The sequence below is a fragment of the Micromonospora sp. NPDC050200 genome (assembly GCF_040656135.1).
In the GTDB taxonomy this organism is placed as follows: domain Bacteria; phylum Actinomycetota; class Actinomycetes; order Mycobacteriales; family Micromonosporaceae; genus Micromonospora.
Window position 1 is genome coordinate 57,672 of record NZ_JBFALG010000006.1, and the last position, 113,686, is coordinate 171,357.

The 113,686-nt window shown below is 73.1% G+C and carries 102 protein-coding genes, 1 pseudogene and 1 riboswitch (2 of these 104 only partly in view); of the genes and pseudogenes, 49 read left to right on the plus strand and 54 right to left on the minus strand.

The features are described 5' to 3' along the window. From AB0I41_RS06400 to AB0I41_RS06415, 4 genes are all read left to right on the plus strand, one after another. Positions 1-4,533, plus strand: the end of a protein-coding gene (locus tag AB0I41_RS06400) for a type I polyketide synthase (RefSeq protein WP_357102505.1). 7,053 nt of this gene lie to the left of the window's left edge; the window shows 4,533 of its 11,586 coding nt (coding positions 7,054-11,586); its start codon lies off the left edge, out of view; the stop codon is at positions 4,531-4,533. Positions 4,534-4,608: 75 nt separating this feature from the next. Beyond that, positions 4,609-4,911 carry a hypothetical protein gene (locus tag AB0I41_RS06405; RefSeq protein ID WP_357102507.1) on the plus strand — a complete coding sequence of 101 codons (303 nt, stop codon included), beginning with the start codon at positions 4,609-4,611 and terminating at the stop codon, positions 4,909-4,911. After that, a complete protein-coding gene (locus AB0I41_RS06410) occupies positions 4,911-5,813 on the plus strand; it encodes a proline iminopeptidase-family hydrolase (RefSeq protein WP_357102510.1) in 903 nt (300 codons plus the stop codon). The genes AB0I41_RS06405 and AB0I41_RS06410 overlap by 1 nt, the downstream gene beginning before the upstream one ends. 17 nt (positions 5,814-5,830) lie before the next feature. After that, positions 5,831-7,402, plus strand: coding sequence for an amino acid adenylation domain-containing protein (locus AB0I41_RS06415; protein ID WP_357102512.1), 1,572 nt, complete (start codon positions 5,831-5,833; stop codon positions 7,400-7,402). Between the two features lie 9 nt (positions 7,403-7,411). On the opposite strand, the gene AB0I41_RS06420 is transcribed toward AB0I41_RS06415, so the two are convergent. Together AB0I41_RS06420 and AB0I41_RS06425 are read right to left on the minus strand one after the other, a co-directional pair. Continuing rightward, complete coding sequence (locus AB0I41_RS06420; RefSeq protein WP_357102514.1) at positions 7,412-8,398, minus strand: ACP S-malonyltransferase; 987 nt, start codon at positions 8,396-8,398, stop codon at positions 7,412-7,414. Continuing rightward, a complete protein-coding gene (locus AB0I41_RS06425) occupies positions 8,395-9,966 on the minus strand; it encodes a phenylalanine aminomutase (D-beta-phenylalanine forming) (protein WP_357102516.1) in 1,572 nt (523 codons plus the stop codon). Before AB0I41_RS06425 ends, AB0I41_RS06420 begins: the two co-directional genes overlap by 4 nt. A gap of 332 nt (positions 9,967-10,298) precedes the next feature. On the opposite strand from AB0I41_RS06425, the gene AB0I41_RS06430 reads away from it, so the two are divergent. Both AB0I41_RS06430 and AB0I41_RS06435 read left to right on the plus strand, forming a co-directional pair. Then, positions 10,299-10,424, plus strand: coding sequence for a hypothetical protein (locus AB0I41_RS06430; RefSeq protein WP_357102519.1), 126 nt, complete (start codon positions 10,299-10,301; stop codon positions 10,422-10,424). Then, a complete protein-coding gene (locus AB0I41_RS06435) occupies positions 10,424-10,879 on the plus strand; it encodes an SRPBCC family protein (RefSeq protein WP_357102521.1) in 456 nt (151 codons plus the stop codon). Before AB0I41_RS06430 ends, AB0I41_RS06435 begins: the two co-directional genes overlap by 1 nt. Before the next feature lie 144 nt (positions 10,880-11,023). Here the strand turns inward: AB0I41_RS06435 and AB0I41_RS06440 are convergent, their stop codons facing one another. Beyond that, positions 11,024-11,416, minus strand: coding sequence for an MmcQ/YjbR family DNA-binding protein (locus AB0I41_RS06440; protein ID WP_357102523.1), 393 nt, complete (start codon positions 11,414-11,416; stop codon positions 11,024-11,026). A gap of 223 nt (positions 11,417-11,639) precedes the next feature. Between AB0I41_RS06440 and AB0I41_RS06445 the strand changes: the two genes are divergently transcribed. Then, the gene (locus tag AB0I41_RS06445) at positions 11,640-12,101 is read left to right on the plus strand and encodes a GNAT family N-acetyltransferase (RefSeq protein WP_357102526.1); all 462 of its coding nucleotides are present in this window, start codon (positions 11,640-11,642) and stop codon (positions 12,099-12,101) included. A gap of 79 nt (positions 12,102-12,180) precedes the next feature. On the opposite strand, the gene AB0I41_RS06450 is transcribed toward AB0I41_RS06445, so the two are convergent. Next, positions 12,181-12,696, minus strand: coding sequence for a 2'-5' RNA ligase family protein (locus tag AB0I41_RS06450; RefSeq protein WP_357102528.1), 516 nt, complete (start codon positions 12,694-12,696; stop codon positions 12,181-12,183). 220 nt (positions 12,697-12,916) lie between these two features. Here AB0I41_RS06450 and AB0I41_RS06455 point away from each other — a divergent pair, with 220 nt between their 5' ends. Both AB0I41_RS06455 and AB0I41_RS06460 read left to right on the plus strand, forming a co-directional pair. After that, on the plus strand, positions 12,917-13,288 hold the full coding sequence (locus AB0I41_RS06455; RefSeq protein ID WP_357102530.1) for an SCP2 sterol-binding domain-containing protein: 372 nt from the start codon (positions 12,917-12,919) through the stop codon (positions 13,286-13,288). Then, positions 13,285-15,351, plus strand: coding sequence for a glycogen debranching N-terminal domain-containing protein (locus tag AB0I41_RS06460; protein WP_357102532.1), 2,067 nt, complete (start codon positions 13,285-13,287; stop codon positions 15,349-15,351). Before AB0I41_RS06455 ends, AB0I41_RS06460 begins: the two co-directional genes overlap by 4 nt. A gap of 42 nt (positions 15,352-15,393) precedes the next feature. On the opposite strand, the gene AB0I41_RS06465 is transcribed toward AB0I41_RS06460, so the two are convergent. Together AB0I41_RS06465 and AB0I41_RS06470 are read right to left on the minus strand one after the other, a co-directional pair. Beyond that, entirely contained in the window at positions 15,394-16,113 is a 720-nt protein-coding gene (locus AB0I41_RS06465; protein WP_357102534.1) for a Pr6Pr family membrane protein, read from the minus strand. 107 nt (positions 16,114-16,220) lie between these two features. After that, positions 16,221-16,982, minus strand: a complete 762-nt coding sequence (locus AB0I41_RS06470) for a hypothetical protein (RefSeq protein WP_357102536.1) — start codon at positions 16,980-16,982, stop codon at positions 16,221-16,223. Positions 16,983-17,098: 116 nt separating this feature from the next. On the opposite strand from AB0I41_RS06470, the gene AB0I41_RS06475 reads away from it, so the two are divergent. Continuing rightward, positions 17,099-17,236 (plus strand): hypothetical protein, encoded by a 138-nt coding sequence (locus AB0I41_RS06475; RefSeq protein ID WP_357102538.1) that lies wholly within the window; start codon positions 17,099-17,101, stop codon positions 17,234-17,236. A 125-nt stretch (positions 17,237-17,361) separates the two neighbouring features. Here the strand turns inward: AB0I41_RS06475 and AB0I41_RS06480 are convergent, their stop codons facing one another. After that, entirely contained in the window at positions 17,362-17,877 is a 516-nt protein-coding gene (locus AB0I41_RS06480; RefSeq protein ID WP_357102540.1) for a DinB family protein, read from the minus strand. Positions 17,878-18,087: 210 nt separating this feature from the next. On the opposite strand from AB0I41_RS06480, the gene AB0I41_RS06485 reads away from it, so the two are divergent. Next, a complete protein-coding gene (locus AB0I41_RS06485; RefSeq protein ID WP_357102542.1) occupies positions 18,088-18,264 on the plus strand; it encodes a hypothetical protein in 177 nt (58 codons plus the stop codon). Positions 18,265-18,318: 54 nt separating this feature from the next. Beyond that, complete coding sequence (locus AB0I41_RS06490) at positions 18,319-18,495, plus strand: GTPase activator (protein ID WP_357102544.1); 177 nt, start codon at positions 18,319-18,321, stop codon at positions 18,493-18,495. A 448-nt stretch (positions 18,496-18,943) separates the two neighbouring features. Here the strand turns inward: AB0I41_RS06490 and AB0I41_RS06495 are convergent, their stop codons facing one another. The 4 genes and pseudogenes from AB0I41_RS06495 to AB0I41_RS06510 all read right to left on the minus strand — a co-directional run. After that, on the minus strand, positions 18,944-19,333 hold the full coding sequence (locus tag AB0I41_RS06495; protein ID WP_357102546.1) for a hypothetical protein: 390 nt from the start codon (positions 19,331-19,333) through the stop codon (positions 18,944-18,946). Positions 19,334-19,436: 103 nt separating this feature from the next. Beyond that, positions 19,437-20,063: a hypothetical protein gene (locus AB0I41_RS06500; RefSeq protein WP_357102548.1), complete on the minus strand. Its 627-nt coding sequence runs from the start codon at positions 20,061-20,063 to the stop codon at positions 19,437-19,439. Between the two features lie 147 nt (positions 20,064-20,210). Further along, the gene (locus AB0I41_RS06505; protein ID WP_357102550.1) at positions 20,211-21,074 is read right to left on the minus strand and encodes an alpha/beta fold hydrolase; all 864 of its coding nucleotides are present in this window, start codon (positions 21,072-21,074) and stop codon (positions 20,211-20,213) included. A gap of 117 nt (positions 21,075-21,191) precedes the next feature. Next, positions 21,192-21,908: pseudogene (locus AB0I41_RS06510) on the minus strand (FAD-binding oxidoreductase); the annotation flags it as partial. A 278-nt stretch (positions 21,909-22,186) separates the two neighbouring features. On the opposite strand from AB0I41_RS06510, the gene AB0I41_RS06515 reads away from it, so the two are divergent. The 3 genes from AB0I41_RS06515 to AB0I41_RS06525 all read left to right on the plus strand — a co-directional run bounded on the left by AB0I41_RS06515 (position 22,187) and on the right by AB0I41_RS06525 (position 27,783). After that, a complete protein-coding gene (locus AB0I41_RS06515) occupies positions 22,187-22,828 on the plus strand; it encodes a methyltransferase domain-containing protein (protein WP_357102552.1) in 642 nt (213 codons plus the stop codon). Between the two features lie 372 nt (positions 22,829-23,200). After that, positions 23,201-25,258 (plus strand): DNA topoisomerase IV subunit B, encoded by a 2,058-nt coding sequence (locus AB0I41_RS06520; protein WP_357102726.1) that lies wholly within the window; start codon positions 23,201-23,203, stop codon positions 25,256-25,258. Positions 25,259-25,293: 35 nt separating this feature from the next. After that, entirely contained in the window at positions 25,294-27,783 is a 2,490-nt protein-coding gene (locus AB0I41_RS06525) for a DNA topoisomerase IV subunit A (protein ID WP_357102554.1), read from the plus strand. A 134-nt stretch (positions 27,784-27,917) separates the two neighbouring features. On the opposite strand, the gene AB0I41_RS06530 is transcribed toward AB0I41_RS06525, so the two are convergent. From AB0I41_RS06530 to pseB, 8 genes are all read right to left on the minus strand, one after another. Then, positions 27,918-29,255: a solute carrier family 23 protein gene (locus tag AB0I41_RS06530; RefSeq protein WP_357102556.1), complete on the minus strand. Its 1,338-nt coding sequence runs from the start codon at positions 29,253-29,255 to the stop codon at positions 27,918-27,920. A 97-nt stretch (positions 29,256-29,352) separates the two neighbouring features. Then, complete coding sequence (locus tag AB0I41_RS06535; RefSeq protein WP_357102558.1) at positions 29,353-29,988, minus strand: alpha-ketoglutarate-dependent dioxygenase AlkB; 636 nt, start codon at positions 29,986-29,988, stop codon at positions 29,353-29,355. Positions 29,989-30,000: 12 nt separating this feature from the next. After that, entirely contained in the window at positions 30,001-31,071 is a 1,071-nt protein-coding gene (locus AB0I41_RS06540) for a spore coat protein (RefSeq protein ID WP_357102729.1), read from the minus strand. Further along, positions 31,068-31,790 carry a glycosyltransferase family protein gene (locus AB0I41_RS06545; RefSeq protein ID WP_357102731.1) on the minus strand — a complete coding sequence of 241 codons (723 nt, stop codon included), beginning with the start codon at positions 31,788-31,790 and terminating at the stop codon, positions 31,068-31,070. Before AB0I41_RS06545 ends, AB0I41_RS06540 begins: the two co-directional genes overlap by 4 nt. A 65-nt stretch (positions 31,791-31,855) precedes the next feature. Then, positions 31,856-33,694 (minus strand): class I SAM-dependent methyltransferase, encoded by a 1,839-nt coding sequence (locus tag AB0I41_RS06550; RefSeq protein ID WP_357102561.1) that lies wholly within the window; start codon positions 33,692-33,694, stop codon positions 31,856-31,858. Then, positions 33,684-34,526 (minus strand): hypothetical protein, encoded by an 843-nt coding sequence (locus AB0I41_RS06555; protein WP_357102563.1) that lies wholly within the window; start codon positions 34,524-34,526, stop codon positions 33,684-33,686. Before AB0I41_RS06555 ends, AB0I41_RS06550 begins: the two co-directional genes overlap by 11 nt. A gap of 18 nt (positions 34,527-34,544) precedes the next feature. Further along, positions 34,545-35,705 carry an aminotransferase class I/II-fold pyridoxal phosphate-dependent enzyme gene (locus tag AB0I41_RS06560; RefSeq protein ID WP_357102565.1) on the minus strand — a complete coding sequence of 387 codons (1,161 nt, stop codon included), beginning with the start codon at positions 35,703-35,705 and terminating at the stop codon, positions 34,545-34,547. After that, on the minus strand, positions 35,702-36,685 hold the full coding sequence (gene pseB, locus AB0I41_RS06565) for a UDP-N-acetylglucosamine 4,6-dehydratase (inverting) (protein WP_357102568.1): 984 nt from the start codon (positions 36,683-36,685) through the stop codon (positions 35,702-35,704). Before pseB ends, AB0I41_RS06560 begins: the two co-directional genes overlap by 4 nt. 351 nt (positions 36,686-37,036) lie before the next feature. On the opposite strand from pseB, the gene AB0I41_RS06570 reads away from it, so the two are divergent. Next, the gene (locus AB0I41_RS06570) at positions 37,037-38,764 is read left to right on the plus strand and encodes a hypothetical protein (protein WP_357102570.1); all 1,728 of its coding nucleotides are present in this window, start codon (positions 37,037-37,039) and stop codon (positions 38,762-38,764) included. Between the two features lie 69 nt (positions 38,765-38,833). On the opposite strand, the gene AB0I41_RS06575 is transcribed toward AB0I41_RS06570, so the two are convergent. After that, positions 38,834-39,343: a GNAT family N-acetyltransferase gene (locus AB0I41_RS06575; RefSeq protein ID WP_357102572.1), complete on the minus strand. Its 510-nt coding sequence runs from the start codon at positions 39,341-39,343 to the stop codon at positions 38,834-38,836. 90 nt (positions 39,344-39,433) lie between these two features. On the opposite strand from AB0I41_RS06575, the gene AB0I41_RS06580 reads away from it, so the two are divergent. Genes AB0I41_RS06580 through AB0I41_RS06595 form a run of 4 tightly spaced genes read left to right on the plus strand, consistent with a single transcriptional unit; the run spans position 39,434 to position 42,179 of the window. After that, entirely contained in the window at positions 39,434-39,685 is a 252-nt protein-coding gene (locus AB0I41_RS06580; RefSeq protein WP_357102574.1) for an acyl carrier protein, read from the plus strand. Then, a complete protein-coding gene (locus AB0I41_RS06585; RefSeq protein WP_357102576.1) occupies positions 39,682-40,920 on the plus strand; it encodes a class I adenylate-forming enzyme family protein in 1,239 nt (412 codons plus the stop codon). The genes AB0I41_RS06580 and AB0I41_RS06585 overlap by 4 nt, the downstream gene beginning before the upstream one ends. Beyond that, a complete protein-coding gene (locus tag AB0I41_RS06590) occupies positions 40,913-41,659 on the plus strand; it encodes an SDR family NAD(P)-dependent oxidoreductase (protein ID WP_357102578.1) in 747 nt (248 codons plus the stop codon). Before AB0I41_RS06585 ends, AB0I41_RS06590 begins: the two co-directional genes overlap by 8 nt. Beyond that, on the plus strand, positions 41,643-42,179 hold the full coding sequence (locus AB0I41_RS06595) for a hypothetical protein (protein WP_357102580.1): 537 nt from the start codon (positions 41,643-41,645) through the stop codon (positions 42,177-42,179). Before AB0I41_RS06590 ends, AB0I41_RS06595 begins: the two co-directional genes overlap by 17 nt. A gap of 177 nt (positions 42,180-42,356) precedes the next feature. Here the strand turns inward: AB0I41_RS06595 and pseI are convergent, their stop codons facing one another. Together pseI and AB0I41_RS06605 are read right to left on the minus strand one after the other, a co-directional pair. Beyond that, on the minus strand, positions 42,357-43,409 hold the full coding sequence (gene pseI / locus AB0I41_RS06600; protein ID WP_357102582.1) for a pseudaminic acid synthase: 1,053 nt from the start codon (positions 43,407-43,409) through the stop codon (positions 42,357-42,359). Positions 43,410-43,554: 145 nt separating this feature from the next. Next, positions 43,555-44,697, minus strand: coding sequence for a glycosyltransferase (locus AB0I41_RS06605; RefSeq protein ID WP_357102585.1), 1,143 nt, complete (start codon positions 44,695-44,697; stop codon positions 43,555-43,557). Between the two features lie 263 nt (positions 44,698-44,960). Here AB0I41_RS06605 and AB0I41_RS06610 point away from each other — a divergent pair, with 263 nt between their 5' ends. From AB0I41_RS06610 to AB0I41_RS06620, 3 genes are all read left to right on the plus strand, one after another. Then, a complete protein-coding gene (locus AB0I41_RS06610; protein ID WP_357102587.1) occupies positions 44,961-45,749 on the plus strand; it encodes a trypsin-like serine protease in 789 nt (262 codons plus the stop codon). 187 nt (positions 45,750-45,936) lie between these two features. Beyond that, complete coding sequence (locus AB0I41_RS06615; RefSeq protein WP_357102589.1) at positions 45,937-47,181, plus strand: acyltransferase; 1,245 nt, start codon at positions 45,937-45,939, stop codon at positions 47,179-47,181. A gap of 79 nt (positions 47,182-47,260) precedes the next feature. After that, a complete protein-coding gene (locus tag AB0I41_RS06620) occupies positions 47,261-47,668 on the plus strand; it encodes a hypothetical protein (protein ID WP_357102590.1) in 408 nt (135 codons plus the stop codon). A 172-nt stretch (positions 47,669-47,840) separates the two neighbouring features. Here the strand turns inward: AB0I41_RS06620 and AB0I41_RS06625 are convergent, their stop codons facing one another. Beyond that, entirely contained in the window at positions 47,841-48,182 is a 342-nt protein-coding gene (locus tag AB0I41_RS06625) for a hypothetical protein (protein WP_357102592.1), read from the minus strand. A gap of 56 nt (positions 48,183-48,238) precedes the next feature. On the opposite strand from AB0I41_RS06625, the gene AB0I41_RS06630 reads away from it, so the two are divergent. Together AB0I41_RS06630 and AB0I41_RS06635 are read left to right on the plus strand one after the other, a co-directional pair. Beyond that, positions 48,239-48,622 carry a hypothetical protein gene (locus AB0I41_RS06630; protein WP_357102594.1) on the plus strand — a complete coding sequence of 128 codons (384 nt, stop codon included), beginning with the start codon at positions 48,239-48,241 and terminating at the stop codon, positions 48,620-48,622. A gap of 270 nt (positions 48,623-48,892) precedes the next feature. After that, a riboswitch (cyclic di-AMP (ydaO/yuaA leader) is annotated at positions 48,893-49,035 on the plus strand. A gap of 236 nt (positions 49,036-49,271) precedes the next feature. After that, positions 49,272-50,099, plus strand: coding sequence for a C39 family peptidase (locus AB0I41_RS06635; protein WP_357102596.1), 828 nt, complete (start codon positions 49,272-49,274; stop codon positions 50,097-50,099). Between the two features lie 113 nt (positions 50,100-50,212). Here AB0I41_RS06635 and AB0I41_RS06640 read toward each other — a convergent pair whose 3' ends face one another. Continuing rightward, positions 50,213-51,220 (minus strand): hypothetical protein, encoded by a 1,008-nt coding sequence (locus AB0I41_RS06640; RefSeq protein ID WP_357102598.1) that lies wholly within the window; start codon positions 51,218-51,220, stop codon positions 50,213-50,215. 299 nt (positions 51,221-51,519) lie between these two features. Between AB0I41_RS06640 and AB0I41_RS06645 the strand changes: the two genes are divergently transcribed. Continuing rightward, positions 51,520-52,275, plus strand: a complete 756-nt coding sequence (locus AB0I41_RS06645) for an alpha/beta fold hydrolase (RefSeq protein ID WP_357102600.1) — start codon at positions 51,520-51,522, stop codon at positions 52,273-52,275. 22 nt (positions 52,276-52,297) lie between these two features. Here the strand turns inward: AB0I41_RS06645 and AB0I41_RS06650 are convergent, their stop codons facing one another. The 4 genes from AB0I41_RS06650 to AB0I41_RS06665 form a co-directional block, all read right to left on the minus strand. After that, positions 52,298-54,013, minus strand: a complete 1,716-nt coding sequence (locus AB0I41_RS06650) for a CDP-glycerol glycerophosphotransferase family protein (RefSeq protein WP_357102602.1) — start codon at positions 54,011-54,013, stop codon at positions 52,298-52,300. 28 nt (positions 54,014-54,041) lie between these two features. Further along, positions 54,042-55,553, minus strand: coding sequence for a bifunctional cytidylyltransferase/SDR family oxidoreductase (locus AB0I41_RS06655; protein WP_357102604.1), 1,512 nt, complete (start codon positions 55,551-55,553; stop codon positions 54,042-54,044). Between the two features lie 146 nt (positions 55,554-55,699). Then, positions 55,700-56,518 carry an ABC transporter ATP-binding protein gene (locus AB0I41_RS06660; RefSeq protein WP_357102606.1) on the minus strand — a complete coding sequence of 273 codons (819 nt, stop codon included), beginning with the start codon at positions 56,516-56,518 and terminating at the stop codon, positions 55,700-55,702. Beyond that, positions 56,511-57,404, minus strand: a complete 894-nt coding sequence (locus AB0I41_RS06665) for an ABC transporter permease (protein WP_357102608.1) — start codon at positions 57,402-57,404, stop codon at positions 56,511-56,513. The genes AB0I41_RS06660 and AB0I41_RS06665 overlap by 8 nt, the downstream gene beginning before the upstream one ends. A 215-nt stretch (positions 57,405-57,619) precedes the next feature. On the opposite strand from AB0I41_RS06665, the gene AB0I41_RS06670 reads away from it, so the two are divergent. The 3 genes from AB0I41_RS06670 (at position 57,620) to AB0I41_RS06680 (ending at position 62,464) form a co-directional block, all read left to right on the plus strand. Beyond that, entirely contained in the window at positions 57,620-58,219 is a 600-nt protein-coding gene (locus AB0I41_RS06670; protein ID WP_357102733.1) for a TetR/AcrR family transcriptional regulator, read from the plus strand. A gap of 176 nt (positions 58,220-58,395) precedes the next feature. Next, a complete protein-coding gene (locus AB0I41_RS06675) occupies positions 58,396-60,480 on the plus strand; it encodes a DUF6077 domain-containing protein (protein WP_357102610.1) in 2,085 nt (694 codons plus the stop codon). Between the two features lie 226 nt (positions 60,481-60,706). Then, positions 60,707-62,464: a CDP-glycerol glycerophosphotransferase family protein gene (locus AB0I41_RS06680; protein ID WP_357102612.1), complete on the plus strand. Its 1,758-nt coding sequence runs from the start codon at positions 60,707-60,709 to the stop codon at positions 62,462-62,464. Positions 62,465-62,525: 61 nt separating this feature from the next. On the opposite strand, the gene AB0I41_RS06685 is transcribed toward AB0I41_RS06680, so the two are convergent. Beyond that, positions 62,526-62,864: a DUF952 domain-containing protein gene (locus AB0I41_RS06685; RefSeq protein ID WP_357102614.1), complete on the minus strand. Its 339-nt coding sequence runs from the start codon at positions 62,862-62,864 to the stop codon at positions 62,526-62,528. Positions 62,865-62,996: 132 nt separating this feature from the next. Between AB0I41_RS06685 and AB0I41_RS06690 the strand changes: the two genes are divergently transcribed. Both AB0I41_RS06690 and AB0I41_RS06695 read left to right on the plus strand, forming a co-directional pair. Continuing rightward, positions 62,997-63,653, plus strand: coding sequence for a response regulator transcription factor (locus tag AB0I41_RS06690; RefSeq protein ID WP_357102616.1), 657 nt, complete (start codon positions 62,997-62,999; stop codon positions 63,651-63,653). 9 nt (positions 63,654-63,662) lie between these two features. Further along, positions 63,663-65,048: a HAMP domain-containing sensor histidine kinase gene (locus AB0I41_RS06695; RefSeq protein WP_357102618.1), complete on the plus strand. Its 1,386-nt coding sequence runs from the start codon at positions 63,663-63,665 to the stop codon at positions 65,046-65,048. A 5-nt stretch (positions 65,049-65,053) separates the two neighbouring features. Here AB0I41_RS06695 and AB0I41_RS06700 read toward each other — a convergent pair whose 3' ends face one another. The 4 genes from AB0I41_RS06700 to AB0I41_RS06715 form a co-directional block, all read right to left on the minus strand. Next, a complete protein-coding gene (locus AB0I41_RS06700; RefSeq protein ID WP_357102621.1) occupies positions 65,054-66,013 on the minus strand; it encodes a TAXI family TRAP transporter solute-binding subunit in 960 nt (319 codons plus the stop codon). A gap of 47 nt (positions 66,014-66,060) precedes the next feature. Next, the gene (locus AB0I41_RS06705) at positions 66,061-66,714 is read right to left on the minus strand and encodes a hypothetical protein (protein WP_357102623.1); all 654 of its coding nucleotides are present in this window, start codon (positions 66,712-66,714) and stop codon (positions 66,061-66,063) included. Positions 66,715-66,813: 99 nt separating this feature from the next. Next, positions 66,814-67,611, minus strand: a complete 798-nt coding sequence (gene yaaA, locus AB0I41_RS06710; RefSeq protein ID WP_357102625.1) for a peroxide stress protein YaaA — start codon at positions 67,609-67,611, stop codon at positions 66,814-66,816. 21 nt (positions 67,612-67,632) lie between these two features. After that, positions 67,633-69,255: a hypothetical protein gene (locus AB0I41_RS06715; RefSeq protein WP_357102627.1), complete on the minus strand. Its 1,623-nt coding sequence runs from the start codon at positions 69,253-69,255 to the stop codon at positions 67,633-67,635. A gap of 118 nt (positions 69,256-69,373) precedes the next feature. Between AB0I41_RS06715 and AB0I41_RS06720 the strand changes: the two genes are divergently transcribed. Next, the gene (locus tag AB0I41_RS06720) at positions 69,374-70,414 is read left to right on the plus strand and encodes a phosphatase domain-containing protein (RefSeq protein WP_357102629.1); all 1,041 of its coding nucleotides are present in this window, start codon (positions 69,374-69,376) and stop codon (positions 70,412-70,414) included. 225 nt (positions 70,415-70,639) lie between these two features. Here AB0I41_RS06720 and glgB read toward each other — a convergent pair whose 3' ends face one another. Further along, positions 70,640-72,742 (minus strand): 1,4-alpha-glucan branching protein GlgB, encoded by a 2,103-nt coding sequence (gene glgB / locus AB0I41_RS06725; protein WP_357102631.1) that lies wholly within the window; start codon positions 72,740-72,742, stop codon positions 70,640-70,642. Further along, positions 72,730-74,763, minus strand: a complete 2,034-nt coding sequence (locus AB0I41_RS06730) for a maltotransferase domain-containing protein (RefSeq protein WP_357102633.1) — start codon at positions 74,761-74,763, stop codon at positions 72,730-72,732. The genes glgB and AB0I41_RS06730 overlap by 13 nt, the downstream gene beginning before the upstream one ends. Positions 74,764-74,919: 156 nt before the next feature. Here AB0I41_RS06730 and AB0I41_RS06735 point away from each other — a divergent pair, with 156 nt between their 5' ends. Continuing rightward, complete coding sequence (locus AB0I41_RS06735) at positions 74,920-75,159, plus strand: AbrB/MazE/SpoVT family DNA-binding domain-containing protein (RefSeq protein WP_357102636.1); 240 nt, start codon at positions 74,920-74,922, stop codon at positions 75,157-75,159. After that, entirely contained in the window at positions 75,149-75,604 is a 456-nt protein-coding gene (locus tag AB0I41_RS06740; RefSeq protein ID WP_357102638.1) for a type II toxin-antitoxin system VapC family toxin, read from the plus strand. The genes AB0I41_RS06735 and AB0I41_RS06740 overlap by 11 nt, the downstream gene beginning before the upstream one ends. A 167-nt stretch (positions 75,605-75,771) precedes the next feature. Here the strand turns inward: AB0I41_RS06740 and glgA are convergent, their stop codons facing one another. Then, on the minus strand, positions 75,772-76,974 hold the full coding sequence (gene glgA / locus AB0I41_RS06745; RefSeq protein ID WP_357102640.1) for a glycogen synthase: 1,203 nt from the start codon (positions 76,972-76,974) through the stop codon (positions 75,772-75,774). Positions 76,975-77,046: 72 nt separating this feature from the next. Here glgA and glgC point away from each other — a divergent pair, with 72 nt between their 5' ends. Next, the gene (gene glgC / locus AB0I41_RS06750) at positions 77,047-78,279 is read left to right on the plus strand and encodes a glucose-1-phosphate adenylyltransferase (RefSeq protein ID WP_357102642.1); all 1,233 of its coding nucleotides are present in this window, start codon (positions 77,047-77,049) and stop codon (positions 78,277-78,279) included. A 68-nt stretch (positions 78,280-78,347) separates the two neighbouring features. After that, positions 78,348-79,991, plus strand: a complete 1,644-nt coding sequence (pgm, locus tag AB0I41_RS06755; RefSeq protein WP_357102644.1) for a phosphoglucomutase (alpha-D-glucose-1,6-bisphosphate-dependent) — start codon at positions 78,348-78,350, stop codon at positions 79,989-79,991. Between the two features lie 52 nt (positions 79,992-80,043). Here pgm and AB0I41_RS06760 read toward each other — a convergent pair whose 3' ends face one another. Then, complete coding sequence (locus AB0I41_RS06760; protein WP_357102646.1) at positions 80,044-80,973, minus strand: NAD(+)/NADH kinase; 930 nt, start codon at positions 80,971-80,973, stop codon at positions 80,044-80,046. 230 nt (positions 80,974-81,203) lie between these two features. Between AB0I41_RS06760 and AB0I41_RS06765 the strand changes: the two genes are divergently transcribed. From AB0I41_RS06765 to AB0I41_RS06795, 7 genes are all read left to right on the plus strand, one after another. After that, positions 81,204-81,926: a class I SAM-dependent methyltransferase gene (locus AB0I41_RS06765; RefSeq protein ID WP_357102648.1), complete on the plus strand. Its 723-nt coding sequence runs from the start codon at positions 81,204-81,206 to the stop codon at positions 81,924-81,926. A 180-nt stretch (positions 81,927-82,106) separates the two neighbouring features. Then, positions 82,107-83,231, plus strand: a complete 1,125-nt coding sequence (gene wecB, locus AB0I41_RS06770) for a UDP-N-acetylglucosamine 2-epimerase (non-hydrolyzing) (protein ID WP_357102651.1) — start codon at positions 82,107-82,109, stop codon at positions 83,229-83,231. A gap of 142 nt (positions 83,232-83,373) precedes the next feature. Next, positions 83,374-84,738, plus strand: coding sequence for a glycosyltransferase (locus AB0I41_RS06775; RefSeq protein WP_357102653.1), 1,365 nt, complete (start codon positions 83,374-83,376; stop codon positions 84,736-84,738). A gap of 231 nt (positions 84,739-84,969) precedes the next feature. Then, on the plus strand, positions 84,970-85,155 hold the full coding sequence (locus tag AB0I41_RS06780) for a hypothetical protein (RefSeq protein WP_357102654.1): 186 nt from the start codon (positions 84,970-84,972) through the stop codon (positions 85,153-85,155). A gap of 47 nt (positions 85,156-85,202) precedes the next feature. After that, complete coding sequence (locus AB0I41_RS06785; RefSeq protein WP_357102656.1) at positions 85,203-86,423, plus strand: hypothetical protein; 1,221 nt, start codon at positions 85,203-85,205, stop codon at positions 86,421-86,423. Beyond that, positions 86,420-87,712 carry a hypothetical protein gene (locus AB0I41_RS06790; RefSeq protein WP_357102658.1) on the plus strand — a complete coding sequence of 431 codons (1,293 nt, stop codon included), beginning with the start codon at positions 86,420-86,422 and terminating at the stop codon, positions 87,710-87,712. The genes AB0I41_RS06785 and AB0I41_RS06790 overlap by 4 nt, the downstream gene beginning before the upstream one ends. After that, positions 87,688-88,869 (plus strand): polysaccharide pyruvyl transferase family protein, encoded by a 1,182-nt coding sequence (locus AB0I41_RS06795; protein ID WP_357102659.1) that lies wholly within the window; start codon positions 87,688-87,690, stop codon positions 88,867-88,869. Before AB0I41_RS06790 ends, AB0I41_RS06795 begins: the two co-directional genes overlap by 25 nt. A 16-nt stretch (positions 88,870-88,885) precedes the next feature. Here the strand turns inward: AB0I41_RS06795 and AB0I41_RS06800 are convergent, their stop codons facing one another. Genes AB0I41_RS06800 through gmd form a run of 3 tightly spaced genes read right to left on the minus strand, consistent with a single transcriptional unit; the run spans position 88,886 to position 92,246 of the window. Continuing rightward, entirely contained in the window at positions 88,886-90,028 is a 1,143-nt protein-coding gene (locus AB0I41_RS06800; protein ID WP_357102661.1) for a DegT/DnrJ/EryC1/StrS family aminotransferase, read from the minus strand. Between the two features lie 5 nt (positions 90,029-90,033). Next, on the minus strand, positions 90,034-91,236 hold the full coding sequence (locus AB0I41_RS06805; protein ID WP_357102663.1) for a glycosyltransferase: 1,203 nt from the start codon (positions 91,234-91,236) through the stop codon (positions 90,034-90,036). Further along, positions 91,233-92,246: a GDP-mannose 4,6-dehydratase gene (gene gmd, locus AB0I41_RS06810; protein WP_357102665.1), complete on the minus strand. Its 1,014-nt coding sequence runs from the start codon at positions 92,244-92,246 to the stop codon at positions 91,233-91,235. Before gmd ends, AB0I41_RS06805 begins: the two co-directional genes overlap by 4 nt. 210 nt (positions 92,247-92,456) lie before the next feature. Between gmd and AB0I41_RS06815 the strand changes: the two genes are divergently transcribed. Continuing rightward, entirely contained in the window at positions 92,457-93,689 is a 1,233-nt protein-coding gene (locus AB0I41_RS06815) for a glycosyltransferase (RefSeq protein WP_357102667.1), read from the plus strand. Positions 93,690-93,767: 78 nt separating this feature from the next. Here AB0I41_RS06815 and AB0I41_RS06820 read toward each other — a convergent pair whose 3' ends face one another. The 4 genes from AB0I41_RS06820 to AB0I41_RS06835 all read right to left on the minus strand — a co-directional run bounded on the left by AB0I41_RS06820 (position 93,768) and on the right by AB0I41_RS06835 (position 97,911). Beyond that, positions 93,768-94,682: an SDR family oxidoreductase gene (locus tag AB0I41_RS06820; protein ID WP_357102669.1), complete on the minus strand. Its 915-nt coding sequence runs from the start codon at positions 94,680-94,682 to the stop codon at positions 93,768-93,770. Then, positions 94,682-95,947: a glycosyltransferase family 4 protein gene (locus AB0I41_RS06825; protein WP_357102671.1), complete on the minus strand. Its 1,266-nt coding sequence runs from the start codon at positions 95,945-95,947 to the stop codon at positions 94,682-94,684. Before AB0I41_RS06825 ends, AB0I41_RS06820 begins: the two co-directional genes overlap by 1 nt. 62 nt (positions 95,948-96,009) lie before the next feature. Continuing rightward, a complete protein-coding gene (locus tag AB0I41_RS06830) occupies positions 96,010-97,044 on the minus strand; it encodes a polysaccharide biosynthesis protein (protein WP_357102673.1) in 1,035 nt (344 codons plus the stop codon). Positions 97,045-97,263: 219 nt separating this feature from the next. After that, positions 97,264-97,911 (minus strand): NeuD/PglB/VioB family sugar acetyltransferase, encoded by a 648-nt coding sequence (locus AB0I41_RS06835; protein ID WP_357102675.1) that lies wholly within the window; start codon positions 97,909-97,911, stop codon positions 97,264-97,266. Between the two features lie 206 nt (positions 97,912-98,117). Here AB0I41_RS06835 and AB0I41_RS06840 point away from each other — a divergent pair, with 206 nt between their 5' ends. The 3 genes from AB0I41_RS06840 to AB0I41_RS06850 all read left to right on the plus strand — a co-directional run bounded on the left by AB0I41_RS06840 (position 98,118) and on the right by AB0I41_RS06850 (position 100,712). Then, on the plus strand, positions 98,118-98,351 hold the full coding sequence (locus AB0I41_RS06840) for a hypothetical protein (RefSeq protein ID WP_357102677.1): 234 nt from the start codon (positions 98,118-98,120) through the stop codon (positions 98,349-98,351). Then, on the plus strand, positions 98,345-99,445 hold the full coding sequence (locus tag AB0I41_RS06845) for an NAD-dependent epimerase/dehydratase family protein (protein ID WP_357102679.1): 1,101 nt from the start codon (positions 98,345-98,347) through the stop codon (positions 99,443-99,445). The genes AB0I41_RS06840 and AB0I41_RS06845 overlap by 7 nt, the downstream gene beginning before the upstream one ends. Positions 99,446-99,641: 196 nt before the next feature. After that, positions 99,642-100,712, plus strand: coding sequence for an LCP family protein (locus tag AB0I41_RS06850; protein ID WP_357102681.1), 1,071 nt, complete (start codon positions 99,642-99,644; stop codon positions 100,710-100,712). Here AB0I41_RS06850 and AB0I41_RS06855 read toward each other — a convergent pair. Beyond that, on the minus strand, positions 100,696-101,139 hold the full coding sequence (locus AB0I41_RS06855) for a hypothetical protein (protein ID WP_357102683.1): 444 nt from the start codon (positions 101,137-101,139) through the stop codon (positions 100,696-100,698). The genes AB0I41_RS06850 and AB0I41_RS06855 overlap by 17 nt on opposite strands. Next, positions 101,136-101,711, minus strand: coding sequence for a hypothetical protein (locus AB0I41_RS06860; RefSeq protein WP_357102684.1), 576 nt, complete (start codon positions 101,709-101,711; stop codon positions 101,136-101,138). The genes AB0I41_RS06855 and AB0I41_RS06860 overlap by 4 nt, the downstream gene beginning before the upstream one ends. Before the next feature lie 285 nt (positions 101,712-101,996). Here AB0I41_RS06860 and AB0I41_RS06865 point away from each other — a divergent pair, with 285 nt between their 5' ends. Continuing rightward, complete coding sequence (locus tag AB0I41_RS06865) at positions 101,997-102,950, plus strand: DUF389 domain-containing protein (RefSeq protein WP_357102686.1); 954 nt, start codon at positions 101,997-101,999, stop codon at positions 102,948-102,950. A 183-nt stretch (positions 102,951-103,133) separates the two neighbouring features. Here AB0I41_RS06865 and AB0I41_RS06870 read toward each other — a convergent pair whose 3' ends face one another. Continuing rightward, the gene (locus AB0I41_RS06870; protein WP_357102688.1) at positions 103,134-105,488 is read right to left on the minus strand and encodes a Tex family protein; all 2,355 of its coding nucleotides are present in this window, start codon (positions 105,486-105,488) and stop codon (positions 103,134-103,136) included. Positions 105,489-105,637: 149 nt separating this feature from the next. Between AB0I41_RS06870 and dgt the strand changes: the two genes are divergently transcribed. Next, a complete protein-coding gene (dgt, locus tag AB0I41_RS06875) occupies positions 105,638-107,149 on the plus strand; it encodes a dGTP triphosphohydrolase (RefSeq protein WP_357102690.1) in 1,512 nt (503 codons plus the stop codon). A 103-nt stretch (positions 107,150-107,252) separates the two neighbouring features. On the opposite strand, the gene AB0I41_RS06880 is transcribed toward dgt, so the two are convergent. From AB0I41_RS06880 to AB0I41_RS06910, 7 genes are all read right to left on the minus strand, one after another. Beyond that, on the minus strand, positions 107,253-107,897 hold the full coding sequence (locus AB0I41_RS06880; RefSeq protein ID WP_357102692.1) for a NeuD/PglB/VioB family sugar acetyltransferase: 645 nt from the start codon (positions 107,895-107,897) through the stop codon (positions 107,253-107,255). Next, complete coding sequence (locus AB0I41_RS06885; protein ID WP_357102694.1) at positions 107,894-108,556, minus strand: sugar transferase; 663 nt, start codon at positions 108,554-108,556, stop codon at positions 107,894-107,896. Before AB0I41_RS06885 ends, AB0I41_RS06880 begins: the two co-directional genes overlap by 4 nt. Then, positions 108,553-109,683 (minus strand): aminotransferase class I/II-fold pyridoxal phosphate-dependent enzyme, encoded by a 1,131-nt coding sequence (locus AB0I41_RS06890; RefSeq protein WP_357102696.1) that lies wholly within the window; start codon positions 109,681-109,683, stop codon positions 108,553-108,555. Before AB0I41_RS06890 ends, AB0I41_RS06885 begins: the two co-directional genes overlap by 4 nt. Positions 109,684-109,891: 208 nt before the next feature. Next, positions 109,892-110,977: an MBL fold metallo-hydrolase gene (locus AB0I41_RS06895; RefSeq protein WP_357102735.1), complete on the minus strand. Its 1,086-nt coding sequence runs from the start codon at positions 110,975-110,977 to the stop codon at positions 109,892-109,894. Between the two features lie 120 nt (positions 110,978-111,097). Next, positions 111,098-111,250, minus strand: a complete 153-nt coding sequence (locus AB0I41_RS06900) for a hypothetical protein (protein WP_357102699.1) — start codon at positions 111,248-111,250, stop codon at positions 111,098-111,100. 226 nt (positions 111,251-111,476) lie between these two features. After that, positions 111,477-112,238, minus strand: a complete 762-nt coding sequence (locus AB0I41_RS06905; protein ID WP_357102701.1) for a succinate dehydrogenase/fumarate reductase iron-sulfur subunit — start codon at positions 112,236-112,238, stop codon at positions 111,477-111,479. Next, positions 112,235-113,686: the 3' portion of a fumarate reductase/succinate dehydrogenase flavoprotein subunit gene (locus AB0I41_RS06910; protein ID WP_357102703.1), read on the minus strand. It continues 486 nt past the right edge of the window; 1,452 of the gene's 1,938 nt are visible here — the last part of the coding sequence; its start codon lies off the right edge, out of view; the stop codon is at positions 112,235-112,237. The genes AB0I41_RS06905 and AB0I41_RS06910 overlap by 4 nt, the downstream gene beginning before the upstream one ends.

A 113,686-nucleotide genomic window follows, 5' to 3' on the forward strand; every position in this document is an offset into this window, starting at 1 on the left:
TGGGGTGAGGACGAGGACCTGGTTCGCCGGACGGGTTATGCGCAGGCGGGTTTGTTTGCGGTTGAGGTGGCGTTGTTCCGTCTGGTGGTGTCGTGGGGTGTGCGGCCGGATTTTGTGGCGGGGCATTCGATTGGTGAGTTGGCTGCGGCGCATGTGGCGGGGGTGTTGTCGCTGGGGGATGCGGCGCGGTTGGTGGCGGCGCGGGGTCGGTTGATGCAGGTGTTGCCGGTTGGTGGGGCGATGGTGGCGGTGCAGGCGTCGGAGGGGGAGGTGCGGGCGGCGTTGGCGGGGCGGGGTGTGGTGGTCGGGTCCTTTGGAGCTGATGACGTGAACGGTTCAGCCTCCGGCCTGGCGGCCTTGGCCGGTGGTGGCATGCCGGCTTCCTCCGCCGACGTCGACGGCGACGTCGACGGCACCGGCGACGGTGCTGGTGTGGACATTGCCGCTGTCAATGGTCCCCGGTCGGTGGTCGTTTCCGGTCCGGATGGCGCCGTGCTGGCGCTGGCCGAGCAGTTCACCGCGCAGGGTCGCAAGACGACCCGGCTGCGGGTCAGTCACGCCTTCCACAGCGGTCTGATGGACCCGATGCTCGACGAGTTCCGGGCTGTCGCGGCGGAGCTGACCTACGCCTTGCCGCAGCTTCCGGTGGTGTCGAACCTGACCGGTGCCCTCGCCACGAGCGAGTTGACCGATCCGGATTACTGGGTGCGGCACGTCCGGGAGGCGGTCCGGTTCGCCGACGGCATCACGGCGCTGCACACCGCCGGCGCCACCACGTTTCTGGAACTCGGTCCGGACGCGGCGCTCACCCCGCTGATCGAGGGGATCCTCACTGACGACGTCACCGTCGTGCCGTCCCTGCGGCGTGATCACGACGAACCCCGACAGGCCCTGACCGCGCTGGCCCGGCTGCATGTCACCGGCACCGCCGTCGACTGGACCGCGCTGCTCACCGGCGCCCGCGTCGACCTGCCCACCTACCCCTTCCAACGGCAGCGCTACTGGCGTCCCGAGCGGGCCGGTGGCGAGGGAGCCACCCCGGCCGGCCTCGCCGCGACCGAGCATCCGCTGCTCGGCGCGTCGGTCACCCTCGCCGACACCGGCGGCGTGCTCTTCACCGGCCGGCTCTCCGTCGACACCCAGCCCTGGCTCGCCGACCACGCGGTCGGCGACACCGTCCTCTTCCCCGGCACCGGCTTCGTCGAGCTGGCGGTCGCCGCCGGTGAACGTACCGGCACCCCGGTGGTCGAGGAGCTGATCCTGCACGCCCCGCTGGTGCTCCCCGAGAACACGGCGGTCGCCCTCCAGGTCGCCGTCGGCGCGCCCGACGAAACCGGCTCCCGGGCGGTCACCGTCCACTCCCGCGCCGGCGAGGCCGACCCGTGGATCCGGCACGCCGACGGCCGGATCGGCGCCGGCGGCACCGCGCCCGCCGTGGACCTGACCGCCTGGCCACCGCCGGGCGCGACCCCGCTGCCGACCGGCGACGCGTACGAGCGGATGGCCGAGCGCGGCTACGGCTACGGTCCCACCTTCCAGGGGCTGCGCGCCGCCTGGCAGCGCGGCGACGAACTGTACGCCGAGATCGCCCTGCCGGACGCCGCGCACGCCGACGCCGAGCGGTTCGCGTTGCACCCGGCCCTGCTCGATGCCGCGCTGCACGTGCTCGGGCTCGCCGACGGCGACACCGACGACCAGGGCACCACCATGCTGCCGTTCTCCTGGAACGCGGTCACCCCGCACGCCACCGGCGCCCGGGGCCTGCGGGTCGCCATCCGCCCCACCGGGCCCCGCGAGGTCTCCCTCGACCTCGCCGACCTCTCCGGCGCGCCGGTGGCCGGCGTCGGGTCGCTCGCCCTGCGGGAGGTCGCCGCGGAGCAACTCCGGGCCGCCGCGCCCGGCCGGCAGGACGGCCTTTACCGGCTCGCCTGGACCCCCGCCGAGCTGCCGGCCACCGCCACCGGCACCGGGTGGGTCGCCGTCGGCCGGTCCGCCGACGGCGACCCCGCGGACTACCCCGACCTCGCCGCGCTCGGCGCCGCCGTGGACGCCGGTCTCCCGGCGCCGGCCGTGGTGCTCTTCCCTGTCTCCCGACCAGAGACCACGCCCGGCTTTCGGGCCCCCGCCGACCGGGGACGTACCGGGGGAGCGGGGCGGCCGGTCGGCACCGTCGGCGGACCCGACGGTGCCGAGCCGACCAGCGACATCGACGTCCCGGCGGGCGTTCGCAGCTGCGTGCAGGAGGTGCTGGACCTCGTCCAGGGCTGGCTCGCCGACCCCCGCTTCACCGCCGCCCGGCTGGTCCTGCTCACCGAGGGCGCGGTCGGCGCCGACGGCGCGGACGTGGCGCTGACCCAGGCACCGGTCTGGGGGCTGGTCCGGGCCGCGCAGGCGGAGAACCCCGGCCGGTTCGTCCTGCTCGACACCGACCGGACCGCCGCCTCCCGGGACGCCCTCGGGCCCGCCCTGGCCGGGGACGAGCCCGAACTGATGCTGCGCGCCGGCCGCGTCCTGGTGCCCCGCCTGGTTCGGGAGCCGTACGCCCCGGCCGACACCCCGGCCGGGCTGGACCCAGACGGCACGGTGCTGGTCACCGGCGGCACCGGCGGGCTGGGCGCACTGGTGGCCCGGCACCTCGCCGGGGCGTACCGGATCAGGCACCTGCTGCTGACCAGCCGGCGCGGGCCGGCGGCGCCCGGGGTGGACGAGCTCCGCGCCGAACTCGCGGAGCTCGGCGCCACCGCCGAGGTGGTGGCCTGCGACGTCGGCGACCGCGACCAGCTCGCGGCGCTGATCGCCGCCGTCCCCGCCCGGCATCCGCTGACCGCCGTGGTGCACGCGGCGGCGGTGGTCGACGACGGGGTGGTCGGCTCGCTGACCCCGGAGCGGATCGACGGCGTGCTGCGGCCCAAGGTGGACGCCGCCTGGCACCTGCACGAGCTGACCCGCGACGCCGACCTGGCCGCGTTCGTGCTCTTCTCCTCCGCCGGCGGGCTGGTGCTCGCCGCCGGGCAGGGCGGGTACGCCACGGCCAACGTCTTCCTCGACGCGCTCGCCCAGCACCGCGTGGCGGCCGGCCTGCCGGCCACCTCGGTCGCCTACGGCCTCTGGGGCACCGACGTCGGCCTGGGCGCGTGGCTCACCGAGGCGGACCTGCAGCGGATGGCCCGCCAGGGTCTTCCGGCGCTGACCGTCCCGGAGGGGCTGGCCGCCGTCGACACCGCGCTGCGGACCACCCGCGCGACGCTGGTGCCGGTGAAGGTCGACGTGGCGGCGCTGCGCGCCCGCGCCGACGACCCGCCCGCGCTGCTGCGCGGCCTGCTGCCCCGGGTACGCCGGCGCAGCGCCGCGGCCGCCGTCGACCCGGAGTGGTTCGCCCGCCGGCTCGCCGGCCAGTCCCCGGCCGAGCAGGAGCGCCAGGTCACCGAGCTGGTACGCGGCCACGCCGCCGCCGTGCTCGGCCACGACGGCCCCGAGGCGGTCGACCCCGAACGGGACTTCCTCGAACTGGGCTTCGACTCCCTCGCCGCGGTGGAGCTGCGCAACCGGCTCAACGCGGCGACCGGACTGCGGCTGGCCCCGATGGCGGTGTTCGACAACAAGAACCCCGCCGCGCTGGCCCGCCACGTCCGCGCCGAGCTGGCCCCGGCCGCCGACCGCGCGCCCGCCCCCGAGCCAACCGGCGAGCCGGACACGCTGGCCGGGCTGTTCCGGGCGGCGGTGCTGGGCAACGAGGTGCTCAAGGGCTTCAACCTGCTGCGGGCGGTCGCCGACCTGCGCCCCCGGTTCACCTCCGCGGCCGACTTCGGGGCGGTCCCGCCGGGCGTCACCATGGCCGACGGCCCCGGCTCACCCGTGCTCGTCGGGATCAGCACCCCGATGGCCACGGGCGGCCCGCACCAGCACGCCCGGCTGGCCGCCGCCTTCCGTGGCCGGCGTCCGATGGTGTCGCTGACCAACCCCGGCTTCGTCGCCGGGGAGCGGCTGCCCGACTCGGTGGACGCGGTGGTCGACGTGCTCGCCGAGGGGATCGTCCGGGCCGCCGCCGGACGCCCGTTCGTCCTCGTCGGCTACTCCTCCGGCGGGACGCTCGCGTACGCCACCGCGGGCCACCTGGAACGGAACCGGGGCGTACGCCCGGCCGGGGTGGTGCTGATGGACACCTACCGGGTCGACACCGACGACCGGGACCAGTCCCGGCTGATGGAGCAGCTCACCGTCGGGCTGGTCCAGGCCGACGCCCGCTTCGGGCTGCTCAACAGCGCGGCGCTGTCGGGGATGAACCGCTACTTCGACCTGGTGCCCCGGTTCCGGCTGGACCCGGTCGAGGCCCCGGTGCTCTTCGTCGGCGCGGCCGAGCCGTTCCAGCCCGACGCGGCCGACGAGGACGGCTCCTGGCAGGCCCGGCCCTGGGAGCCGACGCACGAGTACCGCCCCGTCCGGGCCACCCACTTCACCATGATCGAGGACCACGCGGCGGTCGCCGCGGCGGTCGTCGAGGAGTGGATCGGGACGCTCGCCCCTAGGGGCTGATAGGGGTATGGACCGCCCGTCCCGATCCATAGTGTCTGCCACGGGAAGCGATCGACGCACGATAGGGAGCAACGGATGAGCACCGACGGCAGCTGGCAGCTGGACATCGAGAGCCCGCTCGGCAAGCAGAGCCTCTGGGTCGACCTGACCGCCGAGGGCGAGAAGCTGACCGGCAAGGCCCGGGCCAATGGCCAGGTCATCGACCCCGACATCATCGACGGCGAGCTGGTCGGCGACGTCGCCGCGTGGAAGATCAAGTGCCGCAAGCCGGTCCCGCTGACCATGAAGATCACCGTCACCGTCAACGGCGACACCATGACCGGCAAGGCCAAGCCGGGCATGTTCGGCACCTTCCCGGTCACCGGCCGCCGAATCTAGTGACCGCACCGACGACCAAGGGGACGGCGCCGTTCGGCGAATTCCGGACCTGGTACCGGGTCACGGGGGAGCTGTCGCCGCAACGGACGGCGCTGGTGGTCGTGCACGGCGGCCCCGGCAGCACCCACGACTACCTGACCAGCCTCTCGGTGTTCGCCGACGGCGGCATCCCCGTCGTCCACTACGACCAGCTGGGCAACGGTGGCTCCACCCATCTGCCGGGCCGGCCGGCGGAGTTCTGGACCGTCCAGCTCTTCCTGGACGAGTTGGACAACCTCCTGCGTCACCTCGGGATCGCCGACAACTACGTCCTGTTCGGACACTCCTGGGGCGGCCTGCTCGTGGCCCGGCACGCGGCGGCGGCGCCGGCCGGCCTGAAGGGCCTGATCATCGCCGACGCGCCGGCGTCGTACCCGCTCTGGCTGGAGGCGATGGCGGAGCTGCGGGCCGCGCTGCCGCCCGGGGTCGACGAGACCCTGCGCCGGCACGAGGCGGCCGGTACCACCGACAGCGACGAGTACCACGCCGCCACCAAGGTCTTCTACGACCGGCACCTGTGCCGGCTCGACCCGTGGCCGCGCGACTACCAGGCCTCCTTCTACGAGCTCTACAACGACCCGACCGTCTACCTCGCGATGAACGGACCGAGCGAGTTCCACGTCATCGGGTCGCTGCGGGACTGGGGGGTCACCGACTGCCTCGCCGACATCGCGGTGCCGGCCCTGGTCATCTCGGGCCGCCACGACGAGGCCACGCCGGCCACCGTCCAGCCCTTCGTCGACCTCGTCCCGGACGCGCGCTGGGAGCTGTTCGACGACTCCAGCCACGTGCCGCACCTGGAGGAGCCGGAGCGGTTCCGCCAGACGGTGGGCGACTACCTCAAGACCGTCGCGCAGGTGTGAAGAAGGACGGACATTCGATGACCGACGCGGTCGGGCGGTTCCCCGCCGACACCCTGGACCAGTTCGTGCTCGGCCCCGCCGCGGTCACCCCGGACAAGCCGGCGGTCATCGAGCGGGCCGGCGGTGCGCTGGTGACGGTCACCTACGGCGAGCTGGCCCGCGCGGTCGACGCGCGGGCCACCGCGCTGGCCGAGGCCGGGGTCGGCGCCGGCGACCGGGTCGTCATCGAGTCGCAGACCTCCGCCGCCGCCATCGCGCTGCTGCTGGCCTGCTCCCGGCTCGGCGCGGCGTTCATCCCGGTCGACCCGGACACCCCGGACCTGCGGGTACGCGCCATCGTCGAGGCGACCGACCCGGTGCTGCACGTCCGGCCCACCGGCCGCCCGGCGCGGGACCTGCCGCCGACCACCGCCGTCGCCGAGTTCGGCCCGGACGGGCTGGTCGCCCCCGCCGGCAAGCCCCGGCAGCACCGCCGGCGCGCCGTGGTGGGCACCGACCCGGCGTACCTGATCTTCACCTCCGGGACCACCGGCCAGCCCAAGGGGGTGGTGCTCAGCCACCACGCCGCGCTGGCCTTCTACCGGGGCGCCCAGCGCTTCGGCGTGGTGGCCGCCGACGACGTGGTGGCCAGCACCTCGCCGTTGGCCTTCGACGTCTCCCTCTTCGACCTCGGGGTCACCCTGGGCAGCGGGGCGACCCTCGCGCCGGTGCCCCGCGAGTTCCTGAGCTTCCCGCGCCGGCTGCTCGGCTTCCTCCGGGACGCCGGGGCGACCGTGGTGCACGGCGTGCCGTCACTGTGGCGGCCGCTGCTGCGCCACGAGCCCGACGGCCTGGCCGCCCTGGACCGGCTGCGCGGCATCCTCTTCGCCGGGGAGAACTTCCCCCTCGCCGAGCTGCGCCGGCTGCGCGAGCTGCACCCGGGACTGCGGGTGGTCAACGCGTTCGGCGCGACCGAGACCGTCGCCTGCTCCTTCGCGGAGGTGCCCGACCCGCTCCCCGCCGGCGTCGAGCGGCTCTCCATCGGCGACGGCTACCCGGGCGCCGAGCTGCTGCTGGTCGACACCGACGGTGTGGTGGTCGACGCGCCCGGCGCGGTCGGCGAGATCCACGTCCGCTGCCCGTCGCTGTTCAGCGGCTACTGGGACGACCCGGCGGCCACCCGGCAGGTGCTGGTGCCCGACCCCCTGGAGCCGCGTTCCGGTCAGCTCGTCTACCGCTCCGGCGACCTGGCGTACCGGGGGGCCGACGGGGAGCTGTACTTCTGCGGGCGGGCGGACTCGATGGTGAAGATCCGGGGCAACCGGATCGAGCTGGGCGAGGTGGAACGCCGCCTGCTGGACCACCCGGCGGTCGGCGCGGCGGTGGCGGTGGCGGCCCCGGCGGCCGACGGCGAGCCGAGCCTGCACGCCTTCGTGGTGCCCCGGGAGGGCGCCACCGTCGGCGCGGCCGAGCTGGTGGAGCGGTGCCGGCGGAGCATGCCGGCGTACATGATCCCGGCGCGGTTCCACTTTCTGGCCGCGCTGCCGCTGACCGCCAACGGAAAGGCGAACCGGACCGCGCTGGCCGAGCTGGCCGGCGCGGCCCGGTAGGCCGCCGGGTCACCCCACCAGGGTCCGCTGCCGCAGCCGGGGCCGCAGCGCGAGCGCCGGGGTCAGGGTCAGCACGTCGAACGGGCGCCGCGCGACGTCCACCCGCCCCCAGAGCCCGTCCGGCCCGGAGACGCAGAGCCGCGACACCCCGTGGGCGCGCAGCGTCTCCAGCGCCCCGGGCCAGCGCACCTGCCGGACGATCCCGTCCAGCAGCAGCCGGCGCACCTGCTCGCCCCGGGTCAGCACCGCGCCGTCGTGGTCGGAGACCATCGGCAGCCGCGGGTCGGTGAACGGCAGCCCGGCGACCAGTTCCCGCTCCACGGTCGCCCGCAGCGGGGCGAAGGCGGCCGAGTGCATCGGTGGGCTCATCGTGTACAGCGGCAGGCCGCCCCGCGCCCGTACGGCCGCCTGGAGCCAGTCCAGGCGGTGCTGGCGGACCGAGAGCATCCAGAAGTCGTCGTCGACGTGGCAGGCCGTCTCGTACCACTCGCCGGCCTCGTCCAGCTCGCCGAGGATCTCCACCAGCCGGGCCCGGGGCGTACGGGCGAAGGACTGGGTGACCACGTCGCTGTGCGCGTGGGCGAAGTACTCCGCCAGGTGCCGGTTCCAGCCGACGGTGAGCCGTACCGCGTCGGGGAAGCTGAGCGCCCCGGCGTAGACGGCGGCCGGCGTGCCGCCGAAGCTCGGGCCGATGACGATGTCGGGCCGTACGTCCAGCGCCTCCTCCGCCCAGAACGCCAGCGCCAGGCAGACCACCAGGAACGCCACCCGTTCGCTCTCCGAGTAGGCCCCCTCGGCCTGCCGGTAGCGGTCCACCAGCGACCAGCCGAGCGTCTCGTCGGCCGCCGCGGTCAGCCTGCGCGCCTCCGGGTTGATCAGCAGGAAGCGCCCGACCTGCGCGAACGAGCTGGGGCTGATGCCGGGGAAGACCACGGCGGTGGCCCCGCCGCCGTGGTCCTCCGCCCCGACGCCGCCGTCCGGGATGGGGCCGGTCACAGCAGGACCTCCGACCGGTACGCCGGCGGCGCGGCCAGGATCTGGCTGGCGATCGCCTCGACATGGTCGGTGATGGTGACGTCCCGGTCGAGGTAGGGGACCAGCTCGCGGGTCCGCTCGTAGAGCTCCCGGGTGACCGGGGAGAGTCCCTCGTTGCCCCGGATGTCGACCGCCTGGGCGGCGCAGAGCAGCTCGAAGGCGACCACGTAGGTGGCGTTGGCGAGCACCTCCCGGGCCCGGCGGGCGGCGACGAAGCCGAACGAGACGATGTCCTGGAAGTCGCCGGTGCTGGTCAGCGACTGCACGGACATCGGCACCGCCATGGCCCGGGTCTCGGCGGTCAGCGAGGCGGTCATGAACTGCCCGCCCATCAGGCCGAGCCGCAGGCCCGGGTTCTCCCGGCACAGGAACGCCGGCAGCCCGTTGCTGTTGCTCTTGTCCAGGAACCGGTCGATCCGCCGGTTGGCCAGGTTGGTCAGGGTGGTCAGCGAGATGACCAGGTGGTCCATCGCCATCGCCACGTACTGGCCGTGGAAGTGCCCGTTGTGGAACACGTCGTTCTCGTCCGGCACCACCAGCGGATTGTCGTTGGACGAGTTGAGTTCGGCCTCCAGCGTCTCGCTGATCCGGACGAAGCTGTCCAGCACCGGCCCGAGGATCTGCGGCGTGCAGCGGATCGAGTACGCGTCCTCGATGGGCTGCGAGCCGGCCTTGGCCGAGGCGCCCATCTCGGCGGCCAGCGCCGCCTCGGTCTCCTGCTCGTTGACGGCCAGGGTGGACTCCTGGAGAGTGCGCCAGAGCCGGCCGGCGATCTCGCGCTGCCCCTTGTGCGGCTTCAGCTCGTGCACCCGCGGGTCGAACGGCTTGGTCATCCCGCGCAGCCCCTCGACGGAGAGCGCCGAGACCGTCAGGTACGTGTCCAGCAGCCGGTTGGCCTGCGCGAATACCAGGCTGCCGAGGCCGACCATGCCGGAGGTGCCGTTGATCAGCGCCAGCCCCTCCTTGAAGCTGAGCGTCATCGGCTCGATGCCGGCCAGCCGCAGCGCCTCGGCGCCGGGCATCGTCTCGCCCCGGTAGCGGGCCCGCCACTGGCCGACGCAGGCCAGCGCGATCGCGGCGAGCGGGCCGAGGTCGCCGCTGGTGCCCAGCGACCCCTTCTCCGGCACGCACGGGATGATCCCGGCGTTGTACACGGCGATCAGCTTCTCGAGGTTCGCCGTCGAGATCGCGGAGTTGCCCCGGGCCAGCGACACGATTCGGGAGAGCATGATCGCCCGGACCGTCCGGTCGTCCAGGTGCGGCCCCACGTTGGTGGCCACCGCGTTGATCAGGTTTTCCTGGAGCTGCTGGGCCATGGTGACCGGCACCAGCCAGTCGACGAAGCCGCCCATGCTGGTGTTGACGCCGTAGATGACCCGGCCCTCGTCGACGAAGCGTTCCAGCGTCTCCCGGGAGGTCTGGACGCGCTGCCAGACCTTGTCGTCGAGACCGACCGGCACCGAGTGCGTGGCCGCCGCCTCCAGTTGCTCCAGCCGGACCCACTGGTCGGCTGCCACAGTGAATTCCACGAGATCGAACCCCCTCCGCGGGACGGATGTCAGCGTTGTCCGCGTCGGGCCGGACCATCGGGCAGCGCGGTGTCGCACTGCCTGTGAGCAGGTGCCCCGTGGAACCCGACGGGTGCGCAGGGTCAGTCAAGCCCCGCCGTCGAGGCGGGACCAGACCGGCGTACCCCTAGAAGGGCGCGACCGGCCCCTAACCCGGGCCCGGTCCGAACCCCTTGCCGCCGCCCGGGGCCTCCGCGCCCCGGCCGGCTAGGCGCTGCGGCCCCCGGGCCGGGGGAGTGCGTTCCCTCCGCCGGGGGAGGCCCGGCCGGGGACGCGTTCCTAGCGTGGCTGGCATGGAGACGACAGGAGCTGCCCGGGTCCCCGCCGTGACGGCGGCCGGGGTGTCACTGCTGGTCTTCCCGTTCCCGGTCCGGGGGCCGCTGCTGGCCGCCGCCGCGCTCACCGGCGGGGTGCGCTGATGTTGGTGCGCACGAGGACCCTGGTACGCCGGCCGCCGGAGGCGGTCTGGCCGCTGCTCTGCGACTCGCGGATCACCTCGACGCCCCGCTGTCCGGTGTTCCGGCTCGGCGCGCCCACCCCGGTGGAGTGCCGCCTGCCGGCGGGGCCCGGCGCGGTCGGTGCGCCCCGGCAGTGCGTCTCCGACCGGGGCGTCGTACACCAGCGGATCACCGAGTGGTCGCCGCCGGCCCGGCTGGCCTTCCGGATGGAGCGAACCGACCTGCCGTTCGGCTCCTGCGTCAGCGCGTTGAGCGACACCTTCGAGCTGGCGCCGGCGGCCGGCGGCCGGGCGACGCTGCTCACCCGCAGCACCCGGGTCGAGGTGCGCGGTCGGCTGCGCTGGGCCAGGGCCCTGGCCGTCCGGATCGGGCTCAAGGCGGTGCACCGGTTCGTGTTCCGCGACTGGCGCCGCTGAGCGCCCCTCGGCGTTCCCCGGCGGTGGCTGACCCCCCCCGTGCCGCTCGGCGTCTCCGGCGCGACCGACCCCGTGCCGCTCAGCGTTTCCCGGCGGAGCGCAGCCGTGCCCTCGGCGTTTCCCGGCCGCGCCGGGGCCGGGCGTTCACCGCTCGCCGGCGCGGTGGGCCGCGGCGAGGCGCTTCGGCGCGCGGGCGTACCAGGCGTCCAGGACCAGCTCCGTCAGCTCCGGCACGGTGATCCGGTCCAACCGGACCAGCACCGCCGGGTAGCCGTCGAAGTGCGGGATGGTCAGGTAGAGCGCCGGGTCGTCGGCGAGCAGGGCCTCCCTGGCGCCCAGGTCCGGCACCCGCGCGCCGAGGACCGGCCCTTCGGGGGCGGCGTCGCCCAGGGCGTCGAGGTCCGCCCGCCGCAGCGGCCGCTCCCACACGAACGGCTTGTCGCGTACCCGCCAGGCCGGCAGGCCGTGGTACGACGGCCGCTCCGTCGTCTCCGGCAGGGCGAGCGCGAGCCGTCGTACGTCCTCCCAGGTCGCCATCGCCCGACGATACGACCGGCGGGACCGGCCGGGAAAGCGCCCGCGCACGTGCCGGACCCGGTTGCCGGACTGTCGTGGCCGATACGCTGTGCCGACGGTCGGGCGGATGCTCGAGGTGGCGGCGGACGGGGGTAACGGTGCACGGTGACCACCGGGGTCGGCCGTCCTCCCCGCCCGGCCACGAGGACGACATGGCCCTGCTGGTCATGCGGTACGGCCCGGCGTGACGGTCACCGTACGGCCGCTGGTCGCGGCGGACTGGCCGGCGCTGTGGCCGATGCTGCGGGACATGGGGGTGAGCGCCGAGCCACCCGAGGCGCACCAGGCCCGGTACCTCGCACTGCTCGCCGACCCGCGCTGGGTGTTCCTCGGCGCACAGGCCGGCGGCGAGCTGCTCGGCTATGCCGCCGTCCAGGACCACGGTCCGCACCTGCGCGGTGGCGACGAGCACCGGACGGCCCGGCTGCACGACCTCTACGTCCGCCCGGAGCTGCGCCGGGGCGGGGTGGGGCGGGCGCTGCTCACGGCGGTGTGCGAGTGGGCCGCCACCCGGGTTCGCCACCTGGAGTGGCAGGCCCACCACGAGTGGGCTGCCCCCTTCTACGAGCGCCTCGGCCACCGGGGCGAGCCCTGTCCCCAGCCGGACTACCCCACCTTCCAGGTCCACTTCCCCCCACGCCTCTGACCACCACCCGGCGCCCGTGGCCCCGGCCTGGCGGCGGAGCGGGCCCGGAAGCGGGGCGGGAGCGGGGCTGGGACGGGCGTCAGGGGAGCGGGTGGGAGATGTCGCGGGCGTGGTCGGCGACGGCGGCGCCGACCACCGTCGCCTCCAGGGGCAGCATCTCCAGGCACCGTCGCACGGCGGCGGCCATCAGCGCGTTCGGCACCCGCATGGACAGCGTGCAGTGCGGCACCCAGCGTCCCGGCCGGTACTGCTCGGACAGGGCGATCCCGGCCCGGGCCAGCCGCTCGTGCACCAGGGCCTGGTGGGCCAGCAGTTCGACGGTGGGGGTGACGCCGAGCCAGAGCACCCGGCCGACGAACTGCCCGGCGTGGTCGAAGGCCAGCCGCAGCGGCGCGGCCACCACCGTGCCGCGCAACGCGTCGGCCACCCCGTGCGGGTCGAGGCGGGGCGCCACGGCGAGGGAGACGTGCGGCCGGTGCCGCTGCTCCAGCAGCGAGCGCATGCTCTGCACGCCCTCGGCCTCCAGCGCGTCCCAGAGCACGCGGATGCGACGGGTGGCATCGGGGTCCAGATACAGCTCCAGCGCCGCGACCACGTGATCACCCTAGAGGCCGGGTTTACCGGCTCCCGCCGGCGGTACCCGACGGGGAGACGGCGGCGCGCGCAGGAGTGCTCCGGTCCCGCCACCCGGATCCTGCCGCCCCCACCATCCCGCCGGGAGAGATCCCGCCGGTCACCCGGTCCGGGTGAGGCCGACTCACCCTCCGGGCTGGGACCGTGCTCAACGGGCCACACGGGGGAGGGGTGCCATGGTCATGTTGGCGGCAGAGTTCCTGGAGCGGCTGAGCCCGCACCGCCGCCCGGAACTGCCCGAGACCACCGCCGGCACGTTCCGGCTCGACCTGCACGACGGGGGCCACACGGAGCACTGGTACCTCACCCTGCACGACCAGCGCCTCGACGTGACCCGCTCGGCCGCGGACGCCGACCTGGTCGTCCGGGGCGACCGGGAAGTCTTCGACAAGCTCGCCGCCGGCCGGACGCACGTGTTCGCCGCGGTGATGCGCAACGAGTTGACCCTGCGGGGCGACATGCGGCTGCTGATGACGCTGCGGCGCGTCTTCCCGGGCCCGGCCGACGCCCGGCACCCCCGGGAGGCCGCCCGACGAGGGGACGGGCGCCGGTGAGACAGGAACGCGTCCACGTCATCGCCGGCAACGCCTTCGCGGCCAGCGACGCCCAGGGGGACATGGAGGTCGACCCACGGGCACCGGTCGGGCTCTTCTCGTTCGACACCCGGTTCCTGTCCCGCTGGGTGCTCACCGTCGACGGCGAGCGGCTGAACGTGCTGTCCCGTAACGACATCAGCTTCTTCGAGACCCGCTTCTTCCTGGTCCCCGGCGCGGCCAGCCACTACGTCGACGCGGACGTCTCGATCATCCGGCACCGGTCCCTCGACGACAGCTTCAACGAGCGGATCACCATTCTCAACCACGCCGCCGATCCGGCCGAGTTCGTCGTCCGGATGGACATCGGCGCCGACTTCGCCGACACCTCGGAGATCCGCAGCCCGCGTCCCCGCCGGACGACCGTCAACGCCTCCTCGACCGACGGGGTGCTCCGGGTGCGGTACGAGCGGGAACGGTTCAGCCGGGAAACGGTCATCGCCACCACCGCCCCCGGCCACATCGACGAGGGTGGCATCACCTACCGGATCAGCGTCCCGCCGAACGGGCAGTGGGTCACGAATCTGCACGTCGACATGAAGATCCGGGGCGAGGGCGGATACGACGTGCGGACCAGCCTGGAGAAGCACCGGCAGCGGGTCGGCCAGGACATGCGCCAGGACATGCGCGAGTGGCTGGACCGGGCGCCGCGGCTGGTGGCCGAGCGCGACGCCCTGGCGGACGTCTACGAGGGCGCGCTGACCGCCCTGGCCGCGCTGCGCTACGTGCCGCTGTCGTCCTTCGGGCGGGTGCCGGTGGGCGGCCTGCCCTGGGCGATGGCGCTCTACGGCCGGGACGCCATCGTCACCTGCCTGCAGACGCTGTCGTTCACTCCCGAGCTGACCCCGGCCACCCTGCGGCTGCTGGCCCTCGGCCAGGGCGGGCGGCTCGACGACTACCACGACGAGGAGCCCGGCAAGATCCTCGGCGAGCTGCGCTACGGCGAGTCCGCCAGCTTCGGCGACGAGCCGACCTCGCTCTACTACGGCGCCGCCGACACCACCCCGCTCTTCGTCATCCTGCTCGACGAGTACGAGCGCTGGTCCGGCGACGTCGCGCTGGTCCGGGAGCTGCGCCATCCGGCGCGGATGGCGCTGGACTGGATCGACGAGTACGGGGACCTGACCGGGGACGGCTACCTGCGCTACCAGCGGCGCAACCTGCGCAACGGCCTGCTCAACCAAACCTGGAAGAACTCACCCGACGCGATCGTGCACCGCGACGGCCGGGAGCCCGGGTTCCCCCGGGCGACCTGCGAACTCCAGGGGTACGCGTACGACGCGAAGCTGCGCGGCGCCCGGCTGGCCCGGGAGTTCTGGGGCGACCCGGGGTACGCCGACCGGCTGGAGCGGGAGGCGGCGGCGCTCAAGGAGCGGTTCAACCGGGACTTCTGGCTGCCCCAGCGCGGGCACTACGCGCTGGCGTTGGAGCCGGACGGCACGCCCGTGGAGACGCTCACCTCCAACATCGGCCACCTGCTGTGGAGCGGGATCGTCCCCGAGGAGCGGTCCGCGCAGGTCGCGGGGCACCTGCTCGCGCCGGAACTGTTCAGCGGCTGGGGGGTGCGGACCCTGGCCGAGGGGCAGCTGCCGTACAACCCGGTGGGGGCGCACGTCGGTGCGGTCTGGCCGTCGGACAACTCGCTGGTCGCCGCCGGCCTGCGCCGCTACCACCACGACGACGAGGCGGCCCGGATCGCGGCCGGCATCTTCGGGGTCGCGGAAATGCTCGGCGGGCCGATGCCTGAGGTGATCGCCGGCTACTCGCGGGAGGTCACCAGTTTTCCCGTCCAGCTGCCGATGGCGGGCCGCCCGCAGTCCTGGGCCTCCGGGGCGCTGCTGATGCTGCTGGGCACCATCCTCGGGTTGCGGCCGTGCGGGGACGACCTGCTGGTCAGCCCGGCCGTGCCCCAGGGCTTCGGCCAGATGGAGCTGCTGGACGTCCCCGGCCGGTGGGGCCACGCCGACGCGTACGGCCGGGACCACTCCCCCCGTTCCCGGGGGCGCCGCTCCCGGCTGCTCTGACTGTGGGCCGTGCCCCGCGCACCCCGGTGACCGGCGCTGCGGTCATTGCTGCCCGGCGGCGGCGTCCTCGGGAGCGTCGTCGGCGGCCGGCCGGGGCGCGGCGACGGTAACCGCCGGGGCGTCGACCGAGCGGGCGACCCGCCGGGACAGGCCACGGTCGACGCCGACGAAGAGCAGGCCGAGCAGCCAGAACGCGAACGCGAAGAAGACCGCGCTGACCGACACCCCGGCGTAGCCGAGCTGCCCGGCGTCGATGAACGGGTACGGGTAGCGGTGCACGACGAGCCCCCGCACCAGCGCGAAGCCCAGGTACGCCAGCGGAAAGGCCAGCCACCAGGCGGCGTGGCGCACCCGCAGCCGGCCACGCTGGTCGAACAGCGCCCAGTCGGCGACCGCCAGCAGCGGCACGACGGTGTGCAGGAACTGGTTGCCCAGCGCCTCGCCGAGCGCGCGGTCCGGCTGGGGCATCGCGAAGGGGCTGGCCGGGTTGGCCAGGACCAGGTGGTACACCACCCCGGTGATGGTGATGTAGAGGGTGACCGCGCCCTTGAGCGCCGACGGTGGCTCGGGCAGGCCCCGCCAGGCCCGCCGGCCCGCGTAGCCGGCGAGGAGCCCGACCGCCACGTTGCTCTGGATGGTGAAGTACGGCAACAGGCCGGTGACCGTGGCCGGACCGAGCGCGGTGAGCCCGATCCCGGCCAGCACGCTGACGACGGTCGCCAGGCGGAAGGCGACCGCCACGCGTCGACGCCGCAGACTCATCGGCGCAAGCTACCAGCCGGCCCGCGCCGGTCACCGGCCGGCGGAGCGGGCACGCACCGATCACCTCGCTGGTGAGCGGGCGGCGTCCCGACGGCCGGTCGGCCGGGTCAGCGGGCGCCGAGGCCGGGCAGATCCGTCCGGACGGAGCCGGGCGCGGCCGGCTTCCCCGCCGACGTGGACGGTGTGGTGCCCTCGTGCGAGGGCCGGCCGCTCGCCCGCCCGGTGGGCACCGGGCCGGGTTGACCGGCCGTCGGAGCCGTCGGGGCGCCGGTGTCGCGGACCACGTGCTCGCAGTAGCCGGCCACCTCGTCCCGACCGCCGGCGCTGGCGATCAGGTCGGAGAAGACCGGGTTGTCCAGCGCCCGGCCGGGGTTGTTCCCGGCGCCGGCCTGGTAGGCGCGGCACAGCTCGAGCATCGACGCGCCCGGCGTCGGTCGCCCGGGCCCGATGGTGGACGGAGCACCGGACCGGTCCGGCCCGGTCGTGGTGGCGGGACCGCCGTGCGGCGAGGCGGACGGGGTCGTGGCCGGTTCGTCGCGGTGCAGCGGGCCGGGCAACGTGCCGGTCGCGGCCGCGAGGGCGACGCCCCCGGTGGCGGCTACGGCGAGGCCCGCGAGCGCGACCTTCAGCCCGGCCAGCCCGGTCAGGGTGCGCGACCGGGTGAGCGGGGGCGCGGGCAGCGGAGTCCCGGCGCGGGCGCTGCGGAACGCGTGCATCGCGGCGCTCTCCCCGCGCAGTTCGGCGCGGCGCGGCGCGGCGCGCACCGCCGTCAGCAGTCGGACGAGCGGCTCCGGGCCGGCGTGCCGGTCGGCGGCCGCGCCGACGAGCAGCCGCTCGGCGGTTTCGGAGTCCATACGATGTGCGTTCATCTCGTGTCCCTCAGCGCCGGACCGCTGCCGGGCGTCACATTTCCGCCATCCGGGTGGCGCTGATCACGGTGGTGGTCGCGAGGGCAGCCGGGCTGCGTCGGCCATCCTTGCACTCCGTGACCGTCGGTGCGGAGGCGCTCGGCCCAACCCGTCGGACCGCCGCGCCGCCGGCCGCCGCCGCCGGCCCCACGCCGACCGCCGGTGACCCGCCCGCCGGTCCGGCGGCGGGCAGGCGACCGGGTACGCACGGCTGAGCACGGCGATGGCCGTCGCGGAACTCGACCATCCGGTCGAGGAGAGGGCGGAGATCGAGGACGGACGCTTCCTGCTCGGCCCGACCCGCTACGTCGTCGAGCGCTCCCGTTGACCCCGGCCGGGATCAGCCCATCGTCTTGGACCCGTCGATCGCCTCGCGGAGGATGTCGGCGTGCCCGGCGTGCCCGGCGTGCTGCGCGGTCTCGGCGATGAGGTGCAGCAGGACGCGCCGCACCGACCAGCTCGCACCCGGCTCGAACCAGGGCGCCACCGGCAGCGGGTGCGACGCGTCCAGGTCGAGCGTGGCGATCAGCTCGTCGGTGCGGGCGGCGACCTCGGCGTACCGGTCGAGCAGCCCGGCGAGGCTCTCGCCGTCGACCATCCGGAACCCGTTCGCCCAGTCGAGCGGCTCGCCCTGCATCGCCTCGGCGCCACCGACCGCGAACCGCATCCACCGCTCCTCGGTGACCGCCACGTGCTTGATCAGCCCGCCGAGGCAGAGCTCGCTGACCGTGGTGCGGGCGGCGGCCTGCTCGTCGGTCAGCCCGCGCACCGTGTGCCGCAGGAAACCACGGTGCCGGCCGAGGGTCTGGGTCAGGTCGGCCCGCTCGCCGGTCAGAACCCGCTCTGAAGTGGTCATCGGCCCACCTTCCGTCGATGTCGTCGAGGCCCAGGCTAGGCCGGCCCACCGACAGTCCCGGCCCGCCACGCGACGCCAGCGGTTGCCGATCCGGCGACCCGGCGGTCCACTGAACCACATGGGTGACACCTGCGGCCGGCCGCCGGACCGGTCGCGGCCGCCGCCGAGACGGTGACGTTCCTGCGCGCCAACGCCCTCAGCATGGTCTGCGTGGACATGCCCCAGGGGGGGCACCCCTCCTCGGTGCCGCCGATCATGGTCGCCACGGCCGAGCCGGCGCTGCACGTGCTGTTCAACAACTGCTGTGAGGGGCAGGCCCAGCGCGACGCCGCCCGGCTGGCCGAGCTGCTCGGCGCGACCCCCGCGCCGGAGCGCGCCGGCGTGTGAGGCGGTTTGTCGCCCCGGCGCGCGGGTACCGCGGGACGACAGGGAGGTGCGGCGATGACGCACGAGGAGCAGCGGCGGGGCGTGCCGGACGACGCCGAGGCGCGGCGGGTCCGCGAGGCGGAGGAGGCGCACGGCGGGAGCATGGCGCCGGGGCTGGTGGACGAGAGGGGTCGGCCGGTCGCCGAGCCGCCGCCGGGCCCAGCCGGCGACGAGGACGGCACCCGCTCCTGACCCGGCCCTCGGGCCCTGTGCTGTTCCTTGGGCCTCGTGCGGGCCTCGGCCTCGTGCTGTTCCTTGGGCCTCGTGCTGGCCTCGGCCTCGTGCTGGCCCTCGGGCCCTTTGGTGGTGCGGCGGTCCTTTGGAGCTGATGACGTCAACGGATCACCGCTGAATCGTTCACGTCGTCAGCTCCAAAGGACCCGCCACAGCCCTGGCGCCGCCCTCACCGTGTCGTGGGTAGGAGCGTCGAGCACGGGCGACCGGCCCGTTCTCCGGGTGACACCCGGCGGGCCACGGCTCGCCCTGGCCGTCCCCTGCTGGCGTACACGCTTCCGCCGGGAGGGGGGCTCGCCGGCAGCCGGGTCGGGCCGGTGCCAGCGACGACAGGGCACGTCGTCGTCCACGGGCGAACGGGCCATGCCGGGACTTTCGCCCCGCGCACGGCCCGCCACACCGCCGGTCAATCCCGGGTGACTCCTTCCGGGTGCATGCCGGTGGCCTCCTCCAGGGCGTTGTCCGCCAGGTCCCCGCCGGCCGCGTCGTCCGGGAAGGTGCGCCGCGACGGCGCCGGGTCGGGCGGCGCGCCCGGCCCCGCCTCCGTCGCCCGGGTCGGCTCCACCGGACCGAAACCGTGCCGGCCCGCCCGCCCGGACGGTTCGCCCGGCGCGCCGGCGCGGCGTTCACCCCGCCGGCCCTCCGGCACGGCGTTCTCCTCGCTCCCCTCGTCCATCGGGTCGTCCTCGCCCGCGCCCCAGGGCGGGTCCGCGTCGAAGCCGTCCGTGGTGCCCCAGGGGGCGGCGGACTCCGGCCCGCGCCCCGCGCCCCGCCTCGGTCCCTCGTTCGCCGTCATGGCCACCTCGCTGCTCGTCGTCGCGCCCGCCCGTGTCGCGCCCGTCCCGCCCGGTGCGGGGCCGCCGTCGCCGGCGGCCACCCCGCACCGGCCGGGCACGCGCTCAGCCGGCCATCGCCATCCGGCGCTTGGCCGTACCCATCGCGGCGAGCTTTCCCACCGAGGCCGGCGCGCTCATCAAGCCACCGGCACGCCCCAGCATGCCGCGGAACACCTGGCCGGGCTTCTGCTGCTCGCCCATGTACGCGGTCACCACGACCAGCGCCCCGGTCAGCGCCGGGATCGTCCACTGCAGCAGCTTCATCTGCCGCTGGCAGGACGCCACGCCGGCCGGGGTCTGGTAGTTGGGCTCCGTGATCCCCTCGACCGGCGGGTTGCCGGCCTTCGCCAACCGCATGCCGAGCAACCGGCTGTACCCGGTCACCGCGAGCGCGCCGACGGTCAGTGCCGTCTTGACCGCGCTGATCTTCCCCACGCCCCGCTGGGTGAACACCCGCGGGCTCTCCGTGGCGAGTTCGCCGACCGCGCCGGCCAGGTGGGCGCCGATCGCCGCCGCGTTCACCGGCGTCCAGCGGGACCACCCCGCGGAGGCGATCGGGATTCGCTGAGTCGCGTCGCTGGCCCGTGCTGCCGCCCCGTTGACGCCGAGCGCTCCCATCAAAGAGCCACCGAACCAGGCCGCCAGGCCCAGATCGTGCATCGAGCGCAGTGCGGTGTGCCGTTCGGACATCTGATCCCCCTCCACCGTATTCGGGAGCAGCGGCATACCCGCCCACCGCGCGACTACGCACCCGATCTCACGGGTGGTGGGGACGTCCCCCGCCGCGGCGTTCGTCCCGGCGGATCTGCGGCCAGCAGGGCTGATTCAGGTGATCCCTCAACGCCGGGGCAGGCCCGCCGCGAAGGCCGCCACCCGCGCGGCCAGCGGCCGGCCGGCGCGGACCCAGGTGAAGTGGTCCAGCGGGGCGCCGGCCTCGGCGACGGTGTACCGGTCCCGGGTGACCGGGGCCGCGGTGAGCTTGGCGCAGAGGTGGTCCAGCGTGCCGTGCGGGGTGTACTGGTCGTCGTCGACGCTGACCGCCAGCACCGGCGTGCCGACCCGTGCCACCGCCGTCTCGGCGTCCACCCCGTCCAGCACCGGGAAGCGCCCGGTCCGGGCGGTGTACGCCCAGTCCCGGATCACCCCGCGGGCCTGCCGCCCGCCGAAACCCCACCCCGGCCAGACGCCCAGCGCCGCCGCCGTCGCCGCGATGCCCTGGGCGTACGGCAGTACGCCGTACCGCCGGGCGCCCGGGTACGTGCGCCAGTACGGCAGGCCGACGGCCAGCAGGGCGAGCCCGTCGACCGCGTCCGAGCCGTGCAGGGCGAGGTGCAGCAGGGCGGCCTGCCCGCCGAGGGAGTGCCCGAGCAGCAGCCGGGTGCGGCCGTCCAGCCGGGGCTTCAGCGCGTCGAGCACCGCGCCGACGTCACCGGCCAGCTCGGCGTAGCCGTACCGGCAGGCGCGGCTCGGTGGGGGAGTGCTGGCGCCGGTGCCGCGCAGGTCGGCGACGACCACGGCCAGGCCCGCGTCGCGCAGCGCGGCGGCGAAGGGGCGGTAGTAGCGGGCACGGACGCCCATCGCCGGCCAGAGCACCACCACCGGCGCGCCGGCCGGCCCGTCCGGTTCGGGGTACACCTGCACCCCGATGCGCGCCCCGTCGACGTCGACGAACTCCTGGCCGTACTCGCTGTCCCCGCTCACCGTGCCAGCCTACGGCGGCGGGCTACCGGCGGGTAGCAGCGGGTGCGCCCCTTCGCGGCGACGGCCGCGAACCTCCATCCTGGAGATTCACGCCCGGTCCGGGTCGCCGTGGCGCGGTCAGACGCCGCCGCGCAGCATCCCCGGCCCGAACACCTCGTACGCGATCCGTTCCACCGGCACGCCCCGGCGCAGCAGCCCGCCCCGGATCTGGTTCATGAACGGCAGCGGCCCGCAGAGGTGCACGTGCGCGTCGGGGAAGAGCGGGATCAGCTCCGGGTCGATCCGGCCACAGGCCACGTCGGCGGTCAGCGCCTCCGGGTCGTCGCGGTCGGTGGTCCGCTCGTACCAGAGCTTGAGCCGCAGGTTGGGCAGCCGGGCGTGCAGCCGGGGCAGCTCGTCGCGGTGCGCGTGCGCGGCCCCGTCCCGATCGGCGTGCACCAGCACCACCGGCCGCTCGGGCGCGGTGGCCGCCAGGTGCTCCAGCGCGGACATCGCCGGGGTGAGCCCGATGCCGGCGCTGACCAGCAGCAACGGCCCGTCGCCGGCCACCGCGCTGACCTCGCCGAAGGGCAGGCTGAGCCGCAGCGTGTCGCCGGCCGCGACCCGCTCGTGCAGGACGGTGGAGACCAGGCCGTCCGGCGCGCCGCCGACGCCGCGGAGCCGCTTGACGGTGATCCGCCAGTGGTCGGCGCCGGGACGGCCGGAGAGGCTGTACTGCCGGATCTGCTGGCCGAGCCCGCCGTCGAGGTCGACGGCGACCGAGACGTACTGTCCGGGGACGAAGCCGGGGACCGGCCCGCCGTCGGCCGGCGCGAGGGTCAGGGAGACGACGTCGGTGGCCTCCGGCATGACGCCTCCGCCCCCCTCCTGCTCACCCTCACTCCACCCCCACCCACCCGCTGACCCACCCACGGCGGGCCCGCCCCCGGGTCGGCCCGCCTCGCTGATCAAGAATTTCTGGTCTGCCGGCGCCCGGATCCCGACCCCAACTTCTTGATCACCGAGGCGAGGGATCGGTGCGGGCGTGGGATCGGTGCGGTGGCGGGTGGGCGGTGCGGTGGCGGATGGGCGGTAGCGTGCGGGGAACAGTCCCACGTCCATGCGGAGCGCAGATGTCCTCGTCCCGGGTGTCCCATCCGCTGTTCGCCCGGTTGTTCGCGCGGGCGAGCGTGGCGATGGACCGGGCCGGCGCGGCCGAGCACCGGCGTCGGCTGGCCGCCGGCCTGCGCGGGCGGGTGGTCGAGGTGGGCGCCGGCAACGGCCGGATGTTCGCGCACTACCCACCCGAGGTGGACGCGGTGCTCGCGGTGGAGCCCGAGCCCTGGCTGCGCGCCGCCGCCCTCGAGGCGGCCGACCGGGCGCCGGTGCCGGTCACGGTGACCGACGGGCTGGCCGAGGCGCTGCCGGTCGCCGACGCCACCGTCGACGCCGTGGTGATGTCGCTGATGCTCTGCTCGGTCCCCGACCAGGCCGTCGCGCTGCGGGAGGCGTACCGGGTGCTGCGCCCCGGCGGGTGGCTGCGGTTCTACGAGCACGTCGCGGCGGACACCCCCGGGCTGCGCCGGGCGCAGCGGGTGGCCGACGCCACCTGCTGGCCGCTGCTCTGCGGCGGCTGCCACACCGGCCGGGACACCGTGTCGGCGATCGTCGCCGCCGGGTTCAGCGTGGTCCGGCTGGACCGGTTCCGCTTCCCGCCCGGGCAGCTGCCGATGCCGGCGTCGCCGCACGTGCTCGGCGCCGCGATCCGGCCCTGAGACCCGCCACCGCCGCCCGGGCGGAACCCGACCATCGCGTCCCCCGTCTCGCCAGGGAAACGCGAAAGATCCTCCGGTGGCCGCGATCAGACCACCTTCATGCGACGAGCGTCAATGGGTCGTCACGCGTTCGTTCGACGGGCGACACCCAGGTCCGCCGGCCCGGCGGCGCCGGCGGGCCGACCCGGGGAACACCCCGGCGGGGGACGGCGTTGCTGCCTGGTGGCTCACGACCGGCGCCCCGGACGCGGCGGGTTCAGCGGGGCTGCGCGGTTGTGTCGGGGCGTGCGGCTAGGCTCGCTGCGGCGCGCCGCGCGTGGAGATCGAGACGGTGGGCGGCACCACACCGCCGAGACCTGGGAGTACGACCAGTTGACCGCACAGCCTGAGACCCTCTACGGGGCCGACGACCTCACCCATCTCGAGGGCCTGGACGCCGTCCGCAAGCGTCCCGGCATGTACATCGGCTCCACCGACAGCCGTGGCGTGGGTCACCTCGTCAACGAGATCCTCGACAACTCCACCGACGAGGGTGTCGCCGGTCACGCCACCAAGGTCGAGGTGACGCTGCACGCCGACGGGTCGGTACGGGTCGACGACGACGGCCGCGGCATCCCCACCGACGTGCACGCCAAGTCCGGCATCTCCGGGGTCGAGCTGGTGCTCACCCGGCTGCACGCCGGCGGCAAGTTCGGCGGCTCCGGCTACAAGACCTCCGGCGGGCTGCACGGCGTCGGCGCCTCGGCCGTCAACGCGCTCTCCCGCCGCTTCGACGTCACCGTCCGGCGCGGCGGCAAGGTGCACGCCATGTCGTTCCGGCACGGCGTACCGGGGATCTTCGACGGCGACGGGCCGGGCGCCCCCTTCACCGCCGGCCCCGGGCTCCAGATCGTCGGCGCGATGAAGCGCGGCCAGCGCACCGGCACCTCAATCCGCTACTGGCACGACGCCCGCTACTTCGAGACCGGCGCGACGCTCGACGTCGACGCCGTCCGGATGAAGCTGCGCAACACCGCCTTCCTGGTGCCCGGGGTCGACTACCGGCTGCGCGACGAGAGCGGCGAGCAGCCCACCGAGGAGCGCTTCCACTTCCCCGACGGGCTCACCGACATGGTCGCGTTCCTGGCCCCGGCCGGCGACCGGCCGGTCTCCGGCACCCTGCTGGTCACCGGCGAGGGGACCTACCGGGAGAACGCCGCCGACGCCAACGGCGTGATGCAGTCCAACGTGCAGCGCCGCGCCGAGGTCGAGGTGGCCTTCCGTTGGGGCACCGGCTACGAGCGCACCGTGGAGTGCTTCACCAACACCATTCGCAACGCCCACGGCGGCAGCCACCGCAAGGGCTTCGAGCGGGCGCTGGCGCGGACCCTCGCCGACGCCGTCCGCAACACCCGTGGCCTGCTCAAGGCCAAGGAGGAGCCACCCACCCTGGACGACGTCCTGGAGGGGATGACGGCCGTGGTGCACGTGCGCATCCCGGAGCCGCAGTTCACCTCCCAGACCAAGGACGAGCTCTCCACCGCCGGCATCACCAAGGTGATCCAGTCCCTGGTCGAGCAGCACGTCAAGGCGTGGCTGGACGACCGGCGCACCAAGGCCGAGGCGCGCACGGTGCTCCAGAAGATCGTCGACGCGGCCCGGGTCCGGCTCACCCAGAAGCAGCAGAAGGACGCGGCCCGGCGCAAGACCGCCCTGGAGGGCGCGTCGATGCCGGCCAAGCTGGTCGACTGCCGCGCGGCCGGCATCGATCGAAGTGAATTGTTCATCGTCGAGGGGGACAGCGCCCTCGGTACGGGGCGACTCGCCCGATCTGCCGAATACCAGGCGCTTCTCCCCATCCGCGGCAAGATCCTCAACGTGCAGAAGGCGAACCTCCAGCAGGTGCTGGACAACGCCGAGTGCGCGGCGATCGTGCAGGTGCTCGGCGCCGGTTCGGGGCGTACCTTCGACCTCTCCGCGCTGCGGTACGGCCGCGTCCTGATCATGGCGGACGCCGACGTGGACGGCGCGCACATCCGTACCCTGCTGATCACGCTCTTCGCCCGCTACATGCGGCCGCTGATCGAGGCCGGCCGGCTCTTCGCCGCGATGCCGCCCCTGCACAAGATCACCACCAAGGGGCGCAACCCGCAGACCATCTACACCTACACCCAGGCCGAGATGGAGGCGACGGTCCGCAAGCTGGAGAAGGCCGGCAAGCAGATCGTCACCCCGATCCCGCGCTTCAAGGGCCTCGGCGAGATGGACGCCGACGAGCTGTGGGAGACCACGATGAACCCGGCCACCCGGGCGGTCCGCCGGATCACCCTCGACGACGTCGACGCCGCCGAGCGGATCCTCGAACTGCTGATGGGGGAGAAGGTCGAGCCGCGCCGCAACTGGCTGATCGAATCCTCCGACCGGGTCGACCGGGAGGCGATCGACGCATGAGCACGCTGGCCGCCCACCGAGAAGGACGCTGAACGATGGCACGTCGCAAGGACGACCGCGCCAAGGTGGACCTGTCCGCCTTCGACCAGGCCGGCGCGCGGGTATTCGACAACCCGCTGGTCACCGAGGTCTCCGACTCCTACCTGGAGTACGCCTTCTCGGTAATCCACTCCCGCGCCCTGCCCGACGCCCGGGACGGCCTCAAACCGGTGCACCGGCGCATCCTCTGGTCGATGCACGAGGCCGGCCACCGCCCCGACCGGGGGCACGTCAAGTCCGCCCGGGTCGTCGGCGACGTGATGGGCAAGTACCACCCGCACGGTGACACCGCGATCTACGACGCGATGGTCCGGCTCGCCCAGGACTTCTCGCTGAACGTGCCGCTGATCGACGGGCACGGCAACTTCGGCTCCCCGGACGACGGCCCGGCCGCCGCCCGGTACACCGAGGCCCGCCTCTCCCGCGAGGCGATGCTGCTCGTCGGCGAACTGGGCGAGGACACCGTCGACGTCGAGCCCAACTACGACGGCTCGCTGACCCAGCCCACCGTGCTGCCGGCGGCCTTCCCCAACCTGCTGGTCAACGGCGCGTCCGGGATCGCGGTCGGGATGGCGACCAACATGATCCCGCACAACCTCGGCGAGGTGGTCTCCGCCGCCCGCTGGCTGATCAACCACCCGGACGCCGACCTCGACAAGCTGATGGAGTTCGTCCCCGGCCCGGACCTGCCCACCGGCGGCCTGCTGCTCGGCCTGGACGAGGTGCGCCGGGCGTACGAGACCGGGCGCGGCGTGGTCCGGATGCGCGGGCGGGTCGAGATCGGCCCCCTCGAAGGCAGCCGTGGCCGGCAGGCGATCACCGTCGTCGAGCTGCCGTACGGCGTCGGCGCCGAGAAGGTCATCGCCGCGATCACCAACGAGGTGACCAAGACCAAGCGGCTGACCGGCATCGCCGACGTCAAGGACCTTACCGACCGGGAGAGCGGTACCCGCCTGGTCATCGAGTGCAAGGTCGGGGTCAACCCGCAGGCGCTGCTGGCCGACCTCTACCGGCTCACCCCGCTGGAGCAGTCGTTCGGCGTCAACAACCTGGTGCTGGTCGACGGCCAGCCGCGCACCCTCGGGCTGAAGGCGCTGCTGGAGGTCTTCCTGGCCCACCGGTACGAGGTGGTCACCCGGCGCAGCGCGTACCGCAAGCGCAAGCGCGAGGAGCGGCTGCACCTGGTCGACGGCCTGCTGATCGCCCTGCTCGACATCGACAAGGTGGTCAAGCTGATCCGGGCCAGCGAGGACGCCCAGGCGGCCAAGGACGGCCTGATGCAGAAGTTCAAGCTCTCCGAGATCCAGGCCACCTACATCCTGGACACCCCGCTGCGCCGGCTGACGAAGTACGACCGGATCGAGCTGGAGGCGGAGCAGGAGAAGCTCCGCGGGGAGATCGCCGAGCTGTCGAAGATCCTCGACGACCCCAAGGTGCTCAAGAAGGTCGTCTCCGACGAGTTGGCCTCGGTGGTGAAGCAGTTCGGCGCGCCGCGCCGTACCGTGCTGGTCGACGGTGACCTCAAGGAGGTGCTGGCGGCCTCGGTGCCGGCCGGTCCCCTGGAGGTGGCCGACGATCCCTGCCAGGTGATCCTCTCCGCGACCGGGCTGGTCGCCCGGACCGCGGCCGAGTCGGAGGAGGCCGCGGAGGGGCGCCGGCGCAACGGCCGGGTCAAGCACGACACGGTACGGGCCGTCGTGCACACCACCGCCCGGGGCCGGGTGCTCCTGGTGACCAGCGCCGGCCGGGCGTTCAAGATCGACGTGTTGCCGCTGCCGGTGCTGCCGGAGCAGGCCGGCACGGTCTCGCTGCGCGGGGGCATGTCCGCTGCCGAGCTGGTGCCGCTGGAGGCCGGCGAGACGGTGGTCGGCCTGGCCCCGCTCGGGGCGACCGCCCAGGGCTCGCCGGGTCTGGCACTCGGCACGCGGCAGGGCGTGGTCAAGGTCTGCGCGCCGGAGTGGCCGGTCCGCTCGGACGAGTTCGAGGTGATCGGCCTGCGCGAGGGTGACGAGGTGGTCGGGGCGACCTGGCTCGCCGACGGCCAGGAGGCGCTGACCTTCATCACCTCGGAGGCGTCGCTGCTGCGGTTCGCCGCGACGGTGGTCCGCCCGCAGGGGCTCAAGGGCGGCGGCATGGCCGGCGTCAACCTGCCGGACGGGGCGCGGGTGGTCTACTTCGGCGCGATTCGCACCGACGACCCGGGGCACGGGGAGCCGATGGTGGTGACCTCGACCGGCGCGACGGTCAAGGTGACGCCGTTCGGGGCGTACCCGGCGAAGGGGAGGGCGACCGGCGGCGTGCGCGCGCAGCGGTTACTCAAGGGCGAGACGGACCTGGTGGTCGCCTGGGTCGGCGCCCGCCCGGTCGGCGCGACCGCGACCGGCGACCCGGTGGAGCTGCCCCCGGCGGACCCCCGCCGCGACGGCTCCGGCTTCGCCGTCATGCTCGGCCCCACCGTCCTCGGCCACCTCATCGAACGCGACTGACCCACCCCACCCCACCCCACCCCACCCCACCCCCGCGTCGATCATGAAGTTGTTGCCCTGCTCACCGGCGTGTCGTGGCAACAACTTCATGATCACCGGGGTGGGGCGGGGTGGGCCGGGGAGGGGGACGGGGGTCAGAGTTCGGGTTCGGGGCCTCGGCGGGTTTCCGGGGTGGTGCGGCGGAGGCGGGCGATCAGGCGCATGCCGTGGTGGATGAGCAGGGCGGCGGCGGTGCCGAGGGCGATGCCGTTGAAGGAGAGGTCGCCGGCGGTGAGGGTGTAGTTCGCGGCGCCGACGATCACCGCGACGGCGGCGGTCATCAGGTTCACCGGGTCGTGGAAGTCGACCCGGTTCTCGATCCAGATCCGCGCCCCGAGGATGGCGATCAGGCCGTACAGCGCGGTGGTCGCGCCGCCGAGCACCCCCGCCGGCACGGTCAGGATCAGCGCGCCGAACTTCGGGCTGAGCCCGAGCAGCACCGCCGCCAGCCCGGCCACCCAGTACGCGGCGGTGGAGTAGACCCGGGTCGCCGCCATCACGCCGATGTTCTCCGCGTACGTGGTGGTGCCGGAGCCGCCGCCGGAGCCGGCGAGCACGGTGGCCAGGCCGTCGCCGAGGAACGCGCGGCCCATGTCCCGGTCCAGGTTGCGGCCGGTCATCGCGGCGACCGCCTTGACGTGCCCGGCGTTCTCCGCGACCAGCACCAGGATCACCGGGATCACCAGCACCACCGCCCGGAGGCTGAAGCTTGGCGCGTGGAACTGCGGCAGCCCCACCCAGGCGGCGTCGCGCAGCCCGTCGACCGCCTTCGGGTCCAGGTCGCCGAGGACGGCGGCGAGCGCCCACCCGATCACCACGCCGAGCAGGATCGACAGCCGGGCCAGGAATCCCCGGAAGGCGACCGTGGCCAGCAGGATCGCGGACAGGGTCACCACCGCGATCAGCGGCTGCGCCTTGACGCCGGTGCCACTCCCACCGCCGTCCCAGGCCACCGGCGCCAGGTTCAGGCCGATCAGCGCGACGATCGCGCCGGTGACCACCGGTGGCATCAGCGCGTCGATCCACCGGGCCCCGGCGAGCTGCACCACCACCCCGACCAGCGCCAACGCGACACCGGCGACGACGATCCCGCCGAGCGCCGGGCCGATGTCGCCGCCGGCCTTCGCCGCCAGCACCGGGGCGATGAAGGCGAAGGACGAGCCCAGGTACGACGGCAGCCGGTTGCCGGTGAGCAGCAGGAACAGCAGGGTGCCGATCCCGGAGAAGAAGAGCGTGGTGGCCGGCGGGAAGCCGGTGATCAGCGGGACGGTGAAGGTGGCGCCGAACATGGCCACCACGTGCTGCACGCCGACGCCCACGGTGCGGGGCCAGGAGAGTCGTTCGCCGGGGTGCACCACGTCCCCGGGGCTGACGGACCGGCCGTCGCCGTGCAGGGCCCACGGGGACCAGCGGGAAGTGGGGGACTGGGTCATCGAGTGCCCTCCGCGTCGTCAGGTGACGGGGGCGTGATCGACCCTGAGAGTTGTTTCTAGCACGACGCCCGGCCGCGCCCGGCGGCGGCCGGTCGGGTCAGGCCACGCCGGTGGGGCGGAACTGGACGCTGACACGGGGGCCGACCGGGCGGGTGGTCTTGGGGATGGCGTGTTCCCAGGTGCGCTGGCAGGAGCCGCCCATCACGACCAGGTCGCCGTGCCCGAGCGGGAAGCGCAGGCTGGCGCCGCCCCCGCGCGGGCGCAGCAGCAGCGGCCGGGGCGAGCCGAACGACACGATGGCGACCATGGTGTCGGTGTGCGCCGAGCGGCCCTGGGTGTCGCCGTGCCAGGCGACGCTGTCCCGTCCGTCGCGGTAGCGGCACATGCCTGCGGTGACGAACGGCTCGCCCAACTCGGCGGCGTAGTGCGTGGTCAGCGCCTCGCGGGCCGCGGTCAGCACCGGGTGCGGCAGCGGCCGGCCGGCGGCGTACCAGCAGAGCAGGCGGGGGACGTCGACCTTGGCCTCATACATGGTGCGGCGCTCGGCGCGCCACGGCACCTCGGTCAGCAGGGTGTCGAGCACCGCGTCGGAGCCGCGCACCCAGCCGGGGAGGTGGTCGACCCAGGCGCCCCGGGTGAGCACGTGCCGGCGCAGCCCGCCCGGCAGCGGCCCGAGCGACGGCCCGGTGTCGGCGAGGTCGAGCATCGACGGCTGGTAGGCGGCCTGCGTCATGCCGCCACCCTATCAGCGGTTTAGTACAGGCGTACGATCGCCGCCGTGGACCAGGTCGAGCAGCGCGTCGGCGACCCGGGCCCGGCCGCGCCCGTCGACGGTGGCCCAGGCCCGCGCGGAGAGCGCGGCCCGCCGTCGGGGCGAGGTGAGCAGGCCGGTCAGGGTCCGCGCGGCCACCCCCCGGGCCGCCCGCCCGGCCACCCCGGCCCCGGCCAGCTCCGGCAGCTCGCCGAGACCGGCGGCCAGCCCGTGGTCCACCACCCGGTGGTACGACTCGCGCTGGTTGTCGACCACGCAGACCAGCGCCGACGGTGCGCCGAGGCAGCACAGTTCCCAGGTGGAGGTGCCGGCGGCGCTGACCACCAGGTCCGCCGCGCCGATCAGGGCGGGCAGCTCGTCGGTGGGCGGGACCGGACGCAGCGACTGACCCCGGCCGGGGGTCACCGCGGCCAGCTCCGCCTCGACCTCGGGGCGTCCCACCACCACGGTCAGCTCCATCGGGTGCCCGGTGGCGAGCAGCACCCGGGTCAGCACCGGGGCGGCGCCGACCGCGTCGGTGCCGCCGAAGAAGGCGAGCACCCGGGGCCGGCCCACCGGCGCGGGCTCCCGCGGGGCAGCCGGCCGGGTGGTGACCACCGAGTCACGCAGCAGCGCGTACCGGGTGCCGGCGAGCAGCCGCCCGGCGGGCGCGGCGGTCCGGGCGCCGAAGTTCTGGTCCAGGTAGAGGTCGGCGTCCTGCCCCCGGGTGTCGCCGTCGACGATCGCCAGGGTGACCACGCCGGCGGCGCGCAGCGCCCCCGCCCCGGCCGGGTCGAGCTCGTACGAGTCGAGCACCATCGCGTCCAGCCCGTGCCGGTGGGCCGCCTCGACCAGCCCGGCCGGGGTGTCCGGGCCCGGGTGCGCCGGAATGCCCCGGGTCGCCAGTTGCGTCTGCGCCCAGCCGACCCGCTCCACGGTGCCGAACAGCTCGACGCGGGCCCCTCGGGCCAGGAACTCCTCGCCGAGGGCCAGGCAGCGGACCAGATGGCCGACGCCGCGCCGGGGCCCGGCGTCGCAGCGCAACCCGATCCGTGGCGTGTTCAGGACTCCTCCAGGCGCTTCTGGCGTACGTCGGCGTTGAGGGCGCGCAGGGCGGGTTGGCCGTCCAGCCAGTCGGCGAGCTTGGCCAGCGGCACGCTGACGTCGCCGAAGTGGTCGGTGACCGCGCGCACCAGCGCCCAGTCCCGCTCCGTGTCCAGGGTGAGCCGCAGCGCCGACCGGTCCGGGGTGAGGGTCACCCCGAGCACCCGGAACAGCTCCGGATGGGTGTACGCGTACGAGGTGACGTGCACCCGGTGGTGGTCGGTGGCGAGCCGGTCCAGGGTACGCAGCGCGTCCGCCCGGATGATCTCGACGTCCAGCCCCCGGGGCAGCGTACGGGCGATCGAGGTGCTGGCGTAGTCGAGGCCGGGGATCGCCCGGTACACCGACGCCACCAGCGTGATGATCTCCGGGTCGAGCAGCGGGCAGTCGGCGGTGAACCGCATGACCGCGTCACCGGGGTGGGCGTCCAGGGCGCCGACGAAGCGGCCCAGCACGTCGTCGACCGGGCCCCGGTGGCACGGCACGCCCAGCCGGTCGCACTCGGCCACCACCGCGTCGTCGACGGCGTCGACGCTGGTCGCCACGACCAGGTCGGCGAGCACACCGCTGTCCCGGGCGGCCCGGACCACTCGGCCGAGCACGCTGCGCCCGGCCAGCGGGCGCAGCACCTTGCCGGGCAGCCGGGACGAGCCCATCCGGGCCTGCACGATCCCCACGATCCGCGGGTCACCCGCCTGCCCGGCCGGTCCGGTCCCGCCGGCCGACCCGGTCGCGCTGGTAGCGCTCACTGCTGCTCCTCCCGCGGGCCGCGCTGGTCCAGCGCCTGCCGGGCGCGGCGCTTGGCCGCGCGGGCGCCCCGCTTCGCCAGCCGGGCCGGGGTGATCGCGAGCCGGCCCACCCGGTAGCTGAGCGAGCCGCTGAGCAGGTTGATCGTGGCGTCGGCCCGGCGCAGCGCCCGCTCCCGCGAGGTCAGCAGCTCCTCGGTCCACTTCAGCAGCGCGGCGAGCCGGGTCAGCTCCTCCCGCTGGCGGACCCAGGCCTCGCGCAGCTGCTGGTAGCTGCGCGGCCCGGCCGGCGGGTCGGTCGGCTCGACCGCGCGCAGTTCGGTGGCGAGGCGGACCCGCCCGTCGGCGTCGAGGCCGCGCAGCGCGGCGGAGACCGCCGCCTCCGCCTCGATCGCCGCGTCGACGGTGGCCCGGTCCAGTTCCCGCCCGGCGAGGCCGCCGAGCACCACGGTCAGGCCGGCCACGTCCAGGGTGGACGGCCACGGGTGGGCGTACCCGCCGGTGAGCAGCGCGGCGGCGAACCGCCACAGGCCCCGGGCCAGCACCACGTCGACGTCCAGCGGCGCGGCGGCCCGCCAGCTCGGGTCGAGCACCGCGTGGTCGTCGCCGGCCACCACCACGTTGTCCGTGCCGGCGAGGGCCACCGCGCCGCCCAGCCGGCCGTCCCGGTCGGCCCCGGCGGCGAGCCAGGACGCGTACCCGCGCAGCAGCCGGCGCAGGGTGTCCGGGTCGCGGCGCAGGCAGGCGTCGAGCAGCAGGGTGCGCAGCAGCCGCCCCTCGGGGACCGGCCCGTCGAGCGCGCCCGCGTCCCGGTAGGCCACCTCGCGGGTGGCGAAGGGCGCCGGCTCCGGCCGGCTCACCCGGCCGGTCACCCGCCACCGCCAGCCGTCCGGCCCGTCGACCACCTCGACCACGCCGATCCCCGGCGGCCCGGTCTGCACCAGCGCCACCGGCAGCGCCGGGTCGTCAGTCAGCGGCAACCCGCCGGCCGGCGCGGACCCGGCGTCCGGGTCGGCGGGCCGGCGGGCGAGCAGCAGCCAGCCCGGCGCCAGCGCCGAGCCGAGCCCGGCGTGCAGCGCGTCGACGGCCAGCCGGGCCGGGTCCTGGAGCACGGTGGCGTCGCCGGCGCCGTCCGCGCAGGCGCCGTGCAGCACCGCGTCGAACAGCCCCGAGGTGGGCCGCCGGTCCAGTTCGTCGGCGGCCACCAGCGCGGTCGCCGCGTTCGGATCGGGGTACGCCGCGAAGCAGACCCCCGGCTGCAGCCCTGCCCCGGCCAGCCGGGCGCGCAGCTGCTCCGGGTTGGCCGGCCGGCCGGTGTCGAGCACCCCGCCGACCGTCCAGGCGGAGTCGGCCCGGTCGGCGTACCAGGGGGCGGTGGCGACCAGCCGCTGCACGCCGAGCGGGTTGTCCAGCCGCAGCAGCAGCGTGCCGCCCGGCCGCAGCGCCCGCACCAGCCGGTCCAGCACGCCGTCCCAGCCCAGCCGGGGGCCCTCCACCGACTCCACCGCGTCCAGGCCGGCGGCGGCGATCACCACGTCGAAGGTCTCGCCGGCGGGCAGGCCGGCCGGCCCGCCGACCACCACCCGGGCGCCCCGGTCGGCCAGCGCCACCCCGTCCGGGTGGCTGCGCAGCAGGCAGGTCACCTCGGCGTGCGCCAGCCGGGTCAGCAGCGCCGGGTCGTGCGGCCCGGCCAGCAGCACCCGCGCCCCCGCCGGTACGACCCGCGCCGCCAGCGCGGCCAGCGGCCCGCCGTCGGGCAGCCGCTGCTCCGGCAGGTCGGACCAGGCCAGCATCTCCCCGCCGGGCAGGGCGATCCGGGCCGCCGTCTCAGTGGTCAACTCGTTCCTCCTGGAGGTTCGCCCACCCGAGCAGCTCGCGCAGCTCGGCCGGCGTACAGCGGTGGTCGGTGCCCAGCTCGGCGCGGGCGATCTCGACGGCGGTCGGCAGGTCGACGGACTCGCCGTGCAGCTCCGGCCACTGCCGGCGGATCCGGGCGGTGCCGCCGAAGGTGGGGTCCTCGGCGGAGAGGATCATCGGGTCGCCGTAGACGGCGGGTTCGCAACCGGCGGCGATACCGTAGAAGATCGCGCTGGTCAGCCGGTTGGAGGCGACCCGCTTGTGCCGGCGCAGCTCGGTGAGCTGCTGGTCGAGGAAGAGCGGGTCGGTGTCCTTCCACCAGTGGCCGCGGTAGCCGTGGCAGATCACCCGGAAGCCGGCGTGCTCGTAGAGCCGGCGCACCCGGCGCATGCCGTACTCGTGCCAGTAGAGGCAGACCGTGACCGGGCCGGGCTCGGTGGCCCGGATCCGGGCGATCAGCTCCTTGTGGTCGCCCTTGACGTGCTGGCCCTCCCAGCCGTGGAACGGGTACCAGATGGTGCCCTCCCGCGCCGGCTCCGGCGGGTCGTCGGGCCGCAGCGACAGCAGGTAGCTGAACGGCGCGCCGACGGTGACCACGTTGCGCCGCCCCACCGACCAGGCCCGCCGGCGGGTCTGTTCGGACCAGAGCAGGCTCGGGGTGAACTCGGCGTACGGGTGGCCGGGGGCGAGCCCGTCGCCGATGTTCCAGCCGTGTTGGACGTACCCGTTGATCCGGGGCGGGTGTCCGTCGCCCAGACCGCAGTAGCGGGCCAGCACGTGCGCGTGGCCGTAGAAGTGGTTCGCGTGGTGCATCGGTTTCGGTTTCCCCCGTCAGGCGGCGGCGGGACGTGCCGTGACGCCGCGCAGCGCCGCCCGGAGCGTGTCGATCACGCGATCCTGGTCGGCGTCGGTCAGGGTCGGGAAGAGCGGCAACGATAGCTGCTGAGTGTAGAACGACTCGGCCACCGGGCAGGATCCGCGCCGGTAGCCGAGGTCGGCGAAGGCCGGGTGCCAGTGCGCGGGGATGTAGTTGACCTGCACCCCGATGCCGGCGGCGCGCATCCGGTCGTACACCTCGCGGCGGCGGCCGTCGAGCACCCGGATCGGGTAGAGGTGCCAGGCCGGGACGGCCCACGAACGGCGGCCGGGCAGCAGCACCCCGTCCAGGTCGGCCAGCGCTTCGTCGTACCGGGCGACCAGCCGGGCCCGGGCGGCGAGGAAGTCGCCGAGCCGGCGCAGCTGGCTGCGGCCCAGCGCGCAGAGCACGTCCGGGAGGCGGTAGTTCAGCCCGAACTCGTGCACCTCCTGGTGCCAGCCGCCCTCCTCCGGCCAGCGCAGCGCGTCCCGCTCGCGGACCAGCCCGATGTTGCGGAACCGGCGGGCCCGGGTCAGCAGCTCGGTGTCGAGCGCGGCGACCGCGCCGCCCTCGGCGGTGGTCAGGTTCTTGGTGGGGAAGAACGAGAAGGTGGTGAGGTCGGCCAGCGAGCCGACCGGCCGGCCCCGGTAGGTGGCGCCGATGGAGTGCGCGGCGTCGGCGAGCAGCAGCGCGTCGCTGCCGGCGAGCGCCTGCCGCAGGGCGTCGTAGTCGGCGGGGTGGCCGGCGTAGTCGACGGCGGAGACCACCCGGGTACGCGAGGTCGTCGCGGCGGCCGCCGCGGCCGGGTCGAGGGTGAAGGTCTCCTCCTCGACGTCGGCGAAGACGACCTTCGCGCCGAGCGCCACCGCGCTGCTGGCGGTGGCGACGAACGTCATCGGCGGCACCACCACCTCGTCGCCGGGGCCCACCCCGGCCGCCGCGTACGCGACGTGCAGCGAGGCGGTGCCGTTGGAGACGGCGGCGCAGCCGGCCCCGCCGGTCCATCCGGCCAGGTCGGCCTCGAACCCGTCGACCTGCGGGCCGGTGGTGAGCCAGTCGCTGCGCAGCGCGGCCACCACGGCGGCGACGTCGTCGGAGGTGACCGACTGCCGCCCGTACGGGAGCATCGCCGTCACGCGCCGATGCCGAGCATGTCGCGCAGCTGCTGGACGCTCAGCCACTCGTCGTTGGTGTCCGACTGGTACGCGAACCCGTCCGGCACCGGCTCGCAGCCGACCGGCGGCTGGTAGCCCCAGGTGGCGATGGTGGGCTGGACGATGTACCGGTCCTTGGCGCGCAGCGTCCGCCGGCTGTCGTCCGGGGCGATCATCTCCTCGTGCAGCTTCTCGCCCGGCCGGATGCCGATCTCGTGGGTGGTGGCGTCCGGGGCGACCGCCTCGACCAGATCGAGGATGCGCATGCTGGGGATGCGCGGCACGAACAGCTCGCCGCCCTGCATCTGGTCGAAGCTGTCCATCACGAACTGCACGGCCTGGTCGAGGGTGATCCAGAATCGGGTCATCCGCTTGTCGGTGATCGGCAGGCTCTTGCCCTCGGCGGCGAGCCGGCGGAACAGCGGCACCACCGAGCCGCGGCTGCCCACCACGTTGCCGTAGCGGACCACCGCGAAGCGGGTGGGGTGCTGGGCGGCGTAGTGGTTGGCGGAGACGAAGAGCTTGTCACCGACCAGCTTGGTGGCGCCGTACAGGTTGATCGGGCTGGACGCCTTGTCGGTGGAGAGCGCGATGACCTTCTTCACGCCGGCCTCGATCGCCGCGTCCACCACGTGCTGGGAGCCGGTGATGTTGGTGGCGATGAACTCCGAGGGGTTGTACTCGGCGGTGTCCACCTGCTTCAGCGCCGCCGCGTGCACCACGTGGTCGACGCCGTGCATCGCCCGGGTGAGCCGGTGCCGGTCCCGGACGTCGCCGATGAACCAGCGCAGCCGCGGGTCGTCGCCGAGCTGCTGGCGCAGCTCGTACTGCTTCAGCTCGTCGCGGGAGAAAACCACCACCCGGGCCGGGTCGGCCTCGGCCAGGATGTGCCGGAGGAAGGTCCTACCGAAGGAACCGGTGCCGCCGGTGACCAGGATGGAGGATCCCGTCAGCTCGCTCAATGTGGTGCTCCCATGATCGCAGGTTGTGCGCCGGCGGCCCGGGGCCACGCGACCGGACGGACGCTAACCACGGCGGGTTAACACCCCGACGCGCCCGGGTGAACCGACCGCGCTGGTCCAGTGAATGCCGGACACCAGGCAGGCGAACACTTGCGCCGAACCCGCGGCGCGGCTGACCGCCGCGAACGGCCCTGGCTACAGTGACCCCGCGGACGCGACGGCGGGCTCGGCCCCGGTCGCCCCGGGTACCGCCGGCCCCCGCCGCCGGCCCGGCCACCGCACCCTCCGCCCCGACCCGCCGCCGCGCGCCGCCGCGCGGCCGGCGCGGCTCACCAGCGACCAGGAGACGAGATGACCTCCGACGTACGGGACCGGGTCGCCGATCCGGCCGAGGCGCCGGTGGCCCCGGCCCGGCGGCGCTGGCTGGTGCCGGCGCTGCTGGTGCTGGGCTGGCTCGCCGGGGTGGCCTGGCGGATGTGGCTGGCCCGGCACGTCGCCCTGCCGATCGCGCACACCGACGAGGACAGCTACCTCAACACCGCGCGGGCGCTCGCCGGCGGACCGGGCGGCTTCAGCAGCGAGAACGGCCCGCTGCGCCGGGTCGGCTACCCGATGCTGATCTCCCCGGCGTTCCTCGGCGAGCGGGACTTCACCGCCAGCTACCGCCTGGTGCAACTGGTCAACGCGGCGGTCAACGCCACCGTGCTGCCGCTGGCGTACCTGCTGGCCCGTCGGCTGCTCGCGCTGCGCCGGTCGTACGCGCTGGTCGCCGCCGCGGTGGCCGCGACCCTGCCGGCCACCGCCTTCTACGCCCAGGTGGCGATGATCGACGCGGTGCTGGCGCCGCTGGTGCTGGCCTGGCTGCTGGCCGTGCACCGGTGGGTCGCCCGGCCGGGGGCGCTGGCCGCCGCGCTGGTCGGCACGCTGGTCGGCGCGTTCCACCTGCTGCACTCCCGGGGCCTGGTGATCGTCGTGGTGCATGCCGGGCTGGTCCTGCTGCTGTTCGCCCGCCGCCGGGCCACTGCCGGGCAGGTCCTCGCCGCGACGCTGCCGGTGCTGGCCCTGGCCCTGGTCAACGAGGCCGGCATCCGGCTGCTCGGCGACCGGGTCTACCTGCTGGGCGACCCGCCCGACGGGGGCGCCGTCCGGGCCGTCGCCTCCGGCCAGGGGCTGCTGCGGCTCGGGGCGGCCGTCGCCACCCAGCTCTGGTACCTGGTGGTGATCACCTTCGGGCTGGCCGGGATCGCCTGGGCCGCCGCCCTGCGCCAGCTGCGCCGGCCCGGGCGCGACGCGGCCGTCCGCTGGACGCTGGGCGTCGCGCTGGTGACCAGCGTCGGCGTGGCCGGCGGCGCGTCGGTGATCCTGGCCGGCATCACGACCAAGCCGCTGGACGCCATCTACGGGCGGTACGTGCAGATGCTGGCCCCGTTCTGGCTGCTGGTCGGGGTGGGGGTGCTGCTCACCGTGGCGTACCGGGTGCTGCTGGCCCGGGCGGCCGTCGCGGTGGCGCTGCTGGTGGCGGGCGCGGCGCTGATCGCCGCCCGGCTCGCCTACGTGGCGAGCCGGGGCCACGAGCTGCGCTACGGCGGTTTCGGCGCGCCCGACCTGATGGCGCTGACCGGCGGCTGGCGGGAGTTCCGCCCGTTCACCGGCGCGGCGGTGGGCGTGCTGGCCTGCCTGCTGCTGGTCGCCGCCGTGCGGGCGCCGAGGCTGCGGGTGCCGGTGCTCGCCGCGCTGGTCGTGGTCAACCTCGGCACCATGCAGGTGATCACCGACCGGCTGGTCCGCCCGATGGCGGCTGCCACCGCGCCGACCCCGCGCGTGGCCGACCTCGGGGTACGCCCCGGCGAGCGGGTGTACGCCTCGCTCGGGGTGCACTACATCCTGCGGTTCAACCTGAGCCACCAGGTGACCTGGGCGGACGTGCGGTGGTTCACCGAGCGGCCGCCGGCCGCCGCTGACGTGGTCTTCGTCCGGTGGGCGCCCGGCGAGCCGGACGACTGGGACGGCGCCCGGTACGGCTTCGTCCGCCTCGGCGGCAATCCCGACCAGCACTGGGCGGCCTGGCGGCGCGGCTGACCGATGGCCCCGCCGCCCGATGAACGGGGAATGTCCGGCCGGTTAATGCGCGGCGGACAATTGCCGAAATCAGCGCCGGCGACGATTCGCCCGATCCAGTGAAACGGGGACGACGCTGATTTCCCGGCCGTCGTGCACCTGCTGTTGCGGGGCGCCCTCGACGAACCGGAACCGGCGGTTCATCTGGCGTACCACGGTGTTGTGGGCGAGCACCTCGCCGTCGAGCCGGTCGAGTCGCAACTCGTCGAAGGCGTGGTCCACCGCCGCCCGCATCACCGCCAGCCAGGCGGGCAGCGTCTCGCCCCGGTCGGCCAGCCCGTCGGCGTCCAGGTAGAAGCCCCACGAGCCGGTACGCGGACCGTCCAGGCGCAGGTCGAAGAAGGTCACCACGCCGCAGGGCACGCCGTCGCGGACGTACACCAGCACCCGGCGGGTGGGGTCGGTCCGGACCCGCGACCACCAAGCCGCGTGCTCCGCGGCGGTGATCTCGTGGCTGTTCTTGCTGACCTGCCGGTTGGTTTCCTGATTACGCCAGGACAACATCAGGTTAACGTCGTCCTCGGTCGCCCCACGCAGCACGCCGACCTCTTTTCCGTTCGATTCCTCCGGGCCCCGGGAACCCTACCCGGGAAATGGTGAGGCCAATTCCCGGGCTGTACACTCCGCCGCATGAACGAATTGAGTCGCGCGCAGATCCGCGACCTCATGGCGCAGGTGCTCGACAACCAGGGCAAGGTGCTCCCGGACGACGACGCCGCCGACCTGCGGGAGATCGGCTTCCGGTCGCTGGACTTCTCGGAGCTGGCCCTGCGGGTCGAGGACGAGACCGGGGAGGAGCTCAACTTCGACGCCCCCGGCCTACGTCGCATCGCCACCGTCGGCGACGTCCTCGACTTCCTCGGCACGCTCCAGCGGCAGTGACCGTCGCGACCTCGACCCCGGCCGGCCTCGACAACCAGGTCGTCGTCGGGGGCGCCGCGTGCACCTGGCGGGCGCTGCCCGCGCCGGCGCTGCCGTCGCCCGCCGCCGTCCTCGCCGCCGGCTCCGCCGACGCCCTGGCCGCCGCCCGGCAGCACGCCGTGCACGGCACCGAGCTGCTGCTGAGCACCGCGAACCGGGTCGACCCGGCGATGCGGGACGAGCTGCGCGAGGCCGGTTTCGCGCTGACCGTGCTCGACGCCGACGGGCCCGCGACCGTCCCGCCGGCCCGGCCCCGTCCGGCCGAGCGCGGCCGGCTCTGGCTGCTCACCTCCGGGTCCACCGGGCGGCCCAAGCGGGTCGGGCACACCCTGGACTCGCTGACCACCGTCCGCGGCGCCCAACCGGCCCGGACCTGGCTGTGCCCGTACGCCCCCGGCACGTACGCCTGGTGGCAGGTGGTGACGCTGTCGCTGACCCAGCCCGGGCAGCACCTCGTGGTGATCGACCCGGACGAGCTGGACGAGTGGCCGGCCATCGCCGCCGCGCACGGCGTGGACGCCGCCTCGGGTACCCCGACCTTCTGGCGGCGCACCCTGCACCGCGACGGGGCGGCGCTGGCCCGGGTGCCGCTGCGCCAGCTCACCCTGGGCGGCGAACCGGTCGACCAGGCCGTCCTCGACCAGCTCCGCGAGGTCTTCCCGACCGCCCGGATCTCCTGGATCTACGCCTCCTCCGAGGTCGGCGCGTCCATCGTGGTGCACGACGGCCGCGCCGGGTTCCCGGTCGACTGGCTCGACCGGGAGGTGCCCGGCCGGCCCCGGCTCTCGGTCGACGGCGAGGAGTTGGTGGTCAGCTCGCCGTACCACGGGGCCGGGCTGGCCGGGCCGGTGCGCACCGGGGACCGGGTGCAGGTCGTCGACGACCGGGTGCTGATCACCGGCCGGCTCGACTCCGACGAGATCAACGTCGGCGGCAGCAAGGTCTCCGCCGGCCTGGTCCGGGGCGTGCTCACCGCCCATCCGAGGGTGGCCTGGGCGCGGGTCACCGGCCGGCGGGCCCCGGTGCTCGGCCGGATGGTCGTCGCCGAGGTGGTGCCGACGCCGTCCGGCGACCCGCTGGACGAGGCCACGCTGGTGCGCTGGTGCGCCGACCGGCTCCCCGAGTACGCGGTGCCGCGCCGCATCCGCATGTTCACCGAGATCCCCGTCAAGGAGACGTTGAAGAGCGATGTCTGACTCCCCGCTCGTCCCGCCCAGCACCGTGGTCCTCGTCTCCGGCGGCTCCCGGGGGCTGGGCCTGGCCATCGTCACCGACCTGCTCGACGCCGGCGTACGGGTGGCCGCCTTCGCCCGTACCGTCACGCCGGAGCTGGAGAAGCTGGCCGCCGCACACCCCGACCGGGTGCACGTCGGCGCGGTCGACGTCACCGACCCGGCCGCCGCGCAGGCCTTCGTCCGGGAGGTGGAGGAGCGCCTCGGCCCGATCGACGGCCTCGTCAACAACGCCGCCGTCGGGCAGGACTCCCTGCACGTGCACACCTCCACCGGCGACATCGCCCGGATCATCGAGACCAACCTGACCGCGCCGTTGCAGCTCACCCGCCTGGTGATCCGGCGGATGCTGGGCAAGGGGCTGCGCGGGCGGATCGTCAACATCACCTCGATCTGCGCGCAGCGCGGCTTCCCGGGGCTGGTGGCGTACTCGGCCACCAAGGGCGGCATGGACGCGGCCACCCGCTCGCTGGCCCGCGAGCTGGGCGGCCGGATGCTGGTCAACGCGGTGGCGCCCGGCTTCTTCGCCTCGGAGATGTCCGCCGTGCTGGGCAGCACCCAGCTCGACCAGATCGTCCGGCGTACCCCGACCGGCCACCTCACCGAGCCGGAGGAGGTCGTGCCGGTGGTGCGGATGCTGCTGCGCGAGCAGACCAACATCAACGGCCAGGTCATCGTGGTGGACGGTGCGGCCTCCGTCTGAGCCGGAGTTCGCCGGCCGCCGGCCGGGGCCGGTCCGGTCCGGGCCCGTCGCGGCGCCCGGACCGGTGGACTGCTCCGGGTCGGTGGACTTCTGCGGGACCGGGCCGGGGGGCGTGGCCCGGCCGACCGCCGTCGGGCCACGCCCGGTGCCCGCGCTGCTTGCCGCCGCGGAACGCTTCCTGCGGGTCGGCCCGCCCGCCGACCTGGTGTACGCGGTCACCCGCAGCCACCTCGACGACGGGCGCTGCGTCGGCTGGTACGGCCCGTCGGCGCCCGGCTGGCGGGTCGCCGTGGACGCGGAGCGGGCCGACGCCGAGGTGCCCCCGGCGCTGGCCCGGCGCTTCGGGCCGGCCGACTTCTGGCCCCGGTGGACCCGGGCGGAGAGCCTGTGCAAGCTGGCCGACGTGCCGGTGGCCGCCTGGTGGCGGCGGCACGGGCTGGCCGTACCCCCGGGCACCCCCGCGGTGTGGCGGACGCTGCGGGTGGGCGACCTGGTGGTGACGGTCGCGTTCGCGCCCTGACCCCGCCGGCCCGCCGCGCCGTGCGCCGCGTCGCCTGAGCCGGCCGGGCTGAATCGGTGACGACATCAGCTCCGAAGGCGACCAGCACACCCCCGCCGGGTCCGCCCGGGCCCCGCCGCCGGACGGACAGCGACACCGGCCCGGGACGACCCGCGGCCGGTGCCGGTCAGCGACGGCTCAGATGAGGTCCCAGCTCAGCGGGGTGCCGCGCGGGACGTCGACGGCGAAGGTGCGGCCCAGCACCTTGTCGATCTCCACCGGCGGCAGCCCGCCCGCGGGCCGGATGGACCGCACGTTGTCGGCGGTCACCGGGTCACCGGCGCGCACGTCCGCCACCACGTAGAGCGAGCGGCGGAAGCGCAGGCCCTCCCGCTCGGCCGGGGTGGGGCCGATCGCGGTGCCGCCGAGCGCCGCGTACGCCCGCCCCGACTCGACCACCAGCGCGGCCAGCTCGTCCGGGTTGAGGGAGAAGTCCGAGTCCACCCCGCCGTCGGCGCGGTCCAGCGTCACGTGCTTCTCGATGAAGCAGGCGCCCAGCGCCACCGAGGCGACCGGCACGCCGATGCCGGGGGTGTGGTCGGAGAGCCCCACCGGCACGCCGAACGCGTCGGCGAGCACCGGGATGCGGCGCAGGTTGCTGTCCGCCGGCGGGGCCGGGTAGGAGGCGGTGCAGGCCAGCAGCACGATGCCGCCGGCCCCGCCGTCCCGGGCGGTCCGCACCGCCGCGTCGATCTCGGCCACCGTCGCCATCCCGGTCGAGATGACCAGCGGCTTGCCGGTGCCGGCGACCAGCCGGATCAGCGGCAGGTCGACCAGCTCCGACGAGGCGATCTTGTACGCCGGCGCGTCCAGCTCCTCCAGCAGCTCCACCGCGGTCGCGTCGAACGGCGAGGAGAAGACGGTCAGCCCCCGCTCGCGGGCCCGGGCGAAGATCGGCGCGTGCCACTCGTACGGCGTGTGCGCCCGCTCGTAGAGCCGGTACAGGTTCTCCCCGCCCCACAGCTCGTGCCCGCCCGAGATCCGGAAGGCCGGGGTGTCGACGTCGATGGTGATCGTGTCCGGCCGGTACGTCTGGAGCTTGAGCGCGTGCGCCCCGCTGGCCGCGACCGCGTCCACGATGGTCAGCGCCCGGTCCAGGTCACCGTTGTGGTTGCCGGACATCTCGGCGACCACGAAGGGCCGCTCCCCGGTCCCGACCACGTGGGGTCCGATCTTCACTGTCGCCGTCATGCCCGACCTCTGTCCGCTGTGCGTCCGCGCGCGGGCGCGGTCCCTGCCTCGTCGTCCGTGGACGACCTGGAAAAATCCGCCGTCGTGGGCCGTCCGGCCCGTGGCCGACAGGCGCGGCGGCGCGACGCTGCGCCGATCCTCGCCGTCACGGGGCGCCGCGTCCGGCCAGCGCGTCGGTCGCCCCGGCCCGCCCCGGCCCACCCGCGGCGGGGCCCCCGCCGGCCCGGTCCGCACCGGGGGTGTCGGCCGGGGGCGCGGCGGGCCGGCGCAGCCGACCGGCGAGCCGGTGGGCCTGGCGCAGCGCCGCGTACGCGAGGTAGTCGTCCCGGCCCACCAGCCGGTGCTTGAGCCCGGCCACCCCGCCGGGACGAGGGTAGCCGCCGGCCGGCAGGTGGCGACGGTACTGCGCGGCCACCCGGCGGAAGAAGTCCCGACGCAGGTGCGGGTGCAGCCGGCCGTCGTTGCCGACCACCACCAGCATGTGGTTCACCATCAGCCCGAACAGCTCGGCCTGCAGCCGCTCGTCCGGGTACCGCCGCCGGACCCAGTCCAGCAGCCGGTCGTACTGGTCGAAGGCGTCGAAGTGCCGCCCGCTGCGGGTCGAGGTGATCGCCCCCTGCCGGCCCTGCCGGTAGAGGTAGCAGACCCGGTCCAGCACCGAGATCTTCTCCGCGCCGATCAGCAGCGGGTGGCTGAACGGGATGTCCTCGTACCAGCCGGGGTGGAAGCGCAGCTCCAGCTCGTCCATGAAGGCGCGGCGCACCACCTTGTTCCAGGCGGTGTGCTGCACCCGCAGCAGCTGCGGCCGGTCGGCCAGGCGCACCACGTCCGGCACCCCGTGCAGCAGGGGACTGCTGGCGTCGACCTCGCGGCGGCCGCCCTCGTGCACCCGCAGGTGGTCCAGGAGCAGCACGTCGGGGCGGTGCGCGCGCAGCCGCTCCAGCACAGCGGGGATGGTGCCCGGCGGCAGCCAGTCGTCGCTGTCGACGAACCAGACGTACTCGCCGGTCGCCACCTCCAGGCCGGCGTTGCGGGCCAGGCCCAGGCCGACGTTGCTGGTCAGGTGCACCGTGCGCACCTCGGACCGGCCGGCGGCGTACGAGCGCAGCATCTCCCCGCACCGGTCCGGGGAGGCGTCGTCGACGGCGACCAGCTCGACCGTGCCCTGCTCGCCGGCCGGGACGTCCGCCCGGACCGACTCGAGGCACTGGTACAGGTACGCCTCCACCCCGTGGACCGGCACGACGATGCTCAGCAGGGGGGTGGCGGGCGTCGGCTCGTTGACCACCCCGCCACCCTGGTGCACCTGGGTGGCCGGCCCCGGAACCCCACGTGACCGTCGGTGGTGAGGTGTTTGAACATCCCGCCAGCGCCAGGTTAACGGCCACCGTACCGGCGCGTCCCAGACCCTGGGACTTCCTTGAGCTCATTCTCGGGCAGCGCCGCGGAGGTCACGGGACACATTCCGGGATGCGGACGGCAAGCGGGGCAACGCGCACGGTCAGCTTCAGGCGACGATCTTCAACACTTATCCCGACCGATGGAGGTTCCATGAAGAGGTTGACAGCAGTGCTCAAGGCCACGGGGGGAGCCGGACACACCAGGGGCGGCCGCGTCGCACGTGTCGCCGTCATGCTCGCCGCACTGTTGGTCACCATTCCGCTGGCCGCCGGGCCGGCGGCGGCGGCACCCAACCCGATCGTCGGGGGTGAGATCCAGAGCGACGCCGACGGCCTCGCCGCCGTGCTGGTCGACGGCGGCCTCCAGTGCACGGGGTCGATCGTCAGCAACTACTGGGTGTTGACCGCCAGGCACTGCCTCTACGACCTCAATGGCAACCGCATCGCGGATTCGCGGCTGTCCGTACGGGTCAAGAGCATCTACTGGAACACCGGTGGGGGAGTGGTGCACGTTGCCACGTCCCGCGTGCGTACCAGCCACGACATCGCGATGCTCAAGCTCGACCGGTCCGCCAACGCGGAATCGGTGCGGCTACCCACCGCGACCACCAAGGTCGGCGCCACCACCTACGCGTTCGGGTGGGGGGTGACCTGCTACCGCTACTGCGACCCGTCGCCGAGGCTCGTGCGGGCCACCCAGTACGTCGTCTCGATCGACTCCACCGACGCGTACGGCGGTCGCGCGATCCGGACCACCGGCATCAACGGCAACGTCTGCAACGGCGACTCGGGTGGGCCGCTGTTCAAGCTCGTCGACGGGCTGCGCTACCAGGTTGGGGTCCTCTCCAACGGCGACCGCTATTGCCAGGGTAACGGCGACAACTGGGCGACCGTGCCGGAGAGTCGGGACTGGATCCTGAACGTCATGGCCACGGTGTAGTCCGCCACCGTACGCGTGGGCCGGCCCTCGACCGGGGTCGGCCCGCTGTCGTGCCGCTCCGATCCCCGTACCGGACCGGTATCCCGCCGGTGACGAGCGGGTAGGGTGTCCGGCGGCGGTTCCACCGGGGCCGCGGTGGACGTCGCCTCCCCGGCCGTGGCGGCGAGGCGGCCAAGGAGGAGACGTCGTGTTGTTGAGCCGCGGGAAGGGTCCGGAAGGGGGCGTAACAGCCGTCACCGCGACTGCGGCCAGCCGACTGCCCTCGCTGACCGGCCTGCGCTGGGTGGCCGCGCTGCTGGTCTTCGGTTTCCACGCCGGCACCATGCGGATCGTCGGCGAACCGGACTACCAGGCCGTCGTGAGCGCGCTGTTCACCCTGGGCCTGTCCGGGGTGCAGTTCTTCTTCATCCTCAGCGGGTTCGTGCTGGTCTGGTCGGCTCGCGACGGCGAGCGTCGGCGTGACTTCTGGCGGCGGCGGCTCGCCAAGATCTACCCGAACCACGTACTGACCTGGGCGGCGGCCCTGCTGGTGATGTGGTGGTTCGCCGATCCGATCGTGCCCCGCGCCGCGTTGGAGAACCTCTTCCTGGTGCAGGCCTGGGATCCGACGCCCGGCTACTTCTACAGCATCAACACGGTGAGCTGGTCGCTCTCCTGCGAGCTGTTCTTCTACCTCTGCCTGCCGCTGGTGCTGCCGGCGCTGCGCCGGGCCCGCGCCGGCCTGCTCTGGGCCGTGGTGGCGGCGGTGCCGCTGCTGATCGTGGCGCTCTGGCCCGGGCAGGCGCTGGTGCCGCAGGAGAACACCTGGTGGTTCACCCAGGTCTTCCCGTTGGTCCGCTCAACGGAGTTCTGGATGGGGGTGGCGGCGGCCGAGCTGATGCGGCGCGGCCGGTGGCGGGGCCCCGGACTGCCGTTGGCCAGCCTCATCTTCGTGGTCACCTGGGTCGTGGCGGGGCAGTGGATCCGCGCCGAGTTCTGGGCGGCGCTCCTCTCCGCGGCGTACATCCTGGTCATCACCGCGGCGGCCGACGCGGACGTACGCGGGCTGCCGTCGCCCTGGCGGCACCGCCGGCTGGTCCGGCTCGGTGAGGTCTCGTTCGCCTTCTACCTGGTGCACGTGCTGGTGATGGTCACCGTGCTGCGGGCCACCGGCCGGCTCGGTGTCGGGCTGCCCGGCTGGTGGGGGCCGCTGGCGGTGCTCGCCTTCCTGGCGGTGAACCTGGTGCTGGCCGCCCTGCTGCACCGCTGGGTGGAGACGCCGATGATGCGCCGCCTGGCCCCCCGCCGCCGGCCCGGGCCCGCCCCGGCGGCCGGTTCGTCCACCCCGGACCCCGCCGCCGCGCCGCCCGCCACGCCGGCGCCGCGACCGGCCGCCGACGACGCGACGGCCGGCCGACCGATCGAGTACGCGATCCCGCGCGACCCGCACTGAGCCGCGTCCACCCTGGTCGGCGCGCGACGACACGCCCGGCGGCGCTGCGATCGGCTGGCATCGGCGGTAGCGTGGGGCCGTGCTCCCGGTCGCGCTCACCAGTCCTCTGTGGTGGGTGGCGCGCTGGAGTTCCCGGCTGCTGACCAGCCTCGCCGTGGCGGCCGCGCTCTCCCTCGGCGGTCCGGCCGGGCCGGACGGCGGCGTGCTGCCCGCCGCCGCGACCCCGGCGGGCGCTCAGCCGCTCGCCGGTCCGGCGGTGCCCGAGGTGTCCGCCGTCCGCGCGGCCGGCGTCCCGTCCGTGACGCTCCCGGTCGGGGACGCCCCGGCCACCGGCCACGCCCTCGCCGGCCCGCACGCCGCTCCGCTCGACCCGGTCGCCTCCGTCGACCCGGCCGCCCGCCCGGCCCGCCCGGTCACCGCGCCGCCGCTGCCCCTGACCGGGCGCTCCGCCGGCGCCACCGGCCCCCGCGCCCCGCCGGTCGGCTGACCGCCACGCGGGGGCGACCCGCGACCGCGCCTTCGAGAACCTCACCACCGCACCCGCCCGCCGGCACGCGGCGCCGCCCCCTCCGGCCTTGCCCCGTCGCCTCCCGGGCCGGCGTGCGGAGTCCTCTTCCGCATCCCGCTCCCGGGAGGTGCCGACCCGTGAACACCGTCCTCTACCAGTTCCTCATCGAGGTCCCGACCGCCGCCGCCATCTGGTCGGCCCTGCTCGTGCTCGCCCTGACCGTGCTCACCGTGCTGGTGGCCCGCCCCGAACGGGACGGCGCCCCCGAGGAGCCGGCCGCCGACCCGTCCCCGGCCGCCGAGCTGGCGGACCTGCGCCGGTACGCCGAGGAGGTCGCCGTCGCCGCCGCTGGCGCGGCCCGGACCGCGCGCCGGCGGCGGGAAGCCTGGCTGGCCACCCAGGAGGCGGTGGACCGGGCCGGGGAGGCGTACGACGAGGCGGAGAGCGCCGCCCGCCGGTTCGCCGGCGCCGGCGCCCTGCCCGCCCCGCGCACCCCCCCGCACCCCGGCCGAGTACGCCGGACGGGAGCGCTGGCTGCACCAGGCGGTGGTGGCGGCCCACTGGCGGGGCGAGCTGCCGGTGGAGCGGCTGCGGGACGTCTTCGCGCACCGGGACGGCTGGGACCCGCGGCGGCACCCCGTCGAGCAGGAGGCGCTGCTGGCCCGGGCGGTACGCGACGGCCGGCGGGACGCGTACCGGGCGGCGGCCGGGCGGGAGCGGTCGGCGTGGCGGGACGCCGAACTGGCCGCCGAGGCGGCCCGCGCCCTGGCCGTGGAGGCGTACGCGGCGGCGGAGCGGCTGCGTCCGGTGCGGGTGCCCGCCCCGCGGGCGGCGACGGCGGCGGCGCGTACCGCGCCCGCGGCGTGCTGGCGGCCCGCCCCGGGTGGGCTGACGGCGCGGCCAGCGTCCAAATCGTTACCCGGATTGCCGTGAGTCACGTCACGCCAATCGGGAAACCGGTCATCCGGGCACAGCCGGTGACATCGGCCTCGGCGATCCGGAGTGGTTGCCGCCAGGTCGTCCGGTTGCGGCCCGTTGGTTCCCGAAAAGCCGCCTGTCCCATTGAGTGACGTCAGTGCCGAACTGTACCGCAAATTCGTTGCCCTGATCATGTTTACGCAGCTGACAGCCCTTTGCGGGCACGCCGACCGGCCAGTAATGTCGCCCCGGTCTGGTGCGGTTTCCGATCGCAAGAGGCGACGCCGCGCCGACCCGCTCAATCGTGGATTTCCACGAACCGGGGACCCATGCACGTCCGGGGTGAATCCGCGGGCCACGGCCCGTGGTAGGGCTCTCTTCCCGCCCGAATCCGTCAGCTAACCCGGTAGGCGGTGTCGGAAGGAGTTCCATCCTCGTGCAGCCCGCTCGCATCCCTCGGTTCTCTCCCCACCTCGGTACCGGGGTGCTCCCGCCGGTCCGCCGCGCCCTCGCGCGCTGATCCCGGCATCCACCCCGCCGCCCGGCCACTGACCGGGCGCACCCCGCCGAGCGGCCCCCACACCGGTCCTCACACCGCGGGTGACATCCCGTCACGCGCCGGTCCGGCACGCCGCTCCCGCCCTCGTACCGTGGAGGAAAACACGTGAAGCACCCCCTGAAGCGGCAGCTGCGCCGGCTGGCCACCGAGCGGCCGTACCAGCTCGTCGCCGGTTCGGCCGCCGCGCTCGTGCTGGTCTCCGGCGCCGCCACCCTGTCCACCGGCGAGGCGCCCGCCGCCCAGCAGGCCTCGGCTGCCGTCGCCGAGGTGGCGCCCCGGCTGGACGACGTCGCCACCCGCAGCGAGGCCCGCGTCGCCACCACCCCGTCCGCCAGCGCCTCGCCCTCGGTCAGCGCCTCGCCGTCGCCCAGCGCCGCCAAGGCCACGGCGGACCCGGACCTGACCCGCACGGCAGCCCCGAAGCCGCCGTCGACCAAGGTCCTCAACTACGACTACCAGGCGCAGACCACCTACTACAACTGCGGTCCGGCGGCGGTGCGCAACGCGCTCAGCGCGGCCGGCATCGAGCGGACCCAGTACGAGCTGGAGGCCCCCCTCGGCACCACCGAGATGGGCACCAACTCCGCGCTGGACACCACCCGGGGCCTGAACCAGTTCGTCAAGGGCAACCCGTACCGGACCCGGATGTTCGCGGGCACCCCGAGCTCGGCGCAGATCGACCAGCTCCAGGCCGACGTGATCGCGGCGATCAACGACCGGCGGGGCGTGGTGGCGAACATCGCCGGCACCGCCACCGACACCGACGGCGGCTGGCACTCCTTCCCGGGCGGCCACTACATCGCCGTGGTCGGCTACCAGAACGGCGGCCGGACGGTCCGGATCGCCGACTCGGCGAACCCGAACCTGCCGTCGTACTGGATGAGCACCATCGACCTGGCGAACTGGATCGCCACCCGCGGCTACTCCGCCTGATCCCGTCCCCGCGCCTCGGGCGCCGGCTCCCTCCGGCCCGGCGTCCGAGGCGTTTTGGACGCGTGGGTGGTGCACCGGCGCGACCGTCCGAGCGCGGGCGGTCGACCGCGGTGTCAGTAGTTGATGAAGCCGTGCAGGGCGAGGTGATTCGACTTGGTTCCGCTCACTGTGTGGTCGATGCTCGACGGCCGCACGCTGCCCTCGATGAAGAGATAGTCGATCTTGCTCGAGCCGTTGGTCGCCTTCGATCCGTAGCCGGTCATGCCGAAGCCGCTCAGCGTGGTCGGCGCGATGCCCGTGCGGTTGGCGTCGATCCCCACGACCCGGATCGTCGACGCGCTCATCAGGCTGGTGGCGTCGGCGCCAATGTGGATGCCGGTGTTGGCGATTCCGGTGTAGCCATCGCCCGCACACGCATTCTGCCGGTTCTCCTGCGGCAGGTGCATGGTGGCGGCGAACACTGTGGTGCCGGTCGCCTTGATGGTGAACCTGGCCGCGATGGCGCTCGTACGCTTCCACTTGTAGTAGTCGGTGGTGTCCGGGTCGCTGTTCGGCGGCTTGTACAGGGTGCACCCGGCGCCGTTGTTGTAGGCCGTGCCCGGCTTCAGCCAGCCAGCGCTCCAGTACTTGGAAATGTCGCCGGAGGCGAGGCTGAGGGTCCTGGTGTTCCAGATGATCCCGTTGGTCTGCTTCTTCTTGAGGTCACCGAGACTCTGCGAGCTGCAATTGTGGGTGCTGCCCCACGGCTCCGGGTCACTCCAGGCCACGATTGCCCCATAGGTGCCGGCGGGATAGCCGAACTTGGCCGACAACTGGTCGGCGTACGCTTCGGCCTGGCCGGTGCCGCGAACCTGCTGCACGATCAGGATGTCGGGCGCCACCACGCCGGCGGTGCCCGTCGCGCCGTTGTCGTCCACGAGCATCGAGGTGAGGTGATCCGGCCCGGAGATCCGGGTGCACGTCCCGTCCGGGTTGTTGACGACCAGGTTCTCGATGTTGTTGTTGTAGACCCGCAGGACTCGGTCCGCCGCCGCGACCGCAGTGTCGCCGGGCTCGGTCGAACGCGCCGACGCAGGCGCGCTCGGGAGCGTGGTGAATGCGACGATCATGAGTGCCGCCATCCGTGCCGGCCAGTGCCTTGAACGCAAGAAAAGCTCCCATCCGGGGCTGGTCCCATGGGCTGCTCCGCCCATCCTGGCATCGGACCCTATCGTGATGTTGGTTTGTCGGCGGTCCCTTACCAGTTGCCGTACCACCGATGGCGCTGGCCCGAGGCAGGGCGCGAACTGATCGCCACCTGCGGCTGCTCCGCCTGATCCGTCAGGCCATCCGGGTGCCGGCTGCCCTCCGGGGGAGCCGGCGCCCGTCGCCGTCTCCAAGTCTCGCGGACCCCGTGCACGACGGTGGCACACTGCGGCCCATGACCGACGACTCGGGTACCCGCCGGCTGCTGTTGCTGCTGCACGGGATGGGCGCCACCGGCGACGTCTGGCTGCCCTGGGCGCCGCTGCTGGAACACCGCTGGCCGGGCCGCTGGCTGGCGCCGGACCTGGCCGGGCACGGCTTCTCGCCGACACTGCCCGGGTACTCCTTCGCCGGGCTCGCCGGGCAGGTCGCGGTCGGGCTCGGTCCGGTGGGCGAGGGCGCGCGGCCGACAGAGCGGCTGGTGATCCTCGGCCACTCCCTCGGCGGCGTGGTCGCGCTGGCGCTCGCCGCCCGCGACGCCGGGCTCCCGGTCGACGCGGTCGTCGGACTGGGCATCAAGGCGGTCTGGTCGCCGGCCGAACTGGCGAAGGCGCGCGAGCTGGCGCAGCGCCCGGTGACCTGGTTCGCCACCCGGGACGACGCGGCCCGCCGCTACCTGAAGGTGGCGGGCCTCGGCGGGCTGTTCGCGCCGGACCATCCGGTGGTCGACGCGGGGCTGCGCGCCGAGGACGGCCGCTGGCGGCTCGCCATGGACCCGGCCGCCTTCGCGGTCGGCGCGCCCGACCTGCCGGCCCTGCTGGCCGCCACCGACGTCCCGGTGCTGCTGGCCCGGGGCGAGCACGACCCGATGGTCAGCGACGCGCAGCTCGCCGAGCTGGGCGTGCCCGTCGTGACGCTGCCCGGCCTCGGGCACAACGCGCACGTCGAGGACCCGGCGGCGGTGCTGGCCCTGCTCGACCCGTACCTGTGAGCGGTGGCGGACGGCCGGGCGTTCAGGCGGTGCGGGACACGGCGGCGTCGTCGCGCGGGACGGCCTCCGACGCGCGCGGCGCCGGCGGGTTCCAGCCCGGCTCCAGCTCGCGCCGGGCCGCGGCGAGGAACCCCTCGGCGTACGAGTCGGCGGGGAAGTCGCCCAGGTAGCGGCGGCGGGTCTGCCACCGGGCCGACGCCAGCGGATCGGTGTCCAGCAGCCGGGTCAGCACGTCGTCCACGTTGGACATGTCCTCCCGCAGCACATAGCCGGAGCCGGCGAGGGGGAACCGCGCCACGAAGTCATCGCCGTCCACGCCCATGTCGGTCACCGCGTACGGCTTGCCGGAGTAGAGGAAGTCGGAGATCACCCCGGAGACGTCGGAGACCAGCGCGTCGGCCCGGTTGACGCAGTCGACCAGGGACAGCTCGCCGCTCGCGGCGGCGCCCCAGAGGTGCTGCCGCCCGGTGCGGGCCCGGTCGGCCGCCAGCAGTTCGGTCAGCCGGGCCAGCTGCCGGGCCGAGGCCGGGTTCTGCGAGGTGTACGGGTGGGCGCGCAGGATCACCGTCGCCCCCCGGTCCAGCAGCCGGCGCAGCAGCGTCTCGGCCACCGGCAGCGAGCAGTAGTTGGCGTCGGCGTGGTGCCCCGTCCAGGTCGGGGTGTAGAGCACGGTCGGGTTCGGCCGGCCGGTGACCGGCTCGGTGCGTACCTCGATCGCCTCGACCTGCGGGCGGCCGACCACGACGAACTTCTCCGCCGGGATCTCCACCCCGGCGCGGGCGTACCGCTCGACGGCGGCGGGACCGGCCACGAAGATCCGGTCGAAGATCGCCGAGACCGGGTTGGCGCTCGGCGCCTTGTCACTGTCGCCGTGGTGCAGCTGCACGTGGGTGAGCTGGGAGAACCGGATGCAGTGGCTGTTCTTCGCGCCGTGGTTGACGTAGAACGCCACCCGCAGGCTCGGCACCAGCGCCTCGTCCATTGCCTTGAGCGTCGGGCAGTGGACCACCGGGGCGCTCGTGGCGGCGGCGACCGCCGGCAGAAACTCCGGCTCCCGTAGCAGCACCAGGAACGGCCGGCCGAGCCGCTCCAGGTACGGCAGCCACATGGTGACCTGGTACTCCGAGCCGGGGGGAGCGGAGAAGTAGAGCACGAACTCCGGCTGGTGCGCCCGCAGCGCCCGGGCCACCGGCCCGCCCCCGGCCGCCGGCCGGAACCGCCGGCGGGCCAGGTCCAGCCCGACCGCCGCGCAGGCGCCGGTCACCAGCAGGCCGGCGGCCAGCGCGACGAGCGCGGGCAGGGTGAGCGCGGCGGCCACCGCCACCACCCCGAGCAGCGCCAGCAGCGCGCCGCCGAGCCGCGCGGCCACCAGCGGGGTCCAGGTGCGTACCGGCAGGTTCGCCGCCCGGATCTCCAGGTTGCCGGCCTCACGCAGCGGCCCGACCAGCAGCACCAGGCCGAGCAGCACCAGCGCGGTGAGCGTCAGCGTCGGGTCGAAGCCGCCGTCGAGGCGGCGGGCGTACCCGACCAGGATCCCGGCGGCGAGCAGCACCGACTCGGCGCCGATGTCGGCGCCCGGCCGGACCCGGCGCTCCGCCGCGGCCGCGACCAGCGCGGCCACCGCCAGCGCCAGACCCCAGCCGGTGGCGCCGGTCAGCGCCACCACCAGGAACGCGACCACGGCCAGGCCGGTGGTCAGGCACCGTGCGATCAGTTTCCTGACCAGGTCACCACGCATGTCGCCCCCTCGTCTCCGGGTCGGAGGGTCAGCCGGCGTCGACGGCGCCGGCCAGCCGGTCCTGGTCGGCAGCCGTGGGCTGCGCCGGCACCGGGGCCGGTTCGCCCGGCGCCCGGCGTACGTCGATCACCTGGCCGGTCAGGTCGGAGATCAGCACGTCCAGCGACGACTGGGCCACCGTCTCGGCGGCGAGCAGGGTGTGCTCCGGCTCCTCGCCGAAGGCCTTGGTGCGCATCGGGGTCGCGGTGCGCTCCGGGTTGATGCAGTTGACCCGCACGCCGAACTCGGCCCACTCGTCGGCCAGGGCCTGGGTCAGGTTGACCAGGGCGGCCTTGGTGGAGGAGTAGAGGGCGTACTGGGCCCGGCCCCGGGTGTAGGAGCTGGAGGTGTAGAGCAGCAGCTGGCCCTTGGTCTGCTGGAGGTACGGCAGCGACTGCCGGGCGGCGATGACCGGGCCGACGAAGTTGACCTGGAGCACCCGGTCCATGGCCTCCTGGTCCATCTCGGCCAGCGAGCCCTTCTCCAGGATGCCGGCGGTGACCACCACGTGGTCGATCCGGCCGGTGGCCTCGAAGGCGGTCTTCAGCGCGGCCTCGACGTCCTCGGCGCGCTCGACGTGGGTGCCGGTGGAGGAGCGGCTGAACGGGAAGACCTGGGCGCCGTAGCGGCGGGCCAGCTCGGCCAGGTCGTGGCCGATGCCGTAGCTGCCGCCGAAGATGACGATCGTGCGGCCGGTCAGCTCCTCGGTGTAGCTGCGGTGGTCGGTCAGCTTGGGCGCCTGGGCGGCGGCGAGCTGGAAGAGCTTGTCCGCAAGGTGCACGTCGACCGGGTGGGTGACCTTGATGTTCTCGTCCGAGCCGTCGATCACCTTGATCGGCGTGCCGGGCAGGTAGCGCAGCACCACGCCGCAGTCGTCGGTGGCGGCGAAGTCCGGGTCGCCCTCGGCCCGCCGGTACGCCTCACGGATGGTGCCGGAGCGGAACGCCTGTGGGGTCTGGCCGCGGCGCAGCGTGGCGCGGACCGGGATGTCGGTGATGCACTCGTTCTCGTCGACCTGGACGATCGTGTCGGCCGAGGGGATCGCCACGTCGACCGCGGAGTAGGTCCAGAGCGCGTTGACGCACTCCCGGACGATGCGGGCGCTGACCAGGGGCCGGACGGCGTCGTGGAAGAGGATGTTGACGTCGCCCTCGCCGACCGCGTCCAGCGCGATCCGGGTGGTGGCGTTGCGGGTGTCGCCGCCCTCGATCACCTTGCCGACCTTGCGGAAGCCGGCCTTGTCGACGATCTGCTGGGCGTCGGCGACGTGGCCGGTGGCCATCAGCACGATGATCTCGTCGATCTCCGGCGCGGCCTCGAAGACGGCCAGGGTGTGCTCGATGATCGGCTTACCGGCGATCTTCAGCAGCTGCTTCGGGATGCCCAGGCCGAGCCGGGTCCCGGTGCCGCCGGCCAGCACCACCGCCACCGTCCGCGAGGGCCGCCACGGCGCCGGGGCCTCCGGTGTGGCGTCCGGGCCAGTGGTGTGGTCCTGCGTCATTGCCGATCCTCACTTCCGGGATGCCTGAACGAAAGATTGCGCCCGAGTGGCGACGGGTTGAACCTTAACGCGCGGACCGCGCCGCCCCAACGGGGCGACGCGGTCCGTGGGCGCCATGTCGGTGTCGTACCGTTTCGCCGGGAATTCTACTTCCCGTTCGAGAATGCCTCGTATGCCCGGATGACCTCGTCGGTCGGCCCGTCCATCCGCAGCACGCCCGATTCCAGCCAGATCGTCCGTTCGCAGGTGTCCCGGATCGAGGAGAGCTGGTGGCTCACCAGGAACACCGTGCCGGCGTCCTCCCGCAGCTCCCGGACCCGCTGCTCGCTGCGCTTGCGGAAGCCCTTGTCGCCGGTGGCGAGCGCCTCGTCGATCAGCAGCACGTCGTGCTTCTTGGCGGCGGCGATGGAGAACCGCAGCCGGGCCGCCATGCCCGAGGAGTACGTCCGCATCGGCAGGCTGGCGAAGTCGCCCCGCTGGTTGATCCCGGAGAACTCGATGATCTCCGGGGCCATCCGGGCCACGTCGTCCGGGGTCATGCCCATGGCCAGGCAGCCGAGCGTGACGTTCCGCTCACCCGACAGGTCGTTGAGCAGGGCGGCGTTCACGCCGAGCAGCGAGGGCTGGCCCTGCGTGTAGACCGCGCCCCGGTTCACCGGCAGCAGGCCGGCGATGGTGCGCAGCAGGGTGGACTTGCCGGAGCCGTTGCTGCCGATCAGCCCGATCGCCTCGCCCCGGTACGCGGTGAAGGAGACCCCCTTGACCGCGTGCACCTCCTGGATGTTCGGCGCGGAGGAGCGCTTCACCAGCCGCCGCAGCGCGGCCACCGGCGTGCTGCCCCCACCGGCGCCCTTGTGCACCCGGTAGATCACGTGCGCGTCGTCCACCACCACGGTGGGGATCCGCTCCGTCAGCCGGGGCAGCGTGACGGTGACGTCGTTGGACGCCTCGAACTGGTCAACCACGGCCGTACTCCTGTTCGCCGCGCCAGAAGTGGATGAAGCCCCCGACACCGGCCAGGACCGCCCACGCCACGCCGACCAGCCAGAGCCGGGCCAGCGACTCGTTGAGCAGTGGCGCCTGTTCGAGCAGGGAGTAGCGGGCCAGCTCGATGTAGACCAGCATCGGATTGAACTGGACCACCGTCGTCGCCCACGCCGGCAGCCGCTCGAAGAGGCTGACGCTGTAGAGGACGCCGGAGCCGTACATCCAGGTGCGCAGGATGAAGGGCATGACCTGCTTCAGGTCGCTGGCCTTCGATCCCATCCGAGCGACCAGCAGCACGATGCCGGCGTTGAAGACCGCCTGGAGCAGCAGCGCCGGCACCATCATCAGCCACTTGAGGGTGATCGGCTCGCCGGTCACCAGCACGATGCCGACCAGCACGATCATCGAGGCCAGCAGCTGCTGGAACTGGGTGAGCGTGGCGGCCAGCGGCAGGCTGGCGCGGGGGAAGTGCAGCGCCCGGATCAGCCCGAGGTTGCTGCTGATCGACTGGGTGCCGGCCAGCACGGCGCTCTGCGTGAAGTTGAAGATGAACAGGCCGGTGGTCAGGTACGCGATGAAGTTCGGGATCTCGTTCTGCGCCAGCACCACGCCGAAGATCAGGTAGTAGACCGCGGCGTTGGTGAGCGGGGTCAGCACCTGCCAGATCTGACCCAGCTTCGCGTTGCTGTACGAGGCGACGAGTTTGGCGTTGGCGTACGCGGCGATGAAGTGCCGGTAGGACCACAGCCGGCGGCTGTATTCGGCGAGGGACGGGCGCTCACCGGCGACCCGTAGTCCGTGCCGGGCGGCCAGCTGCGCCTGGGTCAGGCCCGTTTCGGGGTCGACCAGCGCGGTGTCGGCCATGGAAGGGCGCTCCGATCTTTCGTGCCAACGGGATGCGCGCGACGATGGGATCTTAGAGGGAGCTGTGCGCGGAGGCCGCCTCGTCGCTGCGTGGACGGTAGTCCAAAACACGTCGGGACGCAACCGTACCGTCGTTGCGCTACATTGGCCCACGTGACAGGTGCGGAGAGTCCCCGATGACCAGCGAGAAGAGGCGTACGCCGGCCGGCGCCGCGGTGCTCCGGGGCGACATCACCAGGGCCATCCGGCGCGCGCTGATGCAGGAACTCGCCGCGGTGGGCTACGGCCGGCTCTCCATCGAGGCGGTCGCCCGCCGGGCCGGGGTCAGCAAGACGGCGATCTACCGGCGGTGGAGCTCGAAGCTCGACCTGGTGCTGGAGGCCGTGGTCGCCGCCGCCGGCAGCAAGCTGCCCGCGTTGGACACCGGCACCCTCCGCGGCGACCTGGCGCTGCTGTTCCAGGTGGTGGCGCACGCGCTGAGCCATCCGCTGGCCTCGCAGATCATCCCCGACCTGCTCGCCGAGGCGGCCCGTAACCCGATCATCGACCAGACCCTGCAGCAGGTGCTCCGCAGCAAGCAGCAGGAGATCGGCGGCCAGCTCATCGGCCGGGCGGTCGCGCGTGGCGAACTGCCGGCCGACACCGACCCGGACGCCGCGGTCGACCTGATCGTGGGGCCGCTCTACTGGCGGCTCGCCATCGCCCGCACCCCGCTCACCGACAGCTATCTCGACACCCTCGCCGAGGCGGTCGCGGCCGGCCTCGGCGCCGCACCGGCGCTGCCCCGCCAGCGCGAGGCGCCGGTGTCCGGCTGACCCGAAACGGGCGGCTGGCCACCGACACGTCACCGCCACGCACACCTGCCGGACATCACGAAAGGGCGGTTCCGGCTAGTCTGGCAACCCGGACCGGAGCAGGGCAGCCCCCCGTGGCGCCGCCGCCCGCCGCACGTCTTTCGCGCACATCGCCCACACAACGACAAGGACGACCCGTGTCGAACGCCGACCACGTTGCCGTCGCGGAGCGGCCCGCCTCCGCGGACGCGTCTCCCGAGAGCCCGCAGGCGCCCGGCCGGCGCCGGCTGTCCGCCCTGATCGCCGCGGCGCCCGCCGCCGTCACCAACGCCGGCGTGCTCGGTTTCGCCCTGTGGACCGTGCTCTACCACGCCGCGTTCCTGTTCCGCCTGCGCCCGTCGGTGACCTTCCTGATCTGGGTGGCGTGCGGTGTCGTGCTCGCCGGCTGGGCTTCGGTGCGCGTCTGGCGTCGCAGCGGCACGGCCACCGCGTCGCCGCCGGTGGAGCAGGGACCGGCCCCCGCCGGTCACCCGCGCCGCTGGGTGCTGCCGGTCGTGGCGGCCGCCGCCGTGGCGGCGATCACCGCCGGCCTGGCCGGCACCCCGGCCGGGGACGGCATCTCCTGGTGGGTGCCGGCCGTGGCCGGGATCGTCGCGGCCGTGGGCGTGATGCTGCTGACCCGGCGGGCCTGGCTGGCCGGGCCCGCGCCCGTGCCGGCGGCGCCCGCGCCGACCGCGCTCCAGTCGGCGTACGCGCTGCTCGTCTCGGTCGGGGTGGGGATCTCCTCGCTGTTCATCGCCCGGAGCACCCCCGACGACGTCTACTACGTCGGCAAGTCGGTCTGGGTGGCCGAGCGCGACATCGTGCCGCTCAACGACTTCCTGTTCACCGAGAACGTCGCCCCGGCGATGGGCTCGCAGCCGCCGACCCCCTCCATCGAGGTGTTCGCCGGCGCGCTCGGCCGGGTCCTCGGCATCCACGGCGCCTCGGCGACCTGGTACGTGCTGCTGCCGGTGCTCGCCGTGCTGGCCATCCTGGCGCTCTGGCGGCTGGTCCACCGGTGGGCGCCCCGCCGGCCGGTGCTCGCCTTCAGCGTCGCCGTCGCCTACCTCTACCTGGTGGCCGGCGCGGACGCCGCACTCGGCACCTTCCACCTGCCCCGCCTCTACGAGGGCAAGGGCATGTTCGTCTCGGCGGTCATCCCGCTGATGTGGCTCTACCTGACCGAGTGGTTCGACACCCGCTCCCGCCGGTCGCTGCTGCTGGTCTTCGCGCTGTCGGTCACCGCCAGCGGCCTGACCACCACCTCGGCGATCATCCTGCCGATGCTGGTCGGCGCGGCGGGGCTGGCCATGCTGCTGGTCGGCCGCTGGAAGGACGCCCTGATCGGCGGGGTGGCCGCCGTCGCGTACCCGGTCGGCGCGATCGTGGTGTCCCGGCTCGTGCTCGGCGGGATGAACGCGACCGGCGCGGACGACGCCTTCTTCGACGCCGAGTACACCTACCGGCGGACGCTGCTGGTGGGGATTGTCGGCGTGATCAGCGGCCTGGCGCTCTGGTGCGGCCCGCTGCTGGCCCGGCGCCGTACCCCGGCGCTGCTCGCCGCGGGCGCCACCCTGACGATGAGCGTGCTGCTCGTTCCGGGGGTGCTGGAGGTGCTGGGGGACCTCAGCGGCATCTCCGTCGTGCTGTGGCGGGTGCCCTGGCTGCTGGCCCTGCCGACGCTGATCGGTCTGCTCTGCACGGTCGACGTCCCCGCACTCACGCCGCTGCTGCGCCGTGCGGTCGGGGCCGTGGTCGCGGCGGCGATGGTCGTCTGCTTCGCGGTGTGGGCCACTCCGATGTGGTCGCCGGAGAGTTGGGTCCAGACGCACGATCGACCCACCTGGAAGCTGCCCCAGCAGCGGCAGAAGATCGCCTTCTGGATCTCCGACCAGGACCGGCCGGACGGCCTCCTGCTCGCCCCCTCGGTGATCATGCGGACCTCGCTGATCGTCACCAGCGAGGTCCGGGTGGTCCTGCCGCGCGACTTCTACCTGGTCGAGTATGACCTCAACTCGGACTTCGCCAAGGACCGGCTGCTGCTCGCGCAGTTTGCCGACGGCAAGATCCAGCCCTCCGCGGACCAGGTGGCCACGGCGGTGCAGCGGGTCGGGGTGGGCACCATCTGCGTCTACAACGGCAACCGGTACGCCCGCGACACCGTCGTCGACCTCGGCTTCGAGCAGTTCGCCGCGCGCAAGGGGCCGGGGGCGATGACCTGCTACCGGGAGGCCGGCTGAGCGTACCGAGGAGTCAGGTCGGCGGTGTCGCGGGAGCCGGTGCCGCGGAAGCGACCATCATGGCCTTCGACACCCGAGCGACGCCGGGACATTCACTCGCGTTAAGGTCGCAATCACCCGTAGCCCCGTCGCGCCGGCCTCGGCGCGGCGGAGGCACCCCACGTCGCGGCGTGACGCCGACGACCAGGGGTATCGCCCGTGATCGATCTTGTAGGGAGCGTACTAGTTGTTCGGCACGTTAATGGAACGCATCGGCATCGCCGCCCGTGGCGCGCTGCTGGTGCTGTCCTACCTGGTCATGCTCGTCGCGGGCGCCCTCGGCTGGGTGCCCGTCTTCGCCGTGGCCGGGCTGGCCGCCGTCGTCGGTGAGTTCGCCCTCTCCCGGTGGTCGCCGCCGTCGGACATCCTGCTGGAGAAGGTCGGCCTCAACCGGGGCTACCGGCAGCTCAGCCGCGACCTCGCCACCGTGCTGCTGGTCGCCGCGGCGGTCCGGCTGACCGGAGCCGAGGTGACCTGGCTGCTGCTCCTGCCGGCCGCGGTGTGGGTGATCGCGGTCTTCTCCGGCGCGCTCAACACGATGATCGACCGCCGGAACCCGATCTCCGCGCTGGTCCGCAACATCGAACTGGGCCCGATCCGGTCCGCGCCGCGCCCGCCGCAGTGGGCCGCCGACCTCGCCGGCGTGCCGCTGGCCGTGGTCAACGTGCTGCTGGTCCCGGCCGCCGTGGTGAGCGCGGTCCAGGACGACGCCGCTCCGGTCCTGGTCGTCGCCGCGGTGGCGGCCGTCCTGGCGGCGGTGGTCGGCGGGATCATCGCGCTGACCTGGCTGAGCGGCCGGGGCACCGGCAAGAGCCCGGTGCTGCCGGTGCTCCAGCGCTGGCTGGACAGCTACCGGCCCGAGGTGGCGCTCTACTTCGCCGGCCCCGCCAAGGACGTCTACCAGGCCAACATGTGGCTGGCCCCGACCGAGGCGCTGGACCAGCGCGGCGTCGTGCTGATGCGCAGCAAGGAGGCATTCCTCGAACTGGCCGACACCCGGCTGCCGGTGGTCTGCGTACCGGCCGGGGTCGACTTCATGAACCTCGAACTGGGCACCGTCCGGGCCGCGCTCTACGCCGCGAACGTCGGCGCGAACATCCACCTGCTCCGCGAGCCGGGCATGAAGCACGTCTTCGTCGGTCACGGTGACAGCGACAAGCAGGCCAGCGTCAACCCCTACAGCAAGGTGTACGACGAGGTGTGGGTCGCCGGCCTCGCCGGCCGGGAGCGCTACGCCCGGGCCGGCGTCGGCGTACGCGACGAGGACATCGCCGAGATCGGACGCCCGCAGCTCGCCGGCGTGCACACCTTCGGGGCGCCGGCCGAGGACCGGCCGTTCACCGTCCTCTACGCACCCACCTGGGAGGGCTGGCTGGACGACGACCCGTACCACACCTCGCTGGTGCTGATGGGGGAGCGGATTGTCAAGGGGCTGCTGGCCACCTCGCCCGCGGTCCGCCTGATCTACAAGCCGCACCCGCTGACGGGCTCCCGGTCCAAGGAGGCCAAGGTCGCGCACGAGCGGATGGTGGCGCTGGTCCGGGCGGCCGGCGGCGACGTCGACGCCACCTCACTGGACGGCCCCGGCCACCGGGTGGTCACCGGCCGCGTGCCGGCGCTGTTCGACTGTTTCAACCAGACCGACCTGCTGATCAGCGACGTCTCCAGCGTGGTCTCCGACTTCGTGCAGAGCCAGCGGCCGTACGTGGTGGCCAATCCGAGCGGGCTGCCCGAGGACGAGTTCCGGCGGGAGTACCCGACCTCCCGTGCGGCGTACCTGCTCTCGGTCGACTGCGGCGAACTGGAGAAGATCCTCGCGCTCACCCGGGCCGGCGACGACCCGATGACCGAGGCCCGCCGCGAGCTGAAGACCTACCTGCTCGGCCCGGCCGAGGCCAACCCGATGGAGCGGTTCCAGGAGGAGATCGGCCGGCTCTGCCGCTGACCCACCGTCGCTGAGGGGCCCGGGACGACACCGTCGTCCCGGGCCCCTGGCGTCTGCGCGGTCAGCCCAGCAGGTCCGCCACCGCCTCGGCGGCGGGCACGTCCGCCGGCAGTTCCGCGACGCCGGTGACCGCCTCCAGCGGCAGCGGTCCGTACAGGTGCGGGAACCAGGCGCCGTCCCGGGACGGCTCCCAGCGCAGGTCGTCGCCGAGCAACTCCGGGTCGACGGTGAGCAGGGCCAGCCCGGTGGCGCCGGCGTAGTGCCGGCGGACGGTCTCCACGATCTGGTCCGCCGCCGAGAGGTGCAGGAACCCGTCCTGGCGGTCCAGGGCCGAGGCGGGGACGTACCCGTCGACGCCGGCTCGTTCCCACTCGCCGACGGTCACCAGTTTGTAGATCATGACGGCAGCGTACGGCCCGCGCCACCCGCCCCGGGGCCGGTCGACGGGTCGGGTGGCCGAGCCGGCCCTCCCGCCGGCCGCCTACTTCTGCCACCATTCGCACGTCATCCGTACGACGAATGGGGGTCACCGGTGCGCATCCTGCTGGTCGAGGACGACCGACGGGTGGCCGCCGCCCTCTCCTCGGCGCTGACCCGGCGCGGGTACGAGGTCGAGCACGCCGCCACCGTCGCCGCGGCGCTCTCCGCCGCCCCGTGCGACCTGGTGCTGCTGGACCTGACCCTGCCCGACGGGGACGGCACCGAGGTCTGCCGGGAGCTGCGCCGGCGCAGCAGCCAGCTGGGCATCATCGCGGTGACCGCCCGGGGCGAGGAACGGGACCGGGTGCTCGGCCTGCGCCTGGGCGCCGACGACTACGTGGTGAAGCCGTTCTCGATGGTGGAGCTCCAGGCCCGGATCGAGGCGGTGCTGCGTCGCGCGTCGCACACCGTGCCGGAGCGGGACCTGATCGAGGCCGGGGCGGTACGCATCGACGTCGCCGCCCGTACGGTCACCGTCGCCGGCCGGCCGGTGGCGCTGACCCGCAAGGAGTTCGACATTCTGCTCTCGCTGGCCCGCCAACCCGGCGTCGCGGTGCCCCGGGACCGGATCCTGCTGGACGTCTGGGGCACGACCTGGGCCGACCGGCACACCGTCGAGGTGCACGTGGGCTCGCTGCGGGGCAAGCTCGGCGAGTCCCGCCTGGTGGAGACCGTGCGCGGGGTCGGCTACCGGCTCCGCGGCGAGTGAGGGGCGGCAGTGCGTCGTCGACTGGTCATCAGCTACCTGCTGCTGATGGTGCTGGTGCTGCTGGCGTTGGAGACCCCGCTGGCGGTCACCCTCGCCTCCCGGGAGACCGACCGGGTACGGGCCGACCGGCTCGCCGACGCGACCCGGTTCGCCTCGCTGGCCGGGCCGGCGCTGCGCGGCGGCGTGCCCGGGCCGCTCGGCGGCGAACTGGCCGCCTACGAGGAGCTGTACGGCATCGGCGCGGCGGTGGTCGACCGGGACGGCCGTACCGTGGTGGTGTCGCCGGGCTGGCGGGTCGGCCGGGGCGCCGAGACGGCGCGCGACACGGCGCTGTCGGGCCAGCAGTTCAGCGAGCCGGAGGCGGTCTGGCCGTGGGTGGACGGCCCGCTGATGGTGGCGGTGCCGATCAACGACGGCGGCGAGGTGCTCGGCGCGGTGGTCACCGCCACCCCGGCCGGCAAGGTCCGCCGCACGGTGACCGTCTGGTGGCTGCTGCTCGCCGGGATCGGCCTGCTCGCCGTGCTGGCCTGCGTCTCCACCGCGTTCGGGCTGGCCGGCTGGGTGCTGCGGCCGGTGACCGAGCTGGACGCGGTGACCCACGAGATCGCCGAGGGCGACCGGGGGGCGCGGGTGCAGCACCGGCTGGGCCCGCCCGAGCTGCGCCGCCTCGCGGCCAGCTTCAACAACATGGCCGACGCGGTCTCCGACGTGATGGACCGGCAGCGCGCGTTCGTGGCCCACGCCAGCCACCAGCTCCGCAATCCGCTGACCGCGCTGCGGCTGCGGGTGGAGGAGCTGGGGCCGAGCCTGACCGACCCGGAGGGCCGGGCCGAGCACCGGCTCGCGCTGGAGGAGACCGACCGGCTGGCACTGGTGCTCGACGCCCTGCTCACCCTGGCCCGCGTGGAACGGGAGGAGAACCAGCGGGTGACGGTGGACGCGGCGGAGGTCGCCGCCTTCCGGGTCGCCGCGTGGGAGCCGCTGGCCCGGCACCGGTCGGTCACCCTCCGGATGCGCACCAGCGGCCCGGCGTACGCCCGGACCGTGCCCACCGCCGTCGACCAGGCCCTGGACGCGCTGATCGACAACGCGGTGAAGTTCAGCGGGGCCGGGGGAGAGGTCACCGTGACCGTCCGGTACGCCGACGGCGGCACCGCCCTGGAGGTGCGCGACACCGGGCCGGGCATGACCCCGGGCCAGCTGGACCAGGCCACCGAGCGGTTCTGGCGGGCGCCGGACGCGCAGAACATCGACGGTGCCGGGCTCGGGCTGACCATCGTCGCGGTGCTGGTGGACGCCTCCGACGGGCGGCTCACCATGCGGACGGCCGACCCGCGTGGCCTGGTCGCGGAGCTGTGGTTCCCGTCGCCCGCCGGGCCGCCCGCCGGGGGCTGAGCCGGTCAGGGCTTGACGGAGCGGTACCAGTCGGCCGCGCCCGGGTGCAGCGGCAGCGGCGCGGTGGCGATCGCCGAGCGGGGGCTCATCCGGCCGGCCGCCGGATGGGCCGCGGCCAGTTCCGCCCGGCGTTCCATCAGCAGCCGGGTCAGCTCCCGGACCAGCGGCTCCGGCAGGTCCGCCCGGACGATCAGGTAGTTCGGGTTGGCCACCGTGGTGACCGGGTCGAGGCGGTACACCGAGCGCGGGATGTCCCGCGACACGTACACCTCGCGGTAGCTGCGGCGCAGCGGCTCGGTCCAGTCGCCGAGGTCGACGATCCGGGTGGCCGAGCCGGCCGTCAGCTCGTGCACCGCGCGCACCGGCAGCCCGCCCGAGAAGAAGAACGCGTCGATCTCGCCGGCCCGCAGCGCGGCCACCGAGTCGTCCAGGTTGAGGTGCTCCTGGCGGACCCGGTCGCCGCCCAGCCGGGCGACCTCCAGCAGCCGGGTCGCGGTGACCTCGGTACCGGAGCCCGCCGCGCCCACCGAGACCCGCCGGCCGCGCAGGTCGGCGACCGTCCGGACCGGGCCGCCGGCGGTGGTGACCAGGTGCAGCAGATCGTCGTAGACCCGGGCCACCGCGAGCACCGACGGCTGCGAGACCGGCCCAGTGGGCAGCACGTCGGCCTGGGTGAACCCGAGTTCGGCCTCGCCCGCGCCGACTAGCCGCATGTTCTCCGCGGAGGCGGCGGTGACCACCACGCTGGCCCGCACGCCGGGCAGCTCGCGGTTGAGGATGGCGGCCAGCGACTGCCCGAAGGCGTGGTAGACGGCGGTCGGGCTGCCGGTGGCGATCCGGATCGGCATCGGCTCGGCCGGGGAGTCCCGGCAGGCGCCGAGCCCGGCCGCCGACACGACGAGCATCAGCAGCGCCGCCGGGGCGGCGGCACGCCGCCGACCGGGGGCAGACCAGCAACGGCTCACCCACAGCACTGTGCGCCGCGTACCGCCCCGGGCGCAAGCCCGCCGGCTCAGCGGGCCGGGGTCAGCGCCGCGCGATCCATGATCCTGAGCCGGTCCGGGCCGCCGGCGACGCTGACCACGAAGCAGCCGGCGCCCGGTCGGAGCAGGGCCGGGACCTCCAGCAGGGCCGCGCCGCGGACCAGCACGGCGGCCAGCTCCCGGTCGGTCAACCGGATCCCCAGGATGTGCCGGCGCACGTGTCGCCCCCCGGCCAGCAGGGCCGACCGCCAGGCCGCCGCGGCCAACCGGGACCGCCAGGCCGCCCGCGCCGTCGACGTGCCGGCGGCCGCGCCGCCCAGCAGCTCGCGGCGGCCCCGCCGCCAGCCCGACTCGCGCAGCTCCGCGTACGCCGCCCGGTGTTCCCGGGGCATGTGCAGGCGGTGCAGCTCGTACCGGCGGCGCAGGCCGCCGCTGACCACCTCGTGCTCCACCGGCACGTCGAGCCGGTTGAGCAGTTGCCGCATCCGCAGCGCGGCGTCCTCCCGGTTGAACTCCGCCACCGGCCGGTACGGCTCGACCGGGCCGCCGTGCCCTGCGGCCGGCGGGGGCGTACAGCGGATCAGGCAGGCCACCTCGAACGCGTCAGCCAGGGTCAGCCAGTCCATCGGCGGCGGGGACGACGGAACGCGGGGCCGGTCGAGCAGGGTGGGTTGCGGGGCCATCGGACCGCTCCTTGTCGGCGTCGGGGTCCCCTTACCGTCACCTGCCGGCCGGCCCGGTTCCACCGATCCGGCCGAGCCTTGAGGAAATCTTGCGGCTCGTCAGAGTTCGGTGACCACGACGTCGAGCTGCCGGGGGCGCCCGGCCGGCGCCGGCTGCTCCTCGACCGTGTACTTGAGGTCACGCAGCGCGGTGACCAGCCCGGCGGCGGTGCGCGGCCGGGCGCCGGCCAGCAGCAGGTCACGGACCAGACGACCCTTGGTCGCCTTGTTGAAGTGGCTGACCACGCTCCGGGTCGGCCCGGCGGCCGTCTCCCGCTCGTGCAGCACCCGCACCGTCACCGTCCGGCCGGCCAGCGCGCCGCGTGGCGTCCAGGTGGCGGCGTACGCGCCGGAGCGCAGGTCCAGCACCGGGCCGTCGCCGGCCGCCGACGCCATCGCCGGGGTCAGCACCCGCCGCCAGTACGCCGACAGCGCCCCCACCCCCGGCAGCCTCGCCCCGATCGGACAGCGGTACGGCGGGATCCGGTCGGTGAGGCGTACCGCGCCCCAGAGACCGGAACTGATCTGCACCGTCCGGCGCGCCGCCCGCTGCGCCGGGGCCGGCAGCGAGGCCAGGTCGAGCGCCTCGTAGAGCACCCCGGTGTAGACCTGCCCGGCCGGTGCGGTGGCCGCCCGGTCCAGCCGCGCGTTGCGGGCCAGCTCGCCGCGCTGGCCGGCGCTGAGCCCGAGCGCGGCCAGCGCCGCCGCCTCGTCGTCGCCGCTGCCGAGCGCCATCAGCGCGGCCAGCACCTCCTGCCGGGCGGGGGTCAGCTCGGGCAGGGAGAGCCGGGTCAGGTCGAGCCGCCGACCCGTGCCGGCGTCGGCCTTCCCCTCGGAGGGCGGCAGCAGGATGAGCACGCCGCCAGCGTACGGGCCGGCTCAGCGCCACGGCCGCACGGCGGTCGGCGGGTGGTACACGCGATAGCCGGCGACCTCGACCAGGGTGGCGGCGTCGGCCCGCTCGCCCAGCAGCCGGCGCAGCCGGCGTTCCGCCGGGGAGTCGACCTGCAGCACGTATCCGGGGCGCTCCGCCCGGCCCACCTGCCGCCAGTACGGCCGGTAGCGGTTCTGCCCGGGGGTGAGCGCGCCGTCGAGCACCGCGCAGACCACCCGCTCGCCGGTGGCGAAGGTGAGCCGGTTGCAGGTCCAGTAGTCGCCGTACACCTCGCGCAGCCCGGTGCGGCGGACCGCGTCGGCCAGTTCGCGCGCCTGCCGCTCCTCGGCGCGGGGTGCGTCCACCGCCGCGATGAACAGTCCGGTGGCCACCACGGCGGCGGCGGTCAGCCCGGCCAGCACCGCGGTGGCGGTCGCCCCGGCCAGCCGGCCCGCCGCGCCGACCGGGCCCCGCCAGCAGGCCACCGCCGCCGCCCAGAGCGGCCAGAGCACCGCCGGCAGGGAGAGCTGGAGCACCGACAGGTAGCGGGCGTTGCCCAGCGGGTCGGTCGCGGCGAGCGGACTGCGGACGTACGCGAGCAGGGTCAGCGCCGCGCCGGCGACCAGGGTGAGCTGCGCGACGGGCCGGACCCGCCGGGCGGTGGGCAGGCCGGCGGTCCGGCGGTACGCGACCAGCGCGAGCAGCCCGGCGACCGCCAGCAGCACCGGGTAGAGCAGGCCGAACCACTCCTGCCAGCGGGCGCACCCGGTGACCGGGCAGAGCCCGGTGGCCAGCGGCACCCCCTCCAGCAGACCGCCGCGCAGCCGCGGCGACCAGGGCGGGGTCGCGCCGCCGCTGGCGTTGATCTGGCGCAGCACCGACAGCGAGTCCATCCCGGGTGGCGCGACGAGGTTGTCCCAGACCATCGGCGCCACCCCGAGGGCGAACCCGGCCAGCAGCAGCAGCCCCGGCCAGCCGAGCAGCTCTCGGCGGGCCGCGTAGAGCAGCAGCAGCCCGGCCACCGCCAGGTACGGCACGATCAGCCAGTCCGACCAGAGGGCCAGCCCGGCCAGCAGCCCGGCCAGCCCGATCGCGGCCCACCGGCGCCGCACCCGGTCCTGGGCCAGTGCCACGGCGATCAGCAGCATCGCCAGCACCGCCGGTTTCACCTCGGGCCGGCCGCCCACCACGGTCAACTGGTCGCGCACCACCCGTTCCGTGCCGAGCGCCAGCAGACCCACCACGAAGGTGGCGAACCAGGGCGAGTAGAGCCGACGGGTCAACCGGTACGACAGCCAGAGGAAGAGCGCGTACAGCCCCAGCAGCGGCAGCCGCAGCACCGGCCAGCTCGGCCCGGCCACCGCCACCAGCGGCGCCGCCAGGTACGCCTCGACCATGCCCATGTAGTGCTGCCCGTACAGGAACACCGGGTGCTCCCGGCCGGCGGCGATGTGCACGGCGGCGAGGCCGAAGGTCGCCTCGTCGCTGTTGGAGCCGGGCACGGTCAGCAGGGTCAGCACCAGCCGGTAGCCCACCCCGGCGATCCCGAGCAGCAGCGCGACGAGCGCCGGCCGGTCGAGCCGCGGACGCTCCGCGTCGTGCTGCGGTCCTGGTGTCGACACGACCAACGCCCCCGTCGCCGTCCCGACCGGAGTGTTTCACGCAGTACCGGACGTCCGGGGCGGATCCGCGGAGCCGGGCACATCTCGCGTGGCCGCTCTCATCGAGGTGTGGCAGGGTTGCAGCGTGCCACCCACTCCCGCGGGCCAGCTGGCCGTACCGAACCTGCACCGGGCCGCACGGATCGAGGACGCCGTGCACCAGCTGGTGGAGCGTCGGTTGCGCCGCACCGGCTGGCAGGTCAACATCATCGCGTACGCCGGCTACGGCGCGCCGGGCTGGGCGCGAGTGCTCTGCCGGGTGCTGCTCGGCCGCCCGGACACCCGGCAGCGGGGCCGGTTGGAGAAGGTACGCGGCTGGCGCAGCTTCGCCACGCTGCCGGCGAAGCACGTCAAGGTGACCATCGAGGCGGGTGGGGTGACCCACGAGACGCACGCCGACCGGAGTGGTTTCGTCGACACGGTCGTCGAGGGCGACTTCGCCCCCGGCTGGTCCTCGGTGCGCCTCAGCGTCGCCGACGCGGAGCCGGCCGAGGCCCTGGTGCGGGTGCTCGACCCGGAGGTCCGGTTCGGCATCCTCTCCGACATCGACGACACGGTCATGGTGACCGCGCTGCCCCGGCCGCTGCTGGCCGCCTGGAACACCTTCGTCCTGGACGAGCACGCCCGGGCCGCGGTGCCCGGGATGGCGGTGCTCTACGAGCGGCTGGCCACCGCCCACCCGGGAGCGCCGGTCTTCTACCTCTCCACCGGCGCGTGGAACGTCGCGCCGACGCTGACCCGGTTCCTCTCCCGGCACCTCTACCCGGCCGGTCCGCTGCTGCTCACCGACTGGGGCCCGACCGCCGACCGGTGGTTCCGCAGCGGCCGGGAGCACAAGCGGGCCACCCTGGCCCGGCTGGCCCGGGAGTTCCCGGACGTGCGCTGGCTGCTGATCGGCGACGACGGGCAGCACGACCAGGAGATCTACCGCGAGTTCGCCGCCGCCCACCCGGACAACGTCGCCGGGGTGGCGATCCGCCGTCTCTCGCCGACCCAGTCGGTGCTCGCCGGTAGCCTGCCAGCCCCGGCCGGCCGCTCCTCGTCGGGGCCGGTGGGACAGAAGTGGCTGTCGGCGCCGGACGGGGCCGGGCTCTGGAAACTGCTGCGGGACGCGGGCCTGGTCTGACCTACGAGAGCCGCGCATCGTCTGGCTACGAAGCGTGGTGCCCGCCCTTCTTGATGTCCCCGCGAGCGTGATACCTGTGAGGCATCAATATGCCTCACAGGTATCTCACTCACCACGAACATGCCCCGGCGGCGACCGGCCGAAGGGCGGCGACGAAGGCGGCGACGCGGGGCCGATCCTCACGCGCCACGACGTCCGTGCCGCACGTGGCTGACCCGGGCCCGGTCAGTCCCTGCGAAGCCAGAGCACGCCCAGCGGCGGCACCCGCAGCGCCACCGACGCCGCCATGCCGTGCCAGGGGATGTCCTGCGCGTGCACCGCGCCCAGGTTCCCTACCCCCGACCCGCCGTAGTGGTGCGCGTCGGTGTTGATCACCTCGGTCCAGGTGCCGCCGGCCGGCAGGCCGACCCGGTAGTCCTCCAGCGGCAGGGCGGAGAAGTTCGCCACGCAGACCAGGGTCGCGCCGTCCGGGGCGATCCGGACGAACGAGACGGTGTTGTTGGCGACGTCGTCCCCGGCGATCCAGCGGAAGCCGGCCGGATCGGTGTCCTGCGCCCAGAGCGCGGGCGTGACCTGGTAGACCGCGTTCAGGTCCCCGACGAGGCGCTGCACACCGGCCCGGGCCGGGTCGTGCGTCAGGTACCAGTCGAGGCCGCGCTCCTCGCTCCACTCCCGGTCGTCGGCCAGCTCGCAGCCCATGAAGAGCAGCTGCTTGCCCGGGTGCGCCCACATGTACGCCAGCAGCGCCCGCACGTTGGCCAGCCGCTGCCAGGTGTCGCCGGGCATCTTGCCGGCGAGCGAACCCTTGCCGTGCACCACCTCGTCGTGGCTGATCGGCAGCACGTAGTTCTCGCTCCAGGCGTACGCCAGGGAGAAGGTGAGCTGATGGTGGTGGTGCTGCCGGTAGATCGGGTCCTTGGAGGTGTAGAGCAGGGTGTCGTGCATCCAGCCCATGTTCCACTTGAACCCGAAGCCGAGCCCGCCGTCGGCGGTCGGGCGGGTCACCCCGGGCCAGGCGGTGGACTCCTCGGCGACCATCACCACCCCGGCGTGGTGCTTGTAGACGGTGGCGTTGACCTCCTGGAGGAACGCGATCGCCTCCAGGTTCTCCCGGCCGCCGTGCACGTTCGGGGCCCACTGCCCCTCCTCGCGGGAGTAGTCCAGGTAGAGCATCGACGCGACCGCGTCCACGCGCAGGCCGTCGACGTGGAACTCCTCGCACCAGTAGAGCGCGTTGGCGACCAGGAAGTTGCGCACCTCGCGGCGGCCGAAGTCGAAGACGTACGTGCCCCAGTCGGGGTGCTCGCCGCGCCGCGGGTCGGGGTGCTCGTAGAGCGGGGTGCCGTCGAACCGCGCGAGGGCCCACTCGTCCTTCGGGAAGTGCGCCGGCACCCAGTCCAGGATCACTCCGACGCCGGCGGAGTGCAGCCGGTCGACCAGGTGGCGGAAGTCGTCCGGGTCGCCGAAGCGGGAGGTCGGCGCGTAGTAGCCGGTGACCTGGTAGCCCCAGGAACCGCCGAACGGGTGTTCCATCACCGGCAGGAACTCCACGTGGGTGAAGCCCATCTCGGTGACGTACGCGGTGAGCTGCTCGGCCAGCTCCCGGTAGCCCAGGCCGGGCCGCCAGGAGCCGAGGTGTACCTCGTACACGCTCATCGGCTCCTGGTGCGGCTGTCGCCGCGCCCGCCGCTCCAGCCAGGCGGCGTCCGACCACTCGTACGTCGAGTGGTGCACCACCGAGGCCGTGGCCGGCGGCACCTCCGCGTACGCGGCGAGCGGGTCGGCCTTGTCCCGCCAGTGCCCGTCGGCGCCGAGGATGCGGTACTTGTAGCGGGCGCCGACCCGGTCGTCCGGCACGAAGATCTCCCACACCCCGCTGGAGCCGAGCGAACGCATCGGCCAGCCGTCGTCCGGGCCCCAGCCGGTGAAGTCGCCGACCACCCGCACCCCGCGGGCGTTGGGCGCCCACACCGAGAACGCCACGCCCCCGTTGAGGACCCGGGCGCCGAGCGCCTCCCAGAGCCGCTCGTGGCGTCCCTCGCCGATCAGGTGCAGGTCCAGTTCGCCGACGGTCGGCGGGTAGCGGTACGGGTCGTCGGTGGCGCGTCCGTCGGCCTCGATCCGGTAGTCGAGCACGGTGCCCTCGACCCGGGTCTCGAAGACCCCGACGTCGTGCACCCGCTTCATCGGGTGCCGCTCGTCGCCGACCAGCAGCAGCACGTCGCCGGCCCCCCGGCGCATCGCGCGGATCGTGGTCCACCCGTCGGCGGGGTGCGCGCCGAGCAGGGCGTGTGGGTCGTGCGTCGCGCCGGCGATCAGCTGGTCCATCGCGCGTCCTCCGGGACGGGAGCGGTCGTGGCGGGCGGTGGTGCGGTGGCGGCGGCCGGGCGTCGCCGCACCGACAACACGTGCGCGGGCTGAAGGTACGGGTCGAGGCGGACGGCGTTGTGCTGGCCCCACTCGTAGCTGGCGCCGGTCAGCTCGTCGTGCACGGTGAACCGGTCGTGCCAGTCGAAGCCGAGGGCCGGCATGTCCAACGTGGTGTTGCCCCACTGCACCGCGCGGGAGTCGAACGAGCAGACCACGATGACGGTGTTGCCGCTGTCCGGGTCGTGTTTGGACCAGCAGAGCAGGGCCGGGTTGTCGATGTCGTGGAAGCGCAGGTTGCGCAGCCGGTGCAGGGCCGGGTTGTCCCGGCGTACCCGGTTGAGGGTGGCGAGGAACGGCGCCAGCGAGCGGCCCTGCGCCTGCGCGCCGGCCCAGTCCCGGGGTCGCAGCTCGAACTTCTCGTTGTCCAGGTATTCCTCGGCGCCGGGGCGGGCGACGTGCTCGAAGAGTTCGAACCCGGCGTACACGCCCCAGGAAGGGGAGAGCAGCGCGGCCAGCACCGCCCGGATCTTGAACATCGGCGGACCGCCGTGCTGCAACGACTCGTGCAGGATGTCCGGCGTGTTCGGCCAGAAGTTCGGCCGCATGTAGTCGGCCGCGGCGACCAGTTCCTCGCAGTACGCCCGCATCTCGGCGGCCGACGTGCGCCAGGTGAAGTACGTGTACGACTGGGTGAAGCCGATCTTGCCGAGCCCGTGCATGATCGCCGGCCGGGTGAACGCCTCGGCGAGGAAGAGCACGCCCGGGTCGACCTTCCTGACCTCGGCGATCAGCCAGTGCCAGAAGTCGAACGGCTTGGTGTGCGGATTGTCGACCCGGAAGATCCGGATCCCCTCGCCGATCCAGTGCAGCACCACCCGCAGCACCTCGGCCCGGATCCCCTCCGGGTCGTTGTCGAAGTTCAGCGGGTAGATGTCCTGGTACTTCTTCGGCGGGTTCTCCGCGTACGCGATGCTGCCGTCGGCCCGGGTGGTGAACCACTCCGGGTGCTCGGTCACCCAGGGGTGGTCCGGCGCGCACTGCAACGCCAGGTCCATCGCCACCTCCAGGCCCTGTTCGGCGGCGGCGGCGACGAAGTCGCGGAAGTCCGCCGGCGTACCCAGGTCGGGGTGGATGGCGTCGTGGCCGCCCTCGGCGGCGCCGATCGCCCACGGCGAGCCCACGTCGTCGGGCCCGGCGGTCAGCGAGTTGTTGCGGCCCTTGCGGTTGACCCGGCCGATCGGGTGGATCGGCGGCAGGTAGAGCACGTCGAAGCCCATCGCCGCGACGCCGGGGAGCCGGTCCGTCGCGGTGCCGAAGGTGCCCGAGCGGGCCGGGGAGTCGACGGTGGCCGGGATCGCGCCCTCGGACCGGGGGAAGAACTCGTACCAGGCGGAGAAGAGCGCGCGGGGGCGGTCCACCCAGAGCCGGTACTCCTCGCCGGTGGTGACCAACTCGCGGACCGGGTGCGCCCAGAGCAGGTCGGCCAGGTCGAGGGCCGGGGCCACCCGCCGGGGCAGCGCCAGCTTCCCGTCGCGCAGCGCCTTCGCCGCCGCGCGGACCCGCTTGCGGTCACCGGCCGGGACCAGCTTCACGGCGGCGTCCAGCACCCGGGCACCCTCGGCCAGGTCGTTGGCCAGCTCGTCCGGGCCCTGACCGGCGGCCACCTTCTTGGTCACCGCGTTCTGCCAGGTCAGGTACGGGTCCTGGAACGCCTCCACGGTGAACGCCCAGGCGCCGACGGCGTCCGGACGGATGGTGGCGTGCCAGCGGTCCTGCCCCGGCTCGCCGGGGCGCATCCGGGTGAAGGGCCGCGCCCGGCCGTCCGGGCCGAGCCAGACCACGTTGCAGCCCAGCGCGTCGTGCCCCTCCCGGTAGGCGCGCGCCGACACCGGCACCACCTCGTCGACCACAGCCTTGGCCGGGTAGCGACCGCAGGAGACGACGGGGGAGACGTCTTCGATCGGGAACCGTCCGCTCACCCCGCCAACCTACTGCGCGAGATCGCTTCGCGCGCGGTCGAGCGTCCCCTTCACGGCCGCTCTCCCGCTGCGGCCCTCCCGGAAGTGGTGGTATCGGAATGAGGCGTGACCGGAGGTGTCGCGTATCATTGGTATTACGTGACACGGAGGCTCGGCATGCGATTGAACAGCAAGGGTCAGGTCACCATCCCAGCGGCCCTGCGGGCCCGGTACGGCCTGCACGAGGGCGATGAGGTGGATGTGGTTGAGGATGGCGGGGCCCTCCGCATCGTCCGAGTGCACGGTGCCGACACCCGGGGGCAGCGCCTCGTACGCCACATGCGGGGCCGGGGTGGCGCGACGGAGACCGAGCACATGTCCACCGATGAGTTGATGGAGTTGCTGCGTGGCGAGTGAGCGGCTTCGCGCCCTGCCGCCGCGCTCGCCGGACGCGGTGGCGACCCTGGTCGACACCAATGTGCTGCTGGACATCCTGACCGAGGATCCGAAGTGGGCGGAGTGGTCGGAAACTGCCCTCGCTGAGGCCCGTGACGCGGGCAGCCTGGTGATCAATCCCATCGTCTACGCTGAAGTTTCGGTGCGTTTCGCCCGTATTGAGGAGTTGGACGAGGCGCTACCCGCCGGGGACTTCCTCCGCGAGGAACTGCCCTATCCGGCGGGGTTCCTCGCCGGCAAGGCATACGCGCGGTACCGCAGATTGGGCGGCGGGAAGCGATCACCCATCGCCGACTTCTACATCGGGGCGCACGCGGCGGTGTGCCGGTACAACCTTCTTACCCGCGACGGCGCGCGGTACCGCACGTACTTCCCGGCCCTGGCCCTGATCACGCCAAGTGACTGACTGCCACTCACATCAGGTCCAGGCTCTGCGGGCGCCTTCTCCGTTTCGGCAGCCAACTGGCCGGCAACTTGTCACCGGGCTTGAGCGTGCCGCTTCGGATCGACGCGGTGATGTTCATCGACGACCTGCTCGTACACAGGCTTGCCGGGCATGGATAAGGGGCTTCCCTACACCAGCAGGGAGCGGTATATGTCGAGGGTGCGGGTGGCGATGGCGTCCCAGGAGAAGTGTTCCACCGCCCGCCGCCGGCCGGCCTGACCGAGTTCGGTGGTGCGCGCCGGGTCGGCCAGCAGCTCGGTGATCGCCGCCGCCAGGTCGGCGACGAAACGCTCCGGGTCCAGCGGGCGTCCGCTGCCGTCGGCCGCCTGCTCGATCGGCACCAGCAGCCCCGTCTCGCCGTCGGCCACCACCTCGGGGATGCCGCCGGTGGCGGTCGCCACCACCGCCGTCTCGCAGGCCATCGCCTCCAGGTTGACGATCCCCATCGGCTCGTACACCGACGGGCAGACGAAGATCGTCGCGTGGGTGAGCACCTGGATCACCTCGTGCTTGGGCAGCATCTCGGCCACCCAGACCACGCCCGAGCGGGTCGCCCGCAGCTCGGCGACCAAGCCCTCCACCTCGGCGGCGATCTCCGGGGTGTCCGGCGCGCCGGCGAGCAGCACCAACTGGGTGTCCGCCGGCAGCGACCGGGCCGCCCGCAGCAGGTAGGGCAGTCCCTTCTGCTTCGTGATCCGGCCGACGTAGACCACGCTCGGCCGGCCGGGGTCGATGCCGAGCCGGTCCAGCACGTCGGTCGCGTGGTCCGGGGCGTACTGGGCGGTGTCGATGCCGTTGTAGACCACCCGGACCCGGTCCGGGTCGACCGCCGGGTAGGCGGTCAGCACGTCCCGCCGCATCCTCTCACTGACTGCGATCACCGCGTCGGCGGCCTCCACCGCCGTCCGCTCGCACCAGGACGAGAGGGCGTACCCGCCGCCGAGTTGCTCGGCCTTCCACGGCCGCAACGGTTCCAGGCTGTGCGCGGTCACCACGTGCGGCACCCCGTGCAGCAGCTTCGCGGTGTGCCCGGCCAGGTTGGCGTACCAGGTGTGGCTGTGCACCACGTCGGTGCCGGCGCAGCCCGCGGCCATCTCCAGGTCGACGCCCATGGTGCGCAGCGCGGCGTTCGCGCCGGAAAGGCCGGCCGGTTCGGCGTACGCGGTGACGCCCGGCTCGGTGCGCGGCGCACCGAAGCAGTGCACCCGCACGTCGGCGAGTCGGCGCAGCTCCCGGGCGAGGTACTCGACGTGCACCCCGGCGCCGCCGTACACCTCGGGCGGGTACTCCCGGGTCAGCAGATCCACGCGCAGCCGTGCCGATTCCGTCATGCCCCCGCACCCTAGTGCAGAACTGTCCCCGTACGAGTGGTGAAGTCGCGGCGGGATGGATAGCGTCGGGACATGGCTGCCAAGGTGCTCGCGATCGTCCTGGCCGGCGGAGAGGGCAAGCGCCTCATGCCGCTCACCACGGACCGGGCCAAGCCGGGCGTCCCGTTCGGCGGGATGTACCGCATGGTCGACTTCGTCCTGTCCAACCTGGCGAATGCCGGCTTTCTCAAGATCGTCGTGCTGACCCAGTACAAGTCCCACTCGCTGGACCGGCACATCACCCAGACCTGGCGGATGTCGACGATGCTCGGCAACTACGTCACGCCGGTGCCGGCGCAGCAGCGCCGCGGCCCGTGGTGGTTCGCCGGTTCCGCCGACGCGATCTACCAGAGCTTCAACCTGATCAATGACGAGCAGCCGGACCACGTGATCGTCTTCGGCGCCGACCACATCTACCGGATGGACCCCCGGCAGATGGTGGAGGACCACATCGCCTCCGGCGCGGGGGTGACCGTGGCCGGCATCCGGCAGCCGCTGTCGATGGCCGACCAGTTCGGGGTGATCGAGGTCGGCGCGGACGGCCGGCGGATCCGGGCCTTCCGCGAGAAGCCCACCGACGCGATCGGCCTCCCCGACGCCCCCGACCAGATCTACGCCTCGATGGGCAACTACGTCTTCAGCACCGGGGCGCTCTGCGACGCGGTCGAGCGGGACGCGGAGGACAAGACCAGCAAGCACGACATGGGCGGCAGCATCATCCCGATGCTGGTCGAGCGGGGCGAGGCCAACGTCTACGACTTCAAGGACAACGAGGTGCCGGGCAGCACCGACCGGGACCGCGGCTACTGGCGGGACGTGGGGACGCTGGACTCGTTCTACGACGCCCACATGGATCTGATCAACGTGCACCCGGTGTTCAACCTCTACAACTTCGACTGGCCGATCTACAGCAACCAGCCGCCGTACCCGCCCGCGAAGTTCGTCCACCAGTGGGGCGAGCGGGTCGGCCGGGCGGTCGGGTCGATGGTCTCGCCCGGCGCGGTGGTCTCCGGCTCGCTGGTGGAGAACTCGATCGTGTCGCCGAAGGTGAAGGTCCACTCCTGGGCACACGTCGACGGTGCGGTGCTGATGGAGGGCGTCGAGATCGGCCGGCACGCCGTGGTGCGCCGGGCCATCCTCGACAAGAACGTCTGCGTGCCCGAAGGCGCGGAGATCGGCGTCGACCTGGAGAAGGACCGGCAGCGCTACACCGTCTCCGACAACGGCATCGTGGTGGTCGGCAAGGGGCAGCGCGTCGAGCCGTGAACCAGGTGTGACCCCGGCCGTGGCCGGGAAGCCATGAGCGTCCGTACCGCCCTTTGGAGGTTGCAGCAGTGGCCCATCCCCGTGCCGGACAGCCCGCCGAGCCCGCCGACCTGGTGGACGTGCCGCGGCTGGTGACCGCCTACTATGCCGAGCACCCGGATCCCGACGACCCGGCGCAGCAGGTCTCCTTCGGCACGTCCGGGCACCGCGGCTCCAGCCTGCGCAACGCCTTCAACTCCGACCACATCCTCGCGGTCACCCAGGCGCTCTGCGACCACCGCCGCGAGCAGGGCCTGGACGGGCCGCTCTTCCTGGCCCGGGACACCCACGCGCTGTCCGCCCCCGCCGCGGTGGACGCGCTGGAGGTGCTCGCCGCCAACGGCGTCACCGTGCTGCTGGACAGCCGCGACGGCTACACCCCCACGCCGGCGCTCTCGCACGCCGTGCTCACCCACAACCGGGGGCGCACCAGCGGCCTCGCCGACGGCATCGTCATCACCCCGTCGCACAACCCGCCCGACGACGGCGGGTTCAAGTACAACCCCACCCACGGCGGGCCCGCCGACACCGATGTCACCAAGTGGATCCAGGACCGGGCCAACGCGATCCTCGCCGCCGGCCTCAAGGAGGTCCGGCGGATCCCGTACGCCCGAGCCCGCGCCGCCGACACCACCGGGGAGTACGACTTCCTCGCCGGCTACGTCGACGACCTGCCCGCCGCGATCGACGTCGACGCCATCCGCGCCGCCGGGGTGCGCATCGGCGCCGACCCGCTCGGCGGGGCCAGCGTCGCGTACTGGGGGGAGATCGCCGAGCGGCACCGCCTCGACCTGACCGTGATCAACCCGACGGTCGACCCCACCTGGCGCTTCATGACCCTGGACGGCGACGGCAAGATCCGGATGGACTGCTCCTCGCCGAACGCGATGGCCTCGTTGATCGCCGCCCGCGCCGACTACCAGGTCTCCACCGGCAACGACGCCGACGCCGACCGGCACGGCATCGTCACCCCCGACGGCGGCCTGATGAACCCCAACCACTACCTGGCGGTGGCGATCGGCCACCTGTTCCGCACCCGGTCGCAGTGGGGGCCGGCGGCGGCGGTCGGCAAGACGCTGGTCTCCTCCTCCATGATCGACCGGATCGCGGCCGACCTGGGGCGCCCGCTGCTGGAGGTGCCAGTGGGCTTCAAGTGGTTCGTGCCCGGGCTGCTCGACGGCGCGGTCGGCTTCGGCGGCGAGGAGAGCGCCGGCGCGTCCTTCCTGCGCCGCGACGGGAGCACCTGGACCACCGACAAGGACGGCATCCTGCTCTGCCTGCTCGCCTCGGAGATCATCGCCACCACTGGCCGCAGCCCGAGCCAGCACTACACCGAGCTCACCGAGCGCTTCGGTGCCCCCGCGTACGCCCGGATCGACGCCCCGGCCACCCGGGAGCAGAAGGCCGTGCTGGGCAAGCTCTCCCCCGAGCAGGTGACCGCGACCGAGCTGGCCGGTGAGCCGATCGCCGCCATCCTCACCACCGCCCCGGGCAACGGCGCGTCGATCGGCGGGCTGAAGGTGACCACGGAGTCGGGCTGGTTCGCCGCCCGGCCGTCCGGCACCGAGGACGTCTACAAGATCTACGCCGAGTCGTTCCAGGGGCCCGAGCACCTGGCCCGGATCCAGGAGGAGGCGAAGGCCTTGGTCACCGAGGTGCTCGCCAGGGCCTGACGGCCGGCAATCCGGCACCTCGGCCTGAGACCCCCACCGGCGGTGCCGACGCTCAGCGCGGCGGGGGCAGCTCGCGGCGGTTGAGCTGTACGCGCAGCCCGTCGGGCAGCAGCTCCCGAAGCTGCTCGGGCAGCAGCGGGAGGTCGAGCAGGCTGAGCTTGAGCTGGTTGCGCTCCTGTTGGCGCCGTGGATCGAGCCGGACCACCAGGCCGGCGTCCTGGACGTACCGGATGCGCACCGTGCCCTCGGTCGCCGCGTCCCGGATCACCAGCCCGTCCATCTCCACCGCCACCGGCGCCGAGTCGGGGCGCAGTTCCAGGTGGACGGTCTCCTCCGGGGAGAGCACCACCGAGCGGGAGATACCGGCCATCGGGGCCGACGGGGTCACCACCACGGCCCGGGTGGCCGGCGAGATCAACGGTCCGCCGGCCGCGTAGCTGTACGCCGTCGAGCCGGTGGGCGTGCTCACCACCAGCGCGTCGCAGCGGTAGTAGCCGTACCGCTGGCCGTCCACGGCGAGGGTGGCGGTGACGAATCCTGACCCCGGGTGGCGGACCAGGGCGATGTCGTTGAACGCCACCACGTCGTCGCCGCAGACGTCGCAGGCGAGGCAGGCGTGCGACTCCACGGTGAAGTCCATCGCCACCAGCCGGTCCAGGGCCCGGGGCAGGTCCGGCGGCTCCACCTCGACCAGGAAGCCGAGCCGGCCCAGGTGGACCCCGAGCACCGGCTTCGGGTCTCGTACCGCGGCGCGCAGCGCCCCCAGCATCGTGCCGTCCCCGCCGATGCTGATCAGCGCGTCCGACCGCGCGGCCAGTTCCGTGCCGGGGACTGGCTCCACCGACGCCGGCACGCGGTGCCGGTCCTCGGCCCGGACGACGAGCGCCTTGCCGTGCCGGGCCGCCCACCGGTCGATGATCTCGACCACCGCAGAGACGTCCCGGGTGGGATGCAGCACCAGACCGATCACGTACCCCGCCACCGGTACAGCTCACCACACGAGTGGCCGACCCGCTGGGCGTACGGGAAGGCCCTGGGGCTGGGCAACGACGGGGTGCTGACGAGCAACTGCCGGGGCAACGACAAATTCTGGCCGATTGGCAGCGTAATAGCATCCTCAGTCCCTTTTGTCCTGGCTAGGCTGCGGGAGGCCGTTCGTGCCGTCCGGCGCGGGTGGGCCCCACCGAGTCCTCTAGCAGAAGACGAGAAACGATGAACAAGACCACCGTCCGCGAGGTAGTACGGCACGGCCTGCATGTGACCTCCCTCGATCGACTCCTGCTCAGGCGCCGTTCCGCCCGGGGGGTGCAGGTCGACCACCTCTTCGCCGGCAACCGGACCCAGGTGTTCGAGCAGGTCTACCGGCGTGGCGTGTGGCTGACCACCGAGCACCAGCAGTCCCGCTCCGGTGCCGGTTCGGAACTCGAGGCGACCGACCAACTGCGGGAGGCGCTGCCCGGACTGCTGTCCCGGCTCGGCGCGCGCTCCCTGTTGGACGTCGGGTGCGGCGACTTCAACTGGATGTGTCAGGTGGATCTCGGTGCGGTGGAGTACGTCGGTCTCGACATCGTGCCCTCGGTGATCCAGGCCAACCTCGACCGGTACGGCGCGCCGCAACGCTCCTTCCGGTGCCTGGACGCGGTGACCGAGTCGCTGCCGCGCGCGGACGCGGTGCTCTGTCGTGAGGTGCTCTTCCACCTCTCCTTCGCCGACGCCGAGCGGCTGCTGGCCAACGTCCGGTCCTCCGGCGCCCGTCACCTCATCGCCACGACCGACACCACCACCGGATTCAACTCGGACATCCGTACCGGCGACTACCGGTTGCTCAACCTGCGTCGGCGTCCTTTTGCGTTTCCGGAGCCGCTGCACTGGATCGCCGACGACGTGGTCCAGTCGGGACGCGGCGTCGGAGTCTGGCGGGTCGAGGACATCTGACTTCTTCGGCTCAGGTTCGCCCGGTCGGGACCCGCGCCATCGCACGGGCCCGGCGCGCCGGTCGTAACTTCGGGCGCCACCCGTCGTTGATGAACCGCAGCGAAGGCGCGCCAGCCGCATCGTCCGCAACTGTCGGGGCGTCCCGGGCTGTCGGCCGGGAATCAGCGGAAGAGGTGGATCATGACACGGGTGATGACGGTCGTCGGGACCCGGCCGGAGATCATCCGGTTGTCCAGGGTGATGGACCGGTTGGATCGTACGGTCGAGCACGTGCTCGTACACACCGGCCAGAACTGGGACCCGTCCCTCTCCGACATCTTCTTCACCGAGTTGCGACTACGCCAGCCCGACCGGTTCCTCGGCGTCGACACGTCCTCCCTCGGCCGGGTGCTGAGTGGGGTGCTGGTCGGCGTCGAGGAAGCCATCGCCGAGTACCGGCCGGACGCGTTTCTCGTGCTCGGCGACACCAACAGCTGTATCGGCGCGTTGATGGCCCGTCGGATGCGGGTGCCCGTGTACCACATGGAGGCCGGCAACCGCTGCTTCGATCTCAACGTCCCGGAGGAGACCAACCGCCAGGTCGTCGACCACGCCGCCGACTTCAACCTGGTCTACACCGAGCACGCTCGGCGCAACCTGCTCGCCGAAGGGCTGCATCCACGCCGGATCCTGCACACCGGCTCGCCGATGCGGGAGGTGCTGGAGCACCACCGGGCGGACATCGACCGTTCCACCATCCTCGACCAGCTCGGCCTCTCGCCAGGTCGGTACTTCGTGGTCAGCGCGCACCGCGAGGAGAACGTCGACCATCCGGACCGGCTGCGGCGGCTGCTGGACTGCCTCCGGGCGGTCCGCGACGAGTGGGACCTGCCCATGCTGGTCTCCACCCACCCACGTACCCGCAAGCGACTGGAGGCGCTCGCCACCGACCCGACCAGCCTCGACGGCGTCACGTTCCACGAGCCGTTCGGCCTGTTCGACTACGTACGGCTCCAGCTCGCCGCCCGGTGCACGCTCTCGGACAGCGGGACGATCAGCGAGGAGGCGGCCATTCTCGGGTTTCCGGCGGTGACCCTGCGCGAGTCGATCGAACGTCCCGAGGCGCTGGACGCCGGGGGGATCATCGTCACCGGCCTGGACCCGGCCGGTGTGGTCGAGGCGGTGCGGGTGACGGTCGAGCAGGTCGCGGCGGACGGGGTGCCCTGCCCGGCCGACTACCGGGTGTCGGACACCTCGCGGCGGGTGGTCGACTTCATCCTCTCCACCGTGCGCCGGCACCACGAGTGGGCCGGCATCCGGCGTTGACCACCGTCCGCCGGCGGGCCACGGTCGCCAGGAGCGCCACGGCGGGCGGCAACGGTACGCCATGAGGCCCGCCGGCGCGGGGTCAGCGGGCAGGAACACTCGTTTTCGTGACCAAAGTCGGGCCTCCTCGTTAGCCAGTCAGATGACTGAGATGAAGCAGCAGGTTCCAGCCCCGGCGCGCTCGCCCGCGGCCATTGCGCACCCGAAGTTCAATTCGCATCTCCGGGTCGCGCTGGTGACCCACAATTTCGACGGAAGCGGGGGCGTCGCGACGGTGGCCCGCTGGTTCCGCGACACGTTGACCCGGGCCGGCTACGAGGTGGATGTGCACAACCTCGCCACCACCAGCGTCGATCCGGCCAGTCGGCGACTGGCCGTGCCCTGGACCTGGTCGCGGAGCAGCATCCGGATGCCCTTGGACACCTCGGTCGCCTGGCACTGGGGAGCGAACGCGGTCGAGGTCGAGTGGATGCGGTACCGGCCGCGTCGGGAACTGTCCCGGGCGCTGCGCGGGTACGACTGTGTCCAGGTCGTCTGCGGGACATCGGCCTGGGCGGGGGTCGTCACCGGGCTGGGGGTGCCGGTGGTGCTCCAGGTGGCGACGGCCGCGGCCTGGGAACGAGCCACCCTCTTCGCCCAGAACCTGACCCTCGCCAACCGCTGGCGGCAGTTGATGACCGCCGGTGTCTCCCGCCTGGAACGCACGGCGCTCCGCGAGGTCGACGCGGTGCTGGTGGAGAACGCCGTCATGGCCACCTTCGTCCGGTCCGTCGGACAGGAGCGGGTGGTGTTCGCCCCACCCGGTGTGGACACCTCGTTCTTCACCCCGCCGACCGGTGGCTGGCGTCGGGACGGCTACCTGCTGTCGCTGTGTCGGCTGGCTGATCCGCGCAAGGGATTGGACCGCCTGGTCGACGCGTACGCGCTGCTCGTCCAAGCGGAGCCCGGCGTACCCGAGCTGGTGCTGGCCGGCAGCGGGAGGTTGCCGGAAGGGCTCGTCGCCCGGATCGCGGCGCTCGGTGTGACCGACCGCGTCGAGGTCCGACCCGACGTACCCCCTGCCGACCTCGTCGGGCTGTACCAGGGCGCGTCGGTGTTCCTGCAAACCTCGTACGAGGAGGGGCTCGGCCTCTCGGCGATCGAGGCGATGGCCTGCGGGCTCCCGGTCGTCTCCACCTCCAGCGCCGGCGCGATCGAGGTCGTGGTCGACGGGGTGACCGGCTGCCTGGTGCCGCTGGAACCGGCCGACGCGGTGCCCGCCACGGTGGCGGCGCGGACCAGGGAACTGCTGCGCGGGGCGGGTGACGAGGCCGGCCGACGTGGTCGGGAACGCGTCGTCGAACGGTTCTCCACCGAGGTCGCCGTCCGCGCCGTCCTCGAGACGTACGACGAACTCCTCGCCGCGCGACCGCCACGTGGCCCGGTCCCGCCGCAGGCCCGACCCCGCGCGGCCCGGCTGGTGCCGGGCTGGGGAGTTGGAGTGAGCCGACAGCGGACGGGCCGCTGACGACTTCCGGAGCTTCCGTCCCCGGCAGGGAAAAGATGAAGATTATGTCGCCTTGATGTGATTTTCCCAAGAAAAGCTTCTTGGCCGATAAGAACCCTTTTACGTGTTAGCGTCCATTTGCTCGCCTCCTCGTCAGGAGTCGAGCGATGAGTTCGCAATGGCTGACGGTGTTGCCAGGTCGGCACCGAAAGCTCGCCGGTAGACGCCGGCCCGGGGAAGGGGTGGCACGGGATGACGCACGAGGTGGTGGAGCGGGGCGTTGTCGCCCCCGCGCCCGACAATCGCCGCCCTGTCGAGCTGGTCACCACTGCCCGGCGGCCCAGCGGGGTGCCGACGCCGTGGGCGCCGGTCGCCCCGCGTCGCTGCACCTACGGCTTCGACCGCCTGCCGGCGGCGGGGGTGGGCGGGCAGCCGTGACGGCGACGGCGGTGCGCCCCGTCGGCAGGCGGACCGGGGCCCGGGAAATGGGCCATCGCGCTTCCCGGCTGACCTGGCTGCTCCAGCTCTACCCGGTGAGCGCCGTGATCCTGGCACCGTACGCGATCCTGGTCGTCCCGATGGCGGTGCTCTACGACAACCCCCACACCGGCTTCATCGCCATGCTGTTGGGGCTGGCCTTGAGCGGCACCGTCGTCGTGGAGACGGTGTTCCGGGGCAGGACGGACAAGCGTGACCAGTGGCAACGCGGCCTGGCGGATGCCAACGCCGGACATCCTCGGCTCTTCCTGATCGCCCGACTGGTCACGGTCGTCAGCATCGTGGCCGATCTTGTCGGCGCGTCGGAGGGGCGGGGCACCATCTTCACCCAGATCGCGGGAGAGGTGGCTCAATCGCCCCTGGCCCTGGCCACGTCCCTGTTCACTGGCTGGCGGTACCTCGCGCTGGCCCTGCTGGTGGCGAGTTTCGCCGGGGGTCTCGTCGGCCGGTACGCCTTCCTGCTCTGGGTCGCCGCCCTCGTCGCCACCCAGGTGCTCCTCGTCCTGCTGACCGCGAAATCCGAGCCGCTGTTCTCGTACCTGTCGTTCATCGTCGCCGTGACCGCCATCTGCGGCGTGATCCGGCCCCGCTTCCTCGTCATCATGATGGCGGCCCTCTTCCTCGCCTGGCCCGCCCTCTACACCGTACGCAACGAGATCCGGGTCGATGGCGGCGTCGAGGTCGAGCAGGACATGACCGCCACCGACCGGTTGCGCTTCGACCAGCAGGTGACCCGGGCCGCCGAATACGACGTCCCGGTCGACCTGGACCAGCCCGGTCTCGCCGACGTGGTTCGCTACGGGCTGGTGCCCCGACTCTTCGACACCGAGCGTGCCCCCCTCTCGATCGGCTACGCCATCAACATGTACCTCGGCGGTACGTCGACGTCCGCGTACAGCTTCCTCACGCTGGGCACGGTCTACTTCCTCGACGGCTGGTCGGGTGTTGTGCTCTTCTACGCCGGCTGGGCGATCGTGGCCAGCCTCCTGCTGCGCGTCGGGGGAGCACCCGGCCCGGTCCGGCTGAGCCTCTTCGCCCTCGTGATCGGCGGACCGCTCCTCTGGACCAGCGCCTATCCGGACACCATGATCGGGTTCCTCCAGTACTCGGTCGCCGCGTCGCCGGTCCTGCTGCTGATCCACCTGATCAGGCACCGCGCCAAGGCCGCGGAGCCGGACGGGGTGCCAGTCCGCCGGCTCCTGGCATGACAGCGCAGACGTCGGCGAGTCCCCGTGCCCGCTTCCAGCTCGGCCCGGCCGGCCGGCACCGCTCCGGTGGGTCGGCACGGAGCTACCGCCGACGCGCCGTCGCGGCCCTGACCGCGAACGGCCTGTCCAGCCTGGGCAACTTCCTCATGTCGGTGGTCGTCGCGCGCGGAGAGTCGCTCGCCGGGCTGGGACAGTTCGCCCTCGCCTTCTCGGTCTACGTCTTCGCCACCGGGCTGGTCCGGGCGACGGTCACGGAGGCCGTTCTCGCCGGGGGACCGGAGCCGGCGGCCACGGCGATCAGAGCCGGCGTACGCAGGGCATGCGCGGTGGGCGCCGGCGCCGGTGTCGCGGTGGCCGGCGCCGGCCTGGTGGCCGGGTCCCGCTACCTCGTGATCGTCGGTGTCGCGCTGTGCGGTCTCGTGGTCTACGACTACACCCGGGCGATCAGCCTGGGCGTGGGCTCCTCCCGGGCCGCCTGTGCCCAGGACGTCCTGTGGACGGGCGCGACCGCGACGGGTGTCCTTGCGGCACTGTTCGCATCCGTCGCGCCCGTCCTGCTCTTCGCGGTGTGGGCCACCTCGGGAGCGGTCATCGGCTTCCTCGTCGCTGCCCGGCACGGGTACCGGCCGGTGCCCGGATGGGGACTGGACCGCGAGGGCACCCGCAGGGCCGTCAGCTTCGGCCTCCAGTTCCTGGTCACGTCCGGATCCGCGCAGTTGGCCCTCACCAGCCTGGCGGCGACGGCAGGCGTCGGCGTCGTCGGCGCGCTCGGTGCCGCCCAGACCGTGTTCGGCCCGGTGGCCCTCCTGACCGCCACCCTCTCGGCCCTGGTCATCCCCTATCTCAGCCGGGCCCGGCCGGTCACCGCCCGCGCCCGGGTCCGTACCGCCGGACCGGTCGTCCTGGTGGCGGTCGGGCTGATCGTGCCGGTGGTGCTCGCGATCTGTCTCCTGCCCGGCGCGGTCGGTCAGGCCGTCTTCGGCGACAACTGGACCGCCGCCCGACCGTTGCTGCCGCTGCTCGCGGTGGAGGCTGTCCTGGTGCCGGCGGCGCTCGTCGCGTTCGCCGGCCATCGTGTCCACCAGGCCGGCGCGAGGGCACTGCTGGTCGGTGCCGGACTGGGGCCCGTCCGGGTGGCGGTCGTGGTCTCCGGCGGTCTGCTCTTCGGAGCCAGCGGCGCCGCCGGCGCGCTGGCCGTCATGGCGGTCGCCAGCGCGAGCTGCTGGTGGCTCAGTTACCTGTCATTGAGGGGCAAGGAGGAACTGTGGCACAGTCCAGCGTCGGCCTGATCTGTCTCGGTGAGGCAACCAACTTCGGCGACGACCTGATCATGATCGCCGGGGTGGCCGCGATCGCCGCCCAGCACGACGACGTCGAGGTGCGGTATCTGAGTTTCGGCAGTCCCGTGAACTGGGCCGAGATCTCCGCCCGGCTCGGCCTGCGCCTCGATCCGCGTCCGGTGCGTTACCAGCGGGAGCTCCCCGGTTCGCGACGGAGCGAGCTGGCCTTCGGCGGTTGCGACGCGCTGCTGGTCGGTGGTGGGGGACTGTTTCAGACCAGCCACCATCCGCACACGCCCTACCTCTGGTTGAGCCACCTGCCGCGGCATCTGCCGACCGTGCCCGTACTCGGCGTCGGGCTGGGCCTGGGGCCGCTCAGTGACGACTGGAGCCGCCGGTTGCGTCGGCTCGGCTCCCCGTTCGACGAGTGCCACCTGCGGGACGCGGACTCGGTCACCCTGGCCGAGGAACGGTTGGGGTGGCGGGTGCACCGGTGCCGGGACTTCGTGGATCGTGTCTTCCTCCGGCAGCTCGGGATCGACGCCCCCGGAGGGGCGGCCGGGCCGGGTCAGCTCGGGGTGGCGCTCCGCCGCTGGCCGGGGCTGGAGGTCGGCCCCACCGCCCGGCACATCGCCCGGATCGCCGAGTCCTGCGGAACCGACACGATCCGGGTCTTCGTGTTGGAGGCCGGCCCGCACTGCCCCGACCTCACCTTCAGCGAGCAGGTGGGTCGGGAACTCGGGCGCGACGCCGAGGTCGTCCCCTACCGTGGGGTCGACCTGGTGGCGTTCGCCGAGGCGATGGCCCGGTGCACGGTGGCGGTGTCGATGAAGCTGCATTCCAGTGCTCTCTGGGCGGCGCTGGGTGTGCCGATCTTCCCCATCTCGTACGCGCCGAAGACGGCGGCGTTCTTCGGGGAGCCGTTCCACGGGTTGACGGTCTACGACCGGGTCCTCCCGCCCGCCGTCGAACCCGAGACGGTTCCCCGCGCGGCCGACGTCGTGGGACCGTGGGTCGAGCGGGCGCTGGCCGGGGCGGTCCGTCCCGCCCGCGCCGTCCTGCCGCGCGGGGAGAGGGTGCGGCTGCAGACGTCGAGCACCGCCATCAACGTCTGTCGGCAGCTGGGGCGCGGGCTGAAGAGCGCGGTCACGCCCGGGGCGCGGTGAGTCCCGGCCGGAACGGTCAGGCCAGGCCCGCGTCGTCCCAGGCCTGGCCGGGCAGGCTGTCGATCGCGGTCCGGATCCGTTCGGAGATCGCCTTCACGTCCGGCTCGGTGAGGTCGGTGTACGTGGGCAGGTTGACGCCCCGGCGGCCGAGGTCCGTCGCGACCGGACAGTGCGCGGGATTGTCCTGGTAGGCGGGCAACAGTGGGATCGGCACGAAGAACGGACGGGTCTCCACCCCGAGCCGGTCGAGCGCCCGCGCCAGCTCGTCCCGGGGCGAGGGGCTGCCCGCCGGACCCACCAGGAAGGACGCCATCCAGGGAGCCCGGCTGGCACCGGCGGCGACCCGCTGGGGTTCCAGCAGTGGGACGTCCCCGAGCTGCTGCTCGTACGCGCGGATGACCTGCTCCCGACGAGCGAGGATGTCCGGGCTGCGCTCCAGTTGGGCACAGAGCAGGGCGGCCTCCAGGTTGGTCATCCGGTAGTTGTAGCCGATCACCGGGAACCAGTACCGGCGTTGCGGGTCCATGCCCTGGTTGCGGAGCAGCCGCATCCGATCCGCCAGTGCGGTGTCCGAGGTGGTCACACAGCCGCCCTCCCCGGACGTGATCACCTTGTTACCGAAGAAGGAGAAGGTGGTCGCGTCCGCGAGGGATCCGGTCGGTCGTTCGCCGAGGGTCGCGCCGAACGACTCGGCGGCGTCGGCGACGAGGAGCAGGTCGTGTCGACCACAGATCTCCCGGAGCGCGGGGTAGTCGGCTGGATGTCCGTACACGTCGACGGCGATCACCGCTCGGGTGCGCGAACTGATCGCCGCCCGGACCTGCTCCGGGTCGATGCACCAGGTCTGCGGGTCGACATCGACGGCAATCGGCCGGGCGCCACAGTACGCGACCGCGTTCGCGGTGGCGACGTAGGTCAGGGCGGGCACGATGACCTCGTCCCCCGGACCGATGCCCGCCGCCGCGAGCACCAGGTGCAGCGCGACCGTGCCGTTGCTGGTCGCGACCGTCGTCGCGGCGCCACACCGTTCGGCGAACTGCTCCTCGAACCGGCGCAGATACGGGCCCTGCGAGGAGATCCAGCCGCTGTCGAAGGCGTCCATGAGGAACTGCCGCTCGCGGTCGGTCAGCGAGGGCCGGGCCACCGGGAACCGTTCCATCGCGCTCATCCTCGCTGTCCGGTGGTCAACGCCTCGGCAAAGGGTGAGCGGGGCATGGGGCCCGGGCTGCCGGCGGCGGCCCATTCGAGAATGGCGGCGTAGTCGCGTCCGGTGTCGGCCCAGGTGCGGGCGGCCAGGCGGGCACTGGCCCGCCGGGATGCCGCCGCGTAGTGGCCGCGGTCGGCGGTCAACTTCCGGACCGCGTCCGCCAGCGACCTCGGGTTCTTCGCCTCAAAGACGGCGGCCTCCGCCCCGGTGAACTGAAGTTGGGCCAGCAGCGGTTCGGCGTCGGAGCAGGCCACCGGCAACCCCCAGCTGAAGGCCTCCAGCATCGCACCGCTGGCCGCCTCCCAGGTGGAGGGCACCACCACCGCGTCCGCCCGGGCGTACAGCCGGTTGAGCTCGTCCAGGGTCACGAACCCGGGGAACGACACGCGGCCGGCGAGGTCGGGCATGGCGGCACGCTGGAGCAACCGGCTGGCCTGCGGCTCCACCAGGGGTCCGGGGCAGATCAGCCGGAACTCCGGCAGCCGCGCCATCGCCTCCAGCAGGGTCGCGTGGTTCTTGTGCGCGGAGGTGGAGGAGGGGTAGAGCAACAGGCCCGGTTCCGGCTCGGCCACCGCTCGGTCAGGCGCTGGCTGGAACGTGGGCGGCGGGATGAGCGCGGTGCGCTCCGCCGCCTCGGGGAACATCGCCAGCACCTCCTGGTACGGGTGTGGCCAGCACACCACGATGGCGGCGGCGTGCGCGACGTTCTCCCGTACCACCGCCTCGAATCCGGGCGAATGGAAGGCGGCGTGGAACTGGCGCAGATCGTGCAGCACGATCACCCCGCGTCGGGCCTTCGACGGCACGTACGGGAACGGGAAGAGCACGGCGTCCGAGTCGTCGGGCGGGGAGACCGCCCGTTGGCGCAACGCGTTCACCGTCCTCCGGACGGCCACCGATTCCCGTACCCGGTCCGGAGTCCAGCGGCGCAGCAGCTGGCCGTACCGGGTGTCGGTCAGCAGCGGTACCGTGACCTCCCGCCACCGGATCCGGTCGGTCGGCACCCGCTCGCGCCACTCGTCCAGCGTGCCGCGCAGCACGTTCACCTGATAGGCGTGGTCGGTGCCGCTGGCGAGGCCGCCCAGCAGCCCGTAGGTGAACGTCTCCAGGCCGGCGGCGTGGCGAGGGCGGATGGATGATGCCTCGACAGTGATTCTCACCGGTCCACCCGCACGAGTCGACCCATCCGCTCGTCCTCCAGAATCTGTCGGTCCGCTTCCACCATCAGCCGGACCAGGTCCGGAAAGAGGGTCTTGGGGGCCCAGCCGAGGCTCTTCCGGGCCTTGGTGTAGTCACCGATCAGAGCGTCGACCTCGGCTGGCCGGAAGTACGCGGGGTCGGTGACCACGAAATCCCGCCAGTCGAGCCCGACGTGCGCGAAGGCGGCTTCCACGAACTCGCGGACCGTGTGGCCCTCGCCGGTGGCGATCACGTAGTCGTCGGGCTCGTCCTGCTGCATGGCCAGCCACATCGCCTCGACGTACTCCGGCGCGTACCCCCAGTCCCGGATCGCGTCGAGGTTGCCGAGGTAGAGCTTGTCCTGCATGCCCGCCTCGATCCGGGCGACCGCTCGGGTGATCTTGCGAGTCACGAAGCTTTCGCCGCGACGTGGGCTCTCGTGGTTGAACAGAATGCCGTTCGTGCAGTACATGCCCCAGGACTCGCGGTAGTTGATCGTCGACCAGTAGGCGTAGACCTTGGCGCAGGCGTAGGGGCTGCGGGGGTGGAAGGGGGTGTCCTCCCGTTGCGGCGGTGGGGTGGAGCCGAACATCTCCGACGACGACGCCTGGTAGAACCGGCAGTCGACGTTCGCGGCCCGCACGGCTTCGAGCATCCGGAGCGCACCGAGACCGGTGACGTCCGCGGTGTAGCCGGGAACGTCGAAGGAGACGCGGACGTGACTCTGCGCGCCCAGGTTGTAGATCTCGTCGGGACGGATGTCGCGGATCAGGGCCGTCAGGGACGCCGGGTCCGACAGGTCGCTGTAGTGCAGAAAGAGCCGAGCGCCGTGCTCTCTCGGGTGGACGTCGAGGCGGTCTATGCGCTCGGTGTTGAACGTGGAGGCACGCCGTTTCAGGCCGTGCACCGTGTAGCCCTTGTTGAGCAGGAGCTCCGACAGATAGCTGCCGTCCTGGCCGGTGACACCCGAAATGAGCGCTACTCGCGACATGCGTTCCTCCTCATCGCGGCCGGCGGTGTGGCCACAACGGCGGTCCAACGGCGCCGGGGTGACGCCGAATCTCTCTGTTTCCTCAAAGTGTTCAATGAGTGCACTTTAAGCGGTAGTGCCCCGGATTTGGTGGGGAAACGACGAATCGTCACCGACGCGGCTTTGTGTCGTTGGACGGGTCGTTCCGTGTGTCGTAGACGAGGAGCCCATATGGCCTGCGGGGTTGATCTGGAATCGGCCGGCAGTTCGGACCCGCACGCGCGCGAGTCGAATTCATTTCGCGTTCTCGTCGTCGCGGAATACTTCGAGCCGGGCTACCGGGCCGGCGGCACCGTTCGTTCGGTCGTCGACATGCTGGCCGGGGTGGGGCCGCACATTGCCGCCACCGTGCTGACTCGGGACCGTGACCTGGGCGAGTCCGTGCCGTACCCCGGGTTGTCCGGGCGATGGGCCGAGCATGGCCGGTGCGCGGTGTTCTACCTGAATCCCCGTCGGTTGGCGCACTGGTGGAAGTTCTGGCGGAAGGTGCGCGAGACTCCGATCGATCTGTTGAACGTCAACGGTGTCTGGTCGACGTTCTCGATCATCCCGATTCTCGCGGCGCGACTGCACGTGCTGCCGGTCGGCCGGATTCTGATCACCCCGCACGGGGAACTGGAGCCGGGCGCCCTGGGCATCAAGCGCCGCAAGAAGCGGCTCTTTCTGGCTGCCTGGCGGTGGATGCTGCGGGGCCGTCGGGTGCTCTGGAACGCCACCACACCCACCGAGGTGGCGGAGATCCGGAGTCTGGTCTCCTCCTCGGCCAGGATCGCCGTCGTCACCGAGCCCACCGGACCGGAACCGGTCGAGCCCTCCGTCGTCCCAGACGGGGACGGCCCGGCGCGTCTGGTCTTCATCAGCCGGATCTCTGCCAAGAAGAACCTCGACCTCGTTCTCTCCGCGTTGGCCCTGGTCCGCGGTGCGGTCCGGTTCGACATCTACGGCCCGTGTGAGGACCAGACGTACTGGCGGCACTGCGAGCGCCTGATGGGTGGGTTGCCGGGACACGTTCAGGTGGCCTATGGCGGTGATCTGCACCCGGAGCGGGTACGGGAGACCTTCTCCCGTTACGACGCCTTCGTGCTGCCCACCCGGGGCGAGAACTTCGGCCACGTGATCGCCGAGAGTCTCTCCGTCGCCTGCCCGGTGATCTGCTCGGACCGTACGCCGTGGACCGACGTCCTGCGGGCCGGCGGTGGGATCGTGCTCCCCGAACTCACCCCGGCGGCGCTCGCGGAACGGATCGAGCAGGTCGCCGCCGAGTCGTCGACCCAGCGTCACGCCGCCCGGGTGGCGGCCGCCAAGGCCTACCGTGGCTGGTACGAGCGAGGTGGGCGAGCGAACGTCCTCGACCAGGCATGTGCGACGTTGCGCCCGACGGGACAGCCGGCCGGGCGGAGCTGAACGGCGGTCCCGCCGGGGTGCCAGGCGTGACAGCCGTGGGCGGCGCCCCGTAGGGCGCCGCCCACGGACGCGCGTCGGTCAGATCCGTTCCGGCGTTCGGCCGGGCTTCGCGACCGGCAGGCCCCACTCCGCCGCGGCGCGGTGCAGGTCACCGACCATCTCGGGCCACTGCGGCGGCTCGTAGCCCGTTTCCGCGTGGAACTTCTCCGCGCGCAGCGAGCGGTCGCAGCGGTACTCGTCGCTCGGCTCGACCCGTCCTGCCCACCCGTACACGTCCGCGACGATGCCCAGCAGCTCGTACTTCGAGATCGGCGTCGAGGCGACGTGGTAGAGACCGGCCAGGCCGGGGCGCGGCAGGACGACGGTACGCAGCATCGCCGCGAACTCCGTCGTGGTGATCCCGCTGTAGATGGCCCGCCGGTAGCCGGTCACCCGTCCGGTCTGGGACAGGAACCAGTCCACCAGGGACCGGGCGCTGCCGATCTCGTGCCCGACGATCGAGGTACGCAGGGTCAGGGCGTTACCCCGGGTCGTCTCACCGAGCAGCTTCGCCCGGCCGTACAGGTCGCCCGGGTCGGGCGGGTCGGCCTCGCGGTACCCCCCACGCCTGCCGGAGAAGACGCAGTCCGTGCTGACCTGGATCACGCGGGCGCCGATGGCGCCGCACTCCTCGGCCAGCACGTGCGGGAAGAGCGCGTTCACGGCGATCGTCTGCGCTGCGTCGTCGACCTCCGGTCGCTGCTTGATGACCCCGACGCAGTTGACCACCACGTCCGGGTGCAGGGCGGAGAGGACGCCACGCAGCGTGCCGAGTTCCGTCACGTCGCCGACCGGCACGACCTGTCGCGACAGGTGGGCGGGGAGCGTCGCCCGCACGGCGTGGACGTTCCGCGCGCAGCCGTGGACGTCGAGTTCCTCGGCTCTGCCGAGTTCGCGGAGCAAGGTGTGCCCGAGCATCCCGCTGGCGCCGAGGATCAGCACGCGCTGCGTCATCACGCACCCCCCGGGCGACCGGGTCGGCCCCGGCGGCGTCGGGCGGCCGCGTCCCGGACGAGATCAGCCAGCCGCTGGGCGTTGATCTGTTCACCCAGGTGGGTCAGGTAGTAGTCACGCCCGGCCATGCCCATTTCGCGAAGGTGCTGCCGGGGCAGGTCGGCGGCCTGCCGAATGGCGTGGGCCAGTGCGTGCGGGTCCCCCGGAGGCGCGCTGAGTCCGCATCGCGCCTCCCGCACGACGTGCGCGGCGTCCCCTGGTGCGCAGGTGAGCACCGGCTGGCCGCAGGACATGATGGACTGCACCTTGCTGGGCAGGGTGAAGCGGAACAGCGGCTGGTCGGCGAGAGAGACCAGCTGCAGGTCGGCGGCGGCCATCACGGCCGGCATGTGGACGGCGTCGACGGCGTCGACGAAGTGGACGTTCGGCAGCCCGAGTCGGGCGGCCAGGGAACGCAGGACCGGCTTGTCGATCCCGCCGCCCACCAGCGCCAGGTGGATCTCCGGCCGGTCACGCAGGTCGTGCATCGCCTGCACGGCGACGTCGAGCCCCTGCGCGGCCCCGTGGTTCCCGCCGTACATCAACAGGAAGTCGTCGGCGGACAGACCCAGCCGGGCGCGCAGGGTCGGATCCGGTTCGCTGGGCCGCATCACCTTCTCGTCGGTCCAGTTGTAGACGACCGACACCTTGTCCGCCGGCACGCCGCGGGAGATCAGGGCCTCGCGCATCCCGGGGGACGTGGCGGTGACGTGGTCGGCCCACCGGTACGTGTGGTTCGTGAACCAGGTCAGCGGCGGCTCGGCGATTCTCCTGGCCGGCCCGCCGGCGAGGAATCCGGTGGCGAAGACGGAGTCCGGCCAGACGTCCATGACCATCAGGACGTACGGCACACCCCACCGCATCCGGGCCGCCATGCCCGCCACGGCCGCCGTCGCCGGCGTCGAGTAGACGAGGGCGACATCGGCCGATCTGAGCAGGCTGGACCCGAACACCGTGGAGGACGTCGCGTAGCTGGCGTAGTTGGCGACTCGCCGCAGTGCCGATTGGTCGTGACTCGGGTACAGGGGGGTGCGGTGGACGCGCATGCCGTCGTGGGACTCGGTGTACCGGCGCCACGCCGAGTATCCGTCCGGAACCTTCCCGGTGGGATAGTTCGGGATGCCGGTGAGGACGTCCAGCCGAAGGCCCTGGCGACGCAGCGACCGGGCGACCCAGGTCGGTGTCGTGGTCGGTTCGGGGGCGTACCACTGGGTGACGAAGGCCACCCGTGGCTCCTCGGTCCGTCGAGGCCCGGAATCCATCCGATCGCCCGCCCGGGTCGCCGCGGTCACCGGCGCCCCGCCAGGGCGAGCGAAGGCTCGGTGTCCAGCTGCCGCCGCACCTCGGGAAGGGTGAGCAGGAGCGACATGATCTCTGGTACGCCGAGTTGGGTGGTGTTGTCGGAGTTGTAGTCGGCGCGGTGATCGCTGATCGTGTCGCCCTCCTCGAAGTACAGCGAGTAGTTCAGGTCGCGGCTGTCGATCGGCACCCGCAGGAAGTCGCCGAAGTCCTGGGCGCGGGCGAGTTCCTCGTGGCTCGCCAGGGTCTCCGACATCTTTTCTCCGTGCCGGAGGCCCAGTACCTCGAACTTGGCCGGTACCTCGAACAGGTTGCACAACGCGGTGGCCAGATCGCCGATCTTGCAGGCGGCGGCCTTCCGGATGAAGACGTCACCCGGCTGCCCGTGATGGAAGGCGTGTTCGACGAGGTCGACCGAGTCGGCCAGTGACATCAGGAAGCGGGTCATCGTCGGTTCGGTGACGGTCAGCGGCACGCCGTTCCTGATCTGGTCGATGAACAGCGGAATGACCGACCCCCGGGAGCACATCACGTTGCCGTAGCGCACCGAGCAGACCCGGGTCCGTGCGCCGAGGTTGTTGCGGACGTGGGCCTGCGCGACCTTCTCCATCAACGCCTTGGTCATGCCCATGGCGTTCACCGGGTAGACCGCCTTGTCGGTGCTCAGGAAGACCACGGCGTCGACGTCGTTGCGGTCGCAGGCTTCGACCACGTTCGCGCTGCCCAGAACGTTCGTCCGGACGGCCTCCAGCGGGAAGAACTCACAGGAGGGCACCTGCTTGAGCGCCGCGGCGTGGAAGACGTAGTCGATGCCCCGGGTCGCCTTGGACACCGAGTCGAGGTCACGTACGTCGCCCACGTAGAACCGGACCCGGTCGTCACGCAACCGGATCCGCATGGCTTCCTGCTTCGTCTCGTCACGACTGAGTACGCGAATCTCCTCGGCGCCGACGTCAAGGAGCCGGGCCACCATCGTCTGGCCGAAAGAACCGGTTCCGCCGGTCACCAGCACGCGTCGATCCATGAGTGAGGACGACACATCTCCTCCTGTCTGTTCCGCCAGGGATGGCGGGGAGTAACGGGGGGCGGATCAGAGAGTGACGATAGTCCATTATCATGGCCAATGAGGCATAAATCCGGCATGACATCCCTTGTGTTGGCTCATGCCAATCACCGGGGGTTTCGCGTGAGGGTGTGCGTCCGCCGTCCGGCGGCTGGCGTTCACCAGAGCTGCTCGTCGTGCTCAGCGAGCTGGCACGCCCTTGACGACTGTTGCCTCGGGTACGTCGCGCACCACGCAGGCCCCCGCGCCGATCGTGGCGTCCCGGCCCACCGTGAGCGACTGCAGCACGGCAGCCGTCGTACCGACCATGACCCCCTCGTCGAGCCGGCAGTAGCCGGAGATTGCCGACAGGGGATTGACCGAGACGTAGTCGCCCAGCGTGCAGTCGTGGCCGACGGCGCAGTTCTGGTTGAGGTGGACGTGTCGTCCCAGGGTGACGTTCGTGGTCACCCGCGCGCCGCCGGCTGCCACCAGGCCTTCCGCGAAGACGCAGTCGGGGCCGATCTCCGCGTTCGGATGGACGATCGTCGCCGCGGGCAACCCGTACCGCTGGATCCTGAGGTCCGTCTCGCGGCGCCTACGTGGGTCGCCGACCCCGAGCGCGACGTGGGTGGTGGGCGGCTGGGCCGCCAGCTCCCGCGTCGGCCCGAGGAAGGGTACGTCCAGGCGCTGCGCCAGCTTGACGTTGCTCTCGGTGGGATAGTCGTCGACGAAGCCGAGCACCCTCCAGCTGGGCCCGGCGGGTGCCCTGGTGTTGATCGCGCGGATCATGCCGAAGATCTCCCGGCCCATCCCGCCGGTCCCCACGATGACCACCTCTGTCGTCATCCGGCCATCTCCTTCGGGCTCACCGCGGACGGGGTGTTGCCGGCCTCCACCCGATCTACCGACTCACCGGCCGGTCGGTGACGCTTGCCGCGGGATCCCGGCGGTTCGGCCCCGGATGACCCCTACGCCGCACGCAACACCCGCAATAGTGGAAATCCGTCGGGTTTCATGTTTCACATCCGTTTTGTCGACTACCTTGCGTGAGCATGAGCATCGAGAGGTCCGTGGTAGAGGTGGGCCAGGAACCGGCGGCCGCGGCGGAGCGCGCCGGCCGGCGAGCCCAGCTGATCTCGATTCCGACCCAGGCGAAGATCAACGCTGCGTACGACGGGGGCGGGATGCCCCTGCTGGTCTGCACGATCGAAGGGTTCACCAGGGTCCGCGCCGACCCGGAGACTCGGGCGGAGCCGGCCCTGCGTGAGCCGGTGCTGGCATGCTGAGGCTCGCGGTCACCGGTGCCACAGGCTTCCTCGGTTGGCACGTCCGGGTGCTGCTGCGCGCACTCGGGTGGCCCGAGCCGGTCGTGGTCACCCGAGCGGACCTGGCCGACCCGGAGCTGGTCGCCGCGAAGATCGACGGGGTCGAGCGGGTGGTGCACCTGGCCGGCGTCAACCGGGGCGATCCGGCCGAAGTCGCCGTCGGCAACATCCAGCTCGCCACCCAGCTCGCCGAGGGGCTCAAGCACTGCGGGAGGCCGCCCGGCTCACTGGTCTTCGCCAATTCCGTGCAGGCCGGCAACGGGACGCCCTACGGTGACGCCAAGGCCACCGCCGCGGGCATCCTCGCCGAAACCGGCGTGCCCTTCGACGACGTCCTGCTGCCCAATCTCTATGGCGAGCACGGGCGACCGTTCTACAACTCCGCGGTCGCCACGTTCTGCCGGCTGCTCGCCGAGGGCGGACGGCCGGAGGTGCACGCCGACCGTGACCTGAGCCTGGTGCACGTCACGGACGCGGCGGCCCGACTCATCGGCGTCCCCGCCGGAGGGTCATGGGACCCCGGGATGCCCGCCTTGCGGATCGGAGTGCAGGCCCTCGCCGACCGGCTCGTCCAGCTGGCCGCGACCTATCAGATGGGGAAGATTCCCTCCCTCGTCGGCCGGCACGACGTGCGGCTGTTCAACACGTACCGCTCCCACTGCTTCCCGGCGCACTACCCGATGGTGCTGCCCCGTTCGGCCGATGTCCGGGGTGAACTGGTCGAGACGGTCAAGGTGCACGGGGGAGGTGGGCAGACCTTCTGTTCCACCACCCGTCCCGGGGTGACCCGGGGCGAGCACTTCCACCTGGCCAAGGTGGAGCGCTTCGTGGTGCTGCGCGGCTCCGCCGAGATCGGCCTGCGCCGGGTCGGTGACACCGAGGTGCTCCGCTTCGCGGTGTCCGGCGACGAGCCGGTGCTGGTCGACATGCCCACCATGTGGGTGCACAACCTGGTCAACACCGGCTCCGAAGACCTCGTCACGATGTTCTGGACGAACGAGCTGTTCGACCCCGAGCGGCCGGACACCTGGCCCGAACCGGTGGCGGCGGCCTGATCGGGACCTGGTACGGGGTAGCCGGCGGGCGGGCCCGCAGCAGCGACCGTCCCGCCCTGAGCAGGCGGATCACGCCGGCCGGCAACCTGCGCCGGCCGCCCGCCTGGTGGCCCTACCCCTCACGCAACACCCACGATCGTGGGGGTCCGTCGTGTTTCACCTATCTCATCCTGTTTGTCGGACTACGCTCTTGATCATGGACATGGAGAGGTCTGGGTCTGCGGTAGAGGTGGGCCAGGAGCCGCCGGTCGCGGCGGAGCGCGCCGGCCGGCGATGGTTCCGCAGCCGGTGGGCGCGGCTGACCGCTCTGATCGGCGCCCTCGTGTTGGTGATCGTGACCGGTGGCGGCGGCGTCGGTGCCTGGCTCTACGTCCGCTCGCTGGAACATCAGGTCCGGAAGGTGGACGCGTTCCACGGAATCGTGGAGGAGCAGCGGCCGGTACGGGCGGCCGACGAAGCGATCAACTTTCTCGTGGTGGGTCGGGACCAGGCGGCGGGGACCGATGCGACGTCCCGCACCGACAGCATCATGCTGGTCCACGTCGCGCATAGCCGGGACCGCGCCCAGCTGATCTCGATTCCCCGGGACACCTGGACCACCGTGCCGGCCTCGTCGGACGGGGGTGCCCCGACAGAGGCGAAGATCAACGCTGCGTACGCCTGGGGCGGGACGCCCCTGCTGGTCCGCACGATCGAAGGGTTCACCGGGGTCCGCATCGACCACGTCGTCCTGCTGGACTTCGTCGGATTCACCAAGGTCATCGACATGCTCGGCGGGGTGGATGTGACGGTCGACCGCCGCTTCACCTCGGCGGCGTCGGCAGGACGGGTGTACGAGCCGGGCGTACACCGCATGAACAGCGCGGTCGCGCTCGAGTACGCGCGCGAGCGGCACCAGTTCGCCGACGGTGACTACAGCCGGATGCGCCACCAGCAAGCCATCGTGGCCGCCGTACTGCGGGAGGTCGCCCGGAAGGGCATCCTCACCAGTCCGAATCAACTCGACAACTTCCTCCGCGGGATCGTCGGCGCGGTGGAGGTGGACCACGACATGTCGATATCCCAGACCGCGTGGGATCTCCGGCAGATCGGTGCCGATGACATCACCTTCCTCACCTGCCCGAACACCGGCGTGGGCATGGTGGGTGACCAGAGTGTGATCTTCCCGGATCCGGCCGCGGCGGCAAAGCTGTTCACGGCGGTACGACAGGACACCATGGGGGAGTGGCTGGCCGAGAATCCCGGGACCGTCAACCCTCCGAATTGAGCGCGCTGGGCCGGCATCCGGCGCTGACCGGCCAGGGACCTCCCCGCCGTGGACGTCGCTGCGGGTCACCGCGGGGACTACCCACGCCTGCGGGTGTCAGGAAGTCGTGGATCGCACCGAGGACGACGTCGATCTGCCGCCCGGTCAGCGCGCTGCCGCTGGGCAGCGTCAGGCCGTCGGCGAAGAGCCGCTCGGCCGCTCCCGTCAGCAGGCTCACCTGCAGTCGGCGTACGCCGGTTGCAGGTGCATCGGTGTACCGGACCGCGTCGGCGGTCGCCACGAACGTCAGCGTCGGTGCGACCTCCCGCTCGACGGCTTGGAGATCCGGACCGACCGGCGCGACCCAACCGGACCGCAGCGCGGCGATCAGGTACGACTCCTCGAGTGGTCCGACGTCGGGCGCGGACAGGTGGATGGTCTGGCTCATCGGTCATCTCCAGGTACGAAAGTCTCGACGGGATCAATCGATGGACCGCCGAACAGGACGCGGCCTGGCACGGGTTCGCGCACAACATCGCCCGCGGGTCGACGCCGCTGGTCCGGCACTTTTGGCTTACGGGCTGACCGAGACGGCCAACCCGTCGACCCGCCCGCCCGGTGCCGCCCCGACGAACCGCGCTGGTCAACCTGCCGACGCCCGGGCTGCATGACCGTCAGGAACAGCAGCAGCCACACCACCGTCGCTACCCGGTTCGCCGTCAACGTCGGCACCCCCAGGTCACCCACCACCACGATCAGTGGCACCCCACCGCCAACCCACCTGACCTGCGGAGACATCTCACCCCGGACCTGAGCCCACCGCACCACCAGGGCGACCAGGACGAGCCCGTGCACGACCATCCCCACGACCCCGCCCAGCACCAACGCCTCCACCCACCCGCTGTCGTAGGGCATGGCCAGCCCGCCCAGCCCGTATCCGAACCACGGGGCGTCGCGCAGCACCGAATCCACCACCTCGTCCAGGGTGGACTGCTCCCCGTACCGGCCAGCGGAATACAAGGTGACGAGGCCGCTGCCCGTGCTGATGCATGAGCTTGATCCTCTGTCTCGGCCGCCGGCAGGTGTGCTCCTCGGAATGCTCAACGGTCATGAGCCGTGGCGGTCGTGTCGCGGGTGCCGGGGTTTGGGTCACAGCCCGGCCAACGCCGCCTCCACCTTCTTCGCCGGCGACGGCTTCGCCCTTCCCGACACCCTGACCAGCACCGCCCCGCCACCGGCGCGGGAGGTGTGGCCGTCCGGCGAACCGCATAGAGTGCTCGGCGTTCGTCCCGTGAGAGGAGAGCCGTGCTACACCTCAGGGTGATCGCACCGTCGGACCGGTCGGGCGAGGTCGCCGACCTGCTGGCGGCCGATCCCGGCGTGACCCACCTCGTGGTGCTGCCCGGCGCCGCCCGCCAGCCGGCCGGCGACTACCTCACCTGCGACGTGGTCCGGGAGAGCGCCGACGGCGTGCTGCGCAAGCTCCAGGAACTGGGCGTCGAGGCGCACGGCGCCATCGCCGCGGACGACGTGGAGTTGACCCTCTCGGCCGCCGCCGACAAGGCCGCGCACGACGCCCCAGGGCGCGGCGAGGACGCCGTGGTGTGGGACGAGATCGCCGTGAAGACCGGGGAGCAGACCGCGCTCAGCGGGACGTTTCTGGCCCTCATCATGGTGGCCACGATGATCGCCGGCATCGGTGTACTGCTCGACCAGCCGATCCTGATCGTCGGCGCGATGGTGGTCGGTCCGGAGTTCGGCCCGCTCGCCGCGCTCAGCGTCGCGCTGCTGCGCCGCAACTGGGGGGTCGTCGGCCGGTCGGTGCAGGCCCTGGCCGTCGGTTTCGTCGCCGCCATGCTGGTCACCGTGCTGAGCACCTGGGCGCTGACCGCCGCCGGCCTGGTCGACCGGGGCACGCTGCTGGCTCCCCGGCCGTTGACCGACTTCATCTGGCGACCCGACGCGTTGTCCTGGGTGGTCGGCCTGCTCGCCGGGATCGCCGGCATGCTCTCGCTGACCTCGAAGAAGTCCGGTGCGCTGGTCGGGGTGCTGATCTCGGTGACCACCGTGCCGGCCGCCGCGAACGTCGCCGTGGCCACCGCGTACGGGGTGTGGCACGAGGCGGCCGGTTCCGCGCTCCAACTGGTGATCAACCTGTCCGCGATCGTGCTGGCCGGCCTCGCCACCCTGGCCGTACTGCGGCTCTCGTGGTGGCAGGTGCGACAGCGGGCGGCCGGGCACCCAATCTCCGGGCGCTGACCCGACTCAGGCCCATCGGTCGCCGGCCGCCAGCCGGAGCCGCCGGTGCCCGCACCGCGTCAGCCGCCGCGACCGGTCCGCCTGCCGGCCGGTCGGCCCCCGGTCACGCTGTCGAGCTGACTCGTCCACGACATCGGTCCACCGATGCGTTCGCGACATCAGCTCGACAGCACCCGAACGACCTCAGGCCAGGCCGGCGCGGCGCAGCGCGTCCGCCAGCGCGCTGTTGGCCGGCTCCGGCGCTCCGGCGCCGCGACCCTGCCGCTGCTGCTGGCCGCCCCGCGACCCGCCGCCCTGGCCGCCCCGCTCCCGGCGCCCGTCGTCGCCCGGCGGGCGGCCGCCGCCGGCCGCCGCCTCGTCGTCCAGCCGCAGGGTCAGCGAGATGCGCTTGCGGGGCACGTCGACGTCGAGCACCCGGACCCGGACCACGTCGCCGGACTTCACCACGTCCCGCGGGTCCTTCACGAAGGTGTGCGACATCGCGGAGACGTGCACCAGGCCGTCCTGGTGTACGCCGACGTCGACGAACGCGCCGAACGCGGCCACGTTGGTGACCACGCCCTCCAGGATCATCCCGGGCTTCAGATCGCCGATCGTCTCGACGCCCTCGACGAACGTCGCCGTCCGGAACTCCGGGCGCGGGTCGCGGCCGGGCTTCTCCAGCTCGGCGAGGATGTCGGTGACGGTGGGCAGGCCGAACGTGTCGTCGACGAAGTCGGTCGCCCGGAGCCCGCGCAGGATCGCGCTCCGCCCGATCAGGGAGCGCACGTCCTGCCCGGTGTGGGCGAGGATCCGCCGCACCACCGGGTACGCCTCGGGGTGCACGCTGGAGGAGTCGAGCGGGTCGTCACCGCCGGGGATGCGCAGGAAGCCGGCACACTGCTCGAACGCCTTCGGGCCGAGTCGGGACACCTTCCTCAGGTCCGCCCGGGTCCGGAACGGCCCGTTGGCGTCCCGGTGCAGCACGATGTTCTCCGCCAGCCCGGCGCCGATGCCGGAGACCCGGGTGAGCAGCGGAGCGGAGGCGGTGTTGACGTCGACGCCGATCCCGTTGACGCAGTCCTCGACCACCGCGTCCAGCGAGCGCGACAGCTTCACCTCGGACAGGTCGTGCTGGTACTGCCCGACGCCGATCGAGCGCGGATCGATCTTCACCAGCTCGGCGAGCGGGTCCTGGAGGCGGCGGGCGATGGAGACCGCGCCGCGCAGCGACACGTCCAGCCCGGGCAGCTCCTGCGAGGCGTACGCGGAGGCGGAGTAGACCGACGCCCCGGCCTCGGAGACCACCACCTTGGTCAGCTTCAGCTCCGGGTGCCGCTTGATCAGGTCACCGGCGAGCTTGTCGGTCTCCCGGCTGGCGGTGCCGTTGCCGATCGCGATCAGCTCGACCCGGTGCGCCGCGGCCAGCTTGGCCAGAATGTCGATCGAGGCGTCCCACTGCCGGCGCGGCTCGTGGGGATAGATCGTGTGGGTGGCGACCACCTTGCCGGTGGCGTCCACCACGGCCACCTTCACGCCGGTGCGCAGACCCGGGTCCAGGCCCATGGTCGGCCGGGTGCCGGCGGGCGCGGCGAGCAGCAGGTCGCGCAGGTTGGTCGCGAAGACCCGCACGGCCTCCTCCTCGGCCGCCTGCCAGAGTCGCATCCGCAGGTCCGCGCCGAGGTGGATGAGGATCCGGGTACGCCAGGCCCAGCGCACCGTGTCGGTCAGCCACCTGTCGGCGGGACGCCCCTGGTCGCTGACGCCGAACCGGCCGGCGATCGCCGCCTCGTACCGGGTCGGCCCGCTGACCACGGCGTCGGAGTCACCCTCCGGCTCCGGGTCCATGGTCAGGTCGAGCACGCCCTCCTTCTCGCCCCGGAACATCGCGAGGATCCGGTGCGAGGGGAGCTTCGGGTACGGCTCGGCGAAGTCGAAGTAGTCGGCGAACTTGGCGCCGGCGCTCTCCTGGCCGTCGCGTACCCGGGAGACCAGCCGGCCCCGCGACCACATCTGCTCCCGCAGCGTGCCGATCAGGTCGGCGTCCTCGGCGAAGCGCTCGATGAGGATGGCCCGGGCGCCCTCCAGCGCGGCGGCCGGGTCGGCGACCCCCTGGTCCGCGTCGACGTAGCCGGCGGCGGCCGTCTTCGGGTCCTGCCTCGGGTCGGCGAGCAGCGCGTCGGCCAGCGGCTCCAGCCCGGCCTCGCGGGCGATCTGCGCCCGGGTCCGCCGCTTCGGCTTGTACGGCAGGTAGATGTCCTCCAGCCGGGACTTCGAGTCGGCGGCCATGATCTGCGCTTCCAGGGCCTCGTCGAGCTTGCCCTGGGACCGGATCGACTCCAGCACCGCGGCGCGCCGCTCGTCCAGCTCGCGCAGGTAGCGCAGCCGTTCCTCGAGGGTGCGCAGCTGCGCGTCGTCGAGCAGGCCGGTGGCCTCCTTGCGGTAGCGGGCGATGAACGGCACGGTGGCGCCGCCGTCGAGCAGCTCCACGGCCGCCCGTACCTGACGTTCGGCGACGCCGAGCTCGTCGGCGATCCGCTGATGAACAGACTGGGTCACGATCTGATCCGCCTTCTCGGGTGGGTTCCGCCCTGCATTGTGCCGCCTGCCCCCGACGGCGCTCGGCACCCCCGGCCGCAGCGCGTGCCGCCCGGCCGCGTCGCCGACCCGCCGCTGCCGACCGGTCCGCTGCGCTACCGTGGGCGATCATGGAACAACCTGCGGATCCACGGGCCCGACGGCTCTTCGGTGGCAGCGCACGGGCGCTCGGCGACCTGGCCGTCAGCCCGTTCCGGGCCGACCGGGACCGGATCATCGCGTCGCCCTTCTTCACCCGGCTGGGCGGGGTGACCCAGGTGGTCAGCCCGGGCGGGTCCGGCCTGCTGGTGCACAACCGGCTCACCCACAGCCTCAAGGTCGCCCAGGTGGCCCGGGCGATCGCCGAGCGGCTGACCGCCGACCCGGCGCACCGGGACCTGCTGGAGAAGCTGGGCGGCTGCGACCCGGACGTGGTGGAGGCCGCCGCGCTCGCCCACGACCTCGGTCACCCGCCCTTCGGGCACCTGGGGGAGCGGGTGCTGGACCGGCTGGCCCGGCAGCGCCTCGGGCTGCCTGACGGCTTCGAGGGCAACGCCCAGTCGTACCGGATCGTCACCAGTACGGAGATCCGGGGCGCGGCGACCACCGGCCTGGACCTGACGGCGGCGGTCCGGGCGGCGATGCTGAAGTACCCGTGGACCCGCCTCGACCACCCGGACCCGCACCCGCGGCACCTCGAGCCGGCGCCCCGTGGCGCGGCCGCCCCGCCCGACGAGCCGGAGAGCGGGTCGGCGAAGTTCGGCGCGTACCGGACCGAGCTGGACGATCTGCGGCAGGCCCGGGAGCCGTTCGCCGGGCGGATCCCGGACTGGCAGCAGACCCCGGAGGCGTCCATCATGGACACCGCCGACGACATCGCGTACGCGATCCACGACGTGGAGGACTTCTACCGGGTCGGGGTGCTCCAGCAGGGCGCGGTGGCCGCCGAGCTGATGGCCTGGCAGCGGGAGTGCGGGCACTTCCGTTCGATCACCGGCGCCGCGCTGACCGCCGCCGGGCGGCGTCCCGGCGTGGCCATCGAGCGGCTGCGCCGCCAGCTGCACCGCAAGGACGCCTGGATCGCCGACGACGAGGCGTTCGCCGCCGCCGTGGAACACGTCCGCGAGGAGCTGGTGGAGGGGCTGCTGGCCCTGCCGTTCGACGGGTCGATCGAGGCGGAGCAGTACGTGGCCCGGTTCTCCGCCCGCTGGTCCACCCGGTTCGTCGAGGCCATCACGGTGGCCCCGGAGCCGGGCCTCCGCTCCGGGTACGTGCTGCTGGCCGGGGCGCAGTGGCACGAGGTGCAGGTGCTCAAGTTCGTCCACCACCGCTTCGTGCTGGCCCGCCCGGACCTGGCGCTGCACCAGCGCGGCCAGGCGCGGCTGCTCGGCTCGCTGGTGGAGGCGCTCTGGGGCTGGCTGCTCGACCCGGAGGAGGAGTCCCGGCTGCCCCGCCGCCTGCACGACCTGGTCGAGCTGGCCGAGGCCGAGCTGCACCCGCGTACGCCGGACCGGATCGGCCGGGCCCGGGGCCGGGCGATCGTCGACTTCGTCGCGCAGCTCACCGACGGACAGGCGGTGGCGATGCTGGACGCGCTGTCCGGGCGCTCCGGCGCCCTCTGGACGGACGCGTTCGTGCTCTGACCCGCGAGCACCTGAACCGGTGGCTCCCAGTATGGAGAACCCTGTCCGCGGATCCGGGCCCGCCCGCGGCGGCGATCACGGACGCGGCCGGTCGGCCGGCCGCTCACCTCGCGGGTACGCCCTTCACGGTCGTCCCCGCGGGCACGTCCCGGGTCACGCAGGCGCCCGCGCCCACGGTTGTCGCCGCCCCTATGTGGAGGCCCGGCAGGACGACGGCCGCCGCGCCGACCAGAGCCGCCACGTCCAGTCGGCAGTCGCCGGAGACCGCGGCGAGCGGGTGCAACGACACGTAGTCGCCCACGACGCAGTCGTGCGCGAGCGTGCAGTTCTGGTTGATGTGCACGTGCCGTCCGACGCTCACGCTGGTGGTCACCCTCGCCCCCGCGAAGACGACCAGGCCCTCGGCGGCGACCAGGTCGTCGCCGACGGTCGCGTCCGGATGCACCAGCCGGGCGAACGTCAACCCGAGGACGTCCAACCGGTCCCCGACGGTCCGCCTGACCCGCGGGTCCCCGATGCCGAGGGCCACGTGGGTTCCTTCCGGAAGGTGGGCCAGGATCGCCAGCGGCCCGAGGTGGGCCGCGCCAAGCGCGGCGACGCGTTTGCGGTTCAGCTCGGACGGGTTGTCATCGACGAATCCGGCGAGCCGCCACGGTGGTTCGTGGGCACTGTCGTTGATGGCGCGGACGATCCCGGCCACCTCCCGGCCGTGGCCGCCGCATCCCACGATCACAATGTCGGTACTCATCGCGCAGCCTCCCCCGCCGCCACGGGGAGCGGTGCCGGCGCGGCACACCCGGCCTGCTGTGCGGAGCCCAGGAACTCGTGCGCCGTGGCGCTGCCCGGGGCGGTGATTCCCTCCCGCCGCAGCACGGCTCTGGCCGTCCTGGCGAGAATAACCAGATCCAGCAGCACGCTGCGGTGCTCGACGTACCAGACGTCGTAGGCGAACTTCTCGTCCCAGTCCAGACCGTTGCGCCCGTTGACCTGCGCCAGGCCGGTGAGTCCCGGGCGTACCTGGTGCCGGCGGAACTGCGTTGGGCTGTAGCGGAAGCGGTAGCGGTTCGGCAGCGGGCGCGGCCCGACGAGACTCATCTCCCCGCGGAGCACGTTCCACAGGCTGGGCAGCTCGTCGAGACTGGTGTCCCGGAGCCATCGTCCCAGCGGGGTGAGCCGGTCCCCGTCGCCCGTCGTGCCGCGGCCCTCCACGTCGGTCGTCATCGATCGAAACTTGAGAATGGTGAACCTCCGGCCGCCCAGCCCGATCCGTTCCTGGCGGAACAGCACCGGACGGCCCATCGTCAGGAGTATCGCGGTGGCGACGGCGATCAGCAGTGGCGCGCACAGCACCAGGGCGACGGTGGCGACCACGATGTCGATCAGGCGCTTGAGGGCGAGACCCATCATCGGGCCGCCAGGAAGTCCGTGATCGTGCCGATCACGTGGTCGACCTGGTCGGAGGTGAGCGCGGAACCGCTGGGCAGCGTGACGCCCGATTCGTACAACCCGTCGGCGGCACCGGTCAGCGCCGCGCGGCAGCCCTGATGGACCGGCTGCCGGTGCATCGGCTTCCACATCGGACGGGTCTCGATGCCGCGCTCGGCAAGGTACGCCGCGAGTTCGGCAGCGGTCCACGAGGTGCGGAGCGGGTCGACGACCAGCGTGGTGAGCCAGCAGTTGCCGTCGGGGTCCGCGTCGTTGAGGATGCGTACGCCGTCGACCGGCGCGAACAGCTTCGCGTACTGCTCCCGGATGCGACGGCGGCGGGCGATCATCCCGTCGATCCGCTGGAGCTGTGCGCGGCCGAGCGCGGCGAGCAGGTTGCTCAGCCGGTAGTTGTAGCCGACGTCGCGGTGCTCGTAGTGGGCCACCGGTTCCCGGGCCTGCGTCGCCAGATGGCGGCACCGGGCCAGCAGCGCCGCATCGTCTGAGGTGATCATGCCGCCCCCGGAGGTCGTGATCAACTTGTTGCCGTTGAAGGAGAAGATCGCGACCCGTCCGAAGGAGCCGGCCGGACGGCCGGCGTGGGCCGAGCCGAGGGCTTGGGCGGCGTCCTCGATCAGCGGTACGCCCGCGGCCTCGCAGACGGGCCGGATACGGGAGTAGTCGGCGCAACTGCCGTTGATGTCGACGGCGATGACCGCGGCGACCTGATGTCCCTCGCGCTGCAACCGGGGGAGCAGCTCGCTGAGCAGCGCGGGGTCCACGTTTCCGGTGGCGGGGTCGCAGTCGGTGAACACCGGCTGTGCGCCGGTGTAGACGACGGCGTTCGCCGTCGCGGCGAAGGTCAGCGTCGGGACGATGACCAGCCGTCCGTGCGCCGCGCCGACGCAGAGCAGCGCCAGGTGCAGGGCAGCGGTGCCAGAGCTGACGGCGACAGCGCCGGCGGTGCCGGCCCGGCTGGCGATCTCCCGCTCAAACTCGTCGATGTCCGGTCCGGCGGGTGCCACCCAGCCGGAGCGGAGCGCGCGGAGCACGAAGGCCTCCTCCAGTGGCCCGATGTCGGGAGAGGAGAGCAGGACGCGGGCGCTCACGAGCCGCTGCTTCCGGGCGGGAGGGCGTCACCCTCGCCATCGACCAAAGACATGTGGTGGGAATCCACGGGTTCCTCCGACCGATCGACCATCTAGCGCACAATACCGAAATAGGGCATTGTTCGGACCAGATGCCGGAAATTCGCCCGATCGGCTCGTTTGGTCGCCAAGCGCCCAGGCTGCTCCTGATGATCAGTGGTGGCAGTGGTCAGGTGAGCGCCTGCCACCAGCCGTCCACCGGCGGCGGGTCGTCCACCACGACCCGCTCGCCCGGGCGCGGCACCGCCAGCCGGACGTCGCGGGCCTTCGCCTCGGTCCAGAGCCGGTCCACCGGCTCGGACCAGTCGTGCAGGGCGAGGTTGAAGGTGGCCCAGTGCACCGGGACGAGCAGGTCGCCGCGCAGGTCGAGGTGGGCGGCGACCGCCTCCTCGGGGAACATGTGGATGCTCGGCCAGGCCCGGTCGTACGCCCCGATCTGCATCAGCGTGACGTCGAACGGGCCGTGCTCGGTGCCGATCTCGGCGTAGCCGTCGAAGTAGCCGGAGTCGCCGGTGTAGAAGATCTTCCGATGCGTCCCGGCCACCACCCACGAACTCCACAGGGTGGCGTCGCGGCGCAGCCCGCGCCCGGAGAAGTGCTGGGCAGCGGTGGCGGTGACGGTCAACCCGCCGACGCGGTGGCTCTCCGACCAGTCCAGCTCGACGATCCGCTCCTCCGGTACGCCCCAGCGGTCCAGGTGGGCGCCGACACCGAGCGGGACCAGGAACGGCGCGGGCTGGTGGACGAGCAGCCCGCGCACGGTCGCCAGGTCCAGGTGGTCGTAGTGGTCGTGGGAGATGAGGATGGCATCGAGGCGGGGCAGCTCGTCGAGGCGTACCGGCGGCCGGTGGATGCGGCGCGGGCCGATCCGCGCCGACGGGGAGCAGCGGTCGCTCCACACCGGGTCGACCAGCACCCGGTGCCCCTCGATCTCGATCAGCGCCGACGCGTGGCCGTACCAGACGATGCCCAGCTCCCGGGTGGTGTCCTCCGGGGCCGGGTCGGCCGGCCGCAGCAGCGGGACCGCCCTGCCGGGCCGCCGCCTGTGCTTGCCGAACACCAGCTCCTTGAGCAGGTTGCGGCCCGGGTCGGCGACCGTGGTGCGGGTGCTCGTCGGGTTGTGGAAGGTGCCGTCCCGGAACTGGGGTGAGCGGGCGACGCGTGCCAACCGGGCACCGGTGAGTCGGCCGCCGAGCTGGGCGGGCACGTCCCGACCCGCCCAGGCCACCCCGGCCAGCGCCGCCACGCCGGCCATCCGCCACAGCCGGCGGCCCAGTGCTCGCTCGACCGCCCGTTCCTCCGCCGTGCTCATCGCTGTCCCCTCCCGTGTCCCGCAGTACACGGTAGCCACCCCGACTCCGGTCCGCCGCCGCGCTCAGCGCACCCGGGGCAGCACCGCCGAGCCGGCGGTCGCCGTCGCGGCGCCCAGGGCGCGGACCGCCTGCGGCAGGTCGGGTGGCCAGCCACCCGGACCGCCTCGCCGGCCGGGTTCGGGGCGAACACGATGCCGCCGCAGGAGTGCCTTCATGCCTGAATGTCCCCCCTTCGCTGCCGTCCATCGGGACTGCTACCCGCGAGGGGCGACTTGAACCGGCTGGCCGGCTCGGTGGTGCGGGACCGATATCTGTGCGGGAGGCTACGACGGGGTAGCCGCAGCCGACGCACCCGGCGTACCCCTGGAAAAGGCCGACCGCCACACCCCGGTGCGGGGTGCGGCGGTCGGTGAGCTCGGACGGCGGGTGGCCCGCCGGGGCTCAGGAGCCCGGGGTGCCGGCGTTCTTCGACGTCGCCTTGAGGTAGTCCCGGTTGAGCCGGCCGATGGTGTTCAGCGGGATGCCCTTCGGGCAGACCACCGTGCACTCGCCGGCGTTGGTGCAGCCGCCGAAGCCGGCCTCGTCGTGCGCGTCGACCATGCCGATCACCCGGGTGTAGCGCTCCGGCTGGCCCTGCGGCAGCAGCGAGAGCTGGGTGACCTTGGCGGCGGTGAAGAGCATGCCGGAGCCGTTGGGGCAGGCCGCCACGCAGGCGCCGCAGCCGATGCAGGCGGCCGACTCGAAGGCGGCGTCCGCGTCGGCCTTGGCCACCGGGCTGGCGTGCGCCTCGGGGGCACTGCCGGTCGGGGCGGTGATGTAACCACCGGCGGCGATGATCCTGTCGAAGGCGCTCCGGTTGACCACCAGGTCCTTGACGACCGGGAAGGCGCGGGCCCGCCACGGCTCGATGTCGATCGTCTCGCCGTCGGAGAACTGCCGCATGTGCAGCTGGCACGCGGTGGTGCCCCGCTGCGGCCCGTGCGCGTCGCCGTTGATCATCAGCCCGCACATGCCGCAGATGCCCTCACGGCAGTCGTGGTCGAACGCGACCGGCTCCTCGCCGGAGAGGATGAGCCGCTCGTTGAGCACGTCGAGCATCTCCAGGAACGACATGTCCGGGGAGACGTCGTCGACCTGGTAGGTCACCATCCGACCCTTGTCCTGAGGGCCCTTCTGGCGCCAGATGCGCAGGGTCAGGTTCACTTGTAGCTCCGCTGCGTGGGGTGGACGTATTCGAACTTCAGGTCTTCCTTGTGCAGCACGGCCGGCTCGTCGGTGCCGGTGTACTCCCAGGCCGCCACGTAGGCGAACCGGTCGTCGTCGCGCTGCGCCTCGCCGTCCGGGGTCTGGTACTCGGCCCGGAAGTGGCCGCCGCAGGACTCCTCGCGGTGCAGGGCGTCGATGCACATCAGCTCGGCCAGCTCGAAGAAGTCGGCCACCCGGCCGGCCTTCTCCAGCGACTGGTTGAGCCCCTCGCCGTCGCCCGGCACCCGCACCCGCTGCCAGAACTGCTCCCGCAGCGCGCGGATCTCGTCGATCGCCTTGCGCAGCCCGGCGTCACTGCGCTCCATGCCGCAGTGCTCCCACATGATCTGGCCGAGCTCCCGGTGGAACGAGTCCACGGTCCGGTCGCCGTCGACCGCCAGCAGCCGGGCGATCCGGTCCTCGACGTCGCGGCGGGCCGCGATCGCCTCCGGGTGGCTCGCCTCGACCTTCTCCAGCTGGCCGGAGGCCAGGTAGTTGGCGATCGTGCTGGGCAGCACGAAGTAGCCGTCGGCCAGGCCCTGCATCAGCGCGGAGGCGCCGAGCCGGTTCGCGCCGTGGTCGGAGAAGTTCGCCTCACCGATCACGAAGAGACCCGGGATCGTCGACTGGAGGTCGTAGTCGACCCAGAGGCCGCCCATCGTGTAGTGCACGGCGGGGTAGATCCGCATCGGGACCTCGTACGGGTCCTCGCCGGTGATCCGCTCGTACATCTCGAAGAGGTTGCCGTACTTGGCCTCGATCGCCTTGCGGCCGAGCCGGTCGATGGCGGCGGCGAAGTCGAGGTACACGCCGAGCCTGGTCGGGCCGACGCCCCGGCCCTCGTCGCAGACGTTCTTCGCGGCGCGGGAGGCGATGTCCCGGGGGACCAGGTTGCCGAAGGAGGGGTAGATCCGCTCCAGGTAGTAGTCCCGCTCGTCCTCGGGGATGTCCCTCGGGTTGCGCTCGTCGCCCTTGGCCTTCGGCACCCAGACCCGGCCGTCGTTGCGCAGCGACTCGCTCATCAGGGTCAGCTTCGACTGGTGGTCGCCGGAGACCGGGATGCAGGTCGGGTGGATCTGCGTGTAGCAGGGGTTGGCGAAGTACGCGCCCTTGCGGTGCGCCCGCCAGGTGGCGGTGACGTTGCAGCCCTTGGCGTTGGTGGAGAGGTAGAAGACGTTGCCGTAGCCGCCGGAGGCGAGCACGACCGCGTCGGCCATCTCGGTGCTGATCTCGCCGGTGACCAGGTCCCGCACGACGATGCCCCGGGCCTTGCCGTCGACGACGACCAGCTCCAGCATCTCGTGCCGGGCGTTCATCTCCACGTTGCCCAGGCCGATCTGCCGCTCCAGCGCCTGGTACGCCCCGAGCAGCAGCTGCTGGCCCGTCTGGCCCCGCGCGTAGAAGGT

Coding starts and splice junctions, on each gene's coding strand:
- AB0I41_RS06405 (WP_357102507.1), top strand. CDS start 4,609: ATGAGCACCGACGGCAGCTGGCAGCTGGACATCGAGAGCCCGCTCGGC.
- AB0I41_RS06415 (WP_357102512.1), top strand. CDS start 5,831: ATGACCGACGCGGTCGGGCGGTTCCCCGCCGACACCCTGGACCAGTTC.
- AB0I41_RS06430 (WP_357102519.1), top strand. CDS start 10,299: ATGGAGACGACAGGAGCTGCCCGGGTCCCCGCCGTGACGGCGGCCGGG.
- AB0I41_RS06435 (WP_357102521.1), top strand. CDS start 10,424: ATGTTGGTGCGCACGAGGACCCTGGTACGCCGGCCGCCGGAGGCGGTC.
- AB0I41_RS06440 (WP_357102523.1), bottom strand. CDS start 11,416: ATGGCGACCTGGGAGGACGTACGACGGCTCGCGCTCGCCCTGCCGGAG.
- AB0I41_RS06455 (WP_357102530.1), top strand. CDS start 12,917: ATGTTGGCGGCAGAGTTCCTGGAGCGGCTGAGCCCGCACCGCCGCCCG.
- AB0I41_RS06465 (WP_357102534.1), bottom strand. CDS start 16,113: ATGAGTCTGCGGCGTCGACGCGTGGCGGTCGCCTTCCGCCTGGCGACC.
- AB0I41_RS06470 (WP_357102536.1), bottom strand. CDS start 16,982: ATGAACGCACATCGTATGGACTCCGAAACCGCCGAGCGGCTGCTCGTC.
- AB0I41_RS06480 (WP_357102540.1), bottom strand. CDS start 17,877: ATGACCACTTCAGAGCGGGTTCTGACCGGCGAGCGGGCCGACCTGACC.
- AB0I41_RS06490 (WP_357102544.1), top strand. CDS start 18,319: ATGACGCACGAGGAGCAGCGGCGGGGCGTGCCGGACGACGCCGAGGCG.
- AB0I41_RS06495 (WP_357102546.1), bottom strand. CDS start 19,333: ATGACGGCGAACGAGGGACCGAGGCGGGGCGCGGGGCGCGGGCCGGAG.
- AB0I41_RS06500 (WP_357102548.1), bottom strand. CDS start 20,063: ATGTCCGAACGGCACACCGCACTGCGCTCGATGCACGATCTGGGCCTG.
- AB0I41_RS06515 (WP_357102552.1), top strand. CDS start 22,187: ATGTCCTCGTCCCGGGTGTCCCATCCGCTGTTCGCCCGGTTGTTCGCG.
- AB0I41_RS06525 (WP_357102554.1), top strand. CDS start 25,294: ATGGCACGTCGCAAGGACGACCGCGCCAAGGTGGACCTGTCCGCCTTC.
- AB0I41_RS06530 (WP_357102556.1), bottom strand. CDS start 29,255: ATGACCCAGTCCCCCACTTCCCGCTGGTCCCCGTGGGCCCTGCACGGC.
- AB0I41_RS06535 (WP_357102558.1), bottom strand. CDS start 29,988: ATGACGCAGGCCGCCTACCAGCCGTCGATGCTCGACCTCGCCGACACC.
- AB0I41_RS06555 (WP_357102563.1), bottom strand. CDS start 34,526: ATGCACCACGCGAACCACTTCTACGGCCACGCGCACGTGCTGGCCCGC.
- AB0I41_RS06570 (WP_357102570.1), top strand. CDS start 37,037: ATGACCTCCGACGTACGGGACCGGGTCGCCGATCCGGCCGAGGCGCCG.
- AB0I41_RS06580 (WP_357102574.1), top strand. CDS start 39,434: ATGAACGAATTGAGTCGCGCGCAGATCCGCGACCTCATGGCGCAGGTG.
- AB0I41_RS06590 (WP_357102578.1), top strand. CDS start 40,913: ATGTCTGACTCCCCGCTCGTCCCGCCCAGCACCGTGGTCCTCGTCTCC.
- pseI (WP_357102582.1), bottom strand. CDS start 43,409: ATGACGGCGACAGTGAAGATCGGACCCCACGTGGTCGGGACCGGGGAG.
- AB0I41_RS06610 (WP_357102587.1), top strand. CDS start 44,961: ATGAAGAGGTTGACAGCAGTGCTCAAGGCCACGGGGGGAGCCGGACAC.
- AB0I41_RS06640 (WP_357102598.1), bottom strand. CDS start 51,220: ATGGCGGCACTCATGATCGTCGCATTCACCACGCTCCCGAGCGCGCCT.
- AB0I41_RS06645 (WP_357102600.1), top strand. CDS start 51,520: ATGACCGACGACTCGGGTACCCGCCGGCTGCTGTTGCTGCTGCACGGG.
- AB0I41_RS06650 (WP_357102602.1), bottom strand. CDS start 54,013: ATGCGTGGTGACCTGGTCAGGAAACTGATCGCACGGTGCCTGACCACC.
- AB0I41_RS06655 (WP_357102604.1), bottom strand. CDS start 55,553: ATGACGCAGGACCACACCACTGGCCCGGACGCCACACCGGAGGCCCCG.
- AB0I41_RS06665 (WP_357102608.1), bottom strand. CDS start 57,404: ATGGCCGACACCGCGCTGGTCGACCCCGAAACGGGCCTGACCCAGGCG.
- AB0I41_RS06685 (WP_357102614.1), bottom strand. CDS start 62,864: ATGATCTACAAACTGGTGACCGTCGGCGAGTGGGAACGAGCCGGCGTC.
- AB0I41_RS06705 (WP_357102623.1), bottom strand. CDS start 66,714: ATGGCCCCGCAACCCACCCTGCTCGACCGGCCCCGCGTTCCGTCGTCC.
- glgB (WP_357102631.1), bottom strand. CDS start 72,742: ATGGACCAGCTGATCGCCGGCGCGACGCACGACCCACACGCCCTGCTC.
- AB0I41_RS06735 (WP_357102636.1), top strand. CDS start 74,920: ATGCGATTGAACAGCAAGGGTCAGGTCACCATCCCAGCGGCCCTGCGG.
- glgA (WP_357102640.1), bottom strand. CDS start 76,974: ATGACGGAATCGGCACGGCTGCGCGTGGATCTGCTGACCCGGGAGTAC.
- glgC (WP_357102642.1), top strand. CDS start 77,047: ATGGCTGCCAAGGTGCTCGCGATCGTCCTGGCCGGCGGAGAGGGCAAG.
- AB0I41_RS06765 (WP_357102648.1), top strand. CDS start 81,204: ATGAACAAGACCACCGTCCGCGAGGTAGTACGGCACGGCCTGCATGTG.
- wecB (WP_357102651.1), top strand. CDS start 82,107: ATGACACGGGTGATGACGGTCGTCGGGACCCGGCCGGAGATCATCCGG.
- AB0I41_RS06775 (WP_357102653.1), top strand. CDS start 83,374: ATGACTGAGATGAAGCAGCAGGTTCCAGCCCCGGCGCGCTCGCCCGCG.
- AB0I41_RS06780 (WP_357102654.1), top strand. CDS start 84,970: ATGACGCACGAGGTGGTGGAGCGGGGCGTTGTCGCCCCCGCGCCCGAC.
- AB0I41_RS06785 (WP_357102656.1), top strand. CDS start 85,203: ATGGGCCATCGCGCTTCCCGGCTGACCTGGCTGCTCCAGCTCTACCCG.
- AB0I41_RS06790 (WP_357102658.1), top strand. CDS start 86,420: ATGACAGCGCAGACGTCGGCGAGTCCCCGTGCCCGCTTCCAGCTCGGC.
- AB0I41_RS06800 (WP_357102661.1), bottom strand. CDS start 90,028: ATGGAACGGTTCCCGGTGGCCCGGCCCTCGCTGACCGACCGCGAGCGG.
- gmd (WP_357102665.1), bottom strand. CDS start 92,246: ATGTCGCGAGTAGCGCTCATTTCGGGTGTCACCGGCCAGGACGGCAGC.
- AB0I41_RS06815 (WP_357102667.1), top strand. CDS start 92,457: ATGGCCTGCGGGGTTGATCTGGAATCGGCCGGCAGTTCGGACCCGCAC.
- AB0I41_RS06820 (WP_357102669.1), bottom strand. CDS start 94,682: ATGACGCAGCGCGTGCTGATCCTCGGCGCCAGCGGGATGCTCGGGCAC.
- AB0I41_RS06830 (WP_357102673.1), bottom strand. CDS start 97,044: ATGGATCGACGCGTGCTGGTGACCGGCGGAACCGGTTCTTTCGGCCAG.
- AB0I41_RS06835 (WP_357102675.1), bottom strand. CDS start 97,911: ATGACGACAGAGGTGGTCATCGTGGGGACCGGCGGGATGGGCCGGGAG.
- AB0I41_RS06840 (WP_357102677.1), top strand. CDS start 98,118: ATGAGCATCGAGAGGTCCGTGGTAGAGGTGGGCCAGGAACCGGCGGCC.
- AB0I41_RS06845 (WP_357102679.1), top strand. CDS start 98,345: ATGCTGAGGCTCGCGGTCACCGGTGCCACAGGCTTCCTCGGTTGGCAC.
- AB0I41_RS06850 (WP_357102681.1), top strand. CDS start 99,642: ATGGACATGGAGAGGTCTGGGTCTGCGGTAGAGGTGGGCCAGGAGCCG.
- AB0I41_RS06855 (WP_357102683.1), bottom strand. CDS start 101,139: ATGAGCCAGACCATCCACCTGTCCGCGCCCGACGTCGGACCACTCGAG.
- dgt (WP_357102690.1), top strand. CDS start 105,638: ATGGAACAACCTGCGGATCCACGGGCCCGACGGCTCTTCGGTGGCAGC.
- AB0I41_RS06880 (WP_357102692.1), bottom strand. CDS start 107,897: ATGAGTACCGACATTGTGATCGTGGGATGCGGCGGCCACGGCCGGGAG.
- AB0I41_RS06885 (WP_357102694.1), bottom strand. CDS start 108,556: ATGATGGGTCTCGCCCTCAAGCGCCTGATCGACATCGTGGTCGCCACC.
- AB0I41_RS06895 (WP_357102735.1), bottom strand. CDS start 110,977: ATGGCCGGCGTGGCGGCGCTGGCCGGGGTGGCCTGGGCGGGTCGGGAC.
- AB0I41_RS06900 (WP_357102699.1), bottom strand. CDS start 111,250: ATGAAGGCACTCCTGCGGCGGCATCGTGTTCGCCCCGAACCCGGCCGG.